Annotated in this window: 78 protein-coding genes and 1 tRNA gene; 27 read left to right on the top strand and 52 right to left on the bottom strand. The window is 62.0% G+C overall.

The window, feature by feature from the left end; translation table 11 throughout:
* Positions 1–405 (top strand): GNAT family N-acetyltransferase (locus RIN13_RS04935; protein WP_309106215.1); only part of this gene is annotated, 405 nt, incomplete at its 5' end.
* Positions 406–534: 129 nt separating this feature from the next.
* On the opposite strand, the gene RIN13_RS04930 is transcribed toward RIN13_RS04935, so the two are convergent.
* Together RIN13_RS04930 and RIN13_RS04925 are read right to left on the bottom strand one after the other, a co-directional pair.
* Complete coding sequence (locus tag RIN13_RS04930; protein ID WP_309106214.1) at positions 535–1,977, bottom strand: PhoH family protein; 1,443 nt, start codon at positions 1,975–1,977, stop codon at positions 535–537.
* A 239-nt stretch (positions 1,978–2,216) separates the two neighbouring features.
* On the bottom strand, positions 2,217–2,978 hold the full coding sequence (locus RIN13_RS04925; protein ID WP_309106228.1) for an isoprenyl transferase: 762 nt from the start codon (positions 2,976–2,978) through the stop codon (positions 2,217–2,219).
* A gap of 182 nt (positions 2,979–3,160) precedes the next feature.
* On the opposite strand from RIN13_RS04925, the gene RIN13_RS04920 reads away from it, so the two are divergent.
* A complete protein-coding gene (locus RIN13_RS04920) occupies positions 3,161–3,856 on the top strand; it encodes a hemolysin III family protein (protein ID WP_309106213.1) in 696 nt (231 codons plus the stop codon).
* 48 nt (positions 3,857–3,904) lie between these two features.
* On the opposite strand, the gene RIN13_RS04915 is transcribed toward RIN13_RS04920, so the two are convergent.
* The 4 genes from RIN13_RS04915 to mca are packed head-to-tail and all read right to left on the bottom strand — an operon-like array spanning position 3,905 to position 8,032.
* A complete protein-coding gene (locus tag RIN13_RS04915) occupies positions 3,905–4,600 on the bottom strand; it encodes an HAD family hydrolase (protein ID WP_309106212.1) in 696 nt (231 codons plus the stop codon).
* Positions 4,597–6,807, bottom strand: a complete 2,211-nt coding sequence (locus RIN13_RS04910; RefSeq protein WP_309106227.1) for a thioredoxin domain-containing protein — start codon at positions 6,805–6,807, stop codon at positions 4,597–4,599. The genes RIN13_RS04915 and RIN13_RS04910 overlap by 4 nt, the downstream gene beginning before the upstream one ends.
* Positions 6,785–7,066, bottom strand: a complete 282-nt coding sequence (locus RIN13_RS04905) for a hypothetical protein (RefSeq protein WP_375164722.1) — start codon at positions 7,064–7,066, stop codon at positions 6,785–6,787. The genes RIN13_RS04910 and RIN13_RS04905 overlap by 23 nt, the downstream gene beginning before the upstream one ends.
* Positions 7,067–7,126: 60 nt before the next feature.
* Positions 7,127–8,032, bottom strand: coding sequence for a mycothiol conjugate amidase Mca (gene mca / locus RIN13_RS04900; protein WP_309106211.1), 906 nt, complete (start codon positions 8,030–8,032; stop codon positions 7,127–7,129).
* 172 nt (positions 8,033–8,204) lie between these two features.
* Here mca and RIN13_RS04895 point away from each other — a divergent pair, with 172 nt between their 5' ends.
* Complete coding sequence (locus RIN13_RS04895) at positions 8,205–8,663, top strand: DUF4307 domain-containing protein (RefSeq protein WP_309106210.1); 459 nt, start codon at positions 8,205–8,207, stop codon at positions 8,661–8,663.
* A gap of 161 nt (positions 8,664–8,824) precedes the next feature.
* Complete coding sequence (greA, locus tag RIN13_RS04890) at positions 8,825–9,319, top strand: transcription elongation factor GreA (RefSeq protein WP_309106209.1); 495 nt, start codon at positions 8,825–8,827, stop codon at positions 9,317–9,319.
* Positions 9,320–9,437: 118 nt separating this feature from the next.
* Here greA and RIN13_RS04885 read toward each other — a convergent pair whose 3' ends face one another.
* The 4 genes from RIN13_RS04885 to RIN13_RS04870 form a co-directional block, all read right to left on the bottom strand.
* Complete coding sequence (locus tag RIN13_RS04885) at positions 9,438–10,082, bottom strand: rhomboid family intramembrane serine protease (protein ID WP_375164723.1); 645 nt, start codon at positions 10,080–10,082, stop codon at positions 9,438–9,440.
* 9 nt (positions 10,083–10,091) lie between these two features.
* Entirely contained in the window at positions 10,092–11,330 is a 1,239-nt protein-coding gene (gene ilvA / locus RIN13_RS04880; RefSeq protein ID WP_309106207.1) for a threonine ammonia-lyase, read from the bottom strand.
* A gap of 3 nt (positions 11,331–11,333) precedes the next feature.
* Complete coding sequence (locus RIN13_RS04875; protein ID WP_309106206.1) at positions 11,334–12,806, bottom strand: AI-2E family transporter; 1,473 nt, start codon at positions 12,804–12,806, stop codon at positions 11,334–11,336.
* 97 nt (positions 12,807–12,903) lie between these two features.
* Positions 12,904–13,863 carry an aldose 1-epimerase family protein gene (locus tag RIN13_RS04870; protein WP_309106205.1) on the bottom strand — a complete coding sequence of 320 codons (960 nt, stop codon included), beginning with the start codon at positions 13,861–13,863 and terminating at the stop codon, positions 12,904–12,906.
* Between the two features lie 262 nt (positions 13,864–14,125).
* Between RIN13_RS04870 and galT the strand changes: the two genes are divergently transcribed.
* From galT to RIN13_RS04855, 3 genes are read left to right on the top strand one after another with little or no spacing between them, the layout of a single operon-like run.
* Positions 14,126–15,268 carry a galactose-1-phosphate uridylyltransferase gene (gene galT, locus RIN13_RS04865; RefSeq protein WP_309106204.1) on the top strand — a complete coding sequence of 381 codons (1,143 nt, stop codon included), beginning with the start codon at positions 14,126–14,128 and terminating at the stop codon, positions 15,266–15,268.
* Positions 15,265–16,425 (top strand): galactokinase, encoded by a 1,161-nt coding sequence (galK, locus tag RIN13_RS04860; protein ID WP_309106203.1) that lies wholly within the window; start codon positions 15,265–15,267, stop codon positions 16,423–16,425. The genes galT and galK overlap by 4 nt, the downstream gene beginning before the upstream one ends.
* A gap of 20 nt (positions 16,426–16,445) precedes the next feature.
* Positions 16,446–17,684 carry an acetyl-CoA C-acetyltransferase gene (locus tag RIN13_RS04855; protein ID WP_309106202.1) on the top strand — a complete coding sequence of 413 codons (1,239 nt, stop codon included), beginning with the start codon at positions 16,446–16,448 and terminating at the stop codon, positions 17,682–17,684.
* A 79-nt stretch (positions 17,685–17,763) separates the two neighbouring features.
* Here the strand turns inward: RIN13_RS04855 and RIN13_RS04850 are convergent, their stop codons facing one another.
* Entirely contained in the window at positions 17,764–18,663 is a 900-nt protein-coding gene (locus RIN13_RS04850; protein WP_309106201.1) for a Bax inhibitor-1/YccA family protein, read from the bottom strand.
* Between the two features lie 470 nt (positions 18,664–19,133).
* Between RIN13_RS04850 and RIN13_RS04845 the strand changes: the two genes are divergently transcribed.
* From RIN13_RS04845 to RIN13_RS04830, 4 genes are all read left to right on the top strand, one after another.
* Complete coding sequence (locus tag RIN13_RS04845) at positions 19,134–20,417, top strand: branched-chain amino acid ABC transporter permease (RefSeq protein ID WP_309106200.1); 1,284 nt, start codon at positions 19,134–19,136, stop codon at positions 20,415–20,417.
* A gap of 9 nt (positions 20,418–20,426) precedes the next feature.
* On the top strand, positions 20,427–21,395 hold the full coding sequence (locus RIN13_RS04840; protein WP_309106199.1) for a branched-chain amino acid ABC transporter permease: 969 nt from the start codon (positions 20,427–20,429) through the stop codon (positions 21,393–21,395).
* Positions 21,396–21,463: 68 nt separating this feature from the next.
* Entirely contained in the window at positions 21,464–22,528 is a 1,065-nt protein-coding gene (locus RIN13_RS04835; protein WP_309106225.1) for an ABC transporter ATP-binding protein, read from the top strand.
* Complete coding sequence (locus RIN13_RS04830) at positions 22,525–23,298, top strand: ABC transporter ATP-binding protein (protein ID WP_309106198.1); 774 nt, start codon at positions 22,525–22,527, stop codon at positions 23,296–23,298. The genes RIN13_RS04835 and RIN13_RS04830 overlap by 4 nt, the downstream gene beginning before the upstream one ends.
* A gap of 223 nt (positions 23,299–23,521) precedes the next feature.
* Here RIN13_RS04830 and RIN13_RS04825 read toward each other — a convergent pair whose 3' ends face one another.
* From RIN13_RS04825 to RIN13_RS04710, 24 genes are all read right to left on the bottom strand, one after another.
* Positions 23,522–24,871 carry an ABC transporter substrate-binding protein gene (locus tag RIN13_RS04825; protein ID WP_309106197.1) on the bottom strand — a complete coding sequence of 450 codons (1,350 nt, stop codon included), beginning with the start codon at positions 24,869–24,871 and terminating at the stop codon, positions 23,522–23,524.
* 245 nt (positions 24,872–25,116) lie between these two features.
* Positions 25,117–25,190 (bottom strand) — tRNA-Leu (locus RIN13_RS04820).
* A 20-nt stretch (positions 25,191–25,210) separates the two neighbouring features.
* A complete protein-coding gene (locus tag RIN13_RS04815) occupies positions 25,211–26,155 on the bottom strand; it encodes an N-acetyltransferase (protein WP_309106196.1) in 945 nt (314 codons plus the stop codon).
* 135 nt (positions 26,156–26,290) lie between these two features.
* Positions 26,291–27,754, bottom strand: a complete 1,464-nt coding sequence (locus RIN13_RS04810; protein WP_309106195.1) for an FAD-dependent oxidoreductase — start codon at positions 27,752–27,754, stop codon at positions 26,291–26,293.
* 34 nt (positions 27,755–27,788) lie between these two features.
* Positions 27,789–29,180, bottom strand: a complete 1,392-nt coding sequence (locus RIN13_RS04805; protein WP_309106194.1) for a S8 family serine peptidase — start codon at positions 29,178–29,180, stop codon at positions 27,789–27,791.
* Positions 29,181–29,266: 86 nt separating this feature from the next.
* Positions 29,267–30,214, bottom strand: a complete 948-nt coding sequence (locus RIN13_RS04800; protein WP_309106193.1) for a Ppx/GppA phosphatase family protein — start codon at positions 30,212–30,214, stop codon at positions 29,267–29,269.
* Positions 30,211–30,894 carry a DUF501 domain-containing protein gene (locus RIN13_RS04795; RefSeq protein ID WP_309106192.1) on the bottom strand — a complete coding sequence of 228 codons (684 nt, stop codon included), beginning with the start codon at positions 30,892–30,894 and terminating at the stop codon, positions 30,211–30,213. Before RIN13_RS04795 ends, RIN13_RS04800 begins: the two co-directional genes overlap by 4 nt.
* Positions 30,895–30,986: 92 nt before the next feature.
* Positions 30,987–31,745, bottom strand: coding sequence for a septum formation initiator family protein (locus tag RIN13_RS04790; protein WP_309106191.1), 759 nt, complete (start codon positions 31,743–31,745; stop codon positions 30,987–30,989).
* Between the two features lie 162 nt (positions 31,746–31,907).
* Positions 31,908–33,188 (bottom strand): phosphopyruvate hydratase, encoded by a 1,281-nt coding sequence (eno, locus tag RIN13_RS04785; RefSeq protein WP_247048593.1) that lies wholly within the window; start codon positions 33,186–33,188, stop codon positions 31,908–31,910.
* A 120-nt stretch (positions 33,189–33,308) separates the two neighbouring features.
* A complete protein-coding gene (locus RIN13_RS04780; RefSeq protein ID WP_309106224.1) occupies positions 33,309–33,908 on the bottom strand; it encodes a MazG nucleotide pyrophosphohydrolase domain-containing protein in 600 nt (199 codons plus the stop codon).
* A gap of 103 nt (positions 33,909–34,011) precedes the next feature.
* Positions 34,012–35,157 carry an adenosine deaminase gene (locus tag RIN13_RS04775; protein WP_309106190.1) on the bottom strand — a complete coding sequence of 382 codons (1,146 nt, stop codon included), beginning with the start codon at positions 35,155–35,157 and terminating at the stop codon, positions 34,012–34,014.
* A 39-nt stretch (positions 35,158–35,196) separates the two neighbouring features.
* On the bottom strand, positions 35,197–35,925 hold the full coding sequence (locus tag RIN13_RS04770; RefSeq protein ID WP_309106189.1) for a DedA family protein: 729 nt from the start codon (positions 35,923–35,925) through the stop codon (positions 35,197–35,199).
* A 217-nt stretch (positions 35,926–36,142) separates the two neighbouring features.
* Positions 36,143–36,796 (bottom strand): DedA family protein, encoded by a 654-nt coding sequence (locus RIN13_RS04765; protein ID WP_309106188.1) that lies wholly within the window; start codon positions 36,794–36,796, stop codon positions 36,143–36,145.
* Between the two features lie 37 nt (positions 36,797–36,833).
* Positions 36,834–38,156 (bottom strand): thymidine phosphorylase, encoded by a 1,323-nt coding sequence (locus RIN13_RS04760; protein ID WP_309106187.1) that lies wholly within the window; start codon positions 38,154–38,156, stop codon positions 36,834–36,836.
* The gene (locus tag RIN13_RS04755) at positions 38,153–38,557 is read right to left on the bottom strand and encodes a cytidine deaminase (protein ID WP_309106186.1); all 405 of its coding nucleotides are present in this window, start codon (positions 38,555–38,557) and stop codon (positions 38,153–38,155) included. The genes RIN13_RS04760 and RIN13_RS04755 overlap by 4 nt, the downstream gene beginning before the upstream one ends.
* Before the next feature lie 5 nt (positions 38,558–38,562).
* Positions 38,563–39,876 (bottom strand): ABC transporter permease, encoded by a 1,314-nt coding sequence (locus RIN13_RS04750; protein WP_309106185.1) that lies wholly within the window; start codon positions 39,874–39,876, stop codon positions 38,563–38,565.
* Entirely contained in the window at positions 39,873–41,285 is a 1,413-nt protein-coding gene (locus RIN13_RS04745; protein WP_309106184.1) for an ABC transporter permease, read from the bottom strand. The genes RIN13_RS04750 and RIN13_RS04745 overlap by 4 nt, the downstream gene beginning before the upstream one ends.
* Complete coding sequence (locus RIN13_RS04740) at positions 41,278–42,879, bottom strand: ABC transporter ATP-binding protein (RefSeq protein WP_309106183.1); 1,602 nt, start codon at positions 42,877–42,879, stop codon at positions 41,278–41,280. Before RIN13_RS04740 ends, RIN13_RS04745 begins: the two co-directional genes overlap by 8 nt.
* 202 nt (positions 42,880–43,081) lie before the next feature.
* Entirely contained in the window at positions 43,082–44,149 is a 1,068-nt protein-coding gene (locus tag RIN13_RS04735) for a BMP family ABC transporter substrate-binding protein (protein ID WP_309106223.1), read from the bottom strand.
* Between the two features lie 299 nt (positions 44,150–44,448).
* Positions 44,449–45,480 carry an NADP-dependent oxidoreductase gene (locus RIN13_RS04730; RefSeq protein ID WP_309106182.1) on the bottom strand — a complete coding sequence of 344 codons (1,032 nt, stop codon included), beginning with the start codon at positions 45,478–45,480 and terminating at the stop codon, positions 44,449–44,451.
* Positions 45,477–45,908 (bottom strand): organic hydroperoxide resistance protein, encoded by a 432-nt coding sequence (locus tag RIN13_RS04725; protein WP_309106181.1) that lies wholly within the window; start codon positions 45,906–45,908, stop codon positions 45,477–45,479. Before RIN13_RS04725 ends, RIN13_RS04730 begins: the two co-directional genes overlap by 4 nt.
* A gap of 32 nt (positions 45,909–45,940) precedes the next feature.
* Positions 45,941–46,375: a MarR family transcriptional regulator gene (locus RIN13_RS04720; protein ID WP_309106180.1), complete on the bottom strand. Its 435-nt coding sequence runs from the start codon at positions 46,373–46,375 to the stop codon at positions 45,941–45,943.
* Positions 46,376–46,493: 118 nt separating this feature from the next.
* Positions 46,494–47,693, bottom strand: coding sequence for an amidohydrolase (locus RIN13_RS04715; RefSeq protein ID WP_309106179.1), 1,200 nt, complete (start codon positions 47,691–47,693; stop codon positions 46,494–46,496).
* 120 nt (positions 47,694–47,813) lie between these two features.
* Positions 47,814–48,947, bottom strand: coding sequence for a sugar phosphate nucleotidyltransferase (locus RIN13_RS04710; RefSeq protein WP_309106178.1), 1,134 nt, complete (start codon positions 48,945–48,947; stop codon positions 47,814–47,816).
* A gap of 256 nt (positions 48,948–49,203) precedes the next feature.
* On the opposite strand from RIN13_RS04710, the gene sdhC reads away from it, so the two are divergent.
* The 5 genes from sdhC (at position 49,204) to RIN13_RS04685 (ending at position 53,666) form a co-directional block, all read left to right on the top strand.
* Entirely contained in the window at positions 49,204–49,584 is a 381-nt protein-coding gene (sdhC, locus tag RIN13_RS04705; protein WP_309106177.1) for a succinate dehydrogenase, cytochrome b556 subunit, read from the top strand.
* 3 nt (positions 49,585–49,587) lie between these two features.
* Positions 49,588–50,082, top strand: coding sequence for a succinate dehydrogenase hydrophobic membrane anchor subunit (locus tag RIN13_RS04700; protein ID WP_309106176.1), 495 nt, complete (start codon positions 49,588–49,590; stop codon positions 50,080–50,082).
* A 114-nt stretch (positions 50,083–50,196) separates the two neighbouring features.
* Positions 50,197–52,002: a succinate dehydrogenase flavoprotein subunit gene (sdhA, locus tag RIN13_RS04695; RefSeq protein WP_309106175.1), complete on the top strand. Its 1,806-nt coding sequence runs from the start codon at positions 50,197–50,199 to the stop codon at positions 52,000–52,002.
* Between the two features lies 1 nt (position 52,003).
* Positions 52,004–52,786, top strand: coding sequence for a succinate dehydrogenase iron-sulfur subunit (locus tag RIN13_RS04690; protein WP_309106174.1), 783 nt, complete (start codon positions 52,004–52,006; stop codon positions 52,784–52,786).
* 109 nt (positions 52,787–52,895) lie between these two features.
* Positions 52,896–53,666 (top strand): alpha/beta hydrolase, encoded by a 771-nt coding sequence (locus RIN13_RS04685; protein WP_309106173.1) that lies wholly within the window; start codon positions 52,896–52,898, stop codon positions 53,664–53,666.
* Here the strand turns inward: RIN13_RS04685 and RIN13_RS04680 are convergent.
* The 10 genes from RIN13_RS04680 to glyA all read right to left on the bottom strand — a co-directional run bounded on the left by RIN13_RS04680 (position 53,623) and on the right by glyA (position 63,224).
* The gene (locus tag RIN13_RS04680; RefSeq protein WP_375164719.1) at positions 53,623–54,795 is read right to left on the bottom strand and encodes a YihY/virulence factor BrkB family protein; all 1,173 of its coding nucleotides are present in this window, start codon (positions 54,793–54,795) and stop codon (positions 53,623–53,625) included. The two genes, RIN13_RS04685 and RIN13_RS04680, sit on opposite strands and share 44 nt — an antisense overlap.
* Positions 54,740–55,288: a 2'-5' RNA ligase family protein gene (locus RIN13_RS04675; protein ID WP_309106221.1), complete on the bottom strand. Its 549-nt coding sequence runs from the start codon at positions 55,286–55,288 to the stop codon at positions 54,740–54,742. The genes RIN13_RS04680 and RIN13_RS04675 overlap by 56 nt, the downstream gene beginning before the upstream one ends.
* A 205-nt stretch (positions 55,289–55,493) precedes the next feature.
* Positions 55,494–56,594 (bottom strand): tryptophan--tRNA ligase, encoded by a 1,101-nt coding sequence (gene trpS / locus RIN13_RS04670; protein ID WP_309106172.1) that lies wholly within the window; start codon positions 56,592–56,594, stop codon positions 55,494–55,496.
* 18 nt (positions 56,595–56,612) lie between these two features.
* Positions 56,613–57,446 (bottom strand): exodeoxyribonuclease III, encoded by an 834-nt coding sequence (locus RIN13_RS04665; RefSeq protein WP_309106171.1) that lies wholly within the window; start codon positions 57,444–57,446, stop codon positions 56,613–56,615.
* Between the two features lie 10 nt (positions 57,447–57,456).
* Positions 57,457–58,035: a hypothetical protein gene (locus RIN13_RS04660; protein WP_309106170.1), complete on the bottom strand. Its 579-nt coding sequence runs from the start codon at positions 58,033–58,035 to the stop codon at positions 57,457–57,459.
* Between the two features lie 88 nt (positions 58,036–58,123).
* The gene (locus RIN13_RS04655; RefSeq protein WP_309106169.1) at positions 58,124–58,957 is read right to left on the bottom strand and encodes an ABC transporter permease; all 834 of its coding nucleotides are present in this window, start codon (positions 58,955–58,957) and stop codon (positions 58,124–58,126) included.
* The gene (locus tag RIN13_RS04650; protein WP_375164716.1) at positions 58,954–59,832 is read right to left on the bottom strand and encodes an ABC transporter permease; all 879 of its coding nucleotides are present in this window, start codon (positions 59,830–59,832) and stop codon (positions 58,954–58,956) included. Before RIN13_RS04650 ends, RIN13_RS04655 begins: the two co-directional genes overlap by 4 nt.
* The gene (locus RIN13_RS04645) at positions 59,825–60,814 is read right to left on the bottom strand and encodes an ABC transporter ATP-binding protein (protein WP_309106168.1); all 990 of its coding nucleotides are present in this window, start codon (positions 60,812–60,814) and stop codon (positions 59,825–59,827) included. The genes RIN13_RS04650 and RIN13_RS04645 overlap by 8 nt, the downstream gene beginning before the upstream one ends.
* 200 nt (positions 60,815–61,014) lie before the next feature.
* Positions 61,015–61,920 (bottom strand): bifunctional methylenetetrahydrofolate dehydrogenase/methenyltetrahydrofolate cyclohydrolase, encoded by a 906-nt coding sequence (locus RIN13_RS04640; protein WP_309106167.1) that lies wholly within the window; start codon positions 61,918–61,920, stop codon positions 61,015–61,017.
* A 2-nt stretch (positions 61,921–61,922) separates the two neighbouring features.
* Positions 61,923–63,224: a serine hydroxymethyltransferase gene (glyA, locus tag RIN13_RS04635; RefSeq protein WP_309106166.1), complete on the bottom strand. Its 1,302-nt coding sequence runs from the start codon at positions 63,222–63,224 to the stop codon at positions 61,923–61,925.
* 290 nt (positions 63,225–63,514) lie between these two features.
* Here glyA and purU point away from each other — a divergent pair, with 290 nt between their 5' ends.
* A complete protein-coding gene (gene purU / locus RIN13_RS04630) occupies positions 63,515–64,375 on the top strand; it encodes a formyltetrahydrofolate deformylase (protein WP_309106165.1) in 861 nt (286 codons plus the stop codon).
* Positions 64,376–64,419: 44 nt separating this feature from the next.
* On the top strand, positions 64,420–64,944 hold the full coding sequence (locus RIN13_RS04625) for a gamma carbonic anhydrase family protein (RefSeq protein ID WP_309106164.1): 525 nt from the start codon (positions 64,420–64,422) through the stop codon (positions 64,942–64,944).
* A gap of 43 nt (positions 64,945–64,987) precedes the next feature.
* Here RIN13_RS04625 and RIN13_RS04620 read toward each other — a convergent pair whose 3' ends face one another.
* Positions 64,988–65,218 carry a helix-turn-helix transcriptional regulator gene (locus RIN13_RS04620; RefSeq protein WP_309106163.1) on the bottom strand — a complete coding sequence of 77 codons (231 nt, stop codon included), beginning with the start codon at positions 65,216–65,218 and terminating at the stop codon, positions 64,988–64,990.
* Positions 65,218–65,835: a hypothetical protein gene (locus RIN13_RS04615; protein ID WP_309106162.1), complete on the bottom strand. Its 618-nt coding sequence runs from the start codon at positions 65,833–65,835 to the stop codon at positions 65,218–65,220. Before RIN13_RS04615 ends, RIN13_RS04620 begins: the two co-directional genes overlap by 1 nt.
* A 120-nt stretch (positions 65,836–65,955) precedes the next feature.
* On the opposite strand from RIN13_RS04615, the gene RIN13_RS04610 reads away from it, so the two are divergent.
* The gene (locus tag RIN13_RS04610; protein WP_309106161.1) at positions 65,956–66,798 is read left to right on the top strand and encodes an oxygenase MpaB family protein; all 843 of its coding nucleotides are present in this window, start codon (positions 65,956–65,958) and stop codon (positions 66,796–66,798) included.
* Positions 66,791–67,753, top strand: a complete 963-nt coding sequence (locus tag RIN13_RS04605; protein ID WP_309106160.1) for a DUF817 domain-containing protein — start codon at positions 66,791–66,793, stop codon at positions 67,751–67,753. Before RIN13_RS04610 ends, RIN13_RS04605 begins: the two co-directional genes overlap by 8 nt.
* Here RIN13_RS04605 and RIN13_RS04600 read toward each other — a convergent pair.
* On the bottom strand, positions 67,721–69,436 hold the full coding sequence (locus tag RIN13_RS04600) for an NAD(P)/FAD-dependent oxidoreductase (RefSeq protein WP_309106159.1): 1,716 nt from the start codon (positions 69,434–69,436) through the stop codon (positions 67,721–67,723). The two genes, RIN13_RS04605 and RIN13_RS04600, sit on opposite strands and share 33 nt — an antisense overlap.
* Before the next feature lie 50 nt (positions 69,437–69,486).
* Positions 69,487–71,013, bottom strand: a complete 1,527-nt coding sequence (locus RIN13_RS04595; protein ID WP_309106158.1) for an amino acid permease — start codon at positions 71,011–71,013, stop codon at positions 69,487–69,489.
* Positions 71,014–71,114: 101 nt separating this feature from the next.
* On the opposite strand from RIN13_RS04595, the gene RIN13_RS04590 reads away from it, so the two are divergent.
* Together RIN13_RS04590 and RIN13_RS04585 are read left to right on the top strand one after the other, a co-directional pair.
* Positions 71,115–71,465, top strand: coding sequence for a hypothetical protein (locus RIN13_RS04590; protein WP_309106157.1), 351 nt, complete (start codon positions 71,115–71,117; stop codon positions 71,463–71,465).
* Complete coding sequence (locus tag RIN13_RS04585) at positions 71,455–73,071, top strand: PucR family transcriptional regulator (RefSeq protein WP_309106156.1); 1,617 nt, start codon at positions 71,455–71,457, stop codon at positions 73,069–73,071. Before RIN13_RS04590 ends, RIN13_RS04585 begins: the two co-directional genes overlap by 11 nt.
* A gap of 11 nt (positions 73,072–73,082) precedes the next feature.
* Here RIN13_RS04585 and RIN13_RS04580 read toward each other — a convergent pair whose 3' ends face one another.
* Positions 73,083–73,877, bottom strand: coding sequence for a carbon-nitrogen hydrolase family protein (locus RIN13_RS04580; protein ID WP_309106219.1), 795 nt, complete (start codon positions 73,875–73,877; stop codon positions 73,083–73,085).
* A 208-nt stretch (positions 73,878–74,085) separates the two neighbouring features.
* Here RIN13_RS04580 and RIN13_RS04575 point away from each other — a divergent pair, with 208 nt between their 5' ends.
* The 4 genes from RIN13_RS04575 to RIN13_RS04560 all read left to right on the top strand — a co-directional run bounded on the left by RIN13_RS04575 (position 74,086) and on the right by RIN13_RS04560 (position 79,460).
* On the top strand, positions 74,086–75,276 hold the full coding sequence (locus tag RIN13_RS04575) for an ROK family transcriptional regulator (protein ID WP_309106155.1): 1,191 nt from the start codon (positions 74,086–74,088) through the stop codon (positions 75,274–75,276).
* A gap of 131 nt (positions 75,277–75,407) precedes the next feature.
* Complete coding sequence (mmsA, locus tag RIN13_RS04570) at positions 75,408–76,985, top strand: multiple monosaccharide ABC transporter ATP-binding protein (protein WP_309106154.1); 1,578 nt, start codon at positions 75,408–75,410, stop codon at positions 76,983–76,985.
* A gap of 45 nt (positions 76,986–77,030) precedes the next feature.
* Positions 77,031–78,311 (top strand): multiple monosaccharide ABC transporter permease, encoded by a 1,281-nt coding sequence (gene mmsB / locus RIN13_RS04565; protein ID WP_309106153.1) that lies wholly within the window; start codon positions 77,031–77,033, stop codon positions 78,309–78,311.
* 51 nt (positions 78,312–78,362) lie between these two features.
* The gene (locus RIN13_RS04560) at positions 78,363–79,460 is read left to right on the top strand and encodes a substrate-binding domain-containing protein (RefSeq protein ID WP_309106218.1); all 1,098 of its coding nucleotides are present in this window, start codon (positions 78,363–78,365) and stop codon (positions 79,458–79,460) included.
* Between the two features lie 97 nt (positions 79,461–79,557).
* Here the strand turns inward: RIN13_RS04560 and RIN13_RS04555 are convergent, their stop codons facing one another.
* Together RIN13_RS04555 and RIN13_RS04550 are read right to left on the bottom strand one after the other, a co-directional pair.
* Entirely contained in the window at positions 79,558–80,028 is a 471-nt protein-coding gene (locus RIN13_RS04555) for a GNAT family N-acetyltransferase (protein WP_309106152.1), read from the bottom strand.
* Positions 80,029–80,037: 9 nt separating this feature from the next.
* Positions 80,038–81,318, bottom strand: coding sequence for an MFS transporter (locus RIN13_RS04550; protein ID WP_309106151.1), 1,281 nt, complete (start codon positions 81,316–81,318; stop codon positions 80,038–80,040).
* Positions 81,319–81,349: 31 nt separating this feature from the next.
* Here RIN13_RS04550 and RIN13_RS04545 point away from each other — a divergent pair, with 31 nt between their 5' ends.
* Entirely contained in the window at positions 81,350–82,396 is a 1,047-nt protein-coding gene (locus tag RIN13_RS04545) for a LacI family DNA-binding transcriptional regulator (RefSeq protein ID WP_309106150.1), read from the top strand.
* The last annotated feature ends 64 nt before the right edge of the window (positions 82,397–82,460 follow it).

Here is an 82,460-nt window from a genome sequence, read left to right as displayed (position 1 = left end):
TGGACGTTGCTCTTCGGCATCTGGCATGAGGGTCAATTTCTTGGATGCCAGGATGTTGAGGCAAAGGACTTCGCAACGCTGAAGTCCGTCTCTACCGGGTCCTGGCTCAGACGCAGCGCGCAGGGCCTCGGTTTCGGCAAGGAAATGCGCGCAGCCATGCTCCTCTATTCCTTTGACTACCTGAAAGCGGACCTTGCCAGATCCGAGGCGGTCGAATGGAACGCCCCGTCCCTGGGTGTCTCCCGCTCCCTCGGCTACGAATCCAACGGAACAAGCCGCCAAGCCTGGGACGGCACACGGCGCATCGTCCACCAGATCCAGGTGACACCGGAAACGTTCAAGCGGCCAGACTGGACCCTGAAAGTAGAAGGCCACGAACCCCTGGCCCAATTCCTCAAGTTCTAGGAACTTCCGGTGAGAGCGCCACATAACGGAAGGCCAGACATCCGGCAGTGTGCGTCAAAAGCCAGGAACGAGCCAGCACACCGAGGATGTCTGGCCTTCCGGTAATCGCGATACCCTTCGACGATGCGCCTAGACTTCTGCCCCTTCGAGGAGCTCGGTGACAAGCGCGGCGATCGGTGAGCGTTCGGACCGGGTCAGGGTGATGTGGCCGAAGAGGGGGTGCCCCTTCAGGGTCTCCACCACGGCTGCGATACCGTCGTGCCGTCCTACGCGCAGGTTGTCCCGCTGGGCGACGTCGTGGGTCAGTACGATCTTAGAGTTCTGTCCGATCCGGCTCATAACAGTCAGCAGGACATTCTTTTCGAGTGACTGCGCCTCGTCAACGATCACGAAGGCGTCATGCAGAGAGCGCCCCCGGATGTGGGTCAGCGGCATGACTTCGAGCATGCCGCGGTCCATGACCTCCTCCACCACTTCCTGGCTGACCAGTGCCCCGAGCGTATCGAAAACCGCCTGCGCCCAGGGGTTCATTTTCTCGGATTCGGAGCCAGGCAGGTATCCAAGCTCCTGTCCGCCCACAGCATAGAGCGGTCTGAACACAATCACCTTGCGGTGTTCGCGCCGCTCCAGCACCGCTTCCAGGCCTGCGCACAGCGCGAGCGCGGACTTTCCTGTGCCTGCCCGTCCACCAATGGAAACGATTCCCACGGACGGGTCCATGAGCATATCGATGGCCAACCGCTGTTCGGCAGAGCGGCCATGAAGACCGAAGACGTCACGGTCCCCCTTGACCAGCCGGACCTGCTTGTCCGCTCCCACCCTACCGAGCGCCGAACCCCGGTTGGACAGAAGCACCAGGTTGGTGTTGACGGGCATCTCCGCAGCGGCCGGTATGAAGACAGGTTCGTGGCCGTAGAGGGTTGCAACCTCGGCCTCGCTGGCGTCAACCTCAGCAACACCGGTCCAGCCCGAGTCTTTCACCAGTTCATTGCGGTATTCGTCCGCGTTGAGGCCCATCGCCGATGCTTTGACGCGCATGGGAAGGTCCTTGGATACCACTGTCACGTTGCGTCCCTCATTGGCGAGGTTCTTGGCGACGGCAAGAATCCGGCTGTCGTTGTCCCCGCTACGGAACCCGGCGGGAAGCACCTCGCTGGAGATGTGATTCATCTCCACAACAAGCGTGCCGCCGTCGTTACCTAAGGGAATGGGGCGGTTGAGTCCACCATGCTGAACCCGAAGATCATCAAGGAGCCTTAGCGCCTTCCGGGCAAAGTACCCCAGTTCAGGATCGTGACGCTTCCCTTCAAGCTCGGTGATCACCACGATGGGCACTATCACTTCATGCTCCGCGAAGCGCAACAATGCACGGGGGTCGGAGATCAAAACGGAGGTGTCAATGACGAAGGTCGAAACGTCGGCCCTGAGCCCGGTTTGTTTGCTGGAAACAGAAAGACCGGCTGCAGCATCTTTTTTCGCTGCACCGGTCTTTGAATTTGCTCGCTTGGCGCGAGAGGTAGCCTTCTCACCCTGATCGGTAACGACTTCGGGCAATTGTTCAGAAATAGCCACATCGACTCCAGCCCCGGGGCATGTGCCCGGAATTGTTATTGGTGAGGCGGCTCGGCCCGGAGGCCGGGCGCGGCCCCCCATACATCCGGTGCGAAAATTCGCTCCATGTAGTGGCCTCCCCGATCAGCGGGCGGTTTACCTGCTGATGTTTCTAACGTAAATCCCGGCCGGGAAATTTCCAACGTTATTCGCGGGCGATTCCTTCCGTGTCCAGATGAACGCCGGATGAAAGCCATGTCTCAGGATCCGAAGCGCCGCTGCCTGCCCGTGTAGTCCCGCAGCGCCCGCAGGAAATCAACTTTTCGAAAGGCCGGCCACAGAGCTTCGCAGAAGTAGAACTCGCTGTAGGCGCTCTGCCACATGAGGAAACCGGAGAGCCGCTGCTCTCCGGACGTCCGGATCACGAGGTCAGGATCGGGCTGTCCCCGTGTGTAGAGAAACCGCGAGATGTCATCCACTGAGAGCTCATCGGCCAGTTTGCCGATGTCTGCGCCCTTGTCCACAGCGTCGTGGAGCAATTCGCGGACGGCGTCAACGATTTCGCGCCTCCCGCCGTACCCGACCGCAACATTGACGTGAAGTTTTTCTCGGACGGGCGTGCGGGCTGTGAGTTTGTTGAGGCGGTCGGCAAGATAGCCCGGCAAAAGTTCGGGTGCCCCCATAGCGTGCACGGAGATGTGTTCGTCTTCGTCCAGCTGGTCCAATGTGTTGGCAATGATTCCCATCAACATGTCCAGTTCCTCGCCGGAACGGTTCATGTTGTCTGTGGACAGCATGTAGAGGGTCACCACATTGATGCCCAGCTCCTTGCACCAGCCCAGGAATTCGTGGATCTTGTCTGCGCCGGCCTGATGACCCTGGCTCGTTGGAGCATTGAACTGCTTGGCCCACCTGCGGTTGCCGTCAACCATGACGCCGATATGTTTGGGCATCCGGTCCGCGTCAAGGGACCGCAGCAATCTGCGTTCGTAGAAATCGTAGAGAATACCGGGCATTTCCAACCGGAGACTCACCTGACTTCCCTTGATTTACGACGGCAGTGCAAGTCCTAGGCTACCTGCCTGATGTAGGTGGGGGCACAGCTCAAAGCCCTCTTCCCTATGCGGGCTCCTTTACCAGCCAGTAACTTACTGCCGCGTAAGTTATTCTGGAAAGCATGGGAAGCACAGGTGCAGAAGGTGGCATGACACCAGGAAACGGCCGGGATCCGGGGCCTACTGAGGACGTCGCAACCCGGATTGCCGAACTGCTGACGATCAAACCGAAGTGGCGTGGCTGGATCCACACCGTCACGGCACCCCTGGCCTTGGCTGCCGGCGTGGTGCTGGTGCTGATCGCGCCCACTGCTGACCGCAAGATCACCTCCGCCATCTATGCGCTGACGGGGGTTCTGCTGTTCGGAGTCAGTGCCATATACCACCGCGGGAACTGGCCGCCAAGGGCCAGAATGGTCCTCAAACGGTTGGACCATACGAACATCATGCTGGTGATCGCCGGCAGTTACACCCCCTTGGCCTGGGCACTTTTGGAACGGCCCAAGGCAGTGTTCCTCCTCTGGCTCATCTGGTCCGGAGCGATCCTGGGCGTTCTTTTCAGGCTGCTGTGGACCAACGCTCCCCGTTGGCTCTACGTGCCGATTTACATTGCCCTCGGTTGCGGATCGCTGTTCTACCTGCCGGACTTCTTCGCAGCCAGTATCCCTGCTGCCCTGTTGATCTGTGTGGGTGGGGCCTTTTACATTGCCGGAGCAATTTTCTACGCCCTCAAAAAGCCCAACTTCAGCTACCAGCACTTCGGCTTTCACGAACTTTTTCACGCGTTCACGGTGCTGGCCTTTGCCGCGCATTTCGTGGCGATCGTTGTCGCGGTTTTGAGCTGACGCGTTTTAACCTGAAGACACCGTCTGTCTCAGAGCGAAAGTTCCGTCTCAGAACGGCAGTTCGCCGGCCAAAAGATCAGGCAGAAGTGTCATGCGGTCGAATACCGTTGTGGCCCTTCCTGCCAATGCGCTGGCAGGAGTCACTCCCCCGGAGAAGGCAAAAACATGCATGCGGGCGGCCCGGGCTGCCTCCACTCCATGGATGCTGTCTTCCACGACTGCACATTCTTCGGGCCGGAATCCCAAGGACTCTGCCGCATGAAGAAAAAGATCCGGCTCCGGCTTGCCCCGCCGCACATCCTGGGCACTGAAAATCCGGCCTTCGAACCGGGGCAGCAGCCCGGTCTTTCCCAGTGTTCGCCGTATCTTGCTGTGGGTCCCGCTGGAAGCTACGCAATGCGGCAGCACCAACCGGTCAAGAGCCTCTTCAATTCCGTCCACAGCACGCAGGTGCAGATCAAGCGCCCGCTGATACCAGCCCTGATATCCATGGTCCCAACCGGCAGGCAGGGTGATTTCCAGGTGTTCTTCAACTTGGGCGACGAAGTCCGCTTCGGATTTCCCAACGAAGCGGCGGACTATCTCGTCAAGTTGGAGATCCCAGCCAAGATCAGCGAGGACGCGCTGATCCACCCGGATAGCAATAGTCTCGGAATCCACCAGGACGCCGTCGCAATCGAAGATCACCAGCTTGAACGGTGATGCACCTTGCCCCTGCTGAAATGAGGTGCCGCCAGCGCTCATCCTGTCATTCCGGCCAGGCGATCCATCAGCTCGGAGACGGCGGCGACAGGACGCTCGCACACCATGTTCCGGCACAGGTACACCTGTGGTGCTCCGTCTGGCCCGGCAGTACGGGCATGAAGAAGCGGAACAGCACCATCGTCGTCGTCGGCCTCCGTCCCTACGGCAATCACCAGACCGGGGCTCGGGGACTGCAACAGTGCCCTGTGCAGCGCATCGCGCTGTGGACCCGGAGGTCCGGCGACGGCGGCCTCCACGGGGCCGGCCAGTTCAGCTTGCGCCGTGGCCAGCATCCACCCTGCAGCCCTGGGCGCCCGCGTGGCGAGTGGTTCAACCAGCGACAGGATCCTGCCTGCCTTCTCCCGATGGGAGAGGGAGCCGGTCAACGCGGAATAGCTCAGGAGAGCGCCGGCAAAGGCCGCGGCACCGCTGGGTGTGGCATCGTCGAAGGGATCCAGCCCGTGCTGCCTCCCCTGGGCGTTGAAGACCTGCTCCGATTCGGCCGTGGTGTCCACCAGCGTGCCGTCTGCCGTGAAATGAGCCTCGGCAGATTTTAGGATGGCCTCGGCAAAGCGGAACCAGTGCGCGCTCCCCGTCGCTGCATGTAGCGAGAAAACACCGTCTGCACAGAAGGCATAGTCCTCGAGCAGGCCTCCGATCCCTCGGGCCTGGCCGGCGTGCGAGACCCGCATCAACGTCCCGATACCCGTTTCTCCCTCTGGCCTCCAGTGCACGCGCTCCAGATACCGTGCGATCCCCTGCGCAGCCTCGATGAACTCCGGGCGGTCCAGCACCGCCCCGGCTTCTGCCAGCGCCGCAACGGCGAGGCCGTTCCAGCCGGCAACCACCTTGTCATCGCGTGCCGGCTGGGGCCGGGCGGAGCGTGCTTCCAGCAGAATCGGCCGGACGCGCTCCCACAGCGCGGCCTCCCTGGCGTCCAGCGCCCGCCCGGGGTGCAGCGGTGAAGCATCGGCCGTGACGGTGCCCTCGGCGCGGACGTTCATAATCCGGGCAACGGCTGCACCGTGATCCGTCCCCAGCAAATGCAGCAGCTCAGCGGCCGTCCAGAGGTAGGCAGCGCCCTCATGATGCTCCCCGTCAATGACTGTGTCGGCGTCCAATGACGAGGCCAATGCCTGGACAGCATCATCTGCCGAGCCAGGCACGGACTCGTGCCCGGATTGCATTCCAAGGGAGGAAATCATCCACGTCGCGGTGCGCTCGGCCAGGTCCGCTGCTTCAGTGGCGGGATAAGCGGAGCCTGCCGGGTCGAGGGAAAGGTTGTCCAGCCGGAGCCAGTGGACGTACACCCGGAGCAACTGCGCATTGTCGTAGAGCATCTTTTCAAAGTGTGGAACTGACCAATCCTGCGTCACGGAGTAACGTGCGAATCCGCCGTCAAGCTGGTCAAAAAGAGCGGACCGGGCCATGGCTGCAAGCGTTCTGCCAGCCATGTCGGCAGCAGTCTGCGCTGTTTCCGAGGGTACCGCCGCATGGCGGAGCAGGAACTCCAGCACGGACGACGGCGGGAATTTTGGCGCGCTGCCGAACCCGCCGGCAGGATCCTCGGAGCGGGCCAGGGTGCGGACGGCGTCGGACAGGAGCTCGGCATCTATTGTTGCCGGCGGCCCCGTCAGCTCTACGACGCCCGCTGAAGTGGCCTGCCCGAGTCCCAGGGCGAGCGATTCTGCATTCTGCTCGACGGCGTCACGCCGTTCGGTCCACGCGTGGCGCACAGCTTCGAGGACCTGGCGGAAGGAAGGCCGGCCGGGCATGGGACGGGGCGGGTAATACGTGCCGGCGTGGAAGGCCCGGCCGTCGGGGGTGAGGAAGACCGACATCGGCCAGCCGCCCTCCCCGCTGATGGCCTGGGTGGCTGCCATGTAAACACTGTCCACGTCGGGGCGTTCTTCGCGGTCCACCTTGACCGGAACAAAGTGGGCGTTCAGGTAGGCCGCAGTTTCCTCGTCCTCAAAGGACTCCTGGGCCATCACATGACACCAGTGGCAGGCGGCATACCCTATGGAGAGGAAGACAGGCACGTCCCGCCTGGCAGCGGCTGCGAAAGCCTCGTCGCCAAAGGGACGCCAGTGCACAGGGTTATCCGCATGCTGGCGAAGGTAGGCAGAGAGTTCCCCGCCCAGTGCGTTGCCCGCACCAGGACCGGATTCCGCCCGTGGACGGTCAGCGCCCGGCCGGTCCTGCATTCCCGTTCGCGTCACTGTCGTCAGAAGCCGCGGCAGCAGCAAGGCGCTGCTCTTCGACCTGGGCGCGGTACCTGACCCGGCGGATGCGGCGGACCATGTCCACAATCAGCAGGGTGGTGGCCACCACGAAAAAGGCTGTCATGATGAAGCCCCAGAGACCCGGGGTCACCTGGTCTTCCGAAAGCCCGGCACGCAACGACGGCGAAGGAGAGGGCGGCGTTGTGGTGGCCAGGACGAGGAGCAAGTGTTGCACTGTCATTTACCTTCTGTGGAACGGGCCGGCATATTTTCTACAGGGCATAGAAATGTCCAGCTAAAACTATCTTAGCCCCGCAAAAAGGTCCTTCTCAGGGAGTTGGGTCTGGATCCGGGACTTCACCAGGGTGTAGTCCTCCCACGGCCAGGCGCGGCGCTGCATTTCGGCCGACACGGCGAAGAAAAATCCCAGCGGGTCCACTTGGGTGCGGTGTGCCCTGAGGGCATCGTCGCGCGCCTCAAAGTAATCGCCGCAGTCAATCTGCGTGGTGGTTTGGTGCTTCGGCATTGGCGGCGTATGGCCTTCGGCGTCCGTTTCCAGCCACGCGGCAAGCCTTTCGGCGTACGGCGACTGCAGTCCTGCTTCTTCCAGCGCAAAGTGCAGGGCACGGAAGCGTTCAGGGCTGAAGGCGCGGTCGTAGTAGAGCTTGCTGGGCATCCAGGGTTCGCCGATGCCGGCATACCGGCCCGGGTCCCCTGCAGCGTCAAAAGCCTCAACAGCCACCCGGTGGGCCATGATGTGGTCGGGATGCGGATAACCGCCGTTTTCGTCGTAACTGAGGATGACATGGGGCCTGAAGCTCCGGACCAGCCTCACAAGGGGTGCAGCTGCCCGCTCAAGGGGCTGAAGAGCGAAGGACCCTGGGGGAAGAGGGGGAAGCGGGTCACCTTCCGGGAGGCCGGAGTCCACGAAACCCAGCCATCGTTGGCGGATGCCGAGCACTTTGGCTGCCTGCGCCATCTCCAGGTGCCGGGCGCCGGCCATATCCCGTTTCGGATGCGGGGCAGTCTCCATTGCGGGGTTCTGGATGTCGCCGCGTGAGCCGTCCGTGCAGGTCGCCACCATCACGTCAACGCCAGAGGCCGCATACATGGCCATTGTGGCGGCCCCTTTGCTCGATTCGTCGTCCGGATGTGCGTGGACGGCCAACAGGCGGAGGGACGCTGGCGGATAGGTGGACGCTGTCATCTCGGACGGCTCCTCTTTCTGTTGTCGCTGCATTGGGTTTCACTGCACTGGCCGTCTCAACACTTTTGGCCTGAAGGCGCCGCTGCCCCCAAAGACGGGCCACAGTTGTCATGCCGCAAGTCACTAAAGCCCCCGGAGAAATTCCCCTTCACATCCACACTAAACTGGATGGGTGACTTCCGAGGATCAGCCGGCCTCTGCCCGCCCGTCAAACACCAGCCTAGCCAATCGGTACGGCGGCCAAAAGCGCGCATGGACCGTCAAGACCAAGCGGCTTGCTGTGCTGTCAGCACTCATCGTGGGAATCGCGTTGATGGCGTGGATTTCAACCTCCTTTTCCACCAACAACGTCACCTTCAAGGACGTTGGATACAGCACTCCGGACGCTACCCAGGCGGTGATCGACTTCCAGGTCACCAAGGGTCCGGACGTCTCCGTCAAGTGCGCCGTGAAGGCGTTGGATTCCAAGTTCGCGGTGGTGGGATGGAAAGTTGTGGACATCGGTCCGAACAGTACTGACACCGGAACTGACAGTGGCAGGACAACTGCCCACCGCGTGGTCCTTCGGACGGAGTCCCAGGCTGTCTCCGGAGTTGTGGACAACTGCTGGATTCCGGACGCCGGAACATAGATCTGTTCCCGAATGTGAGCCACACCGCACTCTTCTTGGGTTTGTCCACAGCATTGCCTACAATGGATCAATACCTTAGCCCTGCTGAGCTGGTTACTGCGTCCTGAAAGTGGCCTGTCCGGTGGGGCATTTGTTTGTCAGATCCACAAGAGGAGAAGTCCGTGTCTACCACCAACAGTGCGCCTGCAGCTTGGCTTACCCAAGAAGCTTTTGACCGCCTGAAGGCAGAGCTGGACCACCTTTCCGGCCCCGGCCGTGCGGAGATCGTCCAGAAAATTGAAGCTGCCCGCCAGGAGGGTGACCTCAAGGAAAACGGCGGTTACCACGCTGCCAAAGAGGAGCAGGGAAAGATCGAGGCCCGCATCCGCCAGCTGACGGCGCTGCTCCGCGATGCCCATGTAGGCGAGGCACCTGCCGACGATGGAATTGTGGAGCCCGGCATGCAGGTTGTTGCGAAGATCGCCGGCGATGAGGAAACATTCCTGCTCGGTTCACGGGAGATCGCCGGTGATTCTGACCTGGACGTGTTCAGTGAGAAGTCTCCCCTTGGTGCTGCCATTGTTGGCCACAAGGAGGGCGACAGCCTCAGCTACATCGCCCCCAACGGCAAGGAAATCACGGTGGAGATCATTTCCGCCAAGCCTTACGTCGGCTAGCCTTCAGGCTCACCCGGCAGTGCCTGAACAAACGGCAGTACCGTACGGCTTTAGCAGAACGACGCCGGTCCTCCCCTAGGCGGGAGGGCCGGCGTCGTGCTTTTAAGCTGTTGTGCCTTTAGACGCCTGGGGCGTCGCGGCGGGAGCGGTTGATTCTTGGCCTCAAGACGATGGCGGCCGCAACGCCACCCAGGGCGCCACCCAGGTGGGCCTGCCAGGAAACGAAATGGGCGACCGTGGGGAGGATCCCGAAAAGGATTCCTCCGTAAACCATAAACAGCACCGCCGAAAGCAGGATCTGCCACCAGCTGCGGTTAAAGAAGCCGCGAACCAGCAGGAAAGCGAAAAACCCGAAGACCAGACCGGACGCGCCGACGGTGATCCCACCGTCGCCGATCAGCCAGACCACCAGCCCCGATCCCAGCCAGCTCAGCGCAGCGGTGGTCAGGAAAACCCGTAGCCCGGACATCAGCACCAGGAAACCGAAGATGATCAGCGGGAAGGAATTGGAGATCAGGTGCCCGAAGTTGGCGTGCAGCAGCGGAAACGTAAAAATGTCCAGCAGGCCGTCCGGGCTCCTGGGGCGCAGGCCGAACGTGAGGTTCAGCGAGTGGAACGTCAAAAGGTTGACCACTTCGATGATGAACAACAGGATAACGAAGGATCCGACTACCAGCAGCCCGCTCTTCGCGCGCGCCGCCGGCGTATCAAAACCTGGCTGAAGCCCCTTGCCGCGTGGCCCTTTTCCGCCTGCCTCCAGCATCATTGACCCCTAGTGCACCACAATCGGTTGGAATCCCTCGGCGCGCAGGGCACTGAGGACCTGTTCGCAGTGCTCGTGACCCTTCGTCTCCAGGTTGACCGTGATGGAGACGTCGCCCATGCTGATGGAGCCTCCCACTCGCGTGTGGTCCAGACCTGTCACGTTGGCATCGTTCTCAGCGATGATCCGGGCAATGGTGGCAAGTGAGCCGGGCCGGTCGTCAAGCATCATGCGTACTGTCATGTACCGTCCTGCTGCTGAAAGACCCCGCTGGATCACCTTGAGCATGAGCATGGGATCGATGTTGCCGCCCGACAGGATCACGGCCGTGTTGCCGGGATTCTCGATCTTGCCGTCCATAAGCGCTGCCACCCCCACCGCTCCTGCGGGTTCCACCACCATCTTGGCGCGCTCCAGGAGGAAGATCAGGGCGCGCGCCAGGGAATCCTCGCTGACGGTGACCACGTCATCAACGAGTTCCCGGATGATGCTGAACGGCAACTGCCCGGGACGGCCCACAGCAATGCCATCAGCCATAGTGGACACCCTCTTGAGCGGAACAAGCGCGTCTGCTGCGAGTGAAGGCGGATACGCAGCGGCGTTTTCAGCCTGCACGCCGATGATGCGGATATCGCGTCCCAGTTCCCTGGCCCTGGCCTTCACTGCAACTGCCACACCGGCCAGAAGCCCGCCGCCACCTACGCCCATCAGGATGGTGTCGACGTTGGGGATCTGTTCAAGGATCTCCAGTCCAACCGTTCCCTGGCCGGCAACGACATCGACGTTGTCGAAGGGGTGGACGAAAACGGCGCCGGTTTCGTTGGCATAGCGCTGGGCCTCGGCAAGGGCTTCGTCGACGTTGTGGCCGTGCAGGATGACCTCCGCACCATGGCTCCGGGTGGCCGCAAGCTTGGGGAGCGCGACGCCGAGCGGCATGTAGATGCGGGCCTTGATTCCCAGGCTCTTAGCGCCTACCGCGACGCCCTGCGCATGGTTGCCGGCAGATGCCGCCACCACGCCTCTCTTCTTTTCCTCAGCTGACAGCCTGGCCATCCGGACGTACGCGCCGCGGACTTTGAAGGAACCGGCGCGCTGCAGGTTCTCACACTTGAAGTAGACGTCTCCGCCGACCATCCCGCCCAAGGCCCGGGATGACTCCACAGGCGTCCGTGTAATGATTCCTTCAAGCAGCTTTTGCGCCTCCAGGACATCGTCCAGCGTGACGGGCAGGCTCTTGAGGGTTTTCACGAACTATTCTCCTTTAGCGGTTTCGGCTCGGGTGTCCGGTCCGGCCTGGCCGGGGACACCTGAATCATGCACGGCGCCTTTGCCGTTTCGGGATCTGGCACCAGGAAGGTGAACTTCCTTGAAGGTGTTGTCCCTGCTGGCGTGTGCGGTATCCCCGGTTGCCTGGGGGTCCGCGCCTGCCAGCACTCCTTCATATTCCCACGTCCTGCCGGCAATGTAGCGTATTGCCGAGTTTGCTACGGCGAGGATGGGCACTGAGAACAGGGCACCCGGGATTCCCGCAAGGTAGGACCCTGCGGCAACCGACAGAATCACGGCCACCGGGTGGAGCGCCACGGCCCTGCCCATGACGAGCGGCTGGAGGATGTGGCTTTCGAGTTGCTGGACCAGGAGCACGATGCCCAGCATGATCAGGGCGTTGACGACGCCGTTGGCCACCAGCGCCAGCAGCACGGCAACAGCGCCGGTGACCAGGGCACCGACGATGGGGATAAAGGAACCGATGAAGACCAGGACACTCAGCGGCAGGGCCAGCGGCACTCCAATGATGGCCGCCCCCACGCCTATGCCCACAGCATCGACGAAGGCGACGAACATCTGGATTCGTACATAGCTGACCATGGATGCCCAGCCCTTGCGTCCGGCTCCGCTGGTTGCTGCACGTGCCTTCCGTGGCAACAACCTCACGAGGAACGCCCAGATCCGTTCGCCTTCCAGGAGGAAGAAGATGGTCACGAAGAGGGCGATCAGGAGTCCGGCGGCGAAGTGACCGGCGGTATTACCAAAGGACAAAGCGCCACTCAAAATGCTGCTGGTGTTGTTCTGCAGCGCATCGGTGGCCTCTTTGAGGTACTGGTCGATCTGGGCAGCGGAGAGATGAAGGGGCCCCTCGGCCAACCACGTCTGTACCTTCTGGACACCGGCAAGCGCTTCTGTCCACAGCTCGCTGAACCCGGTCACAAGCTGCCTGCCAACCAGCGCCAGGGCGCCGGCAATGACCCCGATGAACCCGAGCAGCGTGATCGCCACTGCCAGCCCATTGGGTACGCCTTGCTGTTTCAGCCACCGCGTTACCGGGCTGAGAAGGCCCGCGAGAAGGGCAGCAACCATGACGGGGATGATGAGGAAACTGATCCTGCTGAGGAGCCAGATCAGGCCGGCACTGACCAGCAGGATCAGGCCGATGCGCCAGGCCCACGACGCTGCGATGCGGATCCCGTACGGAATGTCCTGGTCGAGTTCCCTGTCCGTTCGCGGCCTTGCCCCTGCGGCGGAACCGGTCTCTGGCAGGGGCTCCGGCACAGCGTCCGGGCCCAGGGCAACCGGCACGACGGCGGCGTTCGGGTTTGCTGCGTTGTTACCTGGCGCTCCGGCTGAGGATCCGTCCGCAGCCAGGGGTCCGTCCGCAGCTGGGGATCCTTCCGTGACCGGGGTAGCAGGACTATTGGAGGGTGCGGCGTCCTTGGCTGGCGTCATAGCCTAATGATTCACCAGCCGGGCGCCGATGGGAAACCGGCACAGTCCTGCCGGCTTCGCGGTGTCAGCCGTGGCCGCGGGTCCAGTCGCAAGAACCTTACGCACCGGCGAGGTTGGCATCAATCCCCCAGGTCATGCTGAACGTCTCCCCGGGAGCAAGCCAACGAAGTCCGTCGCCGCTGTTGAAGGCGTTGGCCGGTCCGGTCATGGGTTCGATCGCCACCGCCTTGGCCCTTCCTGGGAACGTATCGGTAACGAACACGTGTACGTAGGGGCACGATGCGTCCTGCCAGAGACTCACGCTGCTGCCATCAGGAGCGGCCAGCGTATGGCGGGCAACGCCGTCGTCGAACTCCAGATCTGTATACGCGACATCGAGATCGAGGTCAGACACCCTGCGTCCGCCGCGTAAATCGTCCTCCCCTTCCACTGCCTGGGAACTTCGGGGAATGAGCTGTGAATCCGCAACCAGCCTGGTGGACGCCTTGACCGTGAGGACCAGATCTTCCGCGGGAACACCACCCAGCCGCAGGTAGGGGTGGGCGCCGAGGACGAACGGAGCGGACTCCTGTGAGTCGTTGACGAGTGTCTGCCGCACCTGCAGGCCCAAATCGTCCGTCAGTGAGTATTGCACCTGGTGCCGCACCAGGAACGGATATCCGTGCTGCGGGAACACCACGCCCTCCAGCGTGACCGACGAATCTGATTCCTCCAGAAGCTCGTAGGCTGTGTTGCGCAGGAGGCCATGGCTGGCGTTGTTCCGTGAAACTTCCGTGATGTCCAGCTGTTGCTTTTTCCCGTTCAGCTGCCATACACCGTTTTCAATCCTGTTAGCCCAAGGCGCCAGGGTTATCCCCGTTGCGCCGGGCGGAATCTGGGCGTCGCCGTAGCCTTCGGTCAGCTGGGTTCCCCCGCGGGTGAACACCCGCAGTCCTGCGGCGAGCTCCGTTATTACTGCCAGGGCGTCGCCGCGGCGGAGTTCATATTGGCGTCCTGTCGCGCAACGCCTTGCCCCACCGTAGACGATGCCGGTGTCGGGGTCCATGCTGGGATTCATGGCACCACCGTACAGGTCATTGATGTGCTCGGCACCGGACCACGGCCGGGCTCCGCCTGTTCCTCATCACTCCTTCGGCCTCACTTTGTTATCTTTTGTTAGAAACTATTACTTTTTGATCGTTTGTGAAATAATGGTTTTCGAGCCGCAACCGGAGGTCTACCGCCAGATCGGACTGATTCCGCTACGCCTGACCTCCCAGCCTCCAGACCCCAAGCTCCAAACCCCGGCCCCCAGCCCCTCAAAATAAGGACCGCGCCGCATGACAGCTATCACCAGCACACAGCTTGCCGATGGCAGGGAGCTGATCTACTTCGACGACGCCGATACCGCGTCTCGCCGGTCCCCAGCGGATACCGTTGACCACCGGCCCTTGCCCGACCGTGGCGAGCCGGGGGAAGTCAGGTTCGATGCCCTGACCGACGAGTGGGTGGCAGTCGCCGCGCACAGGCAGAGCCGTACCCACCTGCCGCCGGCAGACCAGTGCCCCATCTGCCCCACCACAAGCAATAACCCCTCTGAGATCCCGGCCCCGGACTACGACGTCGTGGTGTTTGAGAACCGTTTTCCCTCATTGGGCCCGGCTTTGGGATCCATTCCGGACAACCCGCAATGGGGTACCACTGGCCCCGCATACGGCCGCTGTGAAGTGGTGTCCTTCACCCCCGATCACACAGGTTCCTTCAGCGGGCTCACCGAGGTGCGGGCGCGCACCGTCATTGAAGCCTGGGCCCACCGCACAGAAGCCTTGAGCGCCATGAAGGGCATCAAGCAGGTCTTCCCGTTTGAGAACCGCGGCGCGGACATCGGCGTTACGCTTCACCATCCGCACGGCCAGATTTACGCCTACCCCTACGTCACGCCGCGCGCCGGCGTCCTCGGTGCAGCCGCCCGAAAGTTTTTCGACGCCGCCGATGGTCGCGAAACTCTCACCGGTTCACTCCTGCGTTCCGAACGTGAGGACGGCAGCCGCATGGTGCTTGAAGGCGAAAACTTCAGCGCCTATGTGCCCTTTGCTGCACGCTGGCCATTGGAAATCCACCTGGTGCCTCACCGGCAGGTCCCGGATCTGGCTGCTCTGACCGGGGAAGAGAAGGACGAACTTTCACACGTTTACCTCGATCTGCTGAAGCGGCTCGACACGCTCTATCCCACTCCCACGCCGTACATCTCCGCCTGGCACCAGGCACCACTGGATGACCTCCTCAGGCCTGCCGGATATCTGCACCTCCAGTTGACCTCACCCCGCCGTGCCGCCGATAAACTCAAATACCTGGCCGGCTCCGAAGCGGCCATGGGTGCCTTTATCAACGACACAACGCCCGAACTCGTTGCCGAGAGACTGCGTGCCGTTGGCACCCAGCCCTCCTCACTGAACCACACCCCGGAAGGTGTCCCTGCATGACTGCTCCCTTGACCGCCAGCCAGCTGGCCGCCCGTTTCACCGAGGCGTTCGGCGCTGAGCCCGACGGCGTCTGGATGGCACCCGGGCGCGTCAACCTCATCGGTGAGCACACTGACTATAACGAGGGCTTTGTCCTGCCCTTCGCGATCGACAAAACTGCCAGAATCGCCGTCCGGACCAGGCCCGACTCAATCCTTCGCCTGCTCTCCACCTACGGGGACCAAGGCTTGACGATCGCGGACGCCACCGCACTGGATAAATCCACGGCACGGGGGTGGACTAAGTACCCGCTCGGGGTGATCTGGGCGCTGCAACAGCGTGGCATCACGGTTCCCGGCATGGATCTGCTGCTCGATTCAGACGTTCCCCTGGGTGCAGGACTGTCCTCCTCCCATGCCATCGAATGCGCCGTCATCTCAGCCTTGAACGAGCTGACAGGTGCGGGCCTGGAAGCCGAGGAAATGGTCCTGGCCACCCAGCGCGCGGAAAACGACTTCGTCGGCGCCCCCACGGGCATCATGGACCAGTCAGCCTCGCTGCGCGGCGCCAAGGACCACGCTGTGTTCCTGGACTGCCGTGACCAGACCGTCAAGCTGGTGCCGTTCGAGGCGCACCCCGCGGGGCTGGTGATGCTGGTGATTGACACGAAAGTTTCACATTCGCATGCCGACGGCGGATACGCCTCCCGCCGCGCCTCCTGCGAGCTCGGGGCTGATGTGCTCGGAGTCAAAGCCCTCCGCGACGTTGGCGTGGAGGACCTTCAGGAAGCCAGCGGGCTCCTGGACGAAGAAACCTTCCGTCGTGTGCGCCATGTGGTGACGGAGAACGACAGGGTGCTTCAAACCGTTGAGCTGCTGGCCAGCGAGGGTCCCCGCGCCATTGGGCCCCTCCTCGATGCCAGCCACGTGTCCATGCGGGACGACTTTGAAATCTCCTGCCGCGAGCTCGACCTTGCCGTTGAGACGTCCCGTTCCAACGGAGCGATCGGGGCCAGGATGACAGGGGGAGGTTTTGGCGGTGCAGCCATAGCACTCACTCCCCTGGAAGCCGAGCAACAGGTGCGCACCGCCGTCGTGCAGGCTTTCGCGGACGCGGGCTACACCGCTCCCGATATTTTCACTGTTACTCCTGCTGACGGGGCCATGCGGCTGACCTGACCGCGGCGTAGGCTGGGGCCATGCCTGAAGCTGTCATTGTTTCCGTTGCCAGGAGTCCCATCGGCCGAGCATTCAAGGGCTCCCTCAAAGACGAACGGCCCGACGACCTCGCAGCGGCCATGGTGACCGCAGCCTTGGAGAAGATCCCTCAGTTCAACCCTCGCGCCAATGATGGCGAGGGCCTGGACGATCTCTACCTGGGGTGTGCCGAACCGAGCGGGGAAGCCGGGTCCAACATGGCCCGGGTGGTCACAATCCTGACAAACCTGGACGATGTACCGGCAGCAACAGTCAACAGGTTCTGCGCCTCCAGCCTCCAAACCATCCGGATGGCCTTCCACGCCATCAAGGCCGGGGAGGGGCACGCCTTCGTAGCGGGCGGCGTGGAAGCTGTTTCCCGCTACAACTCCTGGGCGGGGGCCGGCGAAACGGATTCGCGCAACCACAATCCGCTCTTCGACGCTGCCCGCCAGCGCACGGCTGCCCGGGCTGCCTCGAACACGCCCTGGACGGATCCCCGTATGGGCGACCGGATGCCCGATATCTATATCTCCATGGGCCAGACTGCCGAGAATGTGGCTGCAAGGCACGGCATCAGCAGGGCTGAACAGGACGAGTGGGCGGTCCTGAGCCAGAACCGAGCCGAGGCTGCCATAGCCTCCGGATTCTTCGCGCGCGAGATCTCCCCTTATGCAAGGCGCGACGGCACGGTGGTCAGCAAGGACGATTCACCCCGCTCGGGAGTGACCCTGGAAGCTGTCAGTGCCTTGCAACCGGTCTTCCGTAAAGAAGGGACAGTTACCGCAGGCAATGCTTGCCCCCTGAACGATGGTGCCGCAGCTGCCGTGGTGATGAGCGATACCCGGGCACGCCAACTTGGCCTTCAACCCCTTGCCCGCATCGTGTCAACTGGTATCAGCGCATTGTCACCGGAATTAATGGGCATGGGGCCGGTGGAATCAACCCGCCGGGCCCTCGCGGCTGCAGGTCTCGGAATCGGGGACATAGACCTCGTGGAGCTCAACGAAGCATTCGCCGTCCAGGTGGTAGCCAGCGCCCGCGAACTTGGCATCGACCACTCCCGGCTCAACGTCCATGGGGGTGCAATCGCCCTGGGCCATCCCTTCGGAATGACAGGGACCCGGATGACGGCAACCCTGCTTAACGGCCTCTCCTCCACAGATGGCACTTTGGGGCTCGCAACGCTCTGCGTCGGTGGCGGCCAGGGGATGGCGATGATTGTGGAACGCCTCAGCTGAGGGACAGCAAAAAGCAGGGCCCACCTTTCGACGTTCATCGAATGGCGGGGCCCTGCTTCAGTTCGGATCCTGCCTGCGGTTATTCTTCGCCGCGGAGAATTGCCAGGAGCCGGATGATCTCGACGTACAGCCATACCAGGGTCACTGTCAGCCCAAAAGCGGCGGTCCATGAGAACCGCTGCGGGGCTCCGGCCCGGACGCCTGCCTCGATGCTCGTGAAGTCCATGACCAGCGAGAAGGCCGCGAGGCCGATCGCCAGGATGCCAATGACGACGCCGATAATGCCGCTCCGCAAGCCAAAGGGCTGATCCAGAACACCCGTCATCATCATCACGAGATTCACCACTGAGAAAAGCGCGTAGCCGATCATTGCAATCATGAAGAAGCGCATGGCCTTGGGTGTGGCGCGCACCTTGCCGCTCTTGAACAGCAGGAGCGTCACGGTGAAGACAGACAGGGTGCCGATGACGGCCTGCAGGCCGACTCCCGGATACATTCCATCCAGGATGCGGGTCAGGCCACCGAGGAACAGCCCTTCAAGACCTGCATAAGCCAAGATAAGTGCCGGCGAGGGCTGCTTCTTGAACGTGTTGACCAGCGCGAGCACGAAACCGCCCAGCGCGCCAACAATCATCAGCATGCTCGCAAGCCCCAAGCCCACGACCAGCGTTACAGCTGCACCGGCTACGAGGACTCCAAGGCACGCGGCGGTCTTGACGATGACGTCGTCGAAAGTCATCCGTCCGACGTCGGCACGTCCGGCTGCCGGCGCGTTGTACATGTCCTGGAGCTGGTCCTGCGAAAGATTCTGCGGCTGACCGTAGGGGTTCTGGCCGTACTGGGTCTGGCCATACTGTGCCTGCCCGTACTGATTCTGGCCGAACTGGTTCTGGCCATACGGAGCCTGCGGAACAGGCGGTGCCTGGGTGGCTCCACGGAAATTCTTTCCGTTGAAGATCGGGTTTCCGCCAAGTGCCATTGCGGGTGTCCTCCATATAAAGGGGGTGGTTAATAATCCTTATAGATCAAGGTATCAATTTCTACGAGCGGTGGGCAGATATGGTTCCCGGAAACGCTTACCCGCAACCGAACCGTGACTTCAAGCGCCCGCACTGTCCCAGCGGAAGGCGGGCAGTTTTGGCAGCGCTCACTTCACGCCCGTCCGACCGGGAGCCAAACCCCACCGGTTGTTACCTTATTGCGACGTTGCAGCCCCTACAGGCCAGCATTTTTTGTATCTACCGGGCTGTAACATAGGCCAAGCAAGGTGACGAATCTCACAAGCCGTTACGGTTTCGCATCGCAGTACCGCACCACCCTTTAGTTGCCTGCATCGTTCGCAGTGGTTGCAATGGCGCAACCCGATCACCCCCCAAGCGGAGGTTTTTTATTTTGAGAAGCACACCGAGAGGCACGTTGCACCGGAGACGGGGCAGATTGTTGAAAGCGGTGGGGGCCGTGTTTGCCGCCATCATCACAATCCTGCTCGTCGTCGCACCGGCGTCGCAAGCCACCACTCCCTCACCCACACCGTCACCAACCACCACGGTGTTCCAAAACAGCATCAGCGGCTTCCTCCGGGATGACGAGCGTAAACCCATCGCAGATGTCACCATCACCGCCACAAGCGGCGATTTCACCGGAACCGCAAAGTCCGCCGCCAACGGCGCCTGGACTATCGGCGTGCCTACTCAGGGAACCTATGAAGTGGAGCTGGACGAGTCCACGCTTCCAGAGGGCATCAAGCTGGCGGAAGGCCAGGAGAACCCCCGCAGCGTAACCTTCAGCCAGACCTCCAATCTCTCGGTGATTTTCGCCTTTGGCAAAGGCATAGTGATTGAGGAGCAGAACTTCGCACAGAATCTCCTCAACCGTCTGGTGGCAGGCCTGAGCTTTGGCCTCCTGCTGGCCCTGGCTTCTGTTGGCCTTTCCCTTATCTTCGGCACCACGGGCCTGACGAACTTCGCCCATGGCGAGATGGTGACCTTGGGTGCAGTGGTTATGTTCGGGCTCAGCGCCATGAATCTGCCCTTCTGGCTCGCGGGACTTCTTGCACTCATCTTCGGTGGGCTCGCCGGCTATGTTCAGGATGCCGGCCTCTGGAAGCCCCTGCGCGGTCGCGGTACCGGACTTGTCCCCATGATGATTGTGAGCATCGGGCTCGCCCTCGCCGTCCGCTACGTCATCCAGTTCAACTTTGGCGGAGCCACCCAGCAGCTGCCCTTCGCCCAGTCCCCCGAGATTCAACTCGGCCCGGTGTCCATCTCCCCCAACAATCTGTGGTCGCTGATCATTAGCGCGGTTGTCATCGCCGTGATCGGCATCGTCCTGCTCAAGACCCGTCTGGGAAAGGCCACACGCGCTGTGGCTGACAACCCGGCCTTGGCGGCAGCCTCAGGTATCGACGTCGACGGCGTTATCCGCATCGTGTGGGTCGCCGGTGGAATGCTTGCCGCCCTTGGAGGCATTCTCTGGGCCTACTACCGGCCTGGAGTTACCTTCGATATGGGCTCGCAGATCCTGTTGCTGATTTTCGCCGGGGTCACCCTCGGCGGTCTGGGAACCGTATTCGGTGCCCTGGTGGGATCCATCATCGTTGGCATCTTCGTCGAACTGACCACTGTCTTCGGACTGGCTGCCGACCTCAAGTATGTGGGCGCCCTCTTCATCATGATCATCGTCCTCTTGTTCCGCCCGCAGGGAATCCTCGGCCGGCGTGAGCGTGTGGGTTAGGAGACAGCCATGGACTTCGGATTTATTTTTTCCAGTGCCCTCAGTGAGCTCTTCACTCCGACGACGGCGGCGTACGCCCTCGCCGCCCTCGGCCTCGCCGTCCACTTCGGCTACTCGGGCCTGCTGAACTTCGGCCAGGCCGGTTTCATGGCCGTAGGAGCTTACGGCTTTGCCATCTCCACACTGACCTTCGGCGTTCCGTTCTTCGTCGGACTGCTCATCGCCGTCATCTGTTCCGCACTTTTTGCACTGTTGCTGGGTATCCCCACCCTGCGGCTGCGGGCTGACTACCTGGCCATTGTGACCATCGCCGCTGCAGAAATCGTGCGGTACATCGTCACAACCAACCAGCTTGATGCCGTCACCGGATCAGCCGACGGCCTCGGGGCTTTCGAAGGCGGTTTCTACGCCATGAACCCCTTCCCTGAGGGTTCCTACATGGGCATGAACAATCGTGACTTCTTCATCCGGGTCGTAGCGTGGGCCCTGGTGATCGTGTGCTGCCTCGTCGTTTGGCTCCTGATGCGCAGCCCCTGGGGCCGTGTATTGAAGGGCATCCGCGAAGACGAGAACGCCGTCCGTTCCCTCGGCAAAAACGTCTACGCCTACAAGATGCAGGCACTGGTGATCGGCGGCGTCCTGGGCGCCTTCGCAGGCATGGTGTTCACCTTGCCCCGGGGCGCCGTCCAGCCCGCCAACTACGGAACTGAACTCACGTTCTTCCTCTGGACGTGCCTCCTCCTGGGCGGCATGTCAACGGTCCTGGGGCCTGTGGTGGGCGCCATGATCTTCTGGGTAGTCCTGTCCCTGACCCAGGGCATCCTTTACGGTCTCATCGAATCCGGCGCAGTGACCTGGCTGACCACGGTCCAGGCGGGCCAGCTGCGCTACATCCTGGTTGGCATCGCCCTGATGCTGCTGATGATCTTCAGACCCCAGGGTGTCTTTGGCAATAAGAAGGAGCTGGCGTTCGCATGAGCCACAGCGCGCATTCAACAAGCAACACCACAGGCAGCACCGCGCAAAGCACCACCGGCGTTGACTACATGACGGATAGCAGTCCGATTGCCGCCGGCGAAATCGCCCCTGGCTGCAAGAAGAGGGACCCTATCGTTGTGGCCGAAAACGTCACCCGGAGCTTCGGCGGCATCAACGCCGTCGATGTCCAATACCTCGAAATCCCGCGGCACAAAATCACAGCTCTCATCGGCCCCAACGGGGCCGGGAAGACGACACTCTTCAATCTCCTCACCGGTTTCGATACACCCAACTCCGGAAAATGGCAGTTCGACGGCAAAAACATTGAGGGCGTGCCCTCCTACAAGCTGGCCCGTATGGGCATGGTGCGCACCTTCCAGCTGACCAAAGTCATGGGCAAGCTCACCGTGATGGAGAACATGCGGCTTGGTGGCGCGGACCAGCCAGGCGAACGGCTCTCCAAGGCACTCTTCAAAGGCATTTGGGGCAGCCGGGAGAAGGAACTTACCGCCCAGGCCGACGCCTTGCTCGAGAAATTCAAGCTCGACGCCAAGAAGGACGATTACGCAGCGTCTCTTTCCGGCGGACAACGCAAGTTGCTTGAGATGGCTCGTTCCTTGATGGTCCGGCCCCGGCTGGTCATGTTGGACGAGCCCATGGCCGGGGTGAACCCGGCCCTGACCCAGTCGCTGCTGGACCACATCAAGAACCTCAAGGCCGAAGGCATGACCGTGCTGTTCGTGGAGCACGACATGAACATGGTCAGGCACATCGCCGACTGGGTTGTCGTCATGGCCGAAGGAAAGATCGTGGCTGAAGGTCCTCCCGGCGAAGTGATGAAGAACCCTGCTGTTATTGACGCCTACCTTGGTGCCCACCACGATGTGGATCTTGGTGACACCGAAGGCATCAAGGAACTGGAGGCAGTACTCGAAGCCGACGAGGAATCCATCGTGGGTACCGACAACGCCGGAATCATAGCGGTTGATTCAGTGGTGCCCAAGATCAGGGAGGCCGACACTCAACAACCGGACCTGAGCCAAGAAAGCCTCCAGGCACCTGGTTCCGACCAGCCCAACTCCCCCGAGTCAGGCATGGCAGATCCTGGCCGCACAGATAAGGACAAAGAATGAGTGCAACCAGCGCAGCCACGTCACCTCAAATGGCCTCCACAGATGACGTCGTCGTAAAAGTCACCGATCTTGTGGCCGGTTATCTTCCAGGCGTAAACATCCTTAACGGCTGCAGCATTGAAGCACGGAAGGGCGAGCTGATCGGCATCATCGGCCCCAACGGCGCCGGTAAGTCCACGCTGTTGAAAGCCATGTTCGGGCTCGTCAAAGTCCACTCAGGCTCTGTAGTGGTGCGGGGACAGGACATCACCGGGCTCAAGGCGAACAAGCTCGTCACTCAAGGTGTCGGGTTTGTACCGCAGAACAACAATGTGTTTGCCACCCTCACCATCGAGGAGAACATGCAGATGGGCATGTTCCAGCGGCCCAAAGACTTCGCGAAGAGGTTTGAGTTCGTCACCAGCCTCTTTCCCGAACTCGGCAAGCGGCGGGCCCAGCGTGCAGGCTCCCTTTCCGGTGGTGAACGCCAGATGGTTGCCATGGGGCGCGCGCTCATGATGGAACCGGCTGTACTGCTGCTGGACGAGCCCTCTGCCGGCCTTTCACCTGTCAAACAGGACGAGACGTTCCTCCGGGTCCACGAGATCAACCGGGCAGGTGTCTCGGTAATCATGGTGGAGCAGAACGCACGCCGCTGCCTGCAGATCTGTGACCGCGGCTATGTCCTGGATCAAGGGAAGGACGCCTACACGGGTACCGGTCGCGAACTCATGAAGGATCCCAAGGTCATCCAGCTCTACCTGGGGACCTTGGCAGACACAGTGGAGTAAAGAAGTATCTGACCAGATAAACCGCAAGGCAGAGGGGCCGTCACCATCCGGTGACGGCCCCTCTGCCTTGTATGCCATTGCCGCCGGCCGGGGACCTACCCTGTTCGGCGGCCTGACGTCACTTTGCCGGGCGGCTCGTCCCCGGTACACAGGAAGGCCCCCGTCCCAGGCTTGTAAACTGCCTGGGACGGGGGCCTTCTGTAGTGTCGGTTAGTGCCCGGCTTTACAGCTTGCCGAATTCTTCCTTCACCGGTGTGTACTTGTTGTCGTCCTGGTACTCGTAGATGCCAATGTAGGCTTCCGTCGGGTCACCAGCGTCGGAGAACGTTACGGGGCCGGACTGGCCGTCGTAGTCGATATCCTTGCCGTCGCGAAGCAACGTGACGCAGGAAGCGTAATCGCTGCACTTTTCACCGGTTTCGGAGACTGACTTCAGCTGCTTGGCAATCTCCACACCGTTGGTGCTCTTGGCCGCTTCCGAGGCCAATGCGATCAGGTTCACGGCGTCGTAGGACTCTCCGGAGTAGCTGTAGTCCTTCAGGCCCGGATCGATGGCCAGCAGCTTCTTCTTGAAGTCGTCCTTGGCGAACGTGCCAGGGATGGTTCCCTGGGCGCCCTTCAAGGTACCCGGCTGCAGGTCCTTGCTGTAGTCAGCCATGTTGCCGTCCACAAGGAACATCTGGTTTGCCTTGACACCCTTGCCCGTCAGAAGCGGAATGATGCTCTTTGCCTCGTCGAAGGTGATCAGGGCGATGGCATCCGGCTTCGCGGCGATGACCTTGTCAACCTGGCTGCTGAACTGGGAGTCACCCGTGTTGTACAGCTCTTCGGCAACAACCTTGCCGCCGGCTGCCTCGAAGGCTTCCTTGACGTTCTTCTGCAGGCCGGTTCCATAGGCATCGTTCAGGACGATCATGCCCACGGTCTGGGCACCACAGGTGGCCATGTAGTTTCCGAGGACCTTACCCTGCAGGACGTCAGAAGGCGCAGTACGCCAGTAGAGGCCCTTGTCGTCCCACGTGGTGAAGTCGGGCGAAGTGTTCGCCGGCGAGAAGTGGATGACTCCCGCGCCGGTGATCTGGTTGATAACCGTCTTGGAGACGGACGATGAGGCTGCGCCGACAATAGCGCTGACTCCCTGGCCGAGCAGAGCAGAAGTGGACTGCGTGGCAATGTCCGTCTTGGTGTCACCGGAGTCGCGGTGGATAACTTCTACAGGCTTACCAAGGACACCGCCGGCAGCATTGACTTCCTGGATGCCGAGGTTAACACCGGCAATCTCGGGTGGGCCAAGGAAGGCCAGGTTGCCCGTCGTCGGCAGGAGCGAGCCGATCTTCAAGGGTGTATCGGTGGTGGTGGTTGACTGAGGGACGGAACCGGCTGTTGCCGCAGGCGGGGTGGTGGTGCCGCCTCCTGCTCCAGCGGGGCACGCGATCCCTGCGGACGGTGCCGTGGTGGTTTCTGTCGACCCGGGGGTTGGTGAACCGCCACAAGCCGTAGCCAGAAGAGCGACACCGAAGCTAAGCGCTGTGAGCTTAGCAACCCGCGGCGCTGCCTGGGGAATTGCAATCATTTAGAATCTCCTCGATCGAAAGGTGCGAACGGCCTTTGATGCGAATTACCAGGTGTTCCTGGGTTTAACTTTCAAGCTAGTGCAATTTAGGCCTGAAGATAAGTGACTACGGTCACATCCTTATAACACTCGTTGCCTATGGGACACCTAACGGGCATGACGAGCCAAGGTGAGGGACAGCGGGGCGCTCAAAAGGGAACGCAAGAGCTGCACCGGCCTTGGAGAACCAAGCCGTTGCAGTGAAGTGCCCCAGGTGGGACTCGAACCCACAACACGCGGATTTTAAGTCCGCTGCCTCTGCCAATTGGGCTACTGGGGCGCCCGGTCAATGGTATCCCGTCAAAGGCGTGCCAGTGGCCCGGCGTACCGGAATGTCCCATGGATGCCACCGGGCCAGACCGCCAGGGGCAGCAACTGGAAGTAGTCACCCCACTCGGGGCTGGGCGGTTCAATGCCCAGGGAGGTTGATGGGACAAACCCGAAACGCTCGTAGTAAACGGGGCTTCCCAGCAGTGCGATGCCCCATTCCCCCGCTGCATTGGCGCGGACCACAGTCTCGTGGATCAGCGCCGAGCCTATGCCATGCCGCTGCAGCTTGGGTACCACTCCTATGGGACCCAGTCCCAGCAGCTCCAGGTCATTAACCCAACCTCGGGTGCTGATAACGTGGCCCACGATTTCGCCGTCGAGTTCGGCAACGATGCTGAACTGCGGCAGGTATTCATCACAATCGAAAAGCTGGCGCAGCACCTCCACCTCGATTGGCTCGCCTTCAACCGGCATGCCCGTAGCCGGTGATATCGCGAAGGCCGCAGCAGTGAGCTCCAGGAGCACGTCCCGGTCCTCTGGCTGCTCATCGCGCAACAGCAGCCGGGGCGCCGGAACGTGGGCGTTCTCAGCCGCCAGCTCGGCCAGCACTGCCATGGCTCGGGGTGCATCGGCCACAGGGACCAGGAGATGATCGTGGTGGAAGCCAGCGAGTACGTTGCAGCTGATCCTGGCTGCTGTCAGGGCCGCGCTCACCGCCGCTGTAAGGCCCACCGCTTCGAGGGCCGAGTGCACCTGGAGGGTGATCCAGGATGCCACGAAGTCGTACTTCAGTCCCAGCCCGTCGGCCTCACTCCGCTGCAGTACTACCGTGAGGCCTTCGGCTTCCCGGACAGCTGCTTCAATTCCGCCTCCCAGTGGCTTACCGTGCGGCCAGAGAGCGTACACGTAGTCGCCCTGCCGCAGAACGGGCTGCATCGTGGCCAGAAGTGCCTGGAGGTCTTTTTCGCCTGTCATGGGGCCAGTCTACGTAAACCGCCTTCCTGACAAGCCAGCTGAAACCGCAGTGTCGGGCCGCGTTAACCACGACGGCGGCCATCCCCCGGAGGGGACGGCCGCCGTCGGGCGTTTACACAGTGTGTGTCAGTGCAGTTACTTGCTGTCCGCTGAAACTGATTCCTTGGCCTTGGCCGCTGGAGATCCCTGCTTGCCGGCGGGAATCTCCGGCTGGATGGCAGCGGCCGGCTTCGGTGCCGGCGTGGCAGCCGCAACGAAGGCCCTGCGCGGGTTGTCGAGGTCGATCAGTTGAGTGGTGTCGCGGCCAACAAAGAAGGCGACAATCCAGTTGAGGATGACCCGGAACTTGCGCTCAAAGGTGGGCATCGCCATTCCGTGGTAGCCGCGGTGCGCCAGCCAGGCGAGTCCGCCCTTGAGGCCGATGCTGCCGATCAGATTGATGTTGGCAACGCCCTTCCATTCGCCGAAACCAGCGACAGCGCCCAGGTTCTTGTGCTTGTAATCCTTAAGCGGCTTCTCCCACCGGGAAGCCCACAGGTTCTTGGCAAGCCGTTTGGCCTGGCGCAGCGCGTGCTGTGCGTTGGGCACGCAGAAGCCGCCCACTCCCCCGCCGGAGAGGTCAGGGACTGCTGCGACATCGCCGGCGGCCCAAGCGTTTTCGACAATGCCTTCGTCTCCGCCGATACGAAGGTCCGGCAGCGTGCGGACACGTCCGCGCTCATCCAAGGGGAAATCGGTGGAGCGGACCATCGGGTTTGCCTGCACACCTGCAGTCCAGACGAGGGTGTCAGCTTCGAATTCCTGCGCGTGCGTCTTATCCGGAAGGTTAATCAGCTTGAGGGCGCTCTCGGCGCTGTCAAGGGACGTGTTCAGCAGCACTTCGATACCGCGGCTGCGGAGGTGCTCCACTACCCACTCGGCCTGCTTTTCCGTGACCTCGGGCATGATGCGGCCCATGGCTTCCACCAGCACGAAGCGTACTTCGTCCTGGCTGATGCGGGGGTTGTTCCGGACGGCTGCGCGGGCCAGGTCTTCCATCTCAGTGATGCACTCAATGCCTGCGAAGCCACCGCCCACAACCACGAAAGTGAGGGCCCGTGCGCGTTCGGCAGGGTCAGTCATGACGGAGGCGGCTTCGATCCGCTCGAGAACCTTGTTGCGGAGCGCAACAGCTTCCTCGATGGTCTTGAGGCCGATCCCCTTGTCAGCGAGTCCCTTGATGGGGAAGGTGCGCGTAATGGCACCTGCCGCCACTACGACGTCGAAGTAAGGAACTTCAAAGTTGGCGCCGCCATCTGCCGGTGCCACAACGGCCGTCCGGTTGGCGTGGTCGATGGAAACGACACGGCCCTGGATCAGCTCGGTCTGCTTGAGGTGCTGGCGGTGGGAAACAACGGCATGGCGTGCCTCGATGTTTCCGCCGGCAACCTCAGGCAGGAACGGCTGGTAGGTCATGTAAGGCAGCGGATCAACGAGGGTGACGATGCCACCGGCATTCGCGATCTTCTTCTGCAGTTTGAGGGCTACGTACAGGCCGACGTACCCGCCGCCGACGACGAGTACCCTGGGACGGTCCTGGAGCTGTGGGGAGGATGCCATGTTTCAAGAATACAGTAGTTTGTGAAAATCTTCACTAACTAGGTCCGGCGCTTGTCCGCTGACTGGATGGAACAGCTTCAAGGACTCCTGTATCGGGCTCTTCCGGCGCCTTAACGGGATTCCTGTAGGCCCGCAGGAACTGGAGCGTCCCGGCGCCGATGATGGCAAGGAACAGCAGCCCGAAGCCCACGACTACCAGAGCGGGAAGGACGCCTTCCCCCGAAGAAGGCGCCGTTGCGGCAGGCACCGTGGCTTCGGGAAGCGTGGGAGCAGCACTCGTGGGGCTCTCACTCGGAACAGGGGCAGCAGGCGCCTCTCCTCCCCTTCGGTGTACACGGATCCAGTCCGAAATGGTGCCCAACGGATTAACCGCGGCCTCCGGCACGTTGGCTTTCAGCGCCGCCTCAGCGTTCAGGACTCCGAAGCCATAGATGGGATCCTTGCCCGGGACACCTGCGTCGTTGGCTGTGGTGACGATGCGGTTGATAACCTGCTTCGCGCTCATCTCAGGCCACTTGGAACGGATCAGCGCGGCAACACCGGCAACAATCGGCGTCGCCCCGGATGTTCCAGCCCATTCCGCGTAGCCACCGCCCGGCATGCCACCGAGCAGGTCTTCGGCGGGAGCAGCCACGCCGATGCTGATGCCCTGCGATGACGAATCGACACTGGCCACGCCCTTGCGGTCCAATCCGGCTACCGTGAGCACCCCTGGAATGGTGGCAGGTGCTCCGACCTGGACATTTCCTCCCACGCGGTTTCCGGCCGCTGCCACAATGACAACGTCCTTTTGCTCCGCATAGAGGAAGGCCGCGTCCCAGCTCTGGGGCCACTGGGGTGAGGTGCTGCCAAGCGAGATGTTGATAACCTGTGCCCCGTTGTCCACGGCCCAGCGGACGGCGTCCGGAATCTGTTCCTGATCGGTCCTGCCACCCGGGTTTGTCGAACCGAGCCACGTGGAGACTGAAAGAATCTGGGCTTCGGGAGCGACGCCCATAATCCCGTCAGGGCCGGTTGCCGCTTCCGGTCCGCTGGTTGGCTTAGCGGTGGAACCCTTGGGCTGGTGGCCTCGGCCTGCCAGCATCGTGGCGACCAGCGTCCCGTGCTCCGGCTTCGCTCCGATGCTCTTACGTCCATCCGGGCTGCCTGCGCCGGAGGCATCAGAGCCACCCGAAACGACCCCCTTGAGGTCCGGGTGATCGGCGTCCACACCGCTGTCGATCACGGCTACCTTCACGTTGGCTCCCTTGGAAACCTCCCAGGCTTTGGTGATACCGGATTCGGCCAGCCAGTACTGCTTGTCCCGCCACGCATCGGCATGCGCCGCCGGCGCCGCAATCAGGGCCGTGGTCAAGCTGCCGCCAGCGAGGGCCACAGCCATGAGTGCGGAGGCCGTCCGGCGGTACCGGGCTGTTGCTCTGGTCATTCTGGTCCAATCGGCTGTACGTCAGGCGGCACGGGCGGTCTTCAGATGCTCCCGGTCAGGGGCGGGCGTGGCGTGGATAGCTTGATCTAGAGGACACTGAGGGCAATTCCGTCGAGAATATCGTGTTCGCTGCTGACGGCCGTGCTGATCCGCCCATCGGTGACCTCCGCCATCCGTTCCAGGACGCGGCGCCACACCAGGGCACCGGCCCCGATAACGTCAACCCGGCCCGGGTGCATGTACGGCAGGGCCGCCCTTTCCGCTCGGGTCATTCGCAGCAGGTCGCTCGCAGCCTCCCGGATGACCGTGATGCTCAGTTCAGTGCCATGGATGGCGTCCGGTGAGTACGCGGGCAACCGCAATGCATGCGCGGTGATGGTGGTGATAGAGCCGGCAACGCCGACGACGGCGGATGTCCGTTCGAGGGGAACGATCAGGGCCGCTTGGCTGATGGCGGCGTCGACGTCGGCTTCTGCCGCCGCGATTTCTTCGGCTGTTGGCGGGTCGGTGAGCAGGTGTCGTTCCGTCATCCTGACACAGCCGATATCCACTGACTTCGCAGCAATCACCCCGGAGGCATCGCCGAGCACAAACTCCGTGCTGCCGCCCCCGAGGTCCACCACCAAAACAGGATCCTGGCCCCGGGAGGGCAGTACGCTGCTGGCGCCGGCAAAGGACAGCGCCGCCTCCTCATCTCCTGAGATTACTTCCGGCTCGACGCCAAGAAGCTCGCGGATACCGTCCACGAAGACCTGCCGGTTCGCAGCATCCCTGGTAGCGGACGTAGCCACGAATCTGACACGGCTGGCCCCCTGGTCCCGGATCATCGACGCGTAGTCGGCCGCCGCAGCGAAGGTCCGGTCAAGCGCTTCCTGAGCCAACTCCCCTGTGGCATCAACCCCTTGGCCAAGCCGCACCACCCGCATTTCCCGCACCACATCGTTCAGGGCGAACGTGCCGTCCCGGCGTGCGGCGTCAGCGATCAGAAGGCGGATTGAATTGGTACCGCAGTCAACGGCCGCTACACGGGTCATGGGAGATCCTTTTGTGCGGCCGGGCCGCGTACAGGGGCGGGGCGGCCCACGATGTCAGGCAAGCCCTGCGGGCCGTGACGGCTCAGTTCGCGTGAGGGCGTCTCGCCGGCCGTATCCCAGGCTCCTTGGCAGTAGCAACGGTCGGCCGTCCACCATTCGGCGATGGCGGCCAGGGCTTCGTCACCGAGCGGATTCACACCGTGGCCTGCGGCCAGGGAGTGGCCCACCAGGACATGGAGGCATTTGACGCGGGTGGGCATGCCGCCTGCTGAAACGCCGTCGATCTCCGGTACCGGGCCGATTCCGCAGCGTGCGCCGATCTCGTTCCGGGAGCGCAGGTACGCCTCATGGGCTGACTGGTACCGCTCTGCGAGGAGGCTGTCCTCTGCGAGCCGTTCGTTCATGGTGTTCATCAAGCCGGCGGCCTCGAGCCTGGATACCGCGGCGGTGATCACCGGATGTGTGAGGTAGAACGTGGTGGGAAACGGAGTTCCGTTGCTGAGCCGGGGTGCGGTGGCCGCTACGAGGGGGTTGCCGCACACGCAGCGCGCGGGGATCTCGACAACGTCCCGTACCGGCCGGCCAAGCTGGCGGCTGAGGACGTCAAGGTCCTTTTCTGACGGCTGGCGGAGTTCCTCTGGCGAGGCCGCTGCATTCGTTTCCACTGCGTTCCGTTCCATTGCATTCAATTCCACGCGCTCACTTCCACCGGGCTGCCGCTTTCCTTCCCGGCGGGGAATGTCCCAGGAACACTCCAATGGCGGTTCTGCTTCTAGTCTGTTGCCGACCGCCGGATGGACTCCCAAAGGGCATCCACCCATGGCAGGTTGGCGGGCTCTTCTGCTGATCCTGCACCGGCCTGGCCACTGCTCGTTCCGGCAGGCTCATCGCTGCCAAAAACCCAGTAGCCCGTCTCACCCGGCATAACCATGTTAATGCGGTCCCGGGCCTGCTGTTTGACATAGTTGGGATCCTGCCAGCGGGACACCTGCTGTTTGAGGCTGTTTTGCTCTGCCTTACGTGCGGCGATGTCTGCTTCCAGGGCCGATATTTCGGCTGACTTTTCAAACCAGATCTTCACTGTTGGGGCCAGCATCACGGTGATGGCGATCATGACCACTGCCAGCGCCAGGAACCGGCCGGAAAACGCCCGCGCGGGAACGGGATCCACGGAGTCGTCGGCATCCTGCTCGGCCGGCCGGTGTGGCTGGGGTCCCTTCAGGCTGTATCGCGAACTCCCGCCGCGGCTGCGCGCGTCCCCTTTCGCCTGGATGGCGGAGAATTTATCAGTGCCGCTCTTGGGGGTGCCGGATTTGTCAGCTGCGGCGCTGGCCGTTACCGATCTATCGCTGGTGGCTTTGGCAGCAGGCTTCTGACGCTCGTCTGACTGCACTCCCGGGCTTGCCGAACCAGGCTTCGTCCCTGACGCAGTAGAACCGAAATTCGCCTGTATGACATCGCCGCCGTCGGTCCCTTCCGCTGTGGGGGCCGCAGTGGTGATCCTGGGAACCTTGGGACGTCGGGTTGCCATGACACTCCTGTAATGCCCTTGTCCTTGCGGGCGGGTTGCTGCGCTTGCCTTGCTGTTTTGTTGCTCTTGCCGGCCCAGTGGGCCTGACTGCCTTCCCGGTTAAAGAAAACCGGTGGCCATGGTCTTTCAACCATAGCCACCGGTCAAGCGTTTTAGCGGCTACTAACCCTTGAAACGCGGGAAGGCGCTGCGGCCGGCGTAGCGCGCGGCGTCGTCGAGTTCTTCTTCGATTCGCAGCAGCTGGTTGTACTTGGCCACACGCTCCGAACGTGCCGGGGCACCGGTCTTGATCTGGCCGGCGTTGGTGGCGACGGAGATGTCAGCGATGGTGGTGTCCTCGGTCTCGCCTGAGCGGTGTGAGGTGATGGTGGTGAAGCCGGCACGCTGGGCCAGGCTGACGGCGTCGAGGGTTTCGGTCAGCGAGCCGATCTGGTTGACCTTCACCAGCAGCGAGTTGGCGGTCTTGGTGTCAATGCCGCGCTGCAGGATGGACGGGTTGGTGACGAACAGGTCATCGCCAACGAGCTGGACCTTGTCACCGATGGTGTCAGTGAGGGTCTTCCAGCCTTCCCAGTCGTTCTCATCCAGCGGGTCCTCGATGGAAACCAGCGGGTAGTCGGCGACGAGCCCGGCGTAGTAGGCGCTCATCTCGGTCGCAGAAAGCGCCTTGCCTTCGAACTGGTACGCGCCATCCGTGAAGAATTCGGAGGAGGCAACGTCCAGCGCCAGGGCGATGTCCGTACCGGGGGTGTAGCCGGCGTTCTTGATGGCTTCCTGGATCAGGTCCAGCGCAGCACGGTTGGACGGCAGGTTCGGCGCGAAGCCGCCTTCATCGCCAAGACCCGTGGAGAGGCCCTTTTCCTGGAGGACGGCCTTCAGTGCGTGGTAAACCTCGACACCCCAGCGCAGGCCCTCGGAGAAGGTCTCCGCGCCGAGCGGGACAACCATGAATTCCTGAATGTCGACGTCGGAATCGGCGTGGGAGCCACCGTTGAGGATGTTCATCAGCGGCACGGGCAGAACGTGCGCGTTGGGTCCGCCCAGGTACTTGTACAGGGGCAGGTCTGCAGAGGCCGCAGCAGCGTTGGCAACGGCCAGGGAAACACCCAGGATGGCGTTGGCGCCGAGCTTGCTCTTGTTGGGCGTACCGTCAAGGTCGATCATGGCCTGGTCGATGCTGCGCTGGTCAGTGGCGTCGAAGCCAATCAGTGCAGGAGCGATCTGGTCGATGACGGCGTCAACGGCCTTCTGGACGCCCTTGCCGAGGTAACGGCCCTTGTCTCCGTCGCGGAGTTCGACGGCCTCGTGCTCGCCGGTGGAAGCACCGGACGGAACTGCTGCGCGGCCGATCTGGCCGTCGGAAAGCAGAACTTCAACTTCTACTGTCGGGTTGCCGCGGGAATCGAGGATCTCGCGGGCGTGGATGGCATCGATAAGCGCCATGAATATGCTCCTTATGGTGAAGCGATTTACTGGGAATCTAGCTGAAAACTCGACGTACTCGTCAGGACAAGCCTAGTCGAGAGTGGTACAGGTTACGGAAACCTCTCCGGCACCTTGACGTCATGAAGGCGAGCCGTGGCTTTCCTGGAATTCGCGGATCGCCCCACGCAAGGCGCGTTCGGCATCCAGTCCCTGGGCCCGAGCCGCCGCCACAAGGCCAAAAAGGAGCTCGCCGAGTTCCTTTTCGGAGTACTCACCCTGGTCTGCCGGAGGCAGCTTTACAGGCGGCACTGCGGGTGTGTCCAGTCCGGCCCGCTCTGCCCGGTCCAGTGACTTCTGGGCACGGGCAAGAGCGGGTAAAGCGAGCGGAATGCCTTCGAAGACACCCGTGCCTGCCGGCTTTTCGGCCCTTTTCACGGCATCCCATTTCTGCACGATCTCAGCCACCGTGGCCGGGAAGGTGTCCTGGAGACTACCGTCGGGACGGAAAACGTGGGGGTTGCGGCGGATCATCTTGCCGGTGATGCTGCGGATGACGTCGTCGAAGTCGAAGACATCGCGTTCCTGGGCCAGACGGGCGTGGAGCACAACCTGCAGGAGGACATCGCCCAGCTCACCCTGGAGCTCGGCCTCATCAGCGCCCGTCTCAATGGACTCGGCCACCTCAAAGGCTTCCTCCAGCAAATACTCCACGAGTGACTCGTGAGTCAGAGCCCCCATCCAGGGGCAGTGCTCCCGGAGGGCTGCGATAACGGCAATCAGTTCCGCAACGGGAGTTGCCTTGCTTTCAGGACGACGGCTGTCGGGCCCGGATGCGCCGCTATCAGGCAAGGTTGGCGTAGGCGTCGTTGATGTATTCGACGAGTGCTTCTTTCTCTTCGAGAGGCAGGAAGGCGGCCTCGGCTGCGTTGAGCGTCAGTTCAAGCAGGTCATCGAGGTCATAATCGAACGTCTCAACCAGGAGTTCAAACTCGTCGGTGAGCGTCACCCCGCTCATGAGGCGGTTGTCGGTGTTGATGGTGACGTTGAAGCCCAGTTGGTACAGCATGTCCAGCGGGTGGCTGTCGAGGTCGTCGCCGAATCCTGCGATGGCACCGGTCTGAAGGTTGGAGGAGGGGCAGATTTCCAAGGCGATGCCCCGGTCCCGGACCCAGCTTGAGAGATTACCAAGGGTCACGAGGCCCACGTTGTCGTCGTCGTCAGAGGCATCTTCCGCGTCTTCGAACTCAACCATGATGTCCTCGGCGATGCGTACACCATGGCCCAGGCGGAGGGCCCGGCCGTCCACCAGCGCGGACTGGATGCTTTCCAGGCCTGCGGCCTCGCCGGCGTGGACGGTGGCAGGGAAGTTGTTTTCAGCCAGGTAAGTGAAGGCGTCCTTGAAGCGTGACGGCAGGAACCCGTCCTCAGCTCCGGCGATGTCGAAGCCCACTGCGCCATTGTCCCGGTGCCGCACGGCAAGTTCGGCGATTTCCTGGCCACGGTCAGCATGGCGCATGGCGGTGATGAGTTGGCCTACCTGGATGTCGCGGCCGCTTTCGGCAACGGCGTCGACGCCGGCCTCAAGGCCGGCCTGCACCGCTTCAACGGTCTCGTCCAGGGTCAAGCCCTTCTGGAGGTGCTGCTCAGGGGCCCAACGCACTTCGCCGTACACGACGCCGTCGTCCGCCAGATCCTCGACGAACTCCTTGGCGACCCGGAACAGGCCGTCCTTGGTCTGCATGACGGCAACGGTGTGGTCGAAGGTTTCCAGGTAGCGGACAAGGGAGCCTGAATCAGCGGACTCGCGGAACCACTCACCGAGCGCTACAGGATCGGTTGTGGGCAGGGTGTGGCCCACCTCATTGGCCAGTTCAATAATCGTGGACGGGCGCAATCCGCCATCCAGATGGTCATGCAGGGAGACCTTAGGAAGGCTCTTCAGGTCGAAGTCGAGGGCAGGGGCAGCGTCAAGGATAGGCTCAGTCACGTTCCAACCTTAGGGTTGCCGGCCGGCTAATGCCAGCCGCTACCTTCCGCCTGGTTCCGGGTCCAATGCAGTAGAGGCGAGGATGGGAGACGCGGCGGTTTCCAGGGTCTGCGCACCGGCAGGACCGCCGTCCAGCCATTCATCAACCACTTCGGCATCGTTGCGTGCAAGATGCTTGTGCCACCAGCGCAGGACGTGGTCGATGAGGATTCCCAGCACGATGGCGAACACCACGGCAATTCCGGCGCTAAGCAGCGGATTGTGGTGCAGCCAGGGGAACGAGCTGGCAAGGATACCGATGCCGATTGAGTAGCCCACCCAGGTGATGCAGGCGAAGGCGTCCAGCAGGAAAAAGCGGCGGTGTCCAAAGCCGGTGCTCCCTGCCACGTAGTTGACCGCCACACGCCCCCAGGGGATGTACCTTGCTGTGAAGATCAGGACAGCGCCGCGTTTTTCAAGTTCGTAGCGTGCCCAGCCGAAGGCCTTTTGGACCTTCGCCCGGCGCATCCACTTCCAGCGTTCCAGGCCGATCTTCCGTCCCAGGAGGAATGCCATGTTGTCGCCGGCGATGGCTCCAACCAGGGCGGTCGCGCCAAGGATCCAGAGATTCGGTTCCCCGCTGTGCCGGGAGAAGGCCGCGAGCGCGACGATGAGGGTCTCGCTGGGGACCACCATGGCGAAGCCGTCAACGAAGAAAAACAGAAGCAATACAGGGTAGATCCACCACTGTCCCGCCGCATGGAGCACGGCCTCATTAATAAACTCCACGCGGTGGTTCTCCTAGACGAAAAATCTCGCAGCTGCATGTGATGGAAATCGCTCTTCAGTGTCCCACGGCCGGGGCGTCGTTCGCTACGCCCCGGCCGGGGGAAACACCAGTTTCAGCGTATTCTTATCTAGCGACTGGAAGTATCCACCCACGGGCTGATCTTGCAACAACAAAACTACCTCGCAAGGCTGAAAACCAGCTTGGCGATTCTTCCGTTCAAGCGCCTGCCTCGCGGGACGCCTCACGCTCGCCGGACTCTTCATCCGGCTCGTCCGGCAGCTTGCCGCGCAGCCTGCTGATCACGAGGTCCACCACGATGCCAAGACCGACCGCGCAGATGATGGCGATCACGGCCCCCAGCAGATGGTTATCTTCGAACCATTGCCCGAAAAACAGTCCGATTCCTACGGAGTAAGCGGCCCACAGGATTGCTGACATCACGGTGAGAAGCACGAAGCGCATGTGCCGGAAATGGGTAGCTCCGGCGGTGAGATTGACTGCAACCCGACCAATGGGAACAAACCGGGCTACGAGGATCAGGGAGGCAGGCCGTTTCCTTAGCTCGAGTCCGGCCCAGCGGAACGCCTTCTGCATCCGGCGTCCGCGCATCCACCTCCAGCGGCTTGTCCCCACACCCCTGCCGATCAAATACGCAATATTGTCGCCGGTGAAGGCACCGAGCGCTGCGACCACGGCGAGCAGCCAGGGATTGGGGACATCCGCCGTCGCGGCTACAGCAGCAAGGCCAACCACCACGGATTCGCTGGGAATGGGCGGGAAAAACCCATCAATGAGACAACACGCCAGTACCAGGAACAGGACCCAGGGCTGTCCTGCCGCCGCGAGAATGAAGTCGTTGATTTCCTGCACAGTTTCCTAATGGCCGCCGGGACGTGTTCGCTCCTGTTTATGCTATGCGGTCAATAATGAGCTGCTGTGCCGGCCGGGAACCATCGGGGGCAATGGTTACAGCGCGCTCGAGGGCTTCCTTGGCCCGTGCGAATTTTTCCGGGGTATCTGTCAGCAGCGTCATCAGCGGCTCTCCTGCCCTCACTGTCGCACCCGGTTTTGCATGCATTCGAACACCGGCGCCCGCCTGGACCTGGTCCTCCTTGCGGGCCCGGCCTGCACCCAGACGCCATGCGGCCACCCCCACAGCCATGGCATCAAGTTCCACCAGCACGCCGTCGGCCGGCGCATAAATCACTTCTGATTCCTTGGCCACCGGAAGCGCCGCACGGGGATCCCCGCCCTGCGCCTCGATCATGCGGTTCCAGACATCCATGGCCCGGCCGTCCTTCAGGGCCGCCCGCGGATCGGCATCGTGGACGCCGGCGCAGGCGAGCATCTCCCCGGCAAGCGTCACGGTCAGTTCGACGACGTCGTCCGGACCGCCGCCCGCAAGCACCTCGACCGATTCCTCTACTTCGATCGCGTTGCCTGCCGTCAGACCCAACGGCGTGTTCATGTTGGTCAGCAGGGCGACCGTGTTTACTCCTGCGTCCTTGCCCAGGGCCACCATGGTTTCGGCCAGTTCGCGGGCCCGTGCCTCGTCCTTCATAAAGGCCCCGCTGCCCACTTTGACGTCGAGTACCAGTGAGCCGGTGCCTTCCGCAATCTTCTTGCTCATGATGGAGGAGGCAATGAGCGGAATGGCTTCGACTGTTCCGGTCACATCCCGCAGGGCGTACAGCTTCTTGTCCGCGGGGGCGAGGCCGGCACCGGCTGCACAAATCACGGCTCCCACGTCCTGCAGCTGAGCCATCATTTCCTCGTTGCTAAGAGCGGCACGCCAGCCGGGGATCGATTCGAGCTTGTCCAGGGTGCCGCCCGTATGGCCCAGACCGCGGCCGGAGAGCTGCGGAACGGCGACACCGAACACCGCAACCAGCGGTGCAAGCGGAAGGGTGATCTTGTCCCCCACGCCGCCCGTGGAGTGCTTGTCACTGGTAGCCTTCACACCACCGTCGGGACGCCGCAGTGCAGAGAAGTCCATCCGCTCGCCCGATGCGATCATGGCGGCGGTCCAGCGGGAGATTTCCGCCCGGTCCATGCCGTTGAGCAGGATGGCCATATTCAGTGCCGCCATCTGCTCATCGGCGATGGCGCCCCGCGTGTAAGCGTCGATGGTCCAGTCGATCTGCTCCGGGCTGAGCACACCCTTGTCCCGCTTGATGCGGATGATGTCGACGGCGTCGAACGCTTCAGTTTTGTTTGGGGTGAGTGTCACCGGGTTTCCTCCAAGTGTTGGGGACCAAATGCGTCGGGAAGCACCTGGTCCATTGTCTTGATTCCCTGGGTGGTCATTAGTTCCATGTCCGGTGCGCGGAACTCGTAGAGCAGCTGGCGGCATCGCCCGCACGGCATGAGCACCTGGCCGTCGGCGTCCACGCAATAAAAGGCACGCAGCAGGCCGCCTCCACTCATGTGCAGGTTGCCTACCAAGCAACATTCCGCGCAAAGGGTCAGGCCGTAACTGGCATTTTCCACGTTGCAGCCGCTGACGGTCCGGCCGTCCGAGGTGAGGGCCGCAGCCCCCACCGGGAACTTTGAGTAGGGGACATAGGCGTTGTTCATAGCAGCGACGGCGGCAGCCTCCAGAGCCTGCCAATCGACTTCCGTGGTGGTCATCCTGCTCAACCCTTGACGTACGGAATGCCGCTTGCGGCAGGTGGTCTGGAGCGGCCCACCAGTCCGGCCACGGCCAGCACGGTTACCAGGTACGGCAGCATGGCCATGAACTGGCTCGGTACGGGGGTACCAATGATGGTGACGATGCTTTGCAGGTTGTCGGCAAAACCGAACAGCAATGCTGCAAAGAAGGCGCCGATGGGGTTCCAGCGTCCGAAGATCAGGGCAGCCAGGGCTATGAAACCGCGCCCGCCGGAGATCTCCTTGGTGAAGCTGTCGATGGCCACCAGGGTGAAGAACGAACCGCCGATACCGGCGATCGCGCCACCGAGCGTGACATTCCAGAATCGGGTGGCGTTGACTTTGATGCCCATGGTGTCAGCTGCTTCCGGATGTTCACCCACCGCACGGACCCGGAGGCCCCACTTCGTCTTGAACAATCCAATCCACACCACGATCACCGCAATGTACATAAGGTAGCCAACCACGGACTGCCTGAAGAGGATCGGCCCGATCAGGGGAATGCTTGAGAGCACCGGGATATCCACAATAGGCAGCCTGTCCGGCGAGTTGAACTGCTCCGGGTCGGCCTGCATCACCGTGCTGAACATGAACCCGGTCAGACCGGACACCAGGACGTTCAGCACCACACCAACGATGATCTGGTTGACGAGGTATTTGATGCTGAACAGGGCAAGGACCACGGAGACGACGGCGCCGGCAAGGGCCGCAGCCAGGAGTCCGATGAAGGGGTTCTTCGTAATGCTTGCCACGATGGCAGCCGTAAAGGCACCGCCGAGCAACTGTCCCTCGATGGCGATATTCACCACGCCAACCCGCTCGCACAAGACGCCTGACAGCGAGCCGAAGACCAGCGGAACGGCAAGCGTCACGGATCCGGCAATCAGCCCGGCAAGGGAAATGTTCGGCGTGCGTGCGCCTCCCACCAGCCAGATCAGGAAGGCCACGACAAATACGACGATGAATGCAATGGGAAGCCACCGCGGGGCTGACTGGTTCCTCGTCTTCAGATACACCGCATAACCGGCCAGGCCGAGCAGGACCACGGACAGCACAATGCCTGCAAGGAACGCCGGCACTTCGATGACAGGCAGCTGGAAGAAGTCGCCCGCTGAGGAGATCCCGAACTTTGCAGTCTGGTTGGGACCCATGACTCCAAAGAACACAAAGGCCACGAGGCCCAGCGCCGCCAGCAGGATGGGGATTTTCCAGGTGACCGGTTTGGCTGAGGAGCCCTGGATCCGGGTAGTGCCCGGCTGCGGGGTTCCTGGCTTGGGTGCTGTAGTTGTTGTGCTCATGCGGCACCTCCGGTGGTGGCTGCCGTTGTGGACTTACCGGCGGTAGCCGTTTTCTTCCGCCGCGGGTTCAGCCCGAAGACGGCCCGCACCAGTGGCGGGGCGGCGATGAACAGGACGATGAGCGACTGGACCACCAGGACAATGTCGATAGGTGTCCCGGTTTGGATCTGCATCTGGACCGCACCTGCACGGAAGGCGCCGAACAGCAGGCCGGCTGCGAACGTCCCCCACGGCGTCGAACGTCCCAACAGCGCAACAGTGATGGCATCAAAACCGTAAGTAGCCGCGACGCCGTCGGTGAGGACCTTCTCGGTTCCCGCAACCTGGGCCACGCCGGACATTCCAGCCAAGGCCCCGGCAAGGGCCATCACCAGGATGGTTGCACGTGGAACGTTGATTCCTGCTGTCAGTGCCGCCTTGGGGTTGGCGCCCACTGCCCGGAATTCGAAGCCGATGGTGGAGCGGTTAAGGAGCCACCACACCAGTACAGTGGCCGCGATGGCAAGGACAAAGCCGAGGTGGAGCCGGTACTGGGTGCCAAAAATCTGCGGATAGACGGCGGTCGGATCCAGGATGGGGGAAATAGGGTTGGTCTCCCCCGGACGCTGGAATGCGGGAGTATTCAGCAGGTACCTGAGGAAATACAGCGCTATGTAGTTGAACATGATGGTCAGAATCACCTCGTGGGCACCAGTGCGCGCTTTGAGGTAACCCACCAGCCCTCCCCAGATGGCACCGCCAATGATGCCCGCCACGAGGACCAGCAGCAGATGCAGGCCCAGCGGCAGATGCAGTGCGAAGCCGGCCCAGGCCGCGAGGATGCCTGCCATGATGATCTGTCCCTGCGCACCGATGTTGAACAGTCCGGCGCGGAAAGCAAGTGCCACACCCAGGCCTGCCGTGATCAGCGGCGTCGCTATGGTGAGGGTCTCCATGAACGGGGCGAACTGCGCAGCAGCTGTGTTTCCCCGCGGGTTAAACACTGACCCTTGGAACAGTGCCACATAAGAACGTGTGGCTGCATTCCAGACCGCAAGGAGGAAGTCAGTGGGCCGAGCGAAAAAGTAGGTGGCTGTGGCTCCCACCTGCTTGTCCGTGCTGGCAATGAGCAAACCGCCCAGGATCAGCGCCAGGAGAACGGCCAGCAGGGAAACCATCCCGCTGCCGGTGAAAATCCTGCGGAGCAAGGTGTCGGGTCCGCCCGGCAGCGTTCCACTCATGGCAGATACGGGCACCGCTGAAGGGCCCATCGCACCGCCGGCCGTGTCCAGCGACACGGCAGAGGCTGTGTCCTCGGCGGGGGCGGGCGCATCAGCGGCGTTGGTCCCGTTGTTGGAATCGTTGGCCTTTGTTGACTTCGGCGGCTTCTTCGAATGGTTGTCCGCCACGTGTTTGTGTTTCTCAGACATGGTCGCCTCCTTCGGCGCGGGAGGTGGAGGGTTCAGGGGATGATCCATCGTCCGGTGATCCATCATGATGGGCGCGGTCGGCATGGGCTGCCTCTTCGGGAGACAGACCTGCCATCATCAGGCCCAGGACGTCCCTGCTGGTGCCGGCCGGAACAGTCCCCACCAGCTTGCCCTTGTAAAGCACTGCAATCCGGTCTGCCAGCTCCATGACCTCATCCAATTCAGTGGACACGATCATGACCGGAGTGCCGTTGTCGCGTTCGGCGACGATTCGCCGGTGCAGGAATTCAATAGAGCCCACGTCCACGCCGCGGGTGGGCTGGGAGGCGATGAAAAGACGCAGCGGACGCGAGAGTTCCCGCGCCATGACCACCTTCTGCTGGTTTCCGCCGGACAAGGTGCCGGCAGCCAATGATCCGGACGGAGTGCGGATATCGAATTCCCCAATCCTTGACGTGGCGTTCTCCAGGACCTTGGCCGGGCTCATACCGATTCCTTTGGCGAAGGGAGACTGATCGTAGAGGTCCAGCACCAGGTTCTCGGCGATGGAGAAGGTGCCGATCAGTCCGTCCACTTTCCGGTCCTCGGGAACGAATCCGACGCCGGCCCGCAGCACTTCCTTGACGCTCCGGCCAAGGAGTTCCTTGCCGTCGAGCAGGATGGATCCGTGGACCCGCTCCTGCAGGCCCAGAATCGCTTCGGTGAGTTCCGTTTGGCCGTTGCCCTGGACACCGGCCACGGCAAGGATCTCACCCCGGGCGATACTGAAACTGATTCCGTCCACCACGTGCTGCCCGCTGGGGGCAATCACGGTGAGGTCCCTGACTTCGAAAGTGGTCTCCTTGGGCTGGGCGGGCTCCTTGTCCAGCGTGAGGCTCACGGAGCGGCCCACCATCATGGAAGCCAGCTCAGTGGTTGAAGCCCCCGGAGCAGCAGTTCCCACAACCTTGCCGCGCCGGATCACCGTAATGGTGTCAGAGACTGCCTTGACTTCGCGGAGCTTGTGAGAGATGAAGACGATCGAAGTGCCGCTGCTCTTAAGCTGACGCATGATGTCAAGCAGCTCGTCGGTATCCTGCGGGGTGAGCACCGCCGTCGGCTCATCCAGGATGAGGACCTTTGCGTCGCGGACCAGGGCCTTGATGATTTCGACGCGCTGCTGGACGCCCACGGGAAGGTCTTCCACGAGGGCGTCAGGATCGACGTCGAACCCGTACCGGTCAGAGATTTCCTTGATTTTCCGCCGCGTATCGTCCAGGTTCAGGAAGCCGCCGGCCTTGGTGGCTTCGGCGCCCAGTGCGACGTTTTCGGCAACCGTAAAAACAGGCACCAGCATAAAATGCTGGTGCACCATGCCGATGCCGGCGGCCATGGCATCTCCGGGCCCGCGGAAGCTGACAGGTTTGCCGTCGATGAGGATTTCGCCGTCAGTGGGCTCGTACAAGCCGTAGAGGACGTTCATCAGGGTGGACTTGCCGGCGCCGTTCTCACCCAGGAGGCAATGAATCTGACCGGGTTCAACAACCACATCAATGTGATCGTTGGCTAGCAGGGAGCCAAAGCGTTTGGTAATCCCCTTGAGTTCAAGTTTCAAAACTCTGACCAATCTCGAAGCGTCCGGCGCATCTGGCCGGACGGGATATGTGGCTGCAGCATCAGCCTAGTACCTGCCGCAGTGGGCGGAGCCAGGCCATGCACAACGAAAAAAAGGAGAATGCCAACGAAAAGCGCCACCGCCCGTCCAGTCGTAACTGTCCGGGTGGCGGCGCCTTGCGTTGGGATCAGGGCGTTGGGGATCAGACCTTGGGGCTGGCGGTGGATTCCACCTTCAGCTTGCCGTCCACAATGTCCTTCTTGATCTGTTCCAGCTCCGACTTCAGCTCTGCCGGAACTGCTGATTCCAGGTCGTGGAAGGGAGCAAGCTGGACGCCGTTGTTGGCCAGGGTGCCGACGTACGGGGCGTTGGAGAACGTGCCTTCCTTGTCTTCCTTCACCACGGTCTCGACAGCATCACCCATCTGCTTCATCACGGAGGTCAGCATGATGTCCTTGTAATCAGGAGCGGTGCGGAAGCCGTCAGAGTCAACCCAGATGAGTTTGACGTCCTTGCCTGCGGCCTTGGCTTCCTTCAGCGCAGCACCGGCGCCCTTACCAACCGGACCGGCGACGGGCATGACGATGTCCGCACCCTGATCCAGGAAGTTCTGGGTCAGCTGCTTGCCCTTGTCCTGCTTTTCGAAGTCACCGGTAAAGCTGCCGTCCTGGGCTGCTTTGTCCCAGCCAAGGACCTTGACGTCCTTGCCCTTCTGTTCGTTGTAGTACTTCACGCCGTCGGCGTAGCCGTCCATGAAGATGGTGACGGTGGGGATCTTGATGCCGCCGAAGGTCGCGACTGTTCCGGTCTTCGTGGTTCCGGCAGCCAGGTACCCGGCCATGAAGGCCGCCTGCGCCGTGTCGTAGATGATCGGCTTGACGTTGCTGATGGCCGGCGCGTAGTTGAAGTCGATAATGGCGAAGTGGCTGTCAGGGTTGGCGGTGGCGATCTTCTTCGTGGCGTCGCCCAGGAGGAATCCGACCGTGAGGGTGAGGTCGCAGCCTGCCGTGACCATGGCGTTGAGGTTCGGCTCGAAGTCATTGTTGGTCTTGGATTCGACCTGGTTGACCTTGATGCCGAGGTCCGCTTCGGCTTTCTTCAGGCCCTCGTACGAGGACTGGTTGAACGACTGGTCATCGAATCCACCGGAGTCTGACACGATGCAGCCGGAGTAATCGCTGGCCGTGGCAGTCGGGCCCCCCGCTTCAGGGGGAGCCCCGCAAGCCGTCAGCAGGAGAGCGGCCGCACCTGCGGTGGCGACGCCAACCATGGAACCGCGCTTGACGGTTGCACGCAGTGAGTTCTTCAATGTTCCTCCAGGAAAAAAGAGATAGGCGCTACGACGGTTCAATGAGTGTCCGTTTCTAATGCTCCACACTGAAATTCTGTTTTCACTGATGGGTTCGCAGCACTGCGCCGTAGCGCTCTGATACATGCAACTTTAGTGTCCTGGAACACGTCCAGGCACACGCTGGAGGCCTTATCGGCATATCGTTGAGAACTTGTTACCTACGGGTAGGGCTGAGTGCAAGTCACATGACGCCAGTCGCCCAACTTCGGCGATGGAACCTACAGGCGTACGAGCATTTTCCCTGTGTTTGCACCATCGAGGAGGTCCATGAATGCCTGCGGCGCGTTCTCCAGTCCGTCCACGATTGTCTCGTCATAGCGGACAGTGCCGTCAGCCAGCCAGCCGGACATCCTGCCGGCAAACTCAGCTGCATGCTGCCGCTGGCCGCCTACCAGGAATCCTCTCAAAGTGAGCTGCTTCCCGATGGCCAGCATCAGGTTGTGCGGGGCAGGGGTAGGTTCGGTGGCGTTGTACTGGGCAATCGCACCGCACATCGCCACTCGTCCGCCAACGTTCAGCACGGACAACGCAGCCTCAAGGTGTTCGCCACCCACATTGTCGAAGTACACGTCGATCCCCGCCTGGCCGGCCGCTTCCTTGAGCTGATCCTTCACGGGGCCGTCGTGGTAGTTGAAGGCGGCATCGAAACCAAGTTCAAGCAGCCTGTCCACTTTCTCCTGCGAGCCTGCCGAACCGATAACGCGGGACGCACCCATTGCTCTGGCTATCTGGCCAACGAGGGAGCCTACCGCCCCGGCAGCACCGGAAACGAAAACGGCGTCGCCTTCCTTGAACTCCGCCACCTTCAGAAGGCCTGCGTAAGCCGTGAGGCCAGTCATCCCCAGCGCGCCCAGAAAGGCGGAGGCGGGGGCAAGGTCAGTGCGGGCAACCGTCGTGGAGCCCGCTTCAGCAACAGAGTGTTCACGCCAGCCCAGTGAATGCACGACGACGTCCCCCACGTTCCGCTCAGAGGACCGGGACGCGATGACCTCGCCTACTGCTCCGCCGTCGAGCGCTTCCCCCACCGCAAACGGTGCCGAGTAGGACTTGACGTCGTTCATCCGGCCACGCATGTAGGGATCCACGGAGATAAAGAGGTTCCGTACCAGCACCTGGCCGTCTTCCAATTCCGGTACGGCGGCTTCTGCAAGACGGAAGTTCTCCGGCACGGGACGGCCTGAGGGCCGGGATGCCAGCTGGATGACACGGGTGGTTGTGACAGTTTCCTGGCTCACGGTTTCCTGGCTCATGCGGCCACCTCGAGGATCTTGATGTCGACGTTGATGTTGCCTCGCGTGGCATTGGAATACGGGCAGATCTGATGCGCTTTGGCCACCAGCTCCTCTGCCGTTGCAAGATCCAGGGCGGGAAGGGCGATTTCGAGTTCGGCGGCAAGGCCGTAGCCCGGTCCGCCTTCCAGTGCGCCGATGTGAATCTTGGCTGCAACGGCGGAATCAGTCAGGTCGGCGCGGTATTTGCGGCCAACAGTGCGGAGCGCGGAGTGGAAGCAAGCGGCGTAGCCGGCGGCGAACAGTTGCTCAGGGTTGGTCCCCTGGCCGTCGCCTCCAAGCTCCACGGGGGCGGCCAGAGCAACGTCCAGCTTGCCGTCCTTGCTGCGGGCACTGCCTTCGCGGCCTTCGCCCGATGCCAGTGCTTCTGCAGTGTAAAGAGTCCTCATGTGATACCCGATCTGTTGTGGGTGGTTAATTCTCAGAGATGACCGTGAAGGGCAGAGGTTAGCCTGTCCAAGGTTGCACGGAGCTGCTCCAGCTCGGCGGCCGAGAGTTTGGCGGCGTCTGCAAGGTGCTGGGGAATCCCTGTTGCCTTGGCGCTAAGCTTCCTGCCGGCGTCGGTCAGAGTGATTTCCATCCGGCGCTCGTCAAGGGCTGACCGACGGCGCTCCACCAGCTCAAGCGACTCAAGCCGTTTCAGAAGCGGTGAAAGTGTTCCCGAATCCAGGCCGAGCTCCTCCCCCAATTCCCGTACGCTCCGCGGCTCGTTCTCCCATAACACCAGCATCACGAGGTACTGCGGGTAAGTGAGCCCCAGTTCCTCCAGGATGGGCCGGTAAACCGCAGTGGCTGCTTTCGATGCCGAGTAAAGGGCGAAGCACAGCTGGCGGTTGAGTCTGGGAGCATTGGTCATGCAGTAACGGTAGCCCACAATTAGATTGTGCACAACCAATCAGCGGAGGAAGCACTGAATTCACTGCGAAAGGAAAGCGCGAACTGGCAGCAGATGCTGCCGGTTCGCGTTGAAGTGCCTAGAGATCGCGGATGGTCCGGAGTGCTGCAGCCGTGAGCACCTGGATGCCGTAGCCGAGAGCCCGCTCGTCCAGGATGTAGTCGCCGCGGTGGAGATCGTATTCTTCCCCGCCGGGTGTCTTGGTGCCGAGCCGCATCATTGCACCCGGGCGCTCGGCCAGGAACCAGGCGAAGTCCTCCCCGCCCATTGACTGCGGTGTGAGGACCACTGCGCCTTCCCCGATTTCGGCGCGCGCGGCGGCTTCGATCAACGCTGTTTCGTGCTCGGAGTTAACAACGGGCGGGACCCCGCGGGTGTGCTCAAGGTGGACCTCAACTCCATAGGGAGCGGCGATTTCGTGGACGATTTCATCCAGGAGCTCGCCGGCACTCTTCCACGCGTCGCGGTCCAGGCAGCGCATGGTGCCGGCCATGAAGCCGTTGGCCGGAATGGCGTTGGGGGCCGAGCCAGCTGAAATCTGACCCCAGACAACGGAGACGCCGCTACGCACATCAACGCGCCGGGACAGGACCGCTGGCACGTTGACGGCGATCTGCGAGAGGGCAAACACGAGGTCTTCGGTCAGGTGAGGGCGGGAAGTATGCCCGCCCCTGCCACTAAGGGTGATTTTGATGGTGTCCGAGGCCGACGTGATGGCCCCGATCCGGGTGCCGATCTTGCCGACGTCGATCCGGGGGTCACAATGAAGCGCAAGGATGCGCGGGACGCCGTCGAGCACGCCCTGCTCGATGCACGAGTGGGCACCTCCGGGCATGGTCTCTTCTGCCGGCTGGAAGACGATGCGGACAGAGCCACGCAGCGGCGACTCGAGATGCATCCGGTGCAGCACGAGTGCAATCCCGAGCATGGTGGTGGTGTGCACGTCATGGCCACAGGCATGCGTCACACCATGGTTCTTGGAGGCGAACGGGAGGCCTGTTTCCTCGATGATCGGCAAGGCATCAATGTCGCCGCGCAGAGCCGTCGCAATGGGCCCCTCGCCGACATCAACGGTGAGCCCAGTGCCCTCAAGTCTGCGGGGTTTTAACCCTGCCGCTTCGAGCCGCTCCACGAGCTTGTCGGTGGTGCGGAACTCCTTGAACGACAACTCCGGGTGCGCATGGAGGTCACGCCGGAATTCAATCAGTTCCGGCAGGAGAGATTCCAGCCATGGCCCCACCAGATCGGTGGGCTCAGCTTCAGTAGTGTAATTACGCACGCAATAACTCTAGCGAGCGTACAAAGAATAGCGGCATCGCCGTCGGCCCGTTACGGTTTCAGCTGGTTCCAGCCGGTCTTCGCCGGTCCCAGCCGACTGAGAGGCCGGCAGAGGACGCCGTCAGAGGACGTCGGTGTCGCCGCTCGCCTTAAGGGCGTCCACAGCCGCCTTGACCCGCTGCGAATGCGCCTTCGTAGTAACCAGCAGGGCATCGGGAGTGTCCACGATGACCACATCCTTGATGCCGATCAGGGCAATGACGCGCTTTGTATCCGAGACCACCACACCGGAGGCATTCTCCGTGAACACGCGGGCGCCTTCGCCCAGAACGGTGACATCGCGAACTTCCTTGGCACTGTTCAGCCTTCCCACAGAGGCGAAGTCTCCGACGTCGTCCCAACGGAAAAGACCCGGCACGACGGCGACGTCCCCCGCCGCGGCCGCAGGTTCAGCCACCGCATAGTCAATGGCAATCTTCGGAAGCGTCGGCCAGACGCGGGCGGTGACTTCATCGCGTTCCGGACCATCCCAGGCCCGGGCTATTTCCAGCAGGCCCTTGAAAAGTTCCGGCTGGTTGGCTTCGAGGTGCTTCAGCATGAGGGCGACCGGCGCGACGAACATACCCGCATTCCAGACGTAATCACCGCTGTCCACATACTCCTGGGCCACTTCTTCGCTTGGTTTCTCCACAAATTCCACGACAGCCTGCGCATTGGGTGCCAACGGGACAGCGAGGTTACGTCCGGAGCGGATGTAGCCGAACCCGGTAGACGGATGGGTCGGCTTGATACCGATCGTGACGATCTTGCCGGCCGCTGCAGTGTGGATTGCCTCGCGGACGGTGTCCTGGAAGAGGTCGTCAGGGCTGATGACATGGTCCGCGGCGAAGGACCCCATGATGGTGTCCGGATCGCGCTGGTGCAGGATGGCTGCGGCCAGGCCGATCGCGGCGCCGGAATCCTTGGGCTCGCTTTCGAGCACGAGGTCGCTGTCCTGCAGTTCGGGCAACTGGCTGCAGACAGCCGTCCGGTGCGCTGTTCCGGTCACAACCAGGACCTGCTTGCCGGCCAGCGGCTCGAGGCGATCGTAGGTGGCACGGAGCAGCGTGCTGCCGGATCCCGTGAGGTCGTGGAGGAATTTCGGGGCGGCTGCCCGTGACAGGGGCCAAAGTCGGGTCCCCACTCCGCCGGCCGGAATCACCGCAATAAAACGGTCTAACGGTGAATTCTGGTTTGTCACATTGTCGTCTCTCATCACGGCCTACTTTAGCGGAAGCGCCTCAGGGCGGCCCCCGCACCCTGCTTGTAAGCCTGCGCAACCCCTCATTATGTGGCATTTGTCTCATCATTTCGTGAAATCCGCGCTGTTACTGGCCACCAAGGAGGGCCTAAATTGAATAAGCTGTGAGCGAAGCCTAGATTTAGGCCCGAGCTACGAGTGCTCTCGCAGCAGGCGTTTCCCCCGCGTGGATCCCACGCCAGCGCCGCTGTGTTGCAGGGAGGTTTATTCAGTGCCGACAAAACCAGCTGGCACCTTGTACCGCGGCCGTGAAGGCATGTGGTCCTGGGTAGGACACCGTATTACCGGTGTAGTGATCTTTTTCTTCTTGTTGGTCCATGTGCTGGACACCTCACTGGTGCGCGTGTCCCCCGAGGCCTACAACCATGTGATCGCTGCCTACAAGAACCCGCTGATGGCCCTGGGTGAAACGGGCCTCGTCGCAGCAATTGTGTTCCACGCCTTCAACGGCCTGCGGATCATCGCCGTCGACTTCTGGAAGAAGGGTGCCAAGTACCAGCGCCAGATGCTGTGGATTGTCCTGGCTCTCTGGGTTGTCACCATGGTGGCCTTCTCCATCCGCCACCTTTCCCTCGCCTTCGGAGGTCACTAAGCCATGTCTGCAACAGAGATCCAGCCCCCACGCAGCGGCCAGATCAGCGGCAAGCCTGCTGCCGGCGTCGTTGCTCCGCAATACCGCCGGACAGGCGGCTCCCGCGGCAACTTTGAAATGTTCGCATGGCTATTCATGCGGCTCTCCGGCGTTGTCCTTGTTGTCCTGATCTTTGGGCACCTGTTCGTCAACCTGCTCGTGGGCGAGGGCATCAAGGCAGTCGACTTCGGTTTCGTTGCCGGCAAGTGGGCGGACCCGTTCTGGCAAGTATGGGACCTTGCCATGCTGTGGCTTGCAATGCTTCACGGCACCAACGGCGTCCGCACCATCATCAATGACTACGCGGAAAAGGACTCCACCCGCTTCTGGCTGAAGATGGTCCTCTACGCGGCCACCACAGTCATCATCATCCTGGGCACCTTGGTGATCTTTACGTTCAACCCGTGCCCCATGATCGACGGCGTCCCGTTGCAGGGTGGCTTCTGCCCCGCGGTCTAGGGCTGCCCTACTGCCTGCACTGGCGCAGGGAGTGGTTTCACGTTTCAGGTTTTACGGTGCAGGCTCCGCCGGCCCGTGCTTTTACAGCGAATTTTGAGAGAAAGAGCGTCTGGTATGCAGGTCCATAAGTACGACGTCGTTATCGTCGGTGCCGGTGGTGCTGGCATGCGCGCAGCGATCGAATCCGGTCAGCGTGCGCGAACAGCAGTATTGACCAAGCTCTACCCCACCCGCTCGCACACCGGTGCAGCGCAGGGTGGCATGTGTGCGGCATTGGCCAATGTCGAGGAAGACAACTGGGAGTGGCACACCTTCGACACCATTAAGGGCGGTGACTACCTGGTTGACCAGGATGCCGCCGAGGTTATGGCGAAGGAAGCGATTGACGCCGTCCTGGACCTGGAAAAGATGGGCCTGCCGTTCAACCGCACCCCTGAGGGCCGGATCGACCAGCGCAGGTTCGGCGGCCACACCCGCGATCACGGCAAGGCTCCCGTCCGCCGGGCATGCTACGCAGCTGACCGCACAGGGCACATGATCCTCCAGACCCTGTACCAAAACTGCGTCAAGCACAACGTTGAGTTCTATAACGAGTACTACGTCCTTGACCTCCTGACCGTCGAAGAGGACGCCGTTCGTGAGGATGGCACGCCGTACAAGCAGAAGCGCGTTGCCGGCGTCGTCTCTTACGACCTCGCCTCCGGCGAGCTGCACGTGTTCCAGGCCAAGTCCGTGGTGTTCGCTTCCGGCGGCGCCGGCAAGGTCTTCAAGACCACCTCCAATGCCCACACCCTCACCGGTGACGGCATGGGCATCGCGTTCCGCCGGGGCATTCCGCTGGAGGACATGGAATTCTTCCAGTTCCACCCGACAGGCCTCGCGGGCCTCGGCATCCTCCTCTCGGAGGCCGCCCGTGGCGAAGGCGCCATCCTGCGGAACTCGGAGGGTGAACGCTTCATGGAGCGCTACGCCCCCACCATCAAGGACCTTGCCCCGCGTGACATTGTGGCCCGTTCCATGGCCAACGAGGTCCGTGAAGGGCGCGGTTGCGGTCCTAACAAGGACTACGTGCTCCTTGACCTGACGCACCTTGAACCGGCGCACATCGACGCCAAGCTGCCGGACATTACCGAGTTCGCCCGCACCTACCTCGGTGTGGAGCCCTACACCGAACCGGTTCCGGTTTTCCCCACGGCGCACTACGCCATGGGCGGCATCCCCACCAACATCACCACCGAAGTCCTGCAGGACAACGACACCGTGGTTCCCGGCCTTTACGCCGCGGGCGAGGTTGCGTGCGTGTCCGTGCACGGCTCGAACCGCCTGGGCACCAACTCCCTTTTGGACATCAATGTCTTCGGCAAGCGTGCCGGCATCGCCGCTGCGGAATATGCCAAGACAGCAGACTTCGTTGAGCTTCCGGAGGACCCGGAAGCGTACACGATCGAGCTGCTGAACATCGCCCGCAACGGGAACGGTGACGAGAAAGTGGCTGTGATCCGCAAGGAGCTGCAGGACACCATGGACGCCAACATGCAGGTGTTCCGGACCGCCGAAACGTTGAACCAGGTTCTGCGGGACATCGCGTCCTTCGAGGAGCGGTACAAGCGCATCAGTGTTCAGGACAAGGGCAAGCGGTTCAACCTGGATCTCCTGGAAGCCGTAGAGCTGGGCTTCCTGCTGGAACTCGCCAAGGTGATGACCGTGGCGGCCCTGCACCGGGAAGAATCCCGTGGCGGTCACTTCCGCGAGGATTTCCCCGAGCGCGACGACGACAAATTCATGAAGCACTCCATGGCGTACAAGGACGAGCACGCACCTGCGGACGGAACCGGTTCCGCAGAGGCAATCGCCGGCATCAGGCTTGGCACCAAGCCCGTTGTCTTCACGCGCTACGAGCCGATGGTGAGGAAGTACTAAGATGTCCGCTGAACTTGCTGAGCCAGCCTCCAAGATCGAACTGCCCGCCCACGTCGGAGGTGGCGGAGAGATCCCCACATTCGACGTCACCATGCGCGTGCGCCGCTATAACCCTGAGGTCTCCGCTGACGCTACCTGGGATGACTTTAAGGTCACCATGTACGGCACCGACCGTGTGCTGGATGCCCTGCACAAGATCAAGTGGGAGATCGACGGCAGCGTTTCGTTCCGCCGCTCCTGCGCCCACGGTGTTTGTGGCTCGGATGCCATGCGCATCAACGGCCGCAACCGTCTTGCCTGCAAAACGCTTCTGAAGGACCTGGACACGTCCAAGCCCATCACGGTGGAACCCATCAAGGGCCTCCCGGTGGAGAAGGACCTCATCGTGGATATGGAACCGTTCTTCCAGTCCTTCCGCGAGGTTATGCCGTTCCTCATCAACAGAGGCCACGAACCCACTAAGGAGCGTCTGCAGTCCGCCGAAGACCGCGAGCGGTTCGATGACACCACCAAGTGCATCCTCTGCGCCGCGTGTACGTCATCGTGCCCCGTCTTCTGGACCGACGGTCAGTACTTCGGCCCGGCTGCCATCGTGAACGCCCACCGCTTCATCTTCGATTCCCGCGATGACGCCGGCGACATGCGCCTGGAGATCCTCAATGACAAGGAAGGCGTGTGGCGTTGCCGCACCACCTTCAACTGTTCCGAGGCCTGCCCCCGCGGCATCCAGGTGACGCAGGCAATCGCTGAGGTCAAGCAGGCCATCCTGTCCCGCAAGATCTGACTCTTTAGTACCAGGTTCTACCAACAAGGCACTATAGCGACGACGGCGCCCCTCACCCCAGCGGTGGGCCGGCGCCGTCGTCGTTTCAGCAGAACTGAAAGGCAAAGCGATGTCACGGTCGGAGAAAATCAGCTTCGAGGGAACAACCGGCGAGATCCTGTCCGGGATTCTCGATGTTCCCGACGGCCAGGTTAAAGGGTGGGGCGTGTTCTCGCACGGGTTCACGCTTGGCAAGGACAGCCCTTCCGCCTCGCGGATGTGCAAAGCCCTGGCTGATAACGGCGTGGGGATGCTCCGCTTCGACAACCTTGGCCTGGGCGATTCAGCCGGGTTGTGGTCTGAAGGATCGTTCAGCCACAAGGTGGCTGACACAGTCCGTGCTGCCGAGTTCATGCGTTCACAGGGAAAAACTATTTCGATTCTGGTGGGGCACTCCTTTGGTGGTGCCGCGGTGCTGGCAGCTGCCCAGCACATTCCCGAGCTCGACGCCGTCGCTACCGTCGCGGCGCCCTTCTCGCCGAAGCATGTTGCCCACGTCTTTGACGCCGCCCTGGATAAGATCCTCAGCGAAGGCAGCGCCGAGGTGGACCTCGGCGGCAAACGGGTGGAGATCCGCCGGCACTTCGTTGAGGATCTTGAAAACGCCGACCTTACCGACTGCATCAAGCGCCTGCACAAGCCGCTGATGGTCCTCCACTCCCCCACCGATAACACCGTGGGCATCGAAAACGCCAGCACCATCTTCCAGACGGCACGGCACCCCCGCAGCTTCGTGTCCCTGGAAGGCAGCGACCACTTGCTCACAGGCAAGGGGCAGGCGGCGCGTGCAGGCAGGATTATTTCTGCTTGGGCCGATCAGTACCTCGACGCCGGACGGTAGCCTCCAGCGCACGCTCCGGATCGACCGGGGTTTTACCGGGCTGCACCCGACGGGGACCCCAGCCCGTTATTTTGCCGGTGGGCGCCCTTTTGAGGTCCTCCTCGCGTACCTTGGACCAGGCCGCAGCCATCAGATACACCTGGCTGACCAGGTTGAACCAGATCAACAGGCCGATAATGATCGCGAACGGGGCCAGGATCGGATTCCGCCCGGCGCTTGCCAGCAAATCCGTGCTGAAGATCTGCAGGACACCGGTTCCCAGCGCCGCAAGGATGGTTCCCTCCAGCAGCGCCCGGCGGGACAACTTCAAGCCGCCCGCCAGTCGGAACATGATGACGGCCGTCATCCACGCCAGCACCAGCGGCACGCCGATCTTAATGGATGTGGTCAAAGGCCCTGAGAGCAAAGCGTCAAGCCGGAACTGCTCCGTCACCCAGCCGGCAGCAGTGCCGAAGACCAGGGAAGCACCTGCGCTGACTACAAGCGCAACACCGAGCAGCAGAAGTATCCCTGCCTCTTTCAGCTTCAGGAGCACAGGATTCATCGTCAGCGGAGGCAACTCATGGATTATCCGCAAGCCGCCGCGCATGCCGCCAATCCAGCGGAGGGACGTCACTACTGTTACTACGGCGGCTATAACGGCTGTCCAGCCCAGCCCGTCGGGGTTCAGCAGTTCCTCCGGGGCCACCAGGCCTTCCTTGCTCTCTGTTGTCAGCAGTCCAGGCGCGGCAGCCGATACACTGCTGACGATTCTGTCCAGGAGTGCCGGCTGATCGCGCAGCGCCAGGCCTGCAATGGAGAAGCCGGTGGTGAGCAGACCCGTGATGGAAAAGAACATGTTGAAGCCGATACCGGCGCTCAGGAGTGGCCCGCGCTGAAGGTTGTACTGCTGCATGGCCCGTACGGGGCGAAGGACGTTGAGCCGGGCGACGAGCCACTGGACCATCGCCGTCAGGGATTTGAGGGGGCCGCCGCCAGCACGGCGGGTTTTGCCCCACTCCAGCTTCCTGCGGATAATCTCCAGCTGCAGCTGGGCCAGGTTGGTGGGCAGGGGCTTGTCAGCGGGGGGCTGGTCAGCGGGACCGCGCTGAGCTGTCCGCCCCTCGGGGGTGGTCAGTTTCGATACCAAAATCCAACTCTTCCCGTAGCTGCCAGATGCCGTTGGTGTCGTGCTCGTAGAGTCCCATGCTAACCACAGGGAAGGTGGCCCTGTAGTCCTTCAACACCGTTTCGGCCTCGTCGAGGCTCTCGGGGGCAACATCGTGGGCGATGGTCACATGGGGGTGGTAGGCAAAAGGGAGGTCACGCTCAAGAGGGCCGGTCTGCAGCCTCTCATGGAGATCCACACAAGCCCCGAACCCGTCCTCGACGTTGAGGAACACCACCGGGGAGACGGGGCGGAAGGACCCGGTTCCAGCGATGCTGACGGTGAAAGGCTCCTGGTTCCTGGCCACTTCGCGGACATGGCTCAGCGTCGCTTCCCAATCGTCCGTCAGTGTGGTGGTGACCAGCGTGATGTGCGCCGGGATCACATCAGCCATGGGGTCGCCGAACGATGCCCGCCACTGCTGGAGTTCCAATGCGATGTCCGGCGGAAAGCCCAGGATGACCCCGACGCTCATGCCTTCAGTCTGTGTATCAGGATCACGCTGTGCTTCAAGGTCACGCTGTGTCGAACGGCCCTGCTGCACTTCAAGGTCACGCTGCGCTGGAAGGCGCCGTTGCGCGTTCTTTCGGGTCACAGCGTCATCAACTGACTTCCCCGCGCCACGTGCTGTGGTGTTGGAGACTTGGTTTGATGAGACTTTACTCGCAGCGGACATCGGGTTAGCGGACTCCTTTGGCTCCGGCGTACGGCAGGAGACCCACCTTGGTGTAAACATCCTGCAGAGTGGCACCCGCGATGGCTCGTGCCTTGTCTGCGCCGTGGGCCAGCAGGCGGTCGAGTTCAGCGGGATCCCCGAGCAACTCGTTGGCGCGCTCCCTGATGGGTGACAGATGTTGCGTGACAACCTCGGCCAGATCGACCTTTAAATGGCCGTACATTTTGCCTTGGTAGGCCTCAACGAGTGCTTCCACGCTCTGGCCGGTGATCGAGGAGTAGATGGTCAGGAGGTTTGAAACGCCGGGTTTATTTTCCCGGTCAAACCGGATCTCGGTTTCGGCATCCGTGACTGCCGACTTGATCCTCTTGGCAATGAGCTTGGGCTCGTCCAGGAGGTTGATGAGGCCGGAGGGCGACTCAGCCGACTTGGACATCTTGGCTGTCGGATTCTGGAGGTCGTAGATCTTTGCCGAAGCCTTCTGGATGAAGGGTTCGGGCACCGTGAACGTTTCGCCGAAGCGGGTGTTGAAGCGGTTTGCGAGGTCGCGGCTGAGTTCCACGTGCTGGCGCTGGTCCTCGCCTACCGGGACACCATGCGGCTGATACAGGAGGATGTCCGCCGCCTGAAGCACGGGATAGGTGAACAGCCCCACGTTGGCCTGGTCCGAGCCGTGCCGCAGCGACTTGTCCTTGAACTGGGTCATTCGCGAAGCCTCGCCGAAGCCCGTGATGCAATTCAGCACCCAGGCAAGCTGGGCATGTTCCGGCACCTGGGACTGGACGAACAGCGTGCACTTGTCCACATCGACGCCGCCGGCAATGTACTGCGCGGCGGTAATACGGGTGCGCCGGGCAAGTTCCGCGGGGTCGTACGGGATGGTGATGGCGTGCAGATCAGGAATGAAGAACACGGCGTCGTATTCATCCTGCATCCGGACCCAGTTGACCAGCGCGCCGAGGTAGTTGCCCAGGTGCAGGGAATCAGCCGAAGGCTGCATTCCTGAAAGGATGCGGTGCCGTGCAGCTGTTTTCCGTTGACCGTCCGCAGAGGGCAAGGGCTGGGCGGAGGCCCCGGGGTTGGTCACGGTGGAAGGAGAGGTCATTCGGAGAAGCCTTAGGGGTTAGAGCCGGTAGTCCACTACCAGCGGTGCATGGTCGGAGAAGCGGGTGTCCCATGAAGCGGCCCTGTCCACAACCGCGGAAAATGCCGCGGCGGCGAGGCCGGGAGTAGCCATGTGGTAGTCGATGCGCCAGCCTGTGTCCGCGTCGAAGGCCTTACCCCGCTGTGACCACCAGGTGTACGGGCCATCAACATTTCCTGCCAGGCCCCTGTGGACATCCTTCCATCCGATTTCTTCACCGAAAAAACGGTCAAAGTAAGCGCGCTCTTCAGGCAGGAAGCCGGCACGCTTGACGTTGCCCTTCCAGTTCCTGATATCTAATTCGGTGTGCCCGACGTTCAGATCGCCCACCACCAAGGCGTGGTCGCTGTGCTTGGCCAGCTCCGGCAGACGGGTGCTCATGACGTCCAGAAAACGGAACTTGTCGTCCTGCTTGGGCGTACCGGCCTCGCCTGAATGTACGTAGGCGCTGGCGACGGTCAGCTGAGACGTTTGGCCTGCGGTATCGGTGACGTAGAAGTCCGCCTCAACCCAGCGGCCGGTGGTAGCGAAGTAATCGTCCCCGATACCTGAGCGCGTGGCCACAGGCTCCGAGCGGGAAGCGATCGCGACACCGGCACGGCCTTTGGCCTCGGCTTCAGCATGCAGGATGTGCCAGCCCTCGCCCAGGAGTTCCCGCACGACGGCGTCCGGCGCGCGGACTTCCTGGAGGCACAGGATGTCGACCTCACGGGGCTCCAGCCATGCGGACATGCCCTTCTTGTAGGCAGCACGTAGTCCGTTGACGTTTACTGATGCGATACGAAGGTAGTCCTTCTTCAAAGCCGAGGTCACCCGCACTACTCTAGTCGATGATGGTTCCGCTGACGGGCTGGTCGTTACCGCCCGAGGACTTGATCATGTCCCTTGCATTGGTGGCCGTGATCTCGATGGTCTCCAGGGCCCGGGCAATGGTGTCCTGGTCCGCGGCCGCGCCCTTTTCCCGCTCTTTCTCCACCACTCGCACCTGAACCTGAACGATCTTGAAGGAGTGATCCAGCTTCAAGTCGCGCACCTCATCGGCATTGCTGCGCTCGGCCACCAGACGGGTCCCACCCCGGCCGGAGCTGGACGGTGAAGGCGCGAGGCCTGCGGCCGAGTTAAACGCGTTCTGCGCCTCTGTGATTTTTGCCCCGGCCTTCTTGGCCGCCCTTTGGATGCTGAGGACCACGAAGGCCGCCAAGGCCAGCCAGAAGAAGGCGATGATGGCGACAACCCAGCCCACGACGTCGTTCTGATTTGCTGCGAAAATAACAGCCACCAGGAAGGCGATGATGAAAACCGTCATCCCCAGCCCGCTGATGCGGAACATACTGAACCCTCGCTTGGCCGGTTCGGAGTTGCCTGGTTGGGAGGGAGACGCGGGATTGCCCAGTGATCGCATACACCAAGTATGGCAAACGCAACAGTGGCTCCATGCCCGCTTCCACCGCGGGCGAACGGAGCAACGGCTTCACGACAACTTGAGGAGCCTACTTCAGGAACAACTTGCGGAGCCGTCCGGTGGTCAGGAGTACACCCAGCACGATCATCACCAGGTAGTAGCCAACGTGGATTGGAGTGGCCGGGGTGAACACGCCCACGCTGATTTGCCGTAGGAGCTCCACCCCATGCCAGAGCGGCATCGCCTGGATGAACCACTGGATGGTCTGCGGGTAGACGCTGAGCGGGTAGAAGGTGGCGCTGAAGAGGAACATCGGGAGCATCACGAAGTTGATCCAGTCCATCTGCTGGAAGGTCTTCATGAAACTCGTGATACCCATGCCGAAGCTGGCAAACCCAAAAGCTATAAGCACCGCCGCTGGAATCATGAGCAGCGCCCACGGCGTGGTGATCAGGCCCATCAGGCCCATCACGGCGGTGAAGCCTGTGGCGTACAGCAGCCCGCGCAGCAGCGCCAGGAAGATCTCCCCCATGGCCACGTCAAGAGGACCCAGTGAGGTGTAGAGCATCCCCTGGTACAGCTTGGCGAAGTTCATCTTGAAGAACACATTCCAAGTGGAGTCGTAGACCGCTCCGTTCATGGCCGAAACAGCCAGCAACGCCGGGGCGATGTAGGCGGTGTAACTGATTTCCGAACCGCCCGGACCCTGGACCGTACCAACAATGGCTCCGAGCCCGACCCCCATGGAAATAAGGAACAGCACAGGTTCGAAGAATCCCGAGAGCATCACCATCCAGTTGCTGCTCTTGGTTGCCATGAGGCCGCGCGCCACTACCGCCTTGACGTTGCGTGAATAGAGAGGACCGAAGGACCTGTTGCGAGCGGCCTCGGTAACGCTGTGGCCCTCGGTGAGGACGCTCATGAGGCCATCCTTTTCTCGAACTGCCGCTTGGTCAGAACCCATCCCACGGCCGCCAGGCTGATGAGGAACACGATGTGGACGATGGTCAGGAGCGGAGCCTCCTCGTAGCCGTAACTGAAGACCCTCCCCAGCTCAGTGCCATGCCAGATGGGCGAGATCCAGCCGATCCAGCGCACCACCAGCGGCAAGGTGTCGAGCGGAAAGAATGTGCCGGAGAACAGGAACAACGGCATCACGATGAAGCGCATAACCATAGCGAACTGGCCTTTGTCTTCCTTGATCGAAGCTGAATAGGCCATCAGGGGAAGCCCGAAGGACAATCCGGCGAGGGTTGCCACCAGCACGGATACCCATCCCCAGCCGCTGGGCGAGGCGCCGAAGAGCGCCACAACCACGAAGTAAAGGGCGGATTGGACCACGAAGCGCAGGGTGACAGCCATGGCGTGCCCGCTGGCGATCTGTGACGGGGTCAACGGTGAAGCATGGGGGCCGTAATAGATGCGGCGCCACTTGAAGCCGTCCATCACGGGGAACGTGAATTCGTTGGCTGCTGTCATCACGGAGGCGGAGACCAGCAGGGCAGGGGCGATGAACACAAGATAGCTCACCCCGCCGAACGCTGAGGTGCTGTTGGCATCCACGAGGGTGGCCAATCCCACCCCCATGGCGAACAGGTAGGCGACAGGTTGCCCTACCCCGTACATCACGATGGTCCAGCTGTAGCCCTTCATCACGCGAAGGACCTGTTCCATGTAGTAGAAAGCACCCCAGCGGCGGGCACGGGCGGCAGAGATCTCCGGAGAATGCGCGCGGCGGAGCGTAACTGGACCCGCTCCGCCGCCGCCTGAAACAGTTGCTGCTTGCGGTTCAGTCAACGAGGCTCCTCCCTGTGAGGCGAAGGAATACGTCTTCGAGCGACGACCGGCGGACCAGCGACGTCAGGGGATGGAGGCCGCGGGCAGACACCTGTTCAAGAGCGGCTTCCCCGTCCTCGGCATAAATGAGCACCCGGTCCGGAAGGGTCTCAATCCTTTCGCCGATTCCCACCAGCTCCGCACCAATGGAAGTATTGCGTTCGGACCCGAATCTCAATTCCAGCACTTCACGGGTGGAGTACTCCCTGATCAAGCTGGCCGGGGATCCTTCAGCCATAATCTTTCCCTTGTCCACCACGATCAGCCGGTCGCAGAGCTGTTCAGCCTCATCCATATAGTGGGTGGTCAGGATCAGCGTGACGCCTTGTTCCTTGAGTCGGAAGAGCCTGTCCCAGAGGATGTGGCGCGCCTGGGGATCAAGGCCGGTGGTGGGTTCGTCCAGCAACAGGATCCGTGGCTCATTGATCAGCGAGCGCGCAATGGTCAGGCGGCGCTTCATGCCGCCGGACAACGCATCCACCTTGGACTTCGCCTTGTCCGTCAGCTGCGCAAATTGGAGGAGTTCGTCAGCCTTGGGCCGCAGGTAGCTCATGGGCAGCCCGAAGTAGCGTCCATAGACCAGGAGGTTGTCGCGGACACGCAGTTCCTCGTCCAGGTTGTCCTGCTGCGGCACAACCCCCAAGTGGGCACGCACCTCAGGTCCATGCTGGTCAGGATCAAGGCCCATGATGGTGAGTTGGCCGGAAGTGCGCTGCGAGACGCCACCGATCATCTTCATGGTGGTCGACTTGCCCGCGCCGTTCGGCCCAAGCAGCCCAAAGGCTTCACCAGCCGGGACATTGAAGGAAATATCGTCGACGGCGATGACGTCGCCGTAGGTTTTGCTGAGGTTCTGCGCGGAAATGACGTACTCGTCGGCGTCTTTGCTGTCATTACGGGGAGGGCGGGAGGATGCTTTTTCTTTCGACACGAGTTCTGGCACCCACCTAACGCTAGTACTCATATTCGAACAAAGAAAGAGTTCCCTCTCAAAAAATCCATTCGATTTGGGATATTCCACAGAGCCCGGCCGTAGTCCCAAATACGGGGCAGTCATTAAAGACGAAGGGTACCCGGCCACTCAATGGCCGGATACCCTTTTTCGATTCACAACTGCGCAGCTTTACGCGGCTACAGCCCGAGTCAAGCCAGTCCCGCTTGCCGCTCCGCTGATTCCACTACGTTCTCAAGCAGCATCGCGCGGGTCATCGGACCCACGCCGCCCGGGTTGGGCGACAACCAGGCTGCAACATCGGCGGCCTCAGGATGAACGTCTCCGGTGACAACAGCCTTACCGTTGCCGTCGTCCACACGGCTCACACCGACGTCGAGCACTATGGCCCCCGGTTTGAGGTCCTGTGCCTTGATCATGTGCGGCTGGCCGGCAGCGGCAATCACGACGTCGGCCTGCCGGAGTTCGGCGGGCAGGTCTGTGGTGCCTGTGTGGGCCAGAATGACCGTGGCGTTGACGTCTTTGCGGGTCAAGAGTAATCCAACCGGGCGGCCGATGGTGACACCGCGGCCTACCACCAGCACCCGCTTGCCGTTGAGATCGATCCCGTGACGGGTCAGCAACTCCACGCATCCCTTGGGAGTACAGGGCAAAGGGGATTTCATCGGTCCGCTGACGTTGGCCACAAGCCGTCCGAGGTTCATCGGGTGCAGGCCATCGGCGTCCTTGTCAGGGTCCATGGCCTCAAGGATGACGTCCTGGTCGATGTGTTTGGGTAACGGAAGCTGGACGATGTAGCCGGTGCAGTCCGGGTTCTCATTCAGCTCCCGGATAACGTCAAGCAACTCCTCCTGGGTGGCATTATCCGGGAGGTCGCGCCGGATGGACGTGATGCCAACCTCTGCGCAGTCCTTGTGCTTTCCGGCCACGTACCAGGTGCTTCCCGGGTCGGAGCCCACCAGCACAGTGCCAAGGCCGGGAACTACTCCCTTGGCCTTAAGTGCGGTGACGCGCTCAGTCAGTTCCGTCTTGATGGCAGCAGCCACTGCCTTGCCGTCAAGAACCCGGGCAGTGCCCTGAGAGCCGGTGGAAACCATGCTTACCACTGCTCATGCTGCGGATACAGCGGGAAGTCGGCGGCGAGTTTGTCCACACGGGTCTGGAGCGCCCGGACGTCGGTGGCAGCGCCGGACTTGAGGGCGGTGGCGATGATGTCTGCGACCTCTGTGAATTCCGCCGCGCCGAAGCCGCGGGTGGCCAGGGCGGGCGTACCGATGCGCAGGCCGGAGGTGACCATCGGCGGGCGGGGGTCGAACGGGACAGCGTTTCGGTTGACGGTGATGCCCGCCGAGTGCAGGAGGTCCTCGGCCTGCTGGCCATCGAGCTGCGAGTTACGCAGGTCCACCAGGACCAGGTGGACGTCGGTGCCGCCGGTGAGAACCGAGACGCCAGCTTCGGCGACGTCGGACTGGGTGAGGCGGTCAGCAATGATCTTGGCACCTTCAAGGACGCGTTCCTGGCGCTCCTTGAACTCTTCGGTGCCGGCAATCTTGAACGCGACAGCCTTGGCGGCAATAACGTGCATGAGGGGTCCGCCCTGCTGGCCCGGGAAGACGTTGGAGTTCAGCTTCTTGGCCCACTCCTGCTTCGCCAGGATCACGCCGGAGCGGGGACCGGAAAGCGTCTTGTGGACAGTGGAGGTAACGACGTCGGAGTGCGGCACCGGGCTCGGGTGAAGGCCTGCAGCCACCAGTCCGGCGAAGTGCGCCATGTCGGTCCAGAGCAGTGCTCCTACCTCGTCTGCAATGGAGCGGAAGGCGGCGAAGTCAAGGTGGCGGGGGTAGGCCGACCAGCCCGCGATGATGACCTGAGGCTTCTCCGCAATGGCCTGCTGACGCAGCTTGTCCATGTCGATGCGGAAGTTGTCCTCTTCCACCTGGTAAGCGGCCACGTTGTAGAGCTTGCCGGAGAAGTTCAGCTTCATGCCGTGCGTAAGGTGTCCGCCGTGGGCCAGTGACAGGCCCAGGATCTTGTCACCAGGGGTGATCATGGCCGAGAGCGCCGCGGCGTTTGCCTGTGCACCGGAGTGAGGCTGGACGTTGGCGTACTCGGCACCGAACAGTGTCTTGACGCGGTCGATGGCCAACTGCTCAGCGACGTCGACATATTCACAGCCGCCGTAGTAGCGGCGTCCCGGGTAGCCTTCTGCGTACTTGTTCGTCAGGACAGAGCCCTGGGCTTCCATCACGGCGCGGGGAGCGAAGTTCTCGGAGGCAATCATTTCCAGGGTGCCGCGCTGACGGCCGAGCTCCTGGTCCAGGACTGCTGCGATTTCGGGGTCAAGCTCGGCCAGCGATTGGTTGCTGACCACTGACGAGGTCGTGGGAGTGGAAGTAGTCACGAAGAACTCCTGGCTAGGGAACGGTTACTGCTAAAGGTCAGGCTACCGGCTGGCGAATGGCTCCGCCCGTTGGTTACGGGTGCCCTTGAACACTGGGACAGCCGCTACGGAGAACCACAGCAAGAGGCGGCAGCAACATGCACTGCCATCCGGCAAAACATGACCCTCGGCCCAGGCGTACGATCCGTGGTCTTCGTGAGTGCCGCTCCCTGGTGGTTAGCCACCCAACGCCAGTTGCGACCGGTTAAGCGTACAACAGGAGCCACCCCCGCGCGGGTAGGCTGGTTTCCGTGACTGAAGACCTGCTGAACGACTCGTACGTTGTAACCCTCTCCTGCCCCGACCGGCCCGGGATTGTGCATGCCGTCGCCGGCGCTCTCCTGCTGGCCGGATGTAACATTACGGACTCGCAGCAGTATGGCAGCCAGGCGACCGGAACGTTCTTTATGAGGGTGGAGGCCACCACCACTGCCTCCCAGGCAGAGCTGCACACATCGTTGGATCCCGTTGCCCGGGCTTTCGACATGCAGTTGACGCTCAACCCGGCCGGACGCAGGGTTCGGACGCTGCTGATGGCCAGCAAGTCTGCGCACTGCCTCAATGACCTGCTGTTCCTGCAGCGCTCGGGAACCTTGCCCATTGAGATCCCCGCCATCGTCTCCAACCACCGGGACCTCCAGGGCCTTGCTGAGTTCTACGGGATCCCGTTCCACCACATTCCCGTCACCCCTGAAACCAAGGTGGACGCTGAGGATGCATTGCGGGCCATCATGGCCGAGAACGACGTCGAGCTCACGGTACTTGCCCGCTACATGCAGGTCCTCTCAGACTCCCTGTGCACCGAGCTCACAGGCAAAGCCATCAATATCCATCACTCATTCCTGCCCTCCTTCAAGGGGGCGAAACCCTATCACCAGGCCCATGCCCGCGGCGTGAAACTGATTGGCGCCACCGCCCACTACGTCACTGCTGCCCTGGATGAGGGGCCCATTATTGAGCAAGAGGTCATCCGGGTGGACCACCGCAGGACCGCCGAACAGTTCGTGCAGATGGGCCGGGACGTGGAAGGCCGCACACTGGCACAGGCTGTGCAGTGGCACGCCGAACACCGTGTGCTGCTGGACGGCAACAGGACTGTTGTCTTCAACTGACGGTCTTTGAGCGGCGCTGTGGAGGGGTCCTCTAGGCTGTACCCATGGCTCCCCTCTACACCTTCGACGGCAACACCCCGGAGGTCCACGACTCAGTTTTTGTGGCCCCCACGGCATCTATCATCGGCAGGGCATCGCTCGCCGAAAATGCCAGCGCATTCTTCGGGGTCTCAGTAAGGGCCGACACCGCCACGATCACCGTCGGAGCGGGAAGCAACCTCCAGGACAACGTGGTGCTGCACGCGGATCCGGGCTTCCCCTGCATTATCGGGGCGGGCGTCAGCGTCGGGCACAGCGCCGTCGTCCACGGCTGCACCGTTGAGGATGAGTGCCTTATCGGGATGAGCGCCACCATCCTTAACGGGGCAGTGATAGGCGCCGGTTCGCTCGTGGCGGCAGGCGCCGTCGTCCTTGAGGGAACGGTAGTTCCGCCGCGTTCGCTCGTTGCCGGCGTGCCCGCAAAGGTACGGCGGGAACTGAGCGAGGAAGAGTTCGACGGCGTCCGGCGCAATGCCGAGCGGTACGTGGAGCTTGCCCGCGCCCACCGCGGGGAACAAGCCGGGCACTAGGTCTGTCGCCGTTGTTCCCGCTTCCATTCCCTGCAGTGCTCCACTAAGACGTGGCAACCACCAGCAAGTCACCGACTGTGCAGTCGAGGACTCTGCAGATTGCAGACAGGGTGGAAAATCGGATCGCTCGAGCCCGGTCGTTTTTCAGCACCGACAGGTTAACAATACTGACACCTACTTGCTGACTGAGCTCAGTTAAGGTCATGCCTCTGGCCTCGAGGAGTTCATCGAGCCTGCAATGAATTCGCTGCTCTTCTTCTGGGGCGGGCGGCATCAGACCAGTCCGTCCAATTCCGCCTGCTGACGCCGGCCGGTCTCAAACATGCTCGCGAGACCGGCGGCACCAAGACCCACCGCGATTGGCCACAAATCAAGTTGTGCCAGGAAGAAAGTCCCAGCATCCCGCTCCGGCAGTAATCCGACCCGCTCGAGGACAGAGTGGTGAACGATCCCTTCAATCAGGGGGTGCGCGGCACCCCACACCATCACCATCATCCCCGAAATTCCGATCGCCCTTGCTAGCTGCTTTCCGAACCCCGCATCGCGGTACACGGACCAACTGATCATGCCCAGAGTCGCTGAGGTCAACAGACCAGCGAGAGCGCCCAGGAGCCCGGATGCCATCAAGGAATACCTTTCGGTGGAGGTAAGACTGGCCGGCTGAATATCCGCAGTGGCGTACGCAGCTTCGAGGACTTCACTGTTGCCCGCCCCAAGTGCGGGTGTTTCCAGGTTCTCGAGAGGCACCCGCAGGACAGGGGTGTCCGCTAACCCGGTAACAAGGGTGACCAGTACTGAGATGCCGATGCCAAGGGCTGCCAGTCCAAAGAGAACGGCGACCAGCAAAGCAACCTTGCGGTCCAAATGAGCAAGCCTAGTAACCACAGTCAATCCCCAATCCAAAGAAGTTATCGATTACCGTTAATATAACGATAATCGATAACTGTTTCAATACCTGAGAGGCTGGCCGGTTTGGGGACACGTCTCTGCCCCCTCGGGTATGGTGTCTGAATGGTTCGTAGACTCGCCGACATCGGGGCCGAGGGCGTCCTGCTGGCCGGGGCAGGGCGTGCCGTCCTGCTGCAGATTGCCAATCCCTCGGTCGGCCACGCCGTGGCTGAGCACAGCAATTTTACGGAACGGCCGCTGGACCGGCTGCGTACCACCATGAGTTATGTCTACGCCGTGATCTACGGTTCACCGGAGCAATTGGCAGCCATGCGGCGCAGCGTCAACCGTGCCCACGCGCCGGTCCGCCGCCAGGCTGGCATCAATTCCAAGGGTTACAACGCTTTCGACGGCGATTCCCAGCTTTGGGTGGTGGCCACCCTTTACGACACCGCCGTGACTGTCTATGAACGAATCCATGGCCCGCTTGACGACGATTCCGCCGATGCCGTTTACCGCGAGTACGCGAAGATCGGGACGGCCCTGCAGCTCCCCGAGGAGATGTGGCCGGCTGACCGCTCAGCGTTCCGTGAGTACTGGAACCGAAGCCTTGCCAGCATGAAGGTGGACGAGGTCGCGGTCCGGGTGGCTCGGGACCTGCTGTATCCCTCCGCTGTGCCGGTGTGGCTGCGGCTCACCATGCCCCTGGCACGGCTCCTCACCGCCGGCCTCCTGCCCGACTCGCTTCGGGAGGACTTCAGGCTGCCGTGGGGTAAGGGCCGGCGTCGGCGCTTCGAAAGGACAATGCGCCTGCTGGCCGTTGTCAATCCTCTTCTGCCGCAGCGGGTCAGGCATTGGCCGAGGGACCACTACCTGGGCCAAATCGACAGCGTGGGTCAAGCACCCCACTCAGCCCCACCCCGCTCAATCGCGCCGTCAGCCGATCTACGCAGGGCAGATGCCTAAGCCTGCTGCCGGAGGCGACGGTACTTCCACTGAACAGTTCCTGCATCAACGGGCTCACCAGTACCTCGACAAGGTAACTCCCTGGGGCCTACGCTCCAGGCTGGTCGAGTTCGGAGTCTTCGGACTGAAACAAGCCTGGGCGTGTGTTTTTGGTGCACTGCTCCTCGCTGTCATCCTGGCGGTGCGCCTCTGGTACCCGGACGGTGCAGTACTGGCCAGGAATGACTTCCTGACGTTGGCCGCTATTGCCATCCAGGTCCTGATGGTCCTCACCAGGCTTGAAACCCTCCGCGAGTTGCGGGTGATTGTGCTGTTCCACGTGGTGGGAACGGGCATGGAGCTTTTCAAAACGAGCGTTGGGTCCTGGTCCTACGAGGCCGACGGTCTTTTGCGCCTCGGAGCCGTTCCACTCTTCAGCGGCTTCATGTATGCGGCCGTGGGCTCCTACATGGTGCGCGTTTACCGCATCTTTAACCTGCGGTTTTCCCGTTACCCCAAGCGCTGGATCACAGCTGTTTTGGCCAGCGCCATCTATCTGAATTTTTTCTCCCATCACTTTCTTCCGGATGCCCGCTGGATTCTGCTCGCCGCAATTGCCGTCATCTTCGGCCCGTGCATGATGCACTTCCGGGTGTTCCGCAGGCACTTCAGAATGCCGTTGGTCCTATCGTTTCTGCTGGTGAGCCTCTTCATCTGGATCGCCGAGAACATCGCAACCTGGTCCAATGCTTGGCTGTATCCAAGTCAAGCGAACGGCTGGCACCTCGTGTCCCTCGACAAGCTTGTCTCCTGGTTCCTCCTAATGATCATCTCGGTGGTGCTGGTCGCCTGGGTTTACAAGCCTTACCCACCGGACGCCGACGCCGCGGCTCCCGAAGAATCAAAAGAGGAAACAAACGCCGGGCAGCCATCCGTGGGGGGTTCAGTCGAGGTCGATCGGACCCAGGTCCTCTAGCAGCTCACCCGGCCCGGGATTTTCCGGAGCGGACTGCCCACCCAGATGGTTCACCACTCCCCAGACGGCGTTCAATCCGGTGGTCACGGCGCCTTCCGCCCAACCGGCGGTAAAGGATACGTCGTCCCCGGCCAGGAAGATCCCCCGCTGGTGCTCTGGAAGTTTGTCCTGCTTGAAGTGCGAGAAAAGCCGCTGCTGGTAGCGGTAATGCCCTGGCAGATTGGCTTTGAAAGCTCCCATGAAGTTGGGTTCGGCTTCCCACGAGACGGTGATGGGCTGTCCGATGATGTGGCTGGCGATGTCCACACCGGGATAGATCTGCTCGAGCGAATGCAGCATGAGTTCCACACGCTGGTCCGCATCCAGGGCCAGCCACTTGAGGGCGTCATCGTTCCACGTATAGGACAGGAGGATGACAGCAGGCTTGTCGGGACCGTCGTCGAGCAGGTAAGTGGCCCGGTTCAGCCGGTCCGTCAGGGTCATCGAGAGGACTTCCCGTCCCGTGTCCGGATCAATGTCCTTCCAGAACGGCCTGTCCACCATCACAAACGTCTTGGACGACTGCATGTAGTGGGAGCGTTCAATCGCTGTCCACAGCTGAGCGGGAAACAGCGCCTCCTCGGTGTGGATCCTGGTGGACAGCAACCATGACTGGCAGGTGGTGACGACAGCCGGGTAGGCAGCCTCGCGGCCCCACCGCTCCCGCACGAGGAAGCTACGAGCGGGGAGATCGGCGCTGTTTGCACGGACGATCCTGTCAACGGCGCCGCGGGGCGATCCGGAATGCAGTGAGGAAAGGGACGTGCCTTCGGGCCAGTGGGCCATGCCCGAAGGCGTGTGCTTCCACAGTGCCTCCGGTAGCCTCTGCGCGCCGCCGCTTATCATGCGGTGCTGGTCGTCGGCGTCGGTATAAACAACGCGGAGGATTTCCAGAATGGAGTTGGGAAAGTCGGTGTCCCAGCCGCCTGTCCCAAAACCCACCTGCCCGAACGCCTCGCGGTGTGCAAAACCCGCGTCCTTGAAGGACTTGCTTTCCGCTATGAACCCGTAAAACGTCTGTTCGTCAAGCTCCGGGAGCAGATCATTCCAGATTTCCTTGATCCGGGCGGTGTCCCTCGCACGAATGGCCTGCTGCATCTCACTGAACCGGGCGCCGTCGTTCACTGCATGCTTCCAGGCCTCCGCCACCTCACGGAAAAACGGCGGCAGGTCCGCTGAAGTGGTGGCGTAGTGCTTCTCCCCCGCGAGCTCAATCACCGTACTGGAGGTGCCGGGCGCAAGCGGGTTGGGGAAATCCTGAGTCTGCAGCCCGAGCAGGTCAACGTAGTGGTAGAACGCCTTGCCGGAAACAGGGAAGCGCATGCCACCAAGGTCCGCCACCACGTCAGGGGCCGACGGGAAGTTGGCCGTCCGCAGCCGTCCACCGATCTGGTCGGCCTCGAACACCACGGGGCGCAGCCCAAGTTTCATCAGTTCATAGGCTGTGACAAGTCCGGAAAGACCAGCGCCGATGATGGCCACTTCTGTTCCGTACAACTCCGGTGGCACCGAGCCGAGGCCATTGGGGTGGGCCAGATAGTGGTCGTAGCTGAACGGGAAGTCCGGGTTCAGCATGGTGATGGGACCGGGAGTGTCCAGGGTGCTCGAAGGATCGGAAGCCGGCAATTCAGTGGCGGTGGTCATGGGAGGTCTGCCTTTGTCAGTTCAGGAGCGGACTGGAGATACGGAGGTCATCAGGAGGACTGGTATTCGGAGGACCGGTGACGTGTTAGTTCACGGTATTCCTCTTGGCTCAATGCGGCTACCCGCGAGTTGCGTCGGCCGTAGCTGAAGTATGCGGCGACGCCCACGAGCATCCACAGTCCGAAGACCATCCAAGTATCGGCACCGAGGTTAAGCATGAGGTATCCGCACATGGCCGCGCCGAGGATCGGAGTCAGCGGAAACAGCGGAACGCGGAAGGTCCGCTCCAGTTCGGGCCGGGCACGCCGCAGGTAAATGACTGCGACGTTGACCAGGGCAAAGGCAAAGAGGGTTCCGATGCTGGTGGCGTCCGCGAGGGCCCCAAGCGGCACGAGTCCTGCTGTGAGGGCGACGGCGATGCCCACGATGAGCGTTCCGGCCACCGGCGTTCCTGTCCGGCGGGAAACCCGGCCGAAGATCCTCGGAATCAGCCCATCGCGCGACATCGAGAGCAGGATGCGGGTTTGCCCGTAGAGGACGGTGAGCACAATGGAGGCAATGGCCAGGACGGCACCTACCGAAAAAACGAGCGCGATCCAAGGCTGGCCGGTGGTTTCCTCAAGGATGCGGACCAGGGCAGCATCAGTTCCATCGAACCAGCCCCACGGCCTGGCACCGACGGCAGCCACGGCGACGAGGACATAGATGGTTGTGACGATGACCATTGACAGCATGATGGCCCTCGGCAGGTCCCGCTTCGGGTTCCGCGCTTCCTCGCCCGCGGTGGAAGCGGCGTCGAAACCGATGTAGGAGAAGAAGACGCTGGAAGCGGCGGCGGAAACACCTGCGGCCCCCATCGGCAGGAGAGGCTCGAAGTTTCCGGCGTTGAAGGCAGTGAAGGCCACTGCGCAGAAGAAGACGAGGATTCCTACTTTGGCGACGACGATCGCGGTGTTGATCCATGCGCTCTCCTTGGCGCCACGCACCAGCAGCATCATGGCAAGCACCACGATCACCATGGCCGGGATGTTCATCATCCCGCCTTCGCCCGGCGGCTGTGAGACCGCATCCGGAAGGACGTTACCGAAGACAGCCAGGGTTTCGTTGACGTATTGTCCCGCCCCGACGGCTACCGCAGCAACAGAAACCGCGTATTCCAAAACAAGGCACCAGCCGCAGATCCACGCCATGCCCTCGCCCATGGTGGCGTAGCTGTAGGAGTAACTCGAGCCCGCGACGGGCACGAGGCCGGCCATCTCGGCATAGGAAACGGCGGACAGCAGCGCAGCGAGGCCGGCAATGGCGAAGGAGATCCAGATTGCCGGACCGGCCAGCGGCACGGATTCGCCAAGGATCACCAGGATCCCCGTTCCGAGCGTGGCTCCCACGCTGATCATGGTCAGCTGCAGCACGCCAAAGCTGCGGACCAGCTTCGGAGCGTCCTGGCTGCCTTCCGCCTCACTGAGCATCTGGCCGATCGGCTTTCGGCGGAGCAGCTGCGCAGTCAGGCCGGTGCGCTGTCCACCCCCTTCCGGGGCGGCCGCGGGCTTCTGTCCGGTGATGGTTGGCAGAGTCATCGTTGACGTCCGTTCGTGAGTAGTGAGTCAATTTCCCTCGACCAAGTTTCGCATGTGAGCCACCTCTCATGGTTGTGCAAAATGACCTATAGTGATCTGCCATGAGACAAAATGCACAGGACGCAAGCACTGCGGGCGCAGTGTTTTCAGGGCAGGCCAGCGTGGACCTCTCGGCAATTTCAAGCAACGTCGAAGCCGCGGAACACGACGTCGACATGTCAGTGGGCAGCGTTGCCCAGCTCGGTGTGCTCCCCGAACCGGGTGGAGTGTGCGTTGGTGACACGGCTGTGCTATTTGGAGATCCAGGCACCGGAGCGAGCGCTGATGACTGGGGAGCTGCCATAGGCAGCCATGGCGATGAGATCATCAACCGGATAGCACCCCGGCTGCCGCGTGCTTACGAGTGCCGTGATTATGAGGAGTTCCACAGAGGCGCCCCCAATGTCGCATGATGCCGGAACCGAAGGCCTGAGCGCCGTTACGCTCGAACAGTTCCTTGCGCAGTTGCCGCCGGAGTTAAGCATCCTGCACGACGGCGGCAACCGCACCAGGGCGCTGCGCTGGGTTGAGCCAAGCGAGCTGGAGGACCCAACACCCTACCTGCTCGATGGCGAGTTCCTCCTCACCTCCGGCCTGCCCTTCGTGGGCGAAGGCGGTACTGCGGACAGGGTCGATGCCTATGTGGCGAGGATCGTTCAGGCCAGCGTGACAGCCCTTGGCTTCGGCCTGGAACCCTATTTCAAGGCGGTTCCCGACACCGTCGTTCAGGCTTGCAGCCGCCACAACCTGACCCTTGTGGAGATCCCGCACACCGTACCGTTCGCGGCCCTGGGCCTTGAATTCTCCCAACTGCTGGAATCAGATAAGGCCCGGCTGCTGCGGGAATTGGCGGACACCAACCGGCAACTGATGAGAGCCGTGCTCTCGGCCAGGCCGGAGCACGAACTCCTCGCCGCCCTGGCGCAGCGCGTCCCCTGTTGGGCTCTTCTGGTGGGGGCTGACGGAAGGGCCCGGGCACGTGCGGGCGCTGTCCCGGAGCTGGCCAGGCTGCAGCCACTGCTGGGCCGCCTTCTTTCCGGAAGCGGACCCCGCGTGGAAACCGACAGCCTGAATTCCCCCGGCTCCTCCCAGGTACTCGGACACCCCTTGCGAAGCACCCGGGATGCCAATCTGGGCGGCCTGGTCCTGGGCAGCGACAAGTCCCTGACTCCGGCGCAGAACAGCGTGGTGTCATCCGCCGTCGGCCTCCTGGAACTGCTGGTGCGCCAGCGGACCAGCGGTTCCCTGGCACCAAGCCAGCTGGCGACTGCCCTGCTGCTGCATCCGGACAGCCTGGCAACTGGGGGAACCCGGCACATTAACGCTATGAAGGACCTGTTGGCGCAAAGCACAGGCTCCTCACGCTCCGCACCTCTCCGCGTGGTTCAGGGGATCAAGACCGAGCACGGGATCAAGAGGGATTCCCCCGCCTGGCCTGCGGGCGACAGTCCCGTCAGGGAGCTCCTGCAATGGCGGCGGATGCTGGACACCAAGCTCGTGGAGATCACCGGTTACGGCTTCACCGCGATCACGCGGCTGAAGGTGGACGACGCACTTTTGGCCGATATCGAAAAGCTCGGTTGGCGCCTCGCTATTGGAGATGCCACCGAATTGACGGGGCTTGCTGCCGCCTATCAGCGTGTGACCTCGCTCCGTCCCAGGGTCAAAACGACAGGCAGGAGCGCCAGGGTGGACGAGGTCAGCTGGTCAGTTGAAGGACTTTTGGGGCGCGACGCCGGGAGGATGCTTGCCGCCCGGCTGTTGGAGCCGGTCCTCAATCAGGACGCCGAGCGCCGCACCACGCAGGTGGCAGTCCTGCGCGCCTGGCTGGGCGAAAACGGGAGTTGGGATGCTACAGCGAAGGCCCTGGGCCTGCATCGGAACAGTGTGCGCCGGCAGATCAACGCTCTCGGCGGGCTGTTGGACGTGGACCTCAATCAGGCCAGCGTACGTGCGGAACTCTGGTTCGCGCTCCAGTATGCCGATGAAGTTCCCGGCCTGCCGGAGGTTTCCGCCTAGTCCTCTGTGGCTCATTCCTCCCAGGAACGGTAAAGATCAGGCCTGCGCTCCCGGAGGTAGGGAACTGCTGACCGGGCGGCCTTTGCTGCCCCCGGATCAACCGTGGCAAACAGCAATTCGTCGTCTGAGCCTCCAGCGGCCAGTAGGGCGCCATCCGGACCTGCCACCACGCTGCCGCCAAGGAATGTACATCCGTCTTCCACGCCGCTGTGGTTGGCATAGGCCACTGTCAGCTGGCTTTCGAGGGCCCTGGCGCGCAGCAGCACCTGGGGTACGGCTTCGAACCCTTCGGACAAGGCCGTAGGAACCAAGATCAGTTCGGCGCCGCGGACCGCTGCGGCGCGTACCGGCTCGGGGAACTCGACGTCGTAGCAGATCAGCAGTGAGGTTGGAATGCCGAGGAAATCCACGACGCCGGGAGGTGCTTCGGCAGGCGTGAACGCCTCACGCTCCTCGGCTCCGAACAAATGCACCTTTTCATAGCTGATCAGCTCGTTCCCCTGACCATCAAGGAGGGTGGCAGTGATGCGCCACTGGCCCTCGTCAGTCACAGCAGGCAAGCTGTAGACCAGCGCAATCCCGTGCGTCCGGGCTGTTTCGGAGAGCATGCGCCGAATGGCGGGAAGTCTCCCCGGATCAAGCTCGTTCCGCACCCTAAGGGGCGCGTAGCCGACCGGAAAGAGCTCGGAAGTCAGCAGCAGGTCGGCACCGGCGGCAGCGGCTTTGCCCGCAGCCTCATCCAAAGTGCGGCAGTTCGCTTCAACATCCAGCACCACGGAGGTCGCCTGCATCACGGCCAACAGCACCACTACCACTCCACTTTCCCTGTGCGGATCCGCCCGCTCGTCGAATCTCCCTCTTCAGACTAGCGACGCTTCCTCCATCTGAGGGGGTGCATTTGGACCCGTCCTGCTATTTAGGTGGGCAGTTTGTCCCCCGAGTTCTTGATCACGGGCCTCGATGTTTGCGTTAACTTCTTGACTGCAAGGGGCGTGATGGTGCACGCTTCATTTCATGCCCGGCACATCGCGCTCGACGAAGAGCAGACCCCAAAACCCCGGTTCACAGTCTGCCCTCAGACAACTGAACCAACAGCGGATCATCCAGTGCCTTCTGAGTGGTCCGTCGACCCAGGCTGACCTCGCGCGTCAGACGGGACTCTCCACGGCCACAGTGTCCAACATCGTCAGGATCATGCTCGACGCCGGTCTGGCGTCCACCGAGCCGACCACCAGTTCAGGGCGCCGGGCCCTGAATGTGCGCCTCAACAGCAACGGCGCTGTAGCAGTCGGAATCGATTTCGGACGCAGGCACCTGCGGGTGGTCCTGGCCTCGCTCGGATACCACATCATTGCTGAGGAAACGGTGCTCCTGCCGCTGGGACACAGCGCTGAGGAAGGCATCCGCACAGCCGTTGAACTGCTGGGAAAACTCCTCGAGGAAGGCGGTGTTGAACGGCGCGCAGTGGTGGGTGCCGGCGTCGGAATACCCGGCCCCATTGACCGCCGGACGGGCACCGTCGCGCAGGGCGCCATCCTGCCGGAATGGGTCGGAATCAATATCCTGCACAGTCTGGAAGAAGCCCTCAATTTCCCCGTCTTTGTTGACAACGACGCCAATCTCGGCGCCCTCTCCGAGGTGACGTGGGGACCTCATAGCGGCATCAGCAACCTCATGTTTATGAAGATCGGATCCGGCATTGGGGCCGGGCTGATCCTCAACGGCGCGCCCTACTACGGCAATGTTGGGATCACCGGAGAAATCGGCCATGCCACCATTCACGAACACGGGCTGATCTGCCGCTGCGGCAACCGCGGATGCCTGGAAACCATCGCTTCCACCACTACCATGATCGAACTCCTGAGCAGGGGTGAGGAGAAGCCACTGGCCCCTGAGGACATCGTCCGGAAGGCCCTGGCGAGGGACTCCGCAACCCTCCGCGTAGTCGATGACGCGGGCCTGGCGGTGGGCCGCGCCCTGGGAAATGTGGCCAACCTGATCAACCCCGAAGTCATCGTTGTGGGCGGTCCGCTGGCGGGTCTGGGCAGCCTGCTTCTGGACCCCATCAGGCGCGGGCTGGTCAGGCACGCAGTCCCCGTCATTGGCGAAACCACCACATTGACCATGTCATCCCTGGGCAACCGTGCAGAAGCGCTCGGAGCTGCGGCTTTGGTATTCCAGCACTCGGGAATCAGAAGGGAGTAACGTTTTCGTTATCGGGCTGTTGCGTTAACTACTTGACGACAAGGGCAGCGATCCAGTTTACTTTCTCATCAGACGGCCCTGCGATTTGCTGGGCGGACAACGAAGTCAATGCATTGGAGGCGTAAGGGCAAATGACGTCCCTGGATACGCAAGGTGAATCCCTCAGCACAGACAACGAACCGACAATCCTCGAGATGCGCTCTATCACCAAGGAGTTCCCCGGCGTTAAAGCATTGGCCGATGTGAACCTCCGCGTGAAGGCCGGCGAGATCCACGCGATCTGCGGCGAGAACGGGGCCGGCAAATCGACTTTGATGAAAGTCCTGTCCGGTGTCTACCCCTACGGCAGCTACAGCGGCGACATCGTCTACCAAAACGAAGTCCAGCATTTCAAGGACATCCGGGCCAGCGAGCACGCGGGCATCGTGATCATCCACCAGGAGCTCGCCCTCATCCCGGAACTCTCCATCATGGAGAACATCTTCCTGGGCAACGAACCCACCAAACGCGGTGTGATCGACTGGGCGGAAGCCCGCATCCGTTCCACCGAACTGTTGGCGCGTGTGGGGCTCCGGGAGGATCCGGATACCCCCATCAAGGAAATCGGCGTCGGCAAACAGCAGCTCGTGGAAATCGCCAAGGCCCTGAACAAGTCCGTCAAGATCCTGATCCTCGATGAGCCCACAGCGGCATTGAATGAATCGGATTCCCAGCACCTTCTGGACCTGATCCTGGGCCTGAAGGGCAGAGGAATCACGTCCATCATCATTTCCCACAAGCTGAACGAGATCGAGCAGATCGCCGATTCCATCACCATCATCCGCGACGGCAAGTCGATCGAGACGCTGAACGTGAAGGCCGACGGCGTGGATGAGGACCGCATCATCAAGGGAATGGTGGGCCGGACCCTCGAATCGCGGTTCCCTGATCATGAGCCCAAGATCGGCGAGGTTTTCTTCGAGGTCAAGAACTGGACAGTGGGTCACCCTCAGATCCAGGACCGCCTGGTCTGCAAGAACTCCAGCTTCTTTGTGCGGCGTGGCGAGATCGTCGGCTTCGCCGGTCTGATGGGGGCGGGCCGCACGGAGTTGGCGCGCTCGGTCTTTGGCCGCTCGTACGGCCGGTTCATTTCCGGGCATGTCTACAAGGACGGCAAGGAAATCCATCTCCGCAGCGTCCGTCAGGCGATCGACGCCGGCCTGGGCTATGTCACTGAGGACCGCAAGAGCCTCGGACTGAACCTGCTGGATGACATCAAGACCACCACGGTCTCGGCAAACCTGAAGGCAATCAGCAAAAACAGCGTGGTGGATACCAACAAGGAATTCACGGTCGCCGAGCAGTACCGGAAATCCCTGCGGACAAAGACCCCTTCGGTTCAGGAAGGAGTGTCCAAGCTTTCCGGTGGGAACCAGCAGAAGGTGGTGCTCTCCAAATGGATGTTCACTGATCCGGACCTGCTGATCCTGGACGAACCCACCCGCGGCATCGACGTCGGGGCCAAGTACGAGATCTACGGGATCATCCAGCAGCTGGCAAACCAGGGGAAGGGCGTCATCGTTATTTCCTCAGAATTGCCGGAGCTCCTGGGGCTCTCGGACCGCATCTACACCATCTTCGAAGGCTCCATCACCGGTGTCCTGAACAAAGAGGAAGCCAGCCAGGAAAGCCTCATGAAACTGATGACTTCCGCCCGTAAGACCGCCTGACCCTCTGGAACACTCCAGATCCTTCCAGATACGAGGACTGAAACCATGAACCCGCTCAAGAAGCTTTTTGGCGGAAATACCCGTCAATTCGGGATGATCTTTGCCTTGGTTGCCCTGATCATCTTCTTCCAGATTGCCACAGAGGGCAGAACGCTTACCCCGGGCAACGTCATCAACCTCTTCAACGGCAACTCGTACATCCTGATCCTTGCCATCGGCATGGTCCTGGTGATTATCGCAGGGCACATCGACCTTTCGGTTGGCTCGGTCGCTGCCTTCGTCGGCGTCACTGTTGCGCTGGCCATCCGTGATTGGGGCATCCCCTGGTACCTGGGCGTGCTGCTGGGCCTGGGCCTTGGTGTGCTGATCGGCGCCTGGCAGGGGTTCTGGACGGCCTACGTGGGTATTCCCGCATTTATTGTGACGCTGGCCGGCATGCTGCTCTTCCGAGGCTTCAACCAGTTCGTCGGGAAATCCAACACGATCCCTGTTCCCGCTGACTTCCAGTTCCTTGGCTCAGGCTATCTGCCGGAGGTGGGACCGAGCACCGGCTACAACAACCTGACCCTGCTGCTCGGCCTCGTGGCCGTCGCCTTTGTGGTTGTCGGGGCGCTCCGCTCGCGGAACCGTGCGAAGGCACTTGGTGCCGAGGTTCCCGAAATGTGGGTCACCGTCCTGAAGCTGGTGCTTATCTGTGGCGCCATTCTTTACGCGACGTACCTGTTTGCAACCGGGCGTCCGGGCACCTCATTCCCCATCCCGGGTCTCATCCTGGCCGTGCTTGTCCTGATCTACGGCTTCATCTCGTCCAAGACCGTCATTGGGCGGCACGTGTACGCAGTAGGTGGAAACAGGCACGCAGCAGAGCTGTCCGGTGTGCAGTCAAAGAAGGTCAACTTCCTGGTCATGATGAACATGTCAGTCCTCGCCGGGCTGGCCGGCATGATCTTCGTTGGACGCTCCACAGCCTCCGGCCCGTTCGACGGCGTCGGCTGGGAACTGGACGCGATTGCTGCAGTCTTCATTGGCGGTGCCGCAGTGACCGGTGGTGTGGGCACGGTGATTGGCTCGATCGTGGGTGGCCTGGTGATGGCCGTCCTGAACAACGGTCTTCAGCTGATGGGTGTCGGCGCCGACCTCACGCAGATCATCAAGGGCATGGTCTTGCTCATCGCTGTTGCCTTCGACGTCTACAACAAGACTCAGGGCAGGCCGTCCATCATCGGGCTGCTGACCAGGAACTTCAGCCGCCCCGGCGGCCCCAGCAACCCGCTCCAACCAGACGAGACCACCTCCACCAAAGAGGTCATTTCCAAAGAAGCCTGAAATCGGGCTGCAAAGCACTTCCTCACTCCCCTATAGAAAGTGAACCAAGAAATGCAACTGATTGGTAAAGCAGGAAAGGCAGCAGCAATCGCTGCCATTGCGGCACTGGCGCTGACAGCCTGCGGCCGCGCTGAAACCCCCACCACGGGGGGAACCGCCGGCGGCGAGGCCTTCCCGAAGGACTCCTCCATCGGCGTCGCGCTTCCCCAGAAGACCAGCGAAAACTGGGTCCTCGCGGAGAAGCTGTTCAACGACGGCCTCACGAGCGCCGGTTTCAAGGCGGACGTTCAGTTCGCCAACGGCGGCGTTTCCGAGCAGCAGAACCAGATCAGCGCAATGATCACCAAGGGTGCCAAGGTCATCATTGTTGGTGCAATCGACGGCGCCCAGCTCGGTACCCAGCTGAAGCAGGCCAAGGATGCCGGCGCCACCGTTATCGCCTATGACCGCCTGCTGCTGAACACCGAGAACGTGGACTACTACGTGGCCTACGACAACTTCAAAGTGGGCGAGCTCCAAGGCCAGGCTCTGCTGGACGGCTTGAAGGCCAAGAAGCCATCCGGCCCGTACAACATCGAGCTCTTCGCCGGCTCTCCTGATGACGCCAACGCGGCTGTCTTCTTCAACGGCGCCATGAGTGTCCTGAAGCCTAAGATCGACGACGGCACACTCAAGGTACTTTCCGGCCAGACCAGCTTCGAGCAGGCCGTCACGCAGGGGTGGGAGACAGAAAACGCCCAGCGCCGTGCAGACACCCTGCTGACCGGCAGCTACAGCAATGCGACACTCGATGGCGTGCTGTCTCCGAATGACGCCCTGGCACGCGCTGTACTGACCTCGGTCAAGGCTGCCGGACAGCCGACTCCTGTCATCACCGGGCAGGATTCAGAAGTTGAGTCGGTCAAGTCCATCATGGCGGGCGAGCAGTACTCCACCATCAACAAGGACACCCGCAAGCTCGTTGAACACGCCATCACCATGGTGAAGGATCTCCAGGCCGGCAAGACACCTGAGATCAACGACGACAAGTCCTACGACAACAAAGTCAAGATCGTCCCGGCCTATCTGCTGGAGCCGGTCATTGTGACCGCCGCCAACGTCAAAACGGCCTACACTGACGATCCGATCCTCGGACCGATCACGAAGTAGTCCGCCGTAGGCAAGTAGCACAAGAGCCCTGGCTCCCTTAGTTCGCTAAGGGAGCCAGGGCTCCTTTCTTTGGCCGAGCTTTAAGACGAGCGACGGTCTAAGAGAGTGGCCGGTTCATGGCGTAGTTGGTCAGGATGACTCCATCACGGAGGACCCGGCGATGTTCACCTGCCCTAAATCCATGCTTTTCAAAGAACTTTTTGGCAGCTTCGCTGGCGTTGGTGCTGAGGCTGCTGGCCCCTCGTCCGGAGGCTTCAACCACAATCCAAGACAGCAGCGCTGTTGCCACACCCGTCCGGCCATGTTCGGGGGCCACGAACATCATGTCGATGTATCCCTGCGCGTCAACATCACTGAAACCCGCAACTTGACCGTCGACTTCAGCGACAACTCCATTGCGTGTGATCTGCTTGCGCCCCCAAGACTCCACATCAATGTCCTCAGGAGCCCACACCGCAATCTGCTCAGGTGAATAGCTTGAGGCAGCAGTCACATGAACAGCCCGATAGAAGACGTCCAGGGTCGCTGCAGCGTCCCGGGATTCATAGCGGCGGAGAGTGATGGTCATCCATCCACCTTACGGCCGTCGCTTTATACTCTCTTCCTGATTGCCTGAGGACGGTATCGACGTGGATGCAGAAAGGCGCTGGAAGATCGGTAGGAGGACCGGGGTCAATGCGAGCAAGGCCGCGCAAAGTCCAGCAACGGCCAGCATCGCCCCACGAAGGCCAGCGGCTTCGGACCACAGGCCAACATAGGCCGGGCCAAGGAGGAACCCTAAGTAGGACACGGTGGCGAGGAGGGATGTGGCCCTCCCCCGCGCTTCCTCACGGGTGGAGCGGGATAGCATTCCCAACAGGGTCGGATACAGGACCGCCGTGCCTGCAGCGGAGACCGCCAGCCCGATCCAGGCGATGCTGGTCGTTGTCGCAATGGCCAGAATCGCCGCGCCGAGAGTGGCGCCGGCCGCGCCGATGATCAACACGCCTCGCGCCTGGGTTGCTCTCACGGCTCCGACACTGAAACGGGTGATAGCGACCACGGTCGCGAACACAGCAGGGGCGGTGGAACTCAATCCGGGACCGGTTCGCAGCTCGTCTTCAAAGAACACGGCTGACCAGCTCTGATGGGCATTTTCGCCCGCGAAGGCTAAGGCGCCGAGAGCTCCAAGGAGGAGAACGGGTAACACCGCCACAGTAGCTCCGGCGCTGTTGCTGTCGCGGTCCTTCAGTTCTGCTCCCGCTTCCCTCACTCCGGGGCCGGCACCGGCAGCGGCACCGGATGGACTCTGGAGAGGAAGTGCGAGCAGAAGAAACAGAGCAACAAGAACCGACGCCACGCCAACCACGGCGAAGGAGAATACGACGGTTGCACCAAGCGTGGCTGACAGTCCGGTGCCAAGGCTAGAGACGACCACGAAGGCGGAAAACATGCCGTGGGATCGCGTAATTACCGGCCTTGCTGCTGCCTGCTCCGCAGCCCCTGCCGCGGCGTTGATTGCGACGTCGGCCGCGCCGCTGGCCGCACCTACAAGGAGAAGGCCAAGACATAGGGTGGTGAAGTCCATCGCACCCACTGCGATAACCAGTCCTGAAACGCCTTGGGCAGTAAGGGCGGCCGCGGCTGTGAGGCGAACCCCCAGCCGATCAACCACCCGGCCGACCAGCAGCATGGCCGGCAGTGCCCCGGCACCAATAAACAACAGAGCCATCCCGAGCTGGCCATCGGAAATGCCAGTCTGTGCTCTGAGGCCGGGAATTGACGCACCCCAAGTACCCCAAAAAATCCCAAATGCTGCGAACGACATGTACGAGGCCAAAGACACATTTGGAGCAGCAGACACGGGTGAGCGGTTCATCTGTGTAACGATACACACCTATGCTGGGTTTATGCCAGTTTCCTCTTCAGGTTCCCGGGTCACGCTCAGCGAGGTGGCACGCACGGCAGGGGTCTCCGTGATGACAGCCTCATACACTTACAGCACTCCGTCGCGAGTGTCTGCCGCATCCCGGGAAAAAGTTCTGGCCGCTGCGCAATTGCTGGGTTATCCCGGACCGGACCCCAGCGCAAGATCCTTGCGTCGGGGAACCAGCGGGGCGCTTGGAGTGGTCTTGGGAGAGAGCCTTCCCTACGCATTCGACGATCCCCAGGCAACACGGTTCCTTGCCGGGATAGCCGATGTTTGTGCCCGGCACGGACTGGCCATGACCATCCTTCCCACGAACGGTTCGACAGAGGATGCCCAGCGCATCCGGGCGGCGGCCGCCGACGGCTTTGTGGTGTGGACGACTACGGATGATGATCCGGTCCTTGACGCCTTAGCCATGACAGGCCGCCCGGTCAGCATCCACGGCGGGCCGCTGAGAAACGAATTCGGCCTGATAGGCATCGACGATCGGGCGGCGGCAAGGGCTGTCGCTGAGGAGGGGCTGCGTCAGAGCAAGCGCCCGGCCATCGTGAGTTTTCCGTTGTCCAAACTACGAGCTGAAACGCTCGCTCTGGGGCCGGACCCCGCAGAAGCCACCTTCCCTGTGACCCGGAACCGGCTGCTCGGATTCCGGGATGCCATCACCGCCGCAGGATTCCACTGGAGCCGAATCCCTGTTGGGGTATGTTCGACCAACAGCGCCACCGAGTCGGTACGTGCCGCCGAAAGCCTGTTCAGCAGCGGCGACCGACCGGATCTGATCCTCACCATGAGTGATGAGCAGGCCCGAGGCGTCCTCGATGCCGCTACCCAAGCCGGAATCCAGATTCCAGCGGACCTTGCCGTAACCGGTTGGGATGCGTCCGCCAGCGGGCAGGACCGAGGCCTCACGACAATAGAGCAGGATCTCCGTCAACAGGGAGCTGCCTGCGCTGAGTCGGTCATTACAGGCAACCGCCTATTCCGGTCGCAGCCTTGGCGCCTGCTTGTCGGGCGAACCACCCGCTAACCACAAGGAACTCTGACTACATCCCGCGGTGAAGTTGCTTCCAGCAGTAGAGCGCGCACGTCTG

Source organism: Arthrobacter sp. (assembly GCF_031179985.1).
Taxonomy (GTDB): Bacteria; Actinomycetota; Actinomycetes; order Actinomycetales; family Micrococcaceae; genus Arthrobacter.
The sequence above is the reverse complement of the archived record's forward strand: the minus strand, read 5'-3'. Positions and strand labels throughout refer to the sequence as shown.

Bases quoted from the DNA above. Each gene is read 5' to 3' on its own strand.
- RIN13_RS04735 (WP_309106223.1), bottom strand. From the start codon at position 44,149: ATGGTTGGCGTCGCCACCGCAGGTGCGGCCGCTCTCCTGCTGACGGCT.
- RIN13_RS04795 (WP_309106192.1), bottom strand. From the start codon at position 30,894: ATGGAACGGAACGCAGTGGAAACGAATGCAGCGGCCTCGCCAGAGGAA.
- RIN13_RS04730 (WP_309106182.1), bottom strand. From the start codon at position 45,480: ATGAGCCAGGAAACCGTGAGCCAGGAAACTGTCACAACCACCCGTGTC.
- RIN13_RS04675 (WP_309106221.1), bottom strand. From the start codon at position 55,288: ATGAGCGTCGGGGTCATCCTGGGCTTTCCGCCGGACATCGCATTGGAA.
- RIN13_RS04910 (WP_309106227.1), bottom strand. From the start codon at position 6,807: ATGCAGGACCGGCCGGGCGCTGACCGTCCACGGGCGGAATCCGGTCCT.
- RIN13_RS04685 (WP_309106173.1), top strand. From the start codon at position 52,896: ATGTCACGGTCGGAGAAAATCAGCTTCGAGGGAACAACCGGCGAGATC.
- RIN13_RS04725 (WP_309106181.1), bottom strand. From the start codon at position 45,908: ATGAGGACTCTTTACACTGCAGAAGCACTGGCATCGGGCGAAGGCCGC.
- RIN13_RS04875 (WP_309106206.1), bottom strand. From the start codon at position 12,806: ATGACGCCAGCCAAGGACGCCGCACCCTCCAATAGTCCTGCTACCCCG.
- mmsA (WP_309106154.1), top strand. From the start codon at position 75,408: ATGACGTCCCTGGATACGCAAGGTGAATCCCTCAGCACAGACAACGAA.
- RIN13_RS04755 (WP_309106186.1), bottom strand. From the start codon at position 38,557: ATGACCACCACGGAAGTCGATTGGCAGGCTCTGGAGGCTGCCGCCGTC.
- RIN13_RS04915 (WP_309106212.1), bottom strand. From the start codon at position 4,600: ATGAGCGCTGGCGGCACCTCATTTCAGCAGGGGCAAGGTGCATCACCG.
- RIN13_RS04840 (WP_309106199.1), top strand. From the start codon at position 20,427: ATGGACTTCGGATTTATTTTTTCCAGTGCCCTCAGTGAGCTCTTCACT.
- eno (WP_247048593.1), bottom strand. From the start codon at position 33,188: ATGGCGCTTATCGATGCCATCCACGCCCGCGAGATCCTCGATTCCCGC.
- RIN13_RS04920 (WP_309106213.1), top strand. From the start codon at position 3,161: ATGACACCAGGAAACGGCCGGGATCCGGGGCCTACTGAGGACGTCGCA.
- RIN13_RS04625 (WP_309106164.1), top strand. From the start codon at position 64,420: ATGGCTCCCCTCTACACCTTCGACGGCAACACCCCGGAGGTCCACGAC.
- RIN13_RS04885 (WP_375164723.1), bottom strand. From the start codon at position 10,082: ATGCTGGAGGCAGGCGGAAAAGGGCCACGCGGCAAGGGGCTTCAGCCA.
- RIN13_RS04825 (WP_309106197.1), bottom strand. From the start codon at position 24,871: ATGATTGCAATTCCCCAGGCAGCGCCGCGGGTTGCTAAGCTCACAGCG.
- RIN13_RS04805 (WP_309106194.1), bottom strand. From the start codon at position 29,180: ATGACCAGAGCAACAGCCCGGTACCGCCGGACGGCCTCCGCACTCATG.
- RIN13_RS04585 (WP_309106156.1), top strand. From the start codon at position 71,455: ATGTCGCATGATGCCGGAACCGAAGGCCTGAGCGCCGTTACGCTCGAA.
- RIN13_RS04545 (WP_309106150.1), top strand. From the start codon at position 81,350: ATGCCAGTTTCCTCTTCAGGTTCCCGGGTCACGCTCAGCGAGGTGGCA.
- RIN13_RS04560 (WP_309106218.1), top strand. From the start codon at position 78,363: ATGCAACTGATTGGTAAAGCAGGAAAGGCAGCAGCAATCGCTGCCATT.
- RIN13_RS04905 (WP_375164722.1), bottom strand. From the start codon at position 7,066: ATGACAGTGCAACACTTGCTCCTCGTCCTGGCCACCACAACGCCGCCC.
- trpS (WP_309106172.1), bottom strand. From the start codon at position 56,594: ATGACCTCTCCTTCCACCGTGACCAACCCCGGGGCCTCCGCCCAGCCC.
- RIN13_RS04605 (WP_309106160.1), top strand. From the start codon at position 66,791: ATGCCTAAGCCTGCTGCCGGAGGCGACGGTACTTCCACTGAACAGTTC.
- RIN13_RS04660 (WP_309106170.1), bottom strand. From the start codon at position 58,035: ATGCGATCACTGGGCAATCCCGCGTCTCCCTCCCAACCAGGCAACTCC.
- RIN13_RS04575 (WP_309106155.1), top strand. From the start codon at position 74,086: ATGCCCGGCACATCGCGCTCGACGAAGAGCAGACCCCAAAACCCCGGT.
- mmsB (WP_309106153.1), top strand. From the start codon at position 77,031: ATGAACCCGCTCAAGAAGCTTTTTGGCGGAAATACCCGTCAATTCGGG.
- RIN13_RS04810 (WP_309106195.1), bottom strand. From the start codon at position 27,754: ATGGCATCCTCCCCACAGCTCCAGGACCGTCCCAGGGTACTCGTCGTC.
- sdhA (WP_309106175.1), top strand. From the start codon at position 50,197: ATGCAGGTCCATAAGTACGACGTCGTTATCGTCGGTGCCGGTGGTGCT.
- galK (WP_309106203.1), top strand. From the start codon at position 15,265: ATGACTGCTCCCTTGACCGCCAGCCAGCTGGCCGCCCGTTTCACCGAG.
- RIN13_RS04550 (WP_309106151.1), bottom strand. From the start codon at position 81,318: ATGAACCGCTCACCCGTGTCTGCTGCTCCAAATGTGTCTTTGGCCTCG.
- RIN13_RS04870 (WP_309106205.1), bottom strand. From the start codon at position 13,863: ATGAATCCCAGCATGGACCCCGACACCGGCATCGTCTACGGTGGGGCA.
- RIN13_RS04835 (WP_309106225.1), top strand. From the start codon at position 21,464: ATGACGGATAGCAGTCCGATTGCCGCCGGCGAAATCGCCCCTGGCTGC.
- RIN13_RS04595 (WP_309106158.1), bottom strand. From the start codon at position 71,013: ATGACTCTGCCAACCATCACCGGACAGAAGCCCGCGGCCGCCCCGGAA.
- RIN13_RS04790 (WP_309106191.1), bottom strand. From the start codon at position 31,745: ATGGCAACCCGACGTCCCAAGGTTCCCAGGATCACCACTGCGGCCCCC.
- RIN13_RS04700 (WP_309106176.1), top strand. From the start codon at position 49,588: ATGTCTGCAACAGAGATCCAGCCCCCACGCAGCGGCCAGATCAGCGGC.
- RIN13_RS04690 (WP_309106174.1), top strand. From the start codon at position 52,004: ATGTCCGCTGAACTTGCTGAGCCAGCCTCCAAGATCGAACTGCCCGCC.
- RIN13_RS04640 (WP_309106167.1), bottom strand. From the start codon at position 61,920: ATGGTTTCCACCGGCTCTCAGGGCACTGCCCGGGTTCTTGACGGCAAG.
- RIN13_RS04620 (WP_309106163.1), bottom strand. From the start codon at position 65,218: ATGCCGCCCGCCCCAGAAGAAGAGCAGCGAATTCATTGCAGGCTCGAT.
- RIN13_RS04655 (WP_309106169.1), bottom strand. From the start codon at position 58,957: ATGAGCGTCCTCACCGAGGGCCACAGCGTTACCGAGGCCGCTCGCAAC.
- RIN13_RS04750 (WP_309106185.1), bottom strand. From the start codon at position 39,876: ATGAGCACAACAACTACAGCACCCAAGCCAGGAACCCCGCAGCCGGGC.
- RIN13_RS04850 (WP_309106201.1), bottom strand. From the start codon at position 18,663: ATGGCACTTGGCGGAAACCCGATCTTCAACGGAAAGAATTTCCGTGGA.
- RIN13_RS04555 (WP_309106152.1), bottom strand. From the start codon at position 80,028: ATGACCATCACTCTCCGCCGCTATGAATCCCGGGACGCTGCAGCGACC.
- RIN13_RS04590 (WP_309106157.1), top strand. From the start codon at position 71,115: ATGAGACAAAATGCACAGGACGCAAGCACTGCGGGCGCAGTGTTTTCA.
- RIN13_RS04780 (WP_309106224.1), bottom strand. From the start codon at position 33,908: ATGGGGGCTCTGACTCACGAGTCACTCGTGGAGTATTTGCTGGAGGAA.
- RIN13_RS04600 (WP_309106159.1), bottom strand. From the start codon at position 69,436: ATGACCACCGCCACTGAATTGCCGGCTTCCGATCCTTCGAGCACCCTG.
- RIN13_RS04710 (WP_309106178.1), bottom strand. From the start codon at position 48,947: ATGAGAGACGACAATGTGACAAACCAGAATTCACCGTTAGACCGTTTT.
- RIN13_RS04830 (WP_309106198.1), top strand. From the start codon at position 22,525: ATGAGTGCAACCAGCGCAGCCACGTCACCTCAAATGGCCTCCACAGAT.
- RIN13_RS04815 (WP_309106196.1), bottom strand. From the start codon at position 26,155: ATGACAGGCGAAAAAGACCTCCAGGCACTTCTGGCCACGATGCAGCCC.
- RIN13_RS04800 (WP_309106193.1), bottom strand. From the start codon at position 30,214: ATGACCCGTGTAGCGGCCGTTGACTGCGGTACCAATTCAATCCGCCTT.
- RIN13_RS04855 (WP_309106202.1), top strand. From the start codon at position 16,446: ATGCCTGAAGCTGTCATTGTTTCCGTTGCCAGGAGTCCCATCGGCCGA.
- RIN13_RS04745 (WP_309106184.1), bottom strand. From the start codon at position 41,285: ATGTCTGAGAAACACAAACACGTGGCGGACAACCATTCGAAGAAGCCG.
- RIN13_RS04720 (WP_309106180.1), bottom strand. From the start codon at position 46,375: ATGACCAATGCTCCCAGACTCAACCGCCAGCTGTGCTTCGCCCTTTAC.
- RIN13_RS04610 (WP_309106161.1), top strand. From the start codon at position 65,956: ATGGTTCGTAGACTCGCCGACATCGGGGCCGAGGGCGTCCTGCTGGCC.
- galT (WP_309106204.1), top strand. From the start codon at position 14,126: ATGACAGCTATCACCAGCACACAGCTTGCCGATGGCAGGGAGCTGATC.
- mca (WP_309106211.1), bottom strand. From the start codon at position 8,032: ATGACAGCGTCCACCTATCCGCCAGCGTCCCTCCGCCTGTTGGCCGTC.